The sequence below is a fragment of the Pseudomonas sp. NPDC090201 genome, from assembly GCF_044746825.1.
GTDB classification, from domain to species: domain Bacteria; phylum Pseudomonadota; class Gammaproteobacteria; order Pseudomonadales; family Pseudomonadaceae; genus Aquipseudomonas; species Aquipseudomonas putida_AD.
The window spans coordinates 166,878-280,599 of sequence record NZ_JBIVCX010000004.1 but is presented as its reverse complement, the minus strand read 5'-3'; the positions used below and the strand labels follow the sequence as shown (position 1 = coordinate 280,599).

General features: G+C 61.5%; 103 protein-coding genes (2 of these 103 only partly in view). 49 read left to right on the top strand and 54 right to left on the bottom strand.

Annotated elements, in window-relative coordinates; genetic code table 11:
• Positions 1-873, bottom strand: the 5' portion of a protein-coding gene (locus ACIPOO_RS15370) for an efflux RND transporter periplasmic adaptor subunit (RefSeq protein ID WP_400608335.1). Its footprint begins 369 nt before the window's first position; only the first 873 of its 1,242 coding nucleotides appear in the window; it begins with the start codon at positions 871-873; its stop codon lies beyond the left edge, outside the window.
• Positions 874-1,179: 306 nt separating this feature from the next.
• The gene (locus ACIPOO_RS15365) at positions 1,180-2,073 is read right to left on the bottom strand and encodes a LysR family transcriptional regulator (RefSeq protein WP_274131168.1); all 894 of its coding nucleotides are present in this window, start codon (positions 2,071-2,073) and stop codon (positions 1,180-1,182) included.
• Between the two features lie 366 nt (positions 2,074-2,439).
• On the opposite strand from ACIPOO_RS15365, the gene ACIPOO_RS15360 reads away from it, so the two are divergent.
• Together ACIPOO_RS15360 and ACIPOO_RS15355 are read left to right on the top strand one after the other, a co-directional pair.
• Positions 2,440-2,976, top strand: a complete 537-nt coding sequence (locus ACIPOO_RS15360; RefSeq protein ID WP_400608333.1) for a carbonic anhydrase — start codon at positions 2,440-2,442, stop codon at positions 2,974-2,976.
• A gap of 258 nt (positions 2,977-3,234) precedes the next feature.
• Positions 3,235-3,696 (top strand): cupin domain-containing protein, encoded by a 462-nt coding sequence (locus ACIPOO_RS15355; RefSeq protein ID WP_400608331.1) that lies wholly within the window; start codon positions 3,235-3,237, stop codon positions 3,694-3,696.
• A 73-nt stretch (positions 3,697-3,769) separates the two neighbouring features.
• On the opposite strand, the gene ACIPOO_RS15350 is transcribed toward ACIPOO_RS15355, so the two are convergent.
• The gene (locus ACIPOO_RS15350; protein ID WP_274131165.1) at positions 3,770-4,081 is read right to left on the bottom strand and encodes a cupin; all 312 of its coding nucleotides are present in this window, start codon (positions 4,079-4,081) and stop codon (positions 3,770-3,772) included.
• Positions 4,082-4,375: 294 nt separating this feature from the next.
• On the opposite strand from ACIPOO_RS15350, the gene ACIPOO_RS15345 reads away from it, so the two are divergent.
• Genes ACIPOO_RS15345 through ACIPOO_RS15335 form a run of 3 tightly spaced genes read left to right on the top strand, consistent with a single transcriptional unit; the run spans position 4,376 to position 6,968 of the window.
• Positions 4,376-5,359 carry a DUF1852 domain-containing protein gene (locus ACIPOO_RS15345; protein ID WP_400608329.1) on the top strand — a complete coding sequence of 328 codons (984 nt, stop codon included), beginning with the start codon at positions 4,376-4,378 and terminating at the stop codon, positions 5,357-5,359.
• Between the two features lie 25 nt (positions 5,360-5,384).
• Complete coding sequence (locus ACIPOO_RS15340) at positions 5,385-6,419, top strand: methionine synthase (protein ID WP_274131163.1); 1,035 nt, start codon at positions 5,385-5,387, stop codon at positions 6,417-6,419.
• 39 nt (positions 6,420-6,458) lie between these two features.
• Positions 6,459-6,968 carry a flavin reductase family protein gene (locus ACIPOO_RS15335; protein WP_400608327.1) on the top strand — a complete coding sequence of 170 codons (510 nt, stop codon included), beginning with the start codon at positions 6,459-6,461 and terminating at the stop codon, positions 6,966-6,968.
• 51 nt (positions 6,969-7,019) lie between these two features.
• Here the strand turns inward: ACIPOO_RS15335 and ACIPOO_RS15330 are convergent, their stop codons facing one another.
• Positions 7,020-7,400 carry a MerR family transcriptional regulator gene (locus ACIPOO_RS15330; RefSeq protein WP_400608325.1) on the bottom strand — a complete coding sequence of 127 codons (381 nt, stop codon included), beginning with the start codon at positions 7,398-7,400 and terminating at the stop codon, positions 7,020-7,022.
• A 69-nt stretch (positions 7,401-7,469) separates the two neighbouring features.
• On the opposite strand from ACIPOO_RS15330, the gene ACIPOO_RS15325 reads away from it, so the two are divergent.
• The 8 genes from ACIPOO_RS15325 to ACIPOO_RS15290 all read left to right on the top strand — a co-directional run bounded on the left by ACIPOO_RS15325 (position 7,470) and on the right by ACIPOO_RS15290 (position 16,744).
• Positions 7,470-7,919 (top strand): hypothetical protein, encoded by a 450-nt coding sequence (locus tag ACIPOO_RS15325; RefSeq protein ID WP_400608323.1) that lies wholly within the window; start codon positions 7,470-7,472, stop codon positions 7,917-7,919.
• Between the two features lie 121 nt (positions 7,920-8,040).
• The gene (locus ACIPOO_RS15320) at positions 8,041-9,240 is read left to right on the top strand and encodes an MFS transporter (RefSeq protein WP_400608321.1); all 1,200 of its coding nucleotides are present in this window, start codon (positions 8,041-8,043) and stop codon (positions 9,238-9,240) included.
• Positions 9,241-9,490: 250 nt separating this feature from the next.
• Positions 9,491-10,252: an enoyl-CoA hydratase/isomerase family protein gene (locus tag ACIPOO_RS15315; RefSeq protein ID WP_400608319.1), complete on the top strand. Its 762-nt coding sequence runs from the start codon at positions 9,491-9,493 to the stop codon at positions 10,250-10,252.
• A gap of 154 nt (positions 10,253-10,406) precedes the next feature.
• Entirely contained in the window at positions 10,407-11,471 is a 1,065-nt protein-coding gene (locus tag ACIPOO_RS15310) for an ABC transporter substrate-binding protein (protein WP_274130588.1), read from the top strand.
• Between the two features lie 10 nt (positions 11,472-11,481).
• Entirely contained in the window at positions 11,482-12,549 is a 1,068-nt protein-coding gene (locus ACIPOO_RS15305; RefSeq protein ID WP_400608316.1) for an ABC transporter ATP-binding protein, read from the top strand.
• On the top strand, positions 12,546-14,249 hold the full coding sequence (locus tag ACIPOO_RS15300; RefSeq protein ID WP_400608314.1) for an ABC transporter permease subunit: 1,704 nt from the start codon (positions 12,546-12,548) through the stop codon (positions 14,247-14,249). The genes ACIPOO_RS15305 and ACIPOO_RS15300 overlap by 4 nt, the downstream gene beginning before the upstream one ends.
• A gap of 2 nt (positions 14,250-14,251) precedes the next feature.
• Positions 14,252-15,793, top strand: a complete 1,542-nt coding sequence (locus ACIPOO_RS15295; protein WP_400608312.1) for an AMP-binding protein — start codon at positions 14,252-14,254, stop codon at positions 15,791-15,793.
• Between the two features lie 144 nt (positions 15,794-15,937).
• A complete protein-coding gene (locus ACIPOO_RS15290; protein WP_400608310.1) occupies positions 15,938-16,744 on the top strand; it encodes an IclR family transcriptional regulator in 807 nt (268 codons plus the stop codon).
• Between the two features lie 18 nt (positions 16,745-16,762).
• Here ACIPOO_RS15290 and ACIPOO_RS15285 read toward each other — a convergent pair whose 3' ends face one another.
• Both ACIPOO_RS15285 and ACIPOO_RS15280 read right to left on the bottom strand, forming a co-directional pair.
• Positions 16,763-17,386, bottom strand: coding sequence for a glutathione S-transferase family protein (locus ACIPOO_RS15285; protein WP_400608308.1), 624 nt, complete (start codon positions 17,384-17,386; stop codon positions 16,763-16,765).
• Between the two features lie 110 nt (positions 17,387-17,496).
• Positions 17,497-18,804 carry a PD-(D/E)XK nuclease family protein gene (locus tag ACIPOO_RS15280; protein WP_400608306.1) on the bottom strand — a complete coding sequence of 436 codons (1,308 nt, stop codon included), beginning with the start codon at positions 18,802-18,804 and terminating at the stop codon, positions 17,497-17,499.
• A gap of 211 nt (positions 18,805-19,015) precedes the next feature.
• On the opposite strand from ACIPOO_RS15280, the gene ACIPOO_RS15275 reads away from it, so the two are divergent.
• Entirely contained in the window at positions 19,016-19,321 is a 306-nt protein-coding gene (locus ACIPOO_RS15275) for an NIPSNAP family protein (RefSeq protein ID WP_400608304.1), read from the top strand.
• Positions 19,322-19,354: 33 nt separating this feature from the next.
• Here ACIPOO_RS15275 and ACIPOO_RS15270 read toward each other — a convergent pair whose 3' ends face one another.
• On the bottom strand, positions 19,355-20,272 hold the full coding sequence (locus ACIPOO_RS15270) for a LysR substrate-binding domain-containing protein (RefSeq protein WP_400608302.1): 918 nt from the start codon (positions 20,270-20,272) through the stop codon (positions 19,355-19,357).
• A gap of 107 nt (positions 20,273-20,379) precedes the next feature.
• Between ACIPOO_RS15270 and ACIPOO_RS15265 the strand changes: the two genes are divergently transcribed.
• Complete coding sequence (locus ACIPOO_RS15265) at positions 20,380-21,153, top strand: SDR family oxidoreductase (RefSeq protein WP_400608300.1); 774 nt, start codon at positions 20,380-20,382, stop codon at positions 21,151-21,153.
• A 21-nt stretch (positions 21,154-21,174) separates the two neighbouring features.
• Here the strand turns inward: ACIPOO_RS15265 and ACIPOO_RS15260 are convergent, their stop codons facing one another.
• A complete protein-coding gene (locus ACIPOO_RS15260; protein ID WP_400608580.1) occupies positions 21,175-22,080 on the bottom strand; it encodes a LysR substrate-binding domain-containing protein in 906 nt (301 codons plus the stop codon).
• 161 nt (positions 22,081-22,241) lie between these two features.
• Here ACIPOO_RS15260 and ACIPOO_RS15255 point away from each other — a divergent pair, with 161 nt between their 5' ends.
• Together ACIPOO_RS15255 and ACIPOO_RS15250 are read left to right on the top strand one after the other, a co-directional pair.
• Positions 22,242-22,991, top strand: a complete 750-nt coding sequence (locus ACIPOO_RS15255; protein ID WP_400608298.1) for an SDR family NAD(P)-dependent oxidoreductase — start codon at positions 22,242-22,244, stop codon at positions 22,989-22,991.
• Positions 22,992-23,103: 112 nt separating this feature from the next.
• On the top strand, positions 23,104-24,066 hold the full coding sequence (locus tag ACIPOO_RS15250) for a quinone oxidoreductase family protein (protein ID WP_400608296.1): 963 nt from the start codon (positions 23,104-23,106) through the stop codon (positions 24,064-24,066).
• 36 nt (positions 24,067-24,102) lie between these two features.
• Here the strand turns inward: ACIPOO_RS15250 and ACIPOO_RS15245 are convergent, their stop codons facing one another.
• The 8 genes from ACIPOO_RS15245 to ACIPOO_RS15210 form a co-directional block, all read right to left on the bottom strand.
• Positions 24,103-25,290 carry a PotD/PotF family extracellular solute-binding protein gene (locus tag ACIPOO_RS15245; RefSeq protein WP_400608294.1) on the bottom strand — a complete coding sequence of 396 codons (1,188 nt, stop codon included), beginning with the start codon at positions 25,288-25,290 and terminating at the stop codon, positions 24,103-24,105.
• Entirely contained in the window at positions 25,287-26,279 is a 993-nt protein-coding gene (locus ACIPOO_RS15240) for a CobW family GTP-binding protein (RefSeq protein ID WP_400608292.1), read from the bottom strand. Before ACIPOO_RS15240 ends, ACIPOO_RS15245 begins: the two co-directional genes overlap by 4 nt.
• Complete coding sequence (locus ACIPOO_RS15235) at positions 26,276-26,575, bottom strand: hypothetical protein (RefSeq protein ID WP_274130569.1); 300 nt, start codon at positions 26,573-26,575, stop codon at positions 26,276-26,278. Before ACIPOO_RS15235 ends, ACIPOO_RS15240 begins: the two co-directional genes overlap by 4 nt.
• 11 nt (positions 26,576-26,586) lie before the next feature.
• Positions 26,587-27,336, bottom strand: a complete 750-nt coding sequence (locus tag ACIPOO_RS15230) for an SDR family NAD(P)-dependent oxidoreductase (protein WP_400608290.1) — start codon at positions 27,334-27,336, stop codon at positions 26,587-26,589.
• 9 nt (positions 27,337-27,345) lie between these two features.
• Positions 27,346-28,110, bottom strand: coding sequence for an SDR family NAD(P)-dependent oxidoreductase (locus ACIPOO_RS15225; protein WP_400608288.1), 765 nt, complete (start codon positions 28,108-28,110; stop codon positions 27,346-27,348).
• A 14-nt stretch (positions 28,111-28,124) separates the two neighbouring features.
• Positions 28,125-29,447, bottom strand: a complete 1,323-nt coding sequence (locus ACIPOO_RS15220; RefSeq protein ID WP_400608286.1) for an MFS transporter — start codon at positions 29,445-29,447, stop codon at positions 28,125-28,127.
• Between the two features lie 60 nt (positions 29,448-29,507).
• Positions 29,508-30,389, bottom strand: coding sequence for a polysaccharide deacetylase (locus ACIPOO_RS15215; protein WP_274130565.1), 882 nt, complete (start codon positions 30,387-30,389; stop codon positions 29,508-29,510).
• A gap of 77 nt (positions 30,390-30,466) precedes the next feature.
• Complete coding sequence (locus tag ACIPOO_RS15210) at positions 30,467-31,816, bottom strand: amidase (RefSeq protein ID WP_400608579.1); 1,350 nt, start codon at positions 31,814-31,816, stop codon at positions 30,467-30,469.
• Positions 31,817-32,121: 305 nt separating this feature from the next.
• Here ACIPOO_RS15210 and ACIPOO_RS15205 point away from each other — a divergent pair, with 305 nt between their 5' ends.
• Positions 32,122-33,123, top strand: a complete 1,002-nt coding sequence (locus ACIPOO_RS15205) for a GntR family transcriptional regulator (protein ID WP_400608284.1) — start codon at positions 32,122-32,124, stop codon at positions 33,121-33,123.
• A 473-nt stretch (positions 33,124-33,596) separates the two neighbouring features.
• Here the strand turns inward: ACIPOO_RS15205 and ACIPOO_RS15200 are convergent, their stop codons facing one another.
• Positions 33,597-34,397: a class I SAM-dependent methyltransferase gene (locus tag ACIPOO_RS15200; RefSeq protein WP_400608282.1), complete on the bottom strand. Its 801-nt coding sequence runs from the start codon at positions 34,395-34,397 to the stop codon at positions 33,597-33,599.
• Positions 34,398-34,461: 64 nt separating this feature from the next.
• On the opposite strand from ACIPOO_RS15200, the gene ACIPOO_RS15195 reads away from it, so the two are divergent.
• From ACIPOO_RS15195 to ACIPOO_RS15175, 5 genes are all read left to right on the top strand, one after another.
• Positions 34,462-34,899, top strand: a complete 438-nt coding sequence (locus tag ACIPOO_RS15195) for an Rrf2 family transcriptional regulator (protein WP_400608280.1) — start codon at positions 34,462-34,464, stop codon at positions 34,897-34,899.
• A gap of 103 nt (positions 34,900-35,002) precedes the next feature.
• Positions 35,003-35,389 carry a cupin domain-containing protein gene (locus ACIPOO_RS15190; RefSeq protein WP_274130560.1) on the top strand — a complete coding sequence of 129 codons (387 nt, stop codon included), beginning with the start codon at positions 35,003-35,005 and terminating at the stop codon, positions 35,387-35,389.
• Positions 35,390-35,582: 193 nt separating this feature from the next.
• Positions 35,583-36,278, top strand: coding sequence for a hypothetical protein (locus tag ACIPOO_RS15185; protein WP_400608278.1), 696 nt, complete (start codon positions 35,583-35,585; stop codon positions 36,276-36,278).
• 502 nt (positions 36,279-36,780) lie between these two features.
• On the top strand, positions 36,781-37,809 hold the full coding sequence (locus ACIPOO_RS15180) for a restriction endonuclease (protein WP_400608276.1): 1,029 nt from the start codon (positions 36,781-36,783) through the stop codon (positions 37,807-37,809).
• Between the two features lie 344 nt (positions 37,810-38,153).
• Entirely contained in the window at positions 38,154-38,843 is a 690-nt protein-coding gene (locus ACIPOO_RS15175) for an alcohol dehydrogenase catalytic domain-containing protein (RefSeq protein ID WP_400608274.1), read from the top strand.
• On the opposite strand, the gene ACIPOO_RS15170 is transcribed toward ACIPOO_RS15175, so the two are convergent.
• Positions 38,755-39,768, bottom strand: coding sequence for a DMT family transporter (locus ACIPOO_RS15170; protein WP_400608272.1), 1,014 nt, complete (start codon positions 39,766-39,768; stop codon positions 38,755-38,757). The two genes, ACIPOO_RS15175 and ACIPOO_RS15170, sit on opposite strands and share 89 nt — an antisense overlap.
• 74 nt (positions 39,769-39,842) lie before the next feature.
• On the opposite strand from ACIPOO_RS15170, the gene ACIPOO_RS15165 reads away from it, so the two are divergent.
• Positions 39,843-40,697, top strand: coding sequence for a LysR family transcriptional regulator (locus ACIPOO_RS15165; RefSeq protein ID WP_400608270.1), 855 nt, complete (start codon positions 39,843-39,845; stop codon positions 40,695-40,697).
• A 91-nt stretch (positions 40,698-40,788) separates the two neighbouring features.
• Here the strand turns inward: ACIPOO_RS15165 and ACIPOO_RS15160 are convergent, their stop codons facing one another.
• The 5 genes from ACIPOO_RS15160 to ACIPOO_RS15140 all read right to left on the bottom strand — a co-directional run bounded on the left by ACIPOO_RS15160 (position 40,789) and on the right by ACIPOO_RS15140 (position 45,986).
• Positions 40,789-42,309, bottom strand: coding sequence for a GMC family oxidoreductase (locus ACIPOO_RS15160; protein WP_400608268.1), 1,521 nt, complete (start codon positions 42,307-42,309; stop codon positions 40,789-40,791).
• A gap of 48 nt (positions 42,310-42,357) precedes the next feature.
• Positions 42,358-43,293, bottom strand: a complete 936-nt coding sequence (locus ACIPOO_RS15155; RefSeq protein ID WP_400608266.1) for an alpha/beta hydrolase — start codon at positions 43,291-43,293, stop codon at positions 42,358-42,360.
• Positions 43,294-43,384: 91 nt separating this feature from the next.
• Complete coding sequence (locus ACIPOO_RS15150) at positions 43,385-44,263, bottom strand: pirin family protein (protein ID WP_400608264.1); 879 nt, start codon at positions 44,261-44,263, stop codon at positions 43,385-43,387.
• A 105-nt stretch (positions 44,264-44,368) separates the two neighbouring features.
• Positions 44,369-45,280 (bottom strand): LysR substrate-binding domain-containing protein, encoded by a 912-nt coding sequence (locus ACIPOO_RS15145; protein ID WP_400608262.1) that lies wholly within the window; start codon positions 45,278-45,280, stop codon positions 44,369-44,371.
• 88 nt (positions 45,281-45,368) lie between these two features.
• A complete protein-coding gene (locus ACIPOO_RS15140; RefSeq protein ID WP_400608260.1) occupies positions 45,369-45,986 on the bottom strand; it encodes an isochorismatase family protein in 618 nt (205 codons plus the stop codon).
• Positions 45,987-46,207: 221 nt separating this feature from the next.
• Here ACIPOO_RS15140 and ACIPOO_RS15135 point away from each other — a divergent pair, with 221 nt between their 5' ends.
• Positions 46,208-46,426: a hypothetical protein gene (locus ACIPOO_RS15135; protein WP_400608259.1), complete on the top strand. Its 219-nt coding sequence runs from the start codon at positions 46,208-46,210 to the stop codon at positions 46,424-46,426.
• A 15-nt stretch (positions 46,427-46,441) separates the two neighbouring features.
• Here the strand turns inward: ACIPOO_RS15135 and ACIPOO_RS15130 are convergent, their stop codons facing one another.
• The 8 genes from ACIPOO_RS15130 to ACIPOO_RS15095 all read right to left on the bottom strand — a co-directional run bounded on the left by ACIPOO_RS15130 (position 46,442) and on the right by ACIPOO_RS15095 (position 55,256).
• Complete coding sequence (locus tag ACIPOO_RS15130) at positions 46,442-47,239, bottom strand: SDR family NAD(P)-dependent oxidoreductase (RefSeq protein ID WP_400608257.1); 798 nt, start codon at positions 47,237-47,239, stop codon at positions 46,442-46,444.
• Positions 47,240-47,302: 63 nt separating this feature from the next.
• Entirely contained in the window at positions 47,303-48,067 is a 765-nt protein-coding gene (locus tag ACIPOO_RS15125; RefSeq protein WP_400608255.1) for an alpha/beta fold hydrolase, read from the bottom strand.
• 51 nt (positions 48,068-48,118) lie between these two features.
• Positions 48,119-48,949, bottom strand: coding sequence for an exodeoxyribonuclease III (gene xth / locus ACIPOO_RS15120; RefSeq protein ID WP_400608253.1), 831 nt, complete (start codon positions 48,947-48,949; stop codon positions 48,119-48,121).
• Between the two features lie 121 nt (positions 48,950-49,070).
• Positions 49,071-50,864, bottom strand: a complete 1,794-nt coding sequence (locus ACIPOO_RS15115) for a glycoside hydrolase family 15 protein (protein WP_400608251.1) — start codon at positions 50,862-50,864, stop codon at positions 49,071-49,073.
• Positions 50,861-51,760, bottom strand: a complete 900-nt coding sequence (locus tag ACIPOO_RS15110) for an SDR family oxidoreductase (RefSeq protein WP_400608249.1) — start codon at positions 51,758-51,760, stop codon at positions 50,861-50,863. The genes ACIPOO_RS15115 and ACIPOO_RS15110 overlap by 4 nt, the downstream gene beginning before the upstream one ends.
• 141 nt (positions 51,761-51,901) lie before the next feature.
• A complete protein-coding gene (locus ACIPOO_RS15105; protein WP_400608247.1) occupies positions 51,902-54,373 on the bottom strand; it encodes a PAS domain-containing protein in 2,472 nt (823 codons plus the stop codon).
• A gap of 304 nt (positions 54,374-54,677) precedes the next feature.
• A complete protein-coding gene (locus ACIPOO_RS15100; RefSeq protein ID WP_400608245.1) occupies positions 54,678-54,986 on the bottom strand; it encodes a hypothetical protein in 309 nt (102 codons plus the stop codon).
• A gap of 27 nt (positions 54,987-55,013) precedes the next feature.
• Complete coding sequence (locus ACIPOO_RS15095) at positions 55,014-55,256, bottom strand: hypothetical protein (RefSeq protein WP_400608243.1); 243 nt, start codon at positions 55,254-55,256, stop codon at positions 55,014-55,016.
• 149 nt (positions 55,257-55,405) lie between these two features.
• Between ACIPOO_RS15095 and ACIPOO_RS15090 the strand changes: the two genes are divergently transcribed.
• The 6 genes from ACIPOO_RS15090 (at position 55,406) to ACIPOO_RS15065 (ending at position 59,574) form a co-directional block, all read left to right on the top strand.
• Positions 55,406-56,590: a DUF2252 domain-containing protein gene (locus ACIPOO_RS15090; RefSeq protein WP_400608241.1), complete on the top strand. Its 1,185-nt coding sequence runs from the start codon at positions 55,406-55,408 to the stop codon at positions 56,588-56,590.
• A 122-nt stretch (positions 56,591-56,712) separates the two neighbouring features.
• Positions 56,713-57,042, top strand: a complete 330-nt coding sequence (locus tag ACIPOO_RS15085) for a hypothetical protein (RefSeq protein ID WP_400608239.1) — start codon at positions 56,713-56,715, stop codon at positions 57,040-57,042.
• A 266-nt stretch (positions 57,043-57,308) separates the two neighbouring features.
• Complete coding sequence (locus ACIPOO_RS15080; RefSeq protein WP_274130530.1) at positions 57,309-57,782, top strand: hemerythrin domain-containing protein; 474 nt, start codon at positions 57,309-57,311, stop codon at positions 57,780-57,782.
• Positions 57,783-57,873: 91 nt separating this feature from the next.
• Entirely contained in the window at positions 57,874-58,176 is a 303-nt protein-coding gene (locus tag ACIPOO_RS15075; protein WP_274130529.1) for a helix-turn-helix transcriptional regulator, read from the top strand.
• Between the two features lie 62 nt (positions 58,177-58,238).
• Entirely contained in the window at positions 58,239-59,213 is a 975-nt protein-coding gene (locus ACIPOO_RS15070; RefSeq protein WP_400608236.1) for a zinc-dependent alcohol dehydrogenase family protein, read from the top strand.
• 40 nt (positions 59,214-59,253) lie between these two features.
• On the top strand, positions 59,254-59,574 hold the full coding sequence (locus ACIPOO_RS15065; RefSeq protein WP_274130527.1) for an antibiotic biosynthesis monooxygenase: 321 nt from the start codon (positions 59,254-59,256) through the stop codon (positions 59,572-59,574).
• On the opposite strand, the gene ACIPOO_RS15060 is transcribed toward ACIPOO_RS15065, so the two are convergent.
• The 8 genes from ACIPOO_RS15060 to ACIPOO_RS15025 all read right to left on the bottom strand — a co-directional run bounded on the left by ACIPOO_RS15060 (position 59,571) and on the right by ACIPOO_RS15025 (position 66,761).
• A complete protein-coding gene (locus ACIPOO_RS15060) occupies positions 59,571-60,107 on the bottom strand; it encodes a hypothetical protein (RefSeq protein ID WP_274130526.1) in 537 nt (178 codons plus the stop codon). The two genes, ACIPOO_RS15065 and ACIPOO_RS15060, sit on opposite strands and share 4 nt — an antisense overlap.
• 226 nt (positions 60,108-60,333) lie before the next feature.
• Complete coding sequence (locus ACIPOO_RS15055; RefSeq protein ID WP_400608233.1) at positions 60,334-61,227, bottom strand: serine hydrolase domain-containing protein; 894 nt, start codon at positions 61,225-61,227, stop codon at positions 60,334-60,336.
• A 383-nt stretch (positions 61,228-61,610) separates the two neighbouring features.
• The gene (locus ACIPOO_RS15050) at positions 61,611-62,012 is read right to left on the bottom strand and encodes a DoxX-like family protein (RefSeq protein ID WP_400608231.1); all 402 of its coding nucleotides are present in this window, start codon (positions 62,010-62,012) and stop codon (positions 61,611-61,613) included.
• Positions 62,009-62,461, bottom strand: coding sequence for a thiol-disulfide oxidoreductase DCC family protein (locus tag ACIPOO_RS15045; protein ID WP_274130523.1), 453 nt, complete (start codon positions 62,459-62,461; stop codon positions 62,009-62,011). Before ACIPOO_RS15045 ends, ACIPOO_RS15050 begins: the two co-directional genes overlap by 4 nt.
• A 131-nt stretch (positions 62,462-62,592) precedes the next feature.
• Positions 62,593-63,927, bottom strand: a complete 1,335-nt coding sequence (locus ACIPOO_RS15040; protein ID WP_400608229.1) for an MFS transporter — start codon at positions 63,925-63,927, stop codon at positions 62,593-62,595.
• Positions 63,928-64,022: 95 nt separating this feature from the next.
• Positions 64,023-64,868: an NAD(P)-dependent oxidoreductase gene (locus ACIPOO_RS15035; protein ID WP_400608227.1), complete on the bottom strand. Its 846-nt coding sequence runs from the start codon at positions 64,866-64,868 to the stop codon at positions 64,023-64,025.
• An 11-nt stretch (positions 64,869-64,879) separates the two neighbouring features.
• The gene (locus ACIPOO_RS15030) at positions 64,880-65,881 is read right to left on the bottom strand and encodes a transketolase family protein (RefSeq protein ID WP_400608225.1); all 1,002 of its coding nucleotides are present in this window, start codon (positions 65,879-65,881) and stop codon (positions 64,880-64,882) included.
• A gap of 1 nt (position 65,882) precedes the next feature.
• A complete protein-coding gene (locus ACIPOO_RS15025; protein WP_400608578.1) occupies positions 65,883-66,761 on the bottom strand; it encodes a transketolase in 879 nt (292 codons plus the stop codon).
• Between the two features lie 155 nt (positions 66,762-66,916).
• Between ACIPOO_RS15025 and ACIPOO_RS15020 the strand changes: the two genes are divergently transcribed.
• Positions 66,917-67,843: a LysR substrate-binding domain-containing protein gene (locus ACIPOO_RS15020; RefSeq protein ID WP_400608223.1), complete on the top strand. Its 927-nt coding sequence runs from the start codon at positions 66,917-66,919 to the stop codon at positions 67,841-67,843.
• A 21-nt stretch (positions 67,844-67,864) separates the two neighbouring features.
• Here the strand turns inward: ACIPOO_RS15020 and ACIPOO_RS15015 are convergent, their stop codons facing one another.
• The 4 genes from ACIPOO_RS15015 to ACIPOO_RS15000 form a co-directional block, all read right to left on the bottom strand.
• Positions 67,865-69,091: an MFS transporter gene (locus ACIPOO_RS15015; protein ID WP_400608221.1), complete on the bottom strand. Its 1,227-nt coding sequence runs from the start codon at positions 69,089-69,091 to the stop codon at positions 67,865-67,867.
• 355 nt (positions 69,092-69,446) lie between these two features.
• On the bottom strand, positions 69,447-70,745 hold the full coding sequence (locus ACIPOO_RS15010) for an MFS transporter (RefSeq protein ID WP_400608219.1): 1,299 nt from the start codon (positions 70,743-70,745) through the stop codon (positions 69,447-69,449).
• 261 nt (positions 70,746-71,006) lie between these two features.
• Entirely contained in the window at positions 71,007-71,894 is an 888-nt protein-coding gene (locus ACIPOO_RS15005; protein ID WP_400608217.1) for a GntR family transcriptional regulator, read from the bottom strand.
• Between the two features lie 117 nt (positions 71,895-72,011).
• Positions 72,012-73,355, bottom strand: coding sequence for a CitMHS family transporter (locus ACIPOO_RS15000; RefSeq protein ID WP_400608577.1), 1,344 nt, complete (start codon positions 73,353-73,355; stop codon positions 72,012-72,014).
• Positions 73,356-73,668: 313 nt separating this feature from the next.
• Between ACIPOO_RS15000 and ACIPOO_RS14995 the strand changes: the two genes are divergently transcribed.
• The 4 genes from ACIPOO_RS14995 (at position 73,669) to ACIPOO_RS14980 (ending at position 79,389) form a co-directional block, all read left to right on the top strand.
• Complete coding sequence (locus ACIPOO_RS14995; RefSeq protein WP_400608215.1) at positions 73,669-76,275, top strand: aconitate hydratase; 2,607 nt, start codon at positions 73,669-73,671, stop codon at positions 76,273-76,275.
• 31 nt (positions 76,276-76,306) lie between these two features.
• Positions 76,307-77,455, top strand: a complete 1,149-nt coding sequence (gene prpF / locus ACIPOO_RS14990; RefSeq protein WP_400608213.1) for a 2-methylaconitate cis-trans isomerase PrpF — start codon at positions 76,307-76,309, stop codon at positions 77,453-77,455.
• Positions 77,456-77,540: 85 nt separating this feature from the next.
• The gene (locus tag ACIPOO_RS14985) at positions 77,541-78,626 is read left to right on the top strand and encodes a lactonase family protein (protein ID WP_400608211.1); all 1,086 of its coding nucleotides are present in this window, start codon (positions 77,541-77,543) and stop codon (positions 78,624-78,626) included.
• A 22-nt stretch (positions 78,627-78,648) separates the two neighbouring features.
• Entirely contained in the window at positions 78,649-79,389 is a 741-nt protein-coding gene (locus ACIPOO_RS14980) for a transporter substrate-binding domain-containing protein (protein ID WP_400608209.1), read from the top strand.
• A gap of 80 nt (positions 79,390-79,469) precedes the next feature.
• Here ACIPOO_RS14980 and ACIPOO_RS14975 read toward each other — a convergent pair whose 3' ends face one another.
• Both ACIPOO_RS14975 and ACIPOO_RS14970 read right to left on the bottom strand, forming a co-directional pair.
• Positions 79,470-81,575, bottom strand: coding sequence for a TonB-dependent siderophore receptor (locus tag ACIPOO_RS14975; protein WP_400608207.1), 2,106 nt, complete (start codon positions 81,573-81,575; stop codon positions 79,470-79,472).
• Between the two features lie 202 nt (positions 81,576-81,777).
• Positions 81,778-83,175, bottom strand: coding sequence for an NAD(P)/FAD-dependent oxidoreductase (locus ACIPOO_RS14970; RefSeq protein WP_400608205.1), 1,398 nt, complete (start codon positions 83,173-83,175; stop codon positions 81,778-81,780).
• Positions 83,176-83,293: 118 nt separating this feature from the next.
• Between ACIPOO_RS14970 and ACIPOO_RS14965 the strand changes: the two genes are divergently transcribed.
• Positions 83,294-84,151 carry a helix-turn-helix domain-containing protein gene (locus ACIPOO_RS14965; protein WP_400608203.1) on the top strand — a complete coding sequence of 286 codons (858 nt, stop codon included), beginning with the start codon at positions 83,294-83,296 and terminating at the stop codon, positions 84,149-84,151.
• A 6-nt stretch (positions 84,152-84,157) separates the two neighbouring features.
• On the opposite strand, the gene ACIPOO_RS14960 is transcribed toward ACIPOO_RS14965, so the two are convergent.
• Positions 84,158-85,474 carry a hypothetical protein gene (locus tag ACIPOO_RS14960; protein ID WP_400608201.1) on the bottom strand — a complete coding sequence of 439 codons (1,317 nt, stop codon included), beginning with the start codon at positions 85,472-85,474 and terminating at the stop codon, positions 84,158-84,160.
• A 177-nt stretch (positions 85,475-85,651) separates the two neighbouring features.
• Entirely contained in the window at positions 85,652-86,047 is a 396-nt protein-coding gene (locus ACIPOO_RS14955; protein ID WP_400608199.1) for a hypothetical protein, read from the bottom strand.
• A 98-nt stretch (positions 86,048-86,145) separates the two neighbouring features.
• Here ACIPOO_RS14955 and ACIPOO_RS14950 point away from each other — a divergent pair, with 98 nt between their 5' ends.
• The 7 genes from ACIPOO_RS14950 (at position 86,146) to ACIPOO_RS14920 (ending at position 95,268) form a co-directional block, all read left to right on the top strand.
• Positions 86,146-87,237 carry a helix-turn-helix transcriptional regulator gene (locus tag ACIPOO_RS14950; protein WP_400608197.1) on the top strand — a complete coding sequence of 364 codons (1,092 nt, stop codon included), beginning with the start codon at positions 86,146-86,148 and terminating at the stop codon, positions 87,235-87,237.
• Between the two features lie 177 nt (positions 87,238-87,414).
• Positions 87,415-88,659, top strand: a complete 1,245-nt coding sequence (locus tag ACIPOO_RS14945; RefSeq protein WP_400608195.1) for a serine hydrolase domain-containing protein — start codon at positions 87,415-87,417, stop codon at positions 88,657-88,659.
• A gap of 163 nt (positions 88,660-88,822) precedes the next feature.
• The gene (locus ACIPOO_RS14940; RefSeq protein ID WP_400608193.1) at positions 88,823-89,173 is read left to right on the top strand and encodes a hypothetical protein; all 351 of its coding nucleotides are present in this window, start codon (positions 88,823-88,825) and stop codon (positions 89,171-89,173) included.
• Positions 89,174-89,271: 98 nt separating this feature from the next.
• On the top strand, positions 89,272-90,528 hold the full coding sequence (locus ACIPOO_RS14935; RefSeq protein ID WP_400608191.1) for a TolC family protein: 1,257 nt from the start codon (positions 89,272-89,274) through the stop codon (positions 90,526-90,528).
• Positions 90,525-91,778 (top strand): efflux RND transporter periplasmic adaptor subunit, encoded by a 1,254-nt coding sequence (locus tag ACIPOO_RS14930; RefSeq protein ID WP_400608189.1) that lies wholly within the window; start codon positions 90,525-90,527, stop codon positions 91,776-91,778. Before ACIPOO_RS14935 ends, ACIPOO_RS14930 begins: the two co-directional genes overlap by 4 nt.
• Positions 91,775-94,933, top strand: coding sequence for an efflux RND transporter permease subunit (locus ACIPOO_RS14925; RefSeq protein WP_400608187.1), 3,159 nt, complete (start codon positions 91,775-91,777; stop codon positions 94,931-94,933). The genes ACIPOO_RS14930 and ACIPOO_RS14925 overlap by 4 nt, the downstream gene beginning before the upstream one ends.
• A complete protein-coding gene (locus ACIPOO_RS14920) occupies positions 94,930-95,268 on the top strand; it encodes a copper-binding protein (protein WP_400608185.1) in 339 nt (112 codons plus the stop codon). The genes ACIPOO_RS14925 and ACIPOO_RS14920 overlap by 4 nt, the downstream gene beginning before the upstream one ends.
• 45 nt (positions 95,269-95,313) lie before the next feature.
• Here ACIPOO_RS14920 and ACIPOO_RS14915 read toward each other — a convergent pair whose 3' ends face one another.
• The 4 genes from ACIPOO_RS14915 to ACIPOO_RS14900 all read right to left on the bottom strand — a co-directional run bounded on the left by ACIPOO_RS14915 (position 95,314) and on the right by ACIPOO_RS14900 (position 106,814).
• The gene (locus tag ACIPOO_RS14915; RefSeq protein ID WP_274130499.1) at positions 95,314-96,039 is read right to left on the bottom strand and encodes a Crp/Fnr family transcriptional regulator; all 726 of its coding nucleotides are present in this window, start codon (positions 96,037-96,039) and stop codon (positions 95,314-95,316) included.
• 71 nt (positions 96,040-96,110) lie between these two features.
• Positions 96,111-104,759, bottom strand: coding sequence for a GH36-type glycosyl hydrolase domain-containing protein (locus ACIPOO_RS14910; protein WP_400608182.1), 8,649 nt, complete (start codon positions 104,757-104,759; stop codon positions 96,111-96,113).
• A 190-nt stretch (positions 104,760-104,949) separates the two neighbouring features.
• Positions 104,950-105,468, bottom strand: a complete 519-nt coding sequence (locus tag ACIPOO_RS14905; RefSeq protein WP_400608180.1) for a cysteine hydrolase family protein — start codon at positions 105,466-105,468, stop codon at positions 104,950-104,952.
• A 458-nt stretch (positions 105,469-105,926) separates the two neighbouring features.
• The gene (locus ACIPOO_RS14900) at positions 105,927-106,814 is read right to left on the bottom strand and encodes a LysR substrate-binding domain-containing protein (RefSeq protein ID WP_400608178.1); all 888 of its coding nucleotides are present in this window, start codon (positions 106,812-106,814) and stop codon (positions 105,927-105,929) included.
• A gap of 156 nt (positions 106,815-106,970) precedes the next feature.
• Between ACIPOO_RS14900 and ACIPOO_RS14895 the strand changes: the two genes are divergently transcribed.
• The 3 genes from ACIPOO_RS14895 (at position 106,971) to ACIPOO_RS14885 (ending at position 109,630) form a co-directional block, all read left to right on the top strand.
• Entirely contained in the window at positions 106,971-107,360 is a 390-nt protein-coding gene (locus ACIPOO_RS14895) for a RidA family protein (protein WP_400608176.1), read from the top strand.
• Positions 107,361-107,427: 67 nt separating this feature from the next.
• Entirely contained in the window at positions 107,428-108,324 is an 897-nt protein-coding gene (locus ACIPOO_RS14890) for a LysR family transcriptional regulator (protein WP_400608576.1), read from the top strand.
• Between the two features lie 199 nt (positions 108,325-108,523).
• A complete protein-coding gene (locus tag ACIPOO_RS14885) occupies positions 108,524-109,630 on the top strand; it encodes an alkene reductase (RefSeq protein WP_400608174.1) in 1,107 nt (368 codons plus the stop codon).
• A gap of 163 nt (positions 109,631-109,793) precedes the next feature.
• Here ACIPOO_RS14885 and ACIPOO_RS14880 read toward each other — a convergent pair whose 3' ends face one another.
• From ACIPOO_RS14880 to ACIPOO_RS14870, 3 genes are all read right to left on the bottom strand, one after another.
• Positions 109,794-110,912, bottom strand: a complete 1,119-nt coding sequence (locus tag ACIPOO_RS14880; protein ID WP_400608172.1) for an alkene reductase — start codon at positions 110,910-110,912, stop codon at positions 109,794-109,796.
• Positions 110,913-110,954: 42 nt separating this feature from the next.
• Complete coding sequence (locus ACIPOO_RS14875; RefSeq protein ID WP_400608170.1) at positions 110,955-112,067, bottom strand: Gfo/Idh/MocA family protein; 1,113 nt, start codon at positions 112,065-112,067, stop codon at positions 110,955-110,957.
• A 126-nt stretch (positions 112,068-112,193) separates the two neighbouring features.
• Positions 112,194-112,331: a hypothetical protein gene (locus ACIPOO_RS14870; RefSeq protein ID WP_400608168.1), complete on the bottom strand. Its 138-nt coding sequence runs from the start codon at positions 112,329-112,331 to the stop codon at positions 112,194-112,196.
• Positions 112,332-112,477: 146 nt separating this feature from the next.
• On the opposite strand from ACIPOO_RS14870, the gene ACIPOO_RS14865 reads away from it, so the two are divergent.
• Together ACIPOO_RS14865 and ACIPOO_RS14860 are read left to right on the top strand one after the other, a co-directional pair.
• Positions 112,478-112,714: a transmembrane sensor/regulator PpyR gene (locus ACIPOO_RS14865; RefSeq protein ID WP_400608166.1), complete on the top strand. Its 237-nt coding sequence runs from the start codon at positions 112,478-112,480 to the stop codon at positions 112,712-112,714.
• 195 nt (positions 112,715-112,909) lie between these two features.
• Positions 112,910-113,722, top strand: the 5' portion of a protein-coding gene (locus ACIPOO_RS14860) for a pyridoxal-phosphate dependent enzyme (RefSeq protein ID WP_400608164.1). 102 nt of this gene lie beyond the right edge of the window; the window shows 813 of its 915 coding nt (coding positions 1-813); it begins with the start codon at positions 112,910-112,912; its stop codon lies off the right edge, out of view.

Sequence of the window (113,722 nt, the reverse complement as noted above, 5' to 3'; positions counted from 1 at the left end):
GGCCAGGGTCTTGTCGGCGTTGCTGAATATGGCGCGCATGCGCACGCCGCCGGTTTGCGGGTCGAGCTGGTTGTCGACGAATTCGAGCTTGCCTTCGTGGGGGAAGCCTTGCTCGTTGGCCAGGCCAACCCTGACGTCTACATCCTTGCCGCCGTGGTGAGCGGCACCGACACGCAGGTAGGTGTCTTCGTCACCGTCGAAGGAGGCGTAGATCTTGTCGTCGGACACCACCTTGGTCAGCACGGCGCTGGTGTCGACCAGATTGCCCAGCGTGATATCGGCCTTGCCGACGCGGCCATCGATGGGGGAGGTCACACGGGTATAGCTCAGGTTGAGCCTGGCATTGTCAGACTCGGCTGCGGCAGCACGGGCGCTGGCTTCCAGCTGCTTGAAGTTGGACAGGTTTTCGTCCAGCTCACGCTGCGCGATGGCTTTCTCGCCGATCAGCTTCTGAGAGCGGGCCAGCTCGATACGCGCCAGGTCCACCTTGGCCCGTGCGGCAGCCGCGGCGGCTTCGGTACGGTCGGCTTCGGCTTGATAAGGGCGCGGATCGATGACGAAGAGCACGTCGCCCTTCTTGACGATGGCACCGGGGGTAATGTTGACGCTGGTGATGAAACCCGGGACCCGGGCACGAATATCGACGCGCTCGATGGCCTCCATGCGACCGGAAAACTCCTGGGTTTCGACCACGGCTTTCTGCACGACCGTCGCGGCGGACACCACGGCGCCAGCAGCAACCGCTGAATCAGCGGGTTTTCCGCTGGCGTCGTCGCAGCCGGACAGGTTCAGGACCATCAGGCCAGCCATTGCCATCGCCACGGCACCGGCGAGAGGGCGGATGCGGGTATTTGGGTGATGAACAGTTTTCATAGGTTCTCTTCAGAAGTCGGATGGATTGGCTAGCGAAAGGCTGGCTCTGCCCGCTCACGAAACCGGCACCGGCAGGCCCTGAGTGGCGGCAAGCAATGAAATGAACGCTCCCTGTGGAGTGCGTCCGGGTGTAACATTATTACTATCATATCAACCGGGCAATTGCGGGTTCTTGATTTGCATAATCAATTCAAATGATAACTGTAATCCTATTGCCCGAACACAGCCCGCTCGCAGCTGTGCGAGATGCCAGGAGGGCTCGGTGAGTGCAGAGCTGTCCGCTCTGATGCGGCAAGATTGCCGAAGCTATGGCTCGCTGGCCAGCATCCGGGCCAGGAAATCGACAAACACTCGGGCAGACATGCGGGTGGTTCGCCCCATCGGGAAATAGGCATGAACGGGCAGTTCGGCCATCTTCCATTCAGGCAGAACCTGGACCAGCGTTCCGGCTTTCAAGTCTGCGGCACAGGCCCAGGACGTGGTGGACACAATGCCCAGCCCACCGACGGCAGCGGTCAGTGCCCCGGCCGTATTGTTGATGGAAAGCTGCGCGTTGGGGCTTACTGAGGATTGTTCGCCGTTGCGCTCCAGTTGCCAGGAGGTGACTTGGGACCCTGCCGGGCCACCGACGACTCGATGACTCTGGATGTCAGCTGGACACTCAGGCGTGCCGTGCTCGGCCAGATAGCCCGGGGACGCCACCAGCACGCGCCGCATCAGGCCTATCTGCCGGGCCGTCCCGGAAAGGTCCGGCAAGTGCCCGACGCGGATGCCGACGTCAACGGCGTCCTTGACCATGTCCTGCCACTGGTCTTCAAGCAGCAGTTCCAGATGCAGGGATGGGTGCTGCTCGGTGAAGGTCGAGAGTCTCGGGATGACGATCCGCAGCCCCATCGTTGCAGGCATGCCGATGCGCAGCAACCCGCGAAGCTCCCCGGTTTCCCGCACGCTGTTTTCGGCATCGTCGACCGCCGCCAGGATGGGTTCGACGCGCATGAGGAATTCCAGACCTGCTTCGGTTGGCGTCACGGCGCGGGTGGTTCGGGACAGCAGGCGGGCGCCGAGACTGGCTTCCAGCTCCGCAATCATTCGCGAGACCTGGGATTGCGCGAGCCCGCTTTCCCGGGCCGCTGCCGAAAAGCTCCCCAGCCGCGCGACCCGCGTGTAGATGCGCAACGCGACGATGTCTTTCAGCGCCATCTTCCCAGTGCTCCGTCCATTTCGTCAGCCCACACAGCCCGGTGCATCCGCGTCGACCCGTGATCGATCAGGCCCGATCAGCGTGCGGGCGAGGTGCACCCCACAGCGGGCGATGATGCCATGAACGGAGGTTCATTAATGCTGGTTCAAGATAGATGTTAGACCAAATCGACGGCTACCGGCGGCCCCGCCAAGCGACGATATTGGCTCCATCGCAAGCGAGACGCTGCGGTGCTCGCCGTTGGCGAATTCGCCCGCCTGCAGCCTCAGCGGCAAATGAAACGGGCTCGACCGGTTCGTGCATCTCGAGCCGGTTTCCCTGACTGACTTGACTTCCCCAGCCTCAACCTGATGACGGAGACAATCATGGACTTCATCAATACCCTGACCGAACGCAATGCCGAGTACGCAGAGAACGGTTTCTCGGCAGATCTCAAAATCATCCCTTCGCAGAAAACCATGATCATCGGTTGCGTTGATCCTCGGGTGGACCCGATGGATATCTTCAAACTTGGCGCCGGTGAGGCCGCCATCATTCGCAACGTGGGCGGCCGCGTGACCCCCGAGCTGTTTCAGACCATGGCGATTCTCGGCACGGTGTCGAAAGTCGGCGGCAACCCCGTCGGCGAAGGCTGGAATCTGGTGGTGTTGCACCACACCCAATGCGGGATCACCGGTTGCCTGCATCATGCGCCTCATCTCCTTGCTCGATACATGGGCGTGGAGGAGGGCAAGCTGGCAACGCTGGCCATCGACGATCCGTACAAATCGGTCGAGATCGATGTCGCGGCCCTCAAGGCCAATCCGAACCTGCCTGCAGATGTGATGGTCACCGGGCTGGTGTATGACGTGACCACCGGCAAGGTTGAAACCGTGGTGCCCACATCACGCCTGAAAGGGTAGGGGTTCGCCCTGCGGCATCGGCTCTGCACCGTTCGCCCTGCTGGTTTCGATCTTCGACCTGAAGTCGGCCAGCCGAGCGGGCATGGGGCGCATCGCCATCAAGGCCGTTCTGTATCACAACGTATCGCCCAGGGTCAGGGCAACGTTTGCATACAAGTAGGCTTCGGCCAGAAATGAGCCAGATACAATGAGTCATTCAAATGGAGTACCGCACAAGCGGAAACAGCCACCCTGACGGCTCACTCCTGGAATAGACCCATGTCACAGTACTTAACTCGCAAGACCCGGCTCGTCATCGCCCTCGCGACTGCCCTTTGCGGATTCGCCGGGATATCACAGGCTCAAGATGCCAGTGCGCAGGCAAGCCCACCTAATCCATCGGCCGCAAAGAGCTGGCAAACCGGCCTTCATCGCACTGATCTGGTGAAGAGGGACCTGGACTTCGCGGATCGTGAGGCCATTCAAGTCCGGGTCGACTTCGAGCCGGGCGTCGCGGCCCCCAGGCATTCGCATCCGGGGGTAGAGATCGCGTATGTGATCAGCGGCACCTTCGTATATGAGCTGCAAGGTCAACCCGCCGTGACGCTTCATACCGGTGACTCGTTATACATTCCGGCCGGGGTTCCCCATGTTGCAACTAACGTCGGCACCACCACCGGCTCGGAGTTGGCAACCTACATCGTGAAGAAAGACGTCCCGCTGTTGAAACTGGAACCCTAGCGCACCTTGGTGCCCGGACCCTGCCGCGAGATCAACGACGTGAGGGCACTTGTGTTTTGTGCTTCCGAGGCACTCAAACACTGCCCTCACGTTCAATGACCAGAATTCGCGCTTCGCCTCGGGGATGGGCAACATGTTCACATCCAATCCCTGCGAAAAACACATCACCTGTCATCAAGGTCACGACGCGCTCGATGCCTGACTCGCGATAGTGCATCTCTACCGTGCCGTCCAGAACGGCGAACACTTCCTCACCGTCGTTCACATGCCATTTGTAGGGCTGATCGGTCCAGTGCAGGCGCACGGTGGTGCCGTCCATGTTAGCGATGTCGTCAGCACCCCAGGCACGGGTGGCGGTGAATTCCTTGCTCCGAATCACTCTCATTGTGGTTGTTCTCAAACGGTTCGCTAAAGCCCGGCAATCTACCAGAACTAACTTCCGTTCGCGGCGGGACGTTGATGGATGGCTGCCGAGCCCAGTACATCATCATGAATCTGGCTAATGCTCCATTGAAATCAATTCGTTTTTGTTCATACAGCCAGCGCCCTAACATGCGGACTGCTCTTCACCACAGATGGCGTGCAGCCTGCCGGGTGAAAAAACAGAACGTCGGCCACGCCTGAAAAGACAAGCAGCACATTCAGGTCTGGCGCAAAGAACACAGGGTGTCAGATCAAGATGAACACAGACTTCGCATTCGCTATCAAGAGCATCTGTTTCGACGAGAATTATTTTCCCTCGGACACTACGCGCATCACCACCAACTTCGCCAACCTGGCCCGTGGGGAGAGCCGGCAGGAGAATCTGCGCAACACCCTGAAGATGATCGATAACCGCTTCAATGCCCTGGCGCACTGGGACAACCCTACGGGCGATCGCTATCGGGTGGAACTTGAAATTATCTCCGCTGAAATGACGCTCGATGCCCAAGGCCGTGAACAGGCCATCCCGCTGATCGAGGTGTTGAAAACAACCATTGTCGATCAACACACCCATGAGCGCATCAACGGCATTGTCGGAAACAACTTCTCTTCTTACGTGCGCGATTACGACTTCAGTGTGCGCCTGCTGGAACACAACAAGAACCGCGTCGGGTTCAGCACGCCGGAAGACTTTGGCGACTTGCACGGCAAGCTGTTCAAGTGCTTCGTCAATTCGAGAGCCTACAAGGCGCACTTCGACAAACCGCCGGTGATCTGCCTGAGTGTGTCCAGTTCAAGGACCTATCACCGGACCGAGAACCAGCATCCGGTGCTCGGGTTCGAGTACAAGCAGGATGAGTATTCGTTGACTGACGAGTATCTCAGGAAGATGGGATTGACCGTGCGCTACTTCATGCCGCCTAACAGCGCGGCGCCTTTGGCGTTCTACTTTTCAGGCGATCTGCTGAGTGATTACACCCGTCTGGAGCTGATTGGCACCATCAGCACCATGGACACCTTCCAGAAGATATACCGGCCTGAAATCTACAACGCCAACTCGGCTGCGGGGAAATCCTACCAGCCGAACTTGAAACACCAGGATTACTCCCTGACTCGCATTGTCTATGACCGGGAAGAACGCAGCCGGCTGGCGATCGAGCAAGGCAAGTTTGCCGAAGAGCAGTTCATCAAACCCTATCAGGCCGTGCTTGAGAAGTGGTCCGTCAGCTGCGCCCTTTGAATCATTTAAAACAAGGTTATCGTTCATGAAAAAACTGTTGCCCACCTCGACCGCCGGCAGCTTGCCTAAACCCTCCTGGCTGGCCCAGCCCGAGACACTCTGGTCACCCTGGAAACTGGAAGGCGACGCATTGGTCGAGGGCAAACAGGACGCGCTGCGTCTTTCTTTGCAGGAACAGCAACTGGCGGGTATCGATATCGTCAGTGATGGCGAGCAGACACGTCAGCACTTCGTCACGACGTTTATCGAACACCTGGACGGCGTGGATTTCGAAAAGCGCGAAACCGTGAGAATTCGCGACCGCTACGATGCAAGCGTGCCAACAGTGGTGGGGGCAGTTGCGCGTCGCAAGCCGGTGTTTGTCGAAGATGCAAAATTCCTGCGTCAACAGACCGGCCAGCCAATCAAGTGGGCGCTGCCAGGCCCGATGACGATGATTGATACCCTGTTCGATGCCCACTACAAGAGCCGTGAAAAGCTGGCCTGGGAATTCGCCAGGATCCTCAACCAGGAAGCCAGGGAGCTGGAAGCCGCCGGGGTCGATATCATCCAGTTCGATGAGCCTGCATTCAATGTGTTCTTCGACGAAGTGAACGACTGGGGCGTTGCGACGCTGGAAAGGGCCATTGAAGGACTCAAATGCGAAACGGCCGTGCACATTTGCTACGGATACGGCATCAAGGCCAACACAGACTGGAAGAAAACCCTGGGCTCGGAATGGCGCCAATACGAAGAAGCTTTCCCCAAACTGCAAAAGTCCAGCATCGACATCGTCTCGCTGGAGTGCCACAACTCTCACGTGCCCATGGATCTGATTGAACTCATTCGCGGCAAGAAAGTGATGGTCGGGGCTATCGATGTGGCGAACCACGCCATTGAAACCCCTGAGGAAGTTGCCAACACCCTTAGGAAGGCGCTGCAGTTCGTTGACGCCGACAAGCTCTACCCTTGCACCAACTGCGGCATGGCACCTCTGCCTCGTCGGGTTGCCAGCGGCAAGCTGCAAGCATTGAGCGCGGGCGCAGAGATCGTGCGCAGAGAACTTTCAAACCAAGGCTGAACCACTATTGAAGTGGCGGACTTTTATCCAGGATCTGTTATGTCGCTTACCGGTACTGCCATCGAGCCCTTGCACTTTCGCGAAGCGCTCGGGCATTACGCATCGGGCATCACCGTGGTTACCTCGCACATCGCCGGCGAGCCGATTGGCTTTACCTGTCAGTCGTTCTACAGCGTGTCGATGAGTCCGCCACTGGTGTCATTCAGCGTCATGTCCCAATCGGCCAGTTATCCCAGGATTCGCCAGGCCGGCCGGTTTGCGGTCAATATCCTCTCCGGTGAGCAGGTCGATATTTCCAATCAGTTCGCACGCCGAGGCACGGACAAGTGGCAAGGCGTCGACTGGCATCAGTCGCCCTTGGGCAACCCGATCATTGGCGGCAGCCTGCACTGGCTGGATTGCGAAATCCACGCTGAGTATCCCGCTGGCGATCACCTGATTGTTATTGGTGAGGTCAAGGCTTTGAGCCTTAAAGAGGCAGCGGCTGAGCAGCCGCTGCTGTATTTCAAGGGGCAGTATCGCAATCTTGCGGAGCAGGGTGGGGTTTGAGGGATTGTGTGTCAGCCCAAGGCCTTGTCATCACAAGGGCAGGGCCGTCACTCACACCACCGCCCCCAACTCACCCACCAACAGCGGACACGCCTGCTGCGCCCGCTCGGCCAGCACATTTCGCAGCGCCTGCATCTGTGCAATGCGCTCGTCCAGCATTGCAATCTTCTGTGCGAACAACTCGGGCAGAAGCGCGCTCGATGCTTCTTCAGCATTCCACAGCAGTGGCAGGTTTTCACCGATCTGCGCCAGTGAGAACCCCAACTGCTGCGCCAACTTGATGTACCCCACCAGTTGCAGTGTTTCCTCGGGGTAGAGCCGGTAGCCATTGGCGGTTCGCTGAGGCTTGATCAGGCCTTTGTCTTCATAAAACCGCAAGGAGTCCACGGACACGCCGGTACGCCTGGCGACGTCGCCGATTCTCATTTTCATGGTTTCTCGCATTGACTCTGGACCTTACTCCAGGCTTTAGCCTGAGGGTCCAAACTGTGAGGGATGAGCATGCTGAACGTAAACCACAATCTGAAAATCGTGCGGGCCAGTGCCTGGTATGACCTGGCGGCCACGGCGGCCTTCATGACGCCGTGGTCGGCGTCGCTTTGCCTGCAAGGCTTCGCCGCACTGTCCGCGGCCCTGGGGCTGGACCGTCCGGTCCCTGTGCTGGGCGTCTCCGAGATGCTCTTCGTCAATTTGCTGGGCAGCGTGGTGATTGTCTGGTCGCTGTGGCGGCTGCGGCATCCGAGCCGCCTCGTGGGACTCTATGACGTGCTGGCAAGGGGATTGTTTGCGCTGTGGCAGATCTATGCAGTGGCCAAGGGCGCCAGTTTTCTGATCCTTGGTTTCACCTTCATGGAGGTCGCGTTTGCCATTGCCCAGAGCCTGCCGGTGTCCGGTGCCGAGCGAGGGAGGGATCGCTCAGGGGGCAGTCGTGGGGAACATGTGACGAATTGATACAGATCTGGCGGGATTGACCTGCCCCGTACGGTTACATCCTGACTTGATAAACGTGTAGGGTGCTCTGTCTCGTGCTCTGACCCATCGGTCAGTGCTGTACACAGGACCCGGATTTTTTGTGAATTGCGTTAAAGCTTCTGAATCAAACACCCCTCAATGCGCTTCATGGTGGGCGGTCGCAAGCGTAGCCCTTGGCTCCTTCGCGACCGTGACCACCGAATTTCTTCCCGTGGGCCTGCTGCCTTCGATCGCCAGTGAACTGAAGGTGAGCGTCAATCACGCAGGCCTGATGATGGCTGTGCCTGGTGTGCTGGCCGCTGTCTCGGCGCCTTCATGCATTGCGCTTTTCAGTCATGTCGACAGGCGCCGGATCCTGCTGGTGCTGCTGAGCATACTGCTGGCCTCCAACCTCATCGTGGCGCTGTCGGGTGAATTCTGGCTGACCCTTGCCGGCCGGGTGTTGCTGGGCTTTGCGTTGGGCGGGTTCTGGACCATTGCCGGCTCGCTCGGCCCTCGCCTGCGCCCAGGCAGGGAAGGGGTGAGCGCGACGTCATATATTCTGGCAGGGGTGTCGTTGGGAACCGTGGCGGGTATTCCAGCGGGCACGCTCATCGGCGAAGCCTTCGGCTGGCGTTCGGCGTTCCTGCTGGCGGGGGCCGTCACCGTCGGGGTGGGTTTGCTGATCGCCTGGTTCCTGCCGTCGCTGCCCGGTGAGCGCAGTGCCGGCATGACGCAGATGCGCGCGCTGGCAGGCGAGGCCGCCATCCGCCGACGGTTCGCCGCTGCGCTGCTCATCTACGTGGGGCACTTTGCGGCCTACACCTTTTTGGCGCCATACGTACAGGAGCAGGCCGGGGTGACGGGCTCGACACTCAGTGTCCTGTTGTTCGCCTTTGGCCTGGCGGCGGTGGTGGGAAATCTGGCCGGCGGGGTGCTGGCAGCCCGGGGCGCACCGTCGTCGGTGTTGGTCATGACCCTGCTCATGCTGGTGTCGCTGACCTCGCTGATGGTCTTCGTGGCCGATCCGCTGCTGCTGTGGCCGGTGATCGTGTTCTGGGGTTTTGCCTTCGGGATGATCCCCATTACCACCCAGATCTGGTGTTTCGATGCCTCCAACGGCCGCGTCGAAGGCGTTCAGGCGCTGCTGGTGTGTGTGGTCAACCTGTCGATTGGCGGCGGTGCCTTCATCGGCGGTCTGGTGTCCGGTTCCGCAGGCTTCACGGCGGCCATCATGACCGGATCGGGCTGCGCCTTGCTGGCGACCCTGGTCGTGCTGGTTTCCCTGAGGGGGCCAGAACCTGTCTCGTGCCAGTCCTGAGTCACTGAACCGGCGCAATGCCGGCAGGCTCGAGACTGTTGAGTAACCCTGTGTGACACCTGTCCCTCAATCGAGGTGACAGGTGCCCGCTGAAGCGTCCGCTTCCAGCCCTCCCTCACGCCTTTTCCGGCGTCTTTCATGCTTCTCAGCGACCCTCCTGACCCGAATACGACAAAAGATTTCGGACCGTTGCGCATTTTTCGATAGTTAATTATTGTATTGAGACATTAACTATCGCATAGAGATAAACATGTCAGACATTCTGCTTGAGATACAAGGTGCTGTCGCGGTTATCACACTGAACAGGCCGGCCGTGCTCAACGCATGGACCACGCCGATGCGTAACGAAATCATCACCGCCTTGAAGCAGTACGAAGCCGACGCTGCGATCAAGGCCATCATCATGACCGGGGCAGGGGACCGTGCGTTTTCCGCAGGCCAGGACCTGTCCGAGGCCCACGATTTCAGCGGTGACCGCGCGGTGGAGTGGGTCGGCGAGTGGGAGCATTACTACGCGACGCTGCGCGGCCTCTCCAAACCGCTGGTGATTGCGCTCAACGGTACCGCCGCAGGTTCGGCGTTCCAGGTCGCGCTGCTCGGTGACATCCGTGTCGGCCACCCGGAGGTGCGCATGGGCCAGCCGGAAATCAACTCCGGGATCCCGAGCACGACCGGTCCCTGGATCATGAACAGCATGCTCGGCATGTCGCGCACCATCGAGCTGGTACTGACCGGCCGTTTGATGGACGCCGAGGAGTGCCACCGCATTGGCCTGATTCATCATCTGGTGCCGGCTGCACAGGTGTTCGAGAAAGCCATGCAGATCGCTCAGGAGCTGGCGGCCAAGCCACCGGTTGCCATGCGCCTGGACAAGCAGCGCTTCCGCGAAATGAGCGAGGAAGGTTTCAAGAGCTGCATCGAAGCGGGCCGTCGTCTGCAGAAAGAAGCCTACGACTCGGGCGAGCCTGCACGCATGATGGAAGAGTTTTTCAGCAAGCGCGCCAGGAAGTGACCACTGCTTGACCGGCAGCCGGCCACTGGGTCGGCGCCGGGCTTCACCGCACCATGGATGACAGGGGCAAAGTACCTCTCTAACCAACTGATTGACCTTTGCCCTGCCCACGTCCATCTACAAAAACGAACAATTCGTGCCGTAGGAGTCAGTCATGAGCAGTCCAGTTACCCCAAATCGTCGTCAGGTTCTAAAAGCCGGTGCCACGCTTGCGTTGGCGCTGGGCCTCCCGAGTGTGGTCCGCGCCCAGGACAAGCGCATCGTGGTCTCCGATCCCGGCGGCCCGTACACCATCGCCTACCGCAAGGCGTTCTACGACCCCTTCGAAAAAGCCACGGGGATCAAGGTCGTCAGCGTGGCGCGTGAGTCGCAGCCGGTCGCGCAGTTCGCGGCCATGGTCAAGACCCGCAACTACGTGTGGGACGCCACCATCCTCACCATCTCGGCCGACATTCCTTATCTTGAGGCCGAAGGTTTCCTTGAACCTATTGGGCTGGACGCCAAGGACTACCCGGACCTCATGCCCGAGGCCATCACCCCGAATTTCCTGGGGCTGGACGTGTATTCCACCGTTTTGGCCTTCCGCACCGACACCCTGGACGAAGGCAAGCGCCCGCAGTCCTGGGCCGATTTCTGGAACGTCGAGAAATTCCCCGGACGCCGCTGCTTGCGCCGCAGCCCGTTGGACACCCTGGAGCAGGCGCTTTTGGCCGACGGCGTGGGGCTGGACGAGTTGTATCCGCTGGACGTGGATCGCGCATTCAAGAGCCTGGACAAGATCAAGCCGCACATTGACCTGTGGTGGACCTCCGGTGCACAGGCGATGCAGGCGATCCAGAGCGGGGAAGTGGACATGATCTCGACCTGGAACGGTCGCGCCCAGGCGGCAATTGAAAACGGCGCGCCGGTTCAGGTGGTGTGGAATCAGGGGCTGTATTCCATCGAAGGCTGGGCCATCCCCAAGGGCACGCCGCGGGCGGAGATGGCCAAGGAGTTCGTGCGCTTCTGTGCCGATGCCAAGCGCCAGGCCGACTTTACCGACACCCTGGCCTACGGTCCGACCAACCGCAAGGCCTTCGAATCGATCCCACCCGAGCGTGCCGCGTTCCTGCCGACTGCCGAGCAAAACCTGAAGAACATGCGCCTGCCCAGTCCGAGCTGGTGGGCAGAGAATCGCACCCAGGTGACCGAACGTTTCAACGCCTGGATCTTGTCGTAGGAGTGGCCGCATGACCGTCAAACTAGAGGCCCGCAGTCTGGGCAAAACATACGGCCAGTTCGTGGCGTTGCAACCCACCAATATCCAGGTCAAGGAAGGTGAGTTCCTGACCTTGCTGGGGCCTTCCGGCTCCGGCAAGACCACCTTGCTGCAGATGATTTCCGGGCTGGTGCTGCCCACCAGCGGTCAACTCTTGATCGACGGCAAGGACGCCACCCACACCGCACCGGGCGATCGCGGGATGGGGCTGGTGTTCCAGAGCTATGCGCTGTTTCCGCACATGAGCGTCTGGGACAACGTCGCCTATGGATTGCGCATGCGGCGTATGGGCAAGGCCGAAACCAGGACCGCAGTGGATGACGCGCTGGCCATGGTGCGCATGCAGGATTTCGCCCATCGCTACCCCAACGAGTTGTCCGGCGGGCAACAGCAGCGCATCGCCCTGGCCCGCTGTTTTGCCTATCGGCCGTCGGTGATTCTGCTGGACGAGCCGCTGGGGGCACTGGACAAGAACCTGCGCGAACACATGCAGCTCGAAATCCGCCACATGCATAAAGAGCTGGGCGCGACCTTCATTTATGTCACCCACGATCAGGAAGAAGCGCTGACCCTGTCCGACCGTATCTGCCTGATGAACCGCGCGCGTATCGAACAACTGGCCACGCCCCAGGAGCTTTACGATCGCCCGGCGACCCGCTTCGCCGCCGAGTTCATCGGCCACTCCAACGTACTCAAGGTGCGTCGTGATAACAGTCAGCAGTTCGCGGTTGAAGGCCGGTTGGTCGATTTCAGCGGTTGCGTCGGCCAGGAGGTCGCGCAAACGGTGGACGATGACGCCTTTGTGCTGGTCCGGCCTGAAGCTGCGCGCCTGACCGACCCTGCTCAGGGTTTGTTGGTGGGTTATGTGGATGAGTGCGTATTCCTTGGCAGTGACACCCGGGCCCTGATTCGCCTGCCGTCCGGTGCTCGTTTCAGCGTGCGTTGCGCCCGTCAGGTCAAGCCGCTGGTGGGCAATCAGGTGGGAATCACCTGGGACGCGGACCGCGCCACGCTGCTGGCCGCCGAGGCACGGTCATGAACCTGCGGCGCGGCCTGTGGCCGGCCATTCCAGCGCTGTTGTTCCTGTGTCTTTTCTTCCTGCTGCCGGTGGGTGAGATGCTCATGGGCAGCTTTCAGGACGCCAATGGTGACCTGAGCCTGGGCAATTTCCAGCGCATCGCGTCCACCCCGATCTATGGCCGCGTGTTGGGTATCACATTCTGGATTTCTGCGATGACGGCGCTGGTGGCGGTGCTGCTGGCCTATCCCATCGCCTACCTGCTGACGCGCCTCTCGCCCTATGGGCGTGAGCGGTGGATGCTGTGGATCATGCTGCCGTTCTGGACCAGCTACCTGGTCAAGACCTACGCCTGGATGCTGCTGTTGTCGCGCAAGGGCCTGGTCACTACGCTCGCCGCTTCGGTCATCGACAACCCCTCGGGGCTGGTCCCTGCGCTGTCCGGGGTGTTGATCGGCATGGTGCATTCGATGCTGCCACTGGCGGTCATTACCTTGTTGCCGATCATGCGCAGCATCGATCAGCGCTTGGCACCCGCCGCGCAGACACTGGGCGCCAGCCGCGCCATGAGCTTCTTCAGTATCTTCCTGCCACTGTCGGCGCCCGGCATTGCCGCCGCTGCGTTGCTGGTGTTCATCACCAGCCTCGGCTTCTTCATCGTGCCGGCGTTACTGGGTTCACCAAGGGAAATGATGGTCGCGCAACTGGTCATCTCCTCGGTGCTGGACCTCTTCGACATGCGTTTTGCAGGCGCGCTTTCCGTGGTGCTGCTGGCGTCCTCGCTGGTGGTGTTCCTGATCTACGACCGCGTCGCCGGGCTGTCTTCACTCGGCGGCGAGGCGCCAGAAGGCAAGCGTTCCGGACGCGGCCTGCAGGTGCTGATCTGGCTCGGCCATTTCTGTTCACGGTTCGGCAAGGAGCGGGCGCGGGGAGGGGACAGCAAACTGCTCACCGGCTACAGCATCGTACTGGTCATGCTGCTGATTCTTCCGGTGCTGGTCGTGGTGCCGCTGGCCTTCACCAGCAGCCCGTTCATTGCGTTCCCACCGAAGATGTATAGCTTCAAATGGTTTGAGGAGTTCTTCACGTCACCCGTGTGGCAGGCGGCGCTGATGCGCTCGTTCGGTGTCGGCGTTGCGACGGCGCTGCTCGCCCTGGTGCTGGGTTTCGGGGCGACGATGGCGCTCACCCGCTTGTCTGCGGGGTGGCGCAAGGGGCTGTTCGTGCTGTTCATCGCGCCCTTGATCGTACCGCGCATCGTCATCGCCCTCGGCTTGTTGTACCTGTTCTCGCGCATTGGCCTGGCCGGCAAGGATCTGGGGCTGGTGCTGGGGCATACGGTGCTGGCGCTGCCCTATGTGGTGGTGACCCTGTCGGCGGCATTCAAACAGTATGACTGGCGCCTGGACGATGCCGCACGGATGCTGGGCGCAAGCACCTTCACCCGGTTGCGCACCGTGACCTTGCCCTTGATGTCGGCCAGCCTGGTGTCGGCATTCCTGCTGGCGTTCATCACCTCGTTCGATGACCTGACCGTGGCCATCTTCGTCAGCGGCGGTATCAACACCACGCTGCCCAAGCAGATGTGGGACAGCATCCAGCTCGCGCTGACGCCGACGCTGGCGGCGGCCTCGACCACCTTGCTGGTGTTCATCGTATTTTTCGCCGTGGTTGCCCAGTGGGTATCGCGACGCTCCATCTCGAAACGCAAAGGGCTTTGAAGATGCATCCATATGCCGAGTTCTTCCCCCATCGTATTGCCGGTGATCAGCTCGATACCGCCCCTTTGATTCACGCAGGCCTGCTGGCGGACGACGCAGGTGTGCGCCTGACGTTCGAGGGTCGTGCCCTGACCACCGCCTCGTTGCGGCAGCGGGTGGCCTCGTTGCAGGCGGTGCTGGCCGACATGGGCCTTGAGCCCGGCCAGCGGGTCGCGGTGATGCTGACCAACAGCGACGAGCAGATCGTGCTGATCTACGCGCTGATTCTGTCAGGGCTGGTGTGGATTCCGATCAACACCAAGCTGCGCGGCCCGGGCCTGGATTACCCCTTCGAACATGCCCGGCCTGACCTGGTGGTCGGCGACGCCGAATTCGAACCGCTGTTGCAAAAGGGCGCCGCTGGCTCGCTGCGGTATCGCTCCATCGATGCCTTGCACGAGGCGGCGCAAACCTGGCCGTCGGCAACCCTGACGCTGACCCCCAGCGCCACCGATGCGCCGCTGTGCCTGATCTACACCTCGGGCACCACCGGCGCGCCGAAAGGCGTTCTGTTCACCCACCGGATGATGCGCATCGCCAGCGAAGCGGTGCTGAAAGTGGCCGACGTGCGCGACGGTGATCGCCTGTTGCTGTGGGAGCCGTTGTGCCACATCGGCGGGGCGCAAATGTTGCTGCTGCCGTTTCTGGCCGACGTGCGATTGAGCGTGGTGCAGCGCTTTTCCGCCAGCCGTTTCTGGGACCAGTGCAGCGAGGCGCAGGCCACGCAATTGCACTACCTGGGTGGCATCCTCGACATCCTCATGCAACAGGACGGCAGCCGCTGGCCCGCCACCCACAGCCTGCGAACCCTGTGGGGCGCGGGCATCAGCCAGGGCAACTGGGCAGCCATCGCCGAGCGCTTCAACTGCCCGTTGCGCGAGTGCTACGGCATGACCGAGTGTTCGAGTTTCGCCACGCTCAACGCCACCAACAAACCAGGGTCGATTGGCAAGGCACTGCCGTGGTTGCGCGTTGAACTGCTGGATGCGGAGGGGGAGCCGGTCCCTGTCGGGTCGTTGGGCGAGATGGTGTTGTCGAGCCCGGTTGAAGGCGTCTTTCTGCCTGGCTATCTGGACAACCCGCGCGCCACCAGCAGCGCACTGCGCAACGGCCGTCTGTACACCGGCGACATGGCCCGCTTCGATGCCGACGGCGACCTGTTTTTCGTCGGGCGTCAAACCGACAGCATGCGGGTGCGCGGCGAAAACGTCTCCGCCTGGGAAGTGGAGCGTGTGTTCAGCGCGCACCCGTCTGTCCGCGCCTGCGCCGCCGTTGGCGTGAACTCGGACGTCGGCGAGCAGGAGATCCTGCTCTACCTGCAATTGGAGGAGGGCGCGTTGCCGGACATGGCCGGCCTGGCAGGCTGGGTGGACGAACGACTGGCTACCTACCAGCAACCCCGCTACTACAAAGCCATCGACCGTTTCGAGCTGACCCCCAGCGAGCGGATCAAGAAACACCTGCTGGACCGCAGCCTGGCGGGCGCCTGGGACCGACGCGGCTAGATCGCCCGCAGGCCGGAGGAAGTGATCCCGCCGCGATCACATCCTTCGGCCAAGGCAGGTATTCGTGAAATATTTAGTGAATAGCAATAGAACATGTGGCCCAGTATGCGGATAATCGGCTTTTCAAATTGATGCTGCGTATCTATGGCGAACCCAAAAGCTCCACGAAAATCCGCCGCGAGTGATCCCAAGGAATCCTCGCTCTATGTTCAGTCGGTGGAGAAAGCCATGAAGGTGCTGATGGCCTTCAACGGCAGCCAGCGCCAGTTATCCCTGTCCGACATCGCCAGCCTCACCGGCATGGACCTGAGCGCCACCCAGCGCTTCACCCATACCCTCTCGACCCTGGGCTACCTCAACAAGGACCCGGGCAAGAAATACGAACTGTCCCCCAAGTTGCTGGACTTCACCTTCCAGTACCTGGTTTCCAGCGATTTGGTCAACCGCGCCGCGCCGTACCTGCAACAGCTCAGCAGTGAAACCGAAGAGGCCACCAACCTTACGGTCATGAACGACACCGACATTGTCTTCGTGTTGCGTATCGTCAGCCGTCATGTGTTCAACGCCAACGTCATCGTCGGCACCCGCCTGCCGGCGTGGTGCACCGCGCCGGGCCTGGCGCTGCTGGCGACCTACCCGGATGACGAAGTGGACGATATTCTGCAGCGCAGCCAGTTCCAGCAGTACACACCGGCCACCGTGACCGATGTCGGGCAAATCTGCGAGCACATCAAACGTGTCCGAGAAGAGCGCTTTGCCCACGTCGAAGACCAGTACTTCTACGGCGACATCTCCACCGCCGCTGCGGTCGTAGACAGCAATGGCCGCGGCATCGGCGCCGTCAACATCGCGGTTTCCCGTTCACGCTGGGACGAAAAGCGCGACATGCGCCGCTATGCGGATTTGGTGATTTCCACGGCTTCTTCGATATCGGGGAAGCGGCATAATTGAGGGTGGGCTGGAAAACCGTCACGGCGTGCCGTTTCTCCCGTACAGCCTGTATCCCGGCCGGCTGCCGAGCCGCTCGTAGTAATCAACGACTGCTGGAAAATCCGGCTTCTCGAACGGAGTTTCGAACCACCGGTTGACCGAGAGGCCAATCGGGATGTCTGCCAATGAGAAGTCGGCGCCTGCGACAAAGCCACCAGTCGATTCAAGCTGCTGGTTCAGAATCGCCATGTGCCTGCACCAGTCCGCGCATCCTTCAGCCAGCGCCTGCGCGTTCTGGTGGGCCGGCGAGTGCCTGACCAGAGACAGGAATGCGTAGCTCCAGGATCGGTTCAGGTCGGACGCCTGCCAGTCAATCCACCGATCGATATTCGCCCGCTTCCTTGGGTCGGCAGGGTAGAGGCCGGGCTTGCCATAGGCAGACGCGAGGTAGCGAATGATGGCGTTCGACTCCCATAGCGTGAAGTCGCCATCCTGAATGACCGGCACCATCGCGTTGGGGTTGAGCGCCAGAAACTCCGGGGTATGGGTCGACTTGAAGCCAGCTCCCCAATCCTCTCGTTCGAAATCAAGGCCGATTTCAGCGCAGGCCCAGAGCACTTTGCGCACGTTGATTGACGTCGCCTTGCCCAGCACACGCAGCATCCTTGGTGCACCTCTTTCACTTGCGTCTCCGGGCGTTCAAACACGCCAGCTTAAGCGCCCCAGACTCATTCAATCGATCGACCGCTTCTGGCGCAAATCGGCGGCTTCTACTAGCTGTTTTCGCAGGCCGGCTGTGGCGTGTGTATATCGTTAGCTGGTGCTCCCGCCGAAAGGGGCATGCATGGGATTGCCGACTTGATTACTGCAATAGTGTGCAGCACCCGTGAGGCCAGTGCTGCCGGATCAGACAGGCAGTTCATGTTGCTCGAAACGTTATCCCAGCAGAGGTGGGAATACCACTTGAACGCTTTCCAATCACGTCGCACAAGCTCCCCGTTTGATCTGGCCATCAATTCACTCAGTACATCGTTGTCGACCACCTTGCCTTGGGCAAAGCCTACGAGTCCGTAGTGCAGGGCCTCGCTCGCAACTTCGATGCGTAGCAGAACACCTGTGACGCCAATGTCAAAAAATCTACCTACGTTCTGTAGTTTCAATGGCTTAGGCATGAACCAGCGGCTGCAAATTGCCTCGCTGTAGTCATGCCCGGCAAAATCAGCCGGAGCTGGCTTCGGCTCACAATGCGTCGACAGTGCAGCTTCCAGCGCCATGAAGAATTCGTACAGTACCTTTCCTTTTGCGTGTGGAAGCGCCTGGGCGATGGCTTCGGCAGCCATCAGGTTATCCTGCTGAGTAATCAGATCAACCAATGCGTTGCGTGTGATGTGAGTCATCGTCCGTCCTGTGATTTTCTGGACCAGATTCTTGTACTGAATCAATGCGTGCACCAGTGCCGGTGTCTGGCTTGAAGCGTTGATGCACTGCTCAAGCCAGTCGAGGATGTGCTCCTGATAAGACATTCGACGGTACGGCACGCCGCAGTGGCTGGTTTCCAGGGCGCTCGTGCCCTTCTTGGTCAGGTACCACAAGTGCCAACTCTTCCCCGACGCTTTGCCAACTTCACCGTAGCGCCAGAGCTGCTCCTTGCCGTCCAGGGCATCAATCTTGTTCTCAATCAGAATGAGGTGATCCCGCAGGCGAATCACGATGTCAACACGACCATATCCTGCAAACGCCTGCTCTTTGTAGACCTTGGCTTCAGCTATGGGACATTGGTGTTCAAAACCCATAGTCGACAGGAAAAGCTTTAGAAAGCATTCGCCCTGGCCGTGACGACCACGAGGATTCAACAGCTCTGCGATCATCGCAGAATGGGTGTTGACCTCGTCCCGTTCGATCCGGGTAATACTGAAAAGATTGAAAAGCTCACCACTGGCTGTGAGCCTGGCATTCGCGTCGCTAACCAGATCTGCAGATTGACCCAGCAGCGCTACCACTGTCTCTGCGCTTACTGGAACAGATTTCTCATCGGAGCCAGATGCTGAGCAAGTGTCGCTGTCCCGATTGAAGACCACCATGCGCTAATCCCTGCACTTAAAAAATGCGTCAGCATACCCACAGTGCTGGCAAAAGAAAGCTCTTGAGGAAAAGACTTGGCAATTTGCCACATCGCTTGATGAAGGGGCATCGGCTGCTAGTCAGCGGTACTTGCCTTCCGTAGTTCAAAATTTGAGTAGCCCCCCGCGCACCCGTAGAATGTCGCCGCTCAAAAATCAAAGGACTGATCTCATGATTACCTGTCACGTCAAATACGTCATCGACCCCTATCAGGTCGCTGCCTTCGAACGCTACTCGCGCCAGTGGATCGGGGTAGTGACTCGCTTGGGCGGCTACCATCACGGTTACTTCCTGCCGGCGGAAGGCGCCAACAACATTGCCTACTGCATGTTCAGCTTCGCCAGCTTGGCCGACTACGAACGCTACCGACAGCAGTCCGCGCAGGATGCTGAATGCGTGGGGCTGGTGGAGGAGGCGACGGAATTGAAGTTCATCGTCAGCTACGAGAGGAGCTTCATGCGGCCTGTGCTTGAGTGACGGCTGACTGATCGGCGGCGCGCTGGCCCGGAATTACGCCGGCGCGCCCGGATCGGCCCGGCTGGCCCGGGCCAGCTCGATGAATGCCCTGACCGCTGCGGAAGGATTGCGGCGGTTCGGGTAGTACAGGCATAGCCGGTCCCTGGGTGGTGTCCAGTCATCGAGAATGCGCACGAACTCTCCGGCTGCCACTTCATCTTGAACGTCCTGTTCCATGAAAAAGCCAAGGCCGATGCCTTGGCGCACCACCGCCTTGACGACGCTGGACTCGTCCAGGGTCAAGGGCCCGCTCACATCGAGGCGGGTCACTTCTGAATCGCGTTCGAAATACCACGGAAAGATCGCCCCGTTCGGCAGCCGCACCCGGATACATCGATGCTGGAGCAAGTCCGACGGCGTTCGCGGTGTGCCGTGTTTTTCGAAGTAGCCTGGGGAGCCGACCACGGCGTAGCGTTGCGGCGGTCCGAGGGGGATGACGATCACGTCGCTGGGCACCAGGCTTTCCGAGCGCACGCCGAAGTCGAAGCCGTCGGCGACGATGTCCACCAGCCGGCCTTCGGTGACCAGGTCAATGTGCACCTGTGGATGCTGCGCCAGGAACTCCACCACCAAGGGCAACAGCGCCGAGCGGGCAGCGCTGGCGAAGGCATTGATGCGCAACGTGCCCGAGGGCCCGGCATTGTGGGACCGTACGGCATCCAGTGCTGCGCGCAAGTCCTGCAGGGCAGGGCCTACCTGCTCCAGAAATACCCTGCCTGCTTCGGTGATGGCCACGCTGCGGGTCGTGCGGTTGAACAGCCGCGATTCCAGGCGCGCTTCCAGTTGGGCAATGGTGCTGCTCAGTGCGGTGGTCGAGACGTTGAGATCGATGGCAGCCCGCCGGAACGAGCCTCGGCGTGCGACTGCCAGTACCGCGTCCAGCTCACTTAAGCCCAGGCGTGCGAGCGACATGGATTGTCCTGAAATTCGGGATGGGTCATTAGGTTTTGTCCCAGTTGAACAAACTATCACCCTGGCAGCAAGATCACTTCGACTTAATCCATGCAGGAAACAGCGAAATGAACCTTGATTTGAACGGCAAGCGATTCCTCGTCACCGGTGGCACCAAAGGCATCGGCAAGGCGGTGGTCGAACTGTTGGTGGCGGAAGGCGCAACGGTAATGACTGCAGCCCGGCAGGTGGACGTTCAACTGCCCGGCGCGCTGCTGGTAGCGGCGGATCTTTCCACCCTGGAAGGCTGCCACGCACTGGTGAGGGAGGTTGAACAGCGACTGGGTGGGGTAGACGTTGTGATCCATGTTCTGGGCGGGTCGTCGGCACCCGGCGGTGGTTTCGCGGCGCTGGACGAGGAGCAGTGGCAAGCCGAGCTCAACCTGAACCTCTTGCCGGCGGTGCGCCTGGATCGCGCCTTGCTCCCGGGCATGTTGGCGCGCGGGGAAGGGGTCGTGATCCATGTGACCTCCATCCAGAGCCAGCTTCCGTTGCCGGAATCGACCACCGCCTACGCCGCAGCCAAGGGCGCGCTCTCGACCTACAGCAAGAGCCTGTCCAAAGAAGTCTCGCCCAAAGGTGTGCGCGTGGTCCGGGTTTCACCCGGCTGGGTCGAAACCGAAGCATCGGTCGCACTCGCCGAGCGGCTCGCGCAGCAAGCCGGAACGGACTATGAAGGCGGCAAGCAGATCGTCATGCAGGCACTGGGCGGCATCCCGCTGGGCCGTCCGGCGAAGCCGTTGGAGGTGGCCGAACTGATCGCGTTCCTGGCATCACCTCGGGCGGCATCTGTCACGGGCACTGAGTTCGTGATTGATGGCGGGACGGTGCCAACGGCCTAGCCGTCTCTTTTGCCGGAACCTTCAGCGCAACCCCTTCGCCTCGAACAACTCCACCAGCCACTCCACGAAAACCCTGACCCGGGCGCTGAGGTGGCGGTTGGGGGAGTAGACGATGTAGATCGGGTTGGGCTCCAGTGACCAGTCTTCCAGCAACCGGACCAGGGCGCCGGACTTGAAATGGGGTTCGGCCATGAACATCAGCGTCTGCAACACGCCCATGCCGGCCAGAGCAGCGGCGAGCAGGGCATTGGAGTCGTTCACCGAGACGAAGTAATTGGCGTCCACCGAGATGCGCTCGTCCCCTCTGACGAACTCCACGGGCAAGCGCCGACTGGTTCCGGCGAAAAAGTAGCGAACCATCTGATGATTGGTTTCCAGATCCTTTGGATGCGATGGCGTGCCATGGGTAGCAAGGTATCCGGGCGTCGCGCAGGTGACGGACGTGAGGCTGCCCAGGCGCCTGGCGATCAGCGAAGGATCACTCAAGGTGCCGCCACGGATGACGCAATCGACCCGGTCGCCGAGCAGGTCCACCGGCCTGTCGCTGACGCCAATGTCCAGTCGCAGCTCGGGGTAGCGTTGCTGGAAATTCGGCAGCGCGGGCAACACCAGCATCGTCGCCATGGTCGAACCCATGTCAACCCGCAAGCGACCATGGGGACGGGCCTGGGCGCTGACCAGATCCGACTCGGCCTCCAGCCACTGATCCACCACCCGCACCATGCGCTCGTAATAGGCGGTTCCATCGTTGGTAAGCGAGATGCGTCGCGTGGTGCGGTTGAGCAATTTCACCCGCAGATGACTTTCCAGCGACTGGATGTGCTTGGTGACGGTGTTGCGTGGAAGGTTCAGCGTTTGCGCCGCCTTGACGAAGCTGCCGGCTTCCACCACCTGGATAAAGGCTTTGACTGCCGTGAAGTAGTCCACGAGATGACCCATCCATCTAGATCAGGGCCGAAAGTATTAGCCCGTGTTTGGGAACAGTGGTGTCATTTTTAGCTAATTTATCCCGCATTGGCTATCTCTTACATTGATCTCACCGAAACGAAGCCACCCATTCCGGTTGGCCCCAGGTGGAGATCAGACAGATGACTCAGCAACTCAAAGGCAAGGTGGCACTGGTAACCGGCGGCTCGCGTGGCATTGGTGCCGCCATTGCAAAACGTCTCGCGGCAGACGGCGCGCACGTCGCGTTCAGTTATGCAAAATCCCTAGAGCAGGCGCAAAACGTGGTCGCCGAGATTGAGCGTCATGGTGTGCAGGCGCTGGCGCTTCAGGCCGACCAAGGCGACACGGCGCAAGTGACCGCGCTGGTCAAACAGGTCCATCAGCACTTCGGTCGCCTGGACATCCTGGTCAACAGCGCTGGCGTGTTCGTCACCGGCCCCGTGGGAGATCCCGACGCCGACATCGCGGCATTCGATCGTCAGCAAGCGGTCAACGTCGGAGGTGTCGTGACTGCGGTGCGCACTGCAGTCGGCCTGATGAACGACGGTGGACGCATCATTTCCATAGGCACGACCGGCGCCGACCGCGTGCCGTTCCCCGGCGCTGCCGATTACGTCGCGACCAAGGCCGCCGTCGCCGCTTACACCCGTGGCTGGGCCCGCGACCTGGGCCCGCGCAACATCACCGTGAACGTCATTCAGCCGGGTGCGATCAACACCGAGATGAACCCCGCAACCGCCGACCATGCACCCTTCCTTGCAGGTTTGGCAGCACTGGGGCGTTACGGTCAGCCGGATGACATCGCCGCTGCCGTGTCCTTCCTGGCAGGCCCCGAGGCGTCATACATCACCGGCGCCACGCTCAACGTCGATGGCGGCCAGAGCGCCTGATCGATATTACATCCAGCGACCCGATCGGCACTGCCGCGCTCCATCCGTGCGGCAGTACTTACCTCCGGGATTCGGGTTCTCGCCAATCACGTTTTCAATCGCCGAGGCAGTCATGACGCAACGCATCAGGATTTACCAGCAAGGCACACCCGCAGTGCTTCACCACGAAACCTTTGAGCTGGAGTCTCCCTCCCGTGAGCAGGTGGTGATACGCCACGAAGCCATCGGCGTGAACTTCGTCGATACGATGTTCAGGGACGGCACCTTCAAGGTCCCACTGCCGTTCAGCATGGGCGTGGAGGCAGCGGGCACCGTCGAGGCTGTCGGCTCGCGTGTGCAGCATTTGAAAGTGGGGGATCGCGTCGGTTATTTCTTCTCGTTCGGCGCCTACGCGGACCGGCGGGTGATCGATGCCAGTGCGCTGATCAAACTCCCCGACGACATCTCCAGCGAACAGGCCGCAGGGCTTCTGTCGAAAGGCCTGACGGCGTGGGCTTTGGTCAGGCAGGTGCATGGGGTTCAAGCCGGCGAAACCCTTGTCGTGCACGGCGCATCCGGTGGGGTGGGAAGCCTGCTTGCACGCTGGGCCAAATCCCTGGGCGCCACCGTCATCGCCACGGTCGGCTCAGCCGGCAAAGCCCGAATCGTCGAGGGCTGGGGGCTGGATCATGTGTTGCGTTCCGACGAGCCGGACCTGGCTGCACGGATCAAGGCCGTGAACGGCGGGAGGGGCGTCGATGTGGTGTACGACCTGGTCGGTCGGCAGACGCTGGACGCGTCAATCAGCGCACTGCGCGACGGCGGTGATCTCGTCCACGTCGGCAACGCCTCGGGCAGCGTCGCTGCAGACACCGCGCTGCTGGCCGCGCGGGGCATTCGCTACGCCCAGCCGTCAACGCCGCAATACGTCAACCCGCAGAATCAGGACAGGGCAGCCTCGGAGTTGTTCGAGCGCTTCCGCGAAGGGGCCCTGGGTCATCTGGAACTCACTCGGTATCGGCTGGAAGAGGCAGCGTTGGCTCATGAGGCCATGGCGGCACGCAAACACGTCGGGTCGATTGTGCTGATGCCTTGAAGTCTTTGCGCGCTGGCTGGCGGTTGTGATGGTGATTCAGACCGTACGCCCCGTGCGCAGAAAGTCAGCCCATTTGCGCACCAGGTAGTTGTGTTCGTCCATCACCGAGTTCCACACCGCAATGTGGCCCATGCGTTGCGCGTAGGTGCCGCCTTCGCGTAATTGGCCTGGCTCGATGAGCGGCGCGTCATCGCTGCCCAGCAGGTGCTCGCAGGCGGGTTTTCCGTCGTACCAGTAATCCCACTCGCTGGCTGCCAGGTGCTCCCTGACTCGCGCGGGGTTGGAGAGGTAGAAGCCCTGGCGCGCCATGACTGCACCGGGCCAGCCTGAGAGCCACCAGTTCAGATAGGCATAGGCGGCATCCTTGACGCTGCCCTCGGCGCATCTGGACAGGGACAGCCCGCCGAACCATGCGCGATAGCCTTCCTTGGGTACGGCCAGACGGTATTCGATGCCTGCGCGGTGCAGTTGCATCAGTGTCGGCGACCAGAGACTCTGGATGTGGACGTCCGGGCCAAGCATGAGCTCTCCGGCTTCCCGGTCATCCGACCAGAACGCGGCAAAGTGGCCGCCGCGCCGGCGTGCAATCAGCACTCGGGCCAGCGTGTCGATCTCATCCAGCTTCAGATTCCCGACGTTATCGAATGTGGCGAGGCCAGCAGCCTGCACGGCAAGCGCGGCGTCCAGTGCGCCAATGGCGGCGTCGCTCTGCAGGGCGATGTGCCCGGCCCACGCGGGGTCCAGCAGCCACGACCAGCTCTCGGCCTTGCCGCTCAAGCCTGAGGGCAGGTATTCCGGGCGATAGGCGAAACTGTCGGCATTGTGGGTCAAGGGCAACATGCTGATGCGTTCGGTGGGTGTGCTGCCCAGGCTGTTGTCGTGCTGAACGTACAGCCTGTCACACGGCAGGCTGCCGGTGGCGAGCCTGTCCCCGGGATTCAGGCGACCGAGCTTGGGCAGGTCATTGATCTCATCCCACAGGGCGATGCGGGTGGTGTCTATGGGCTGGATGGCCCGTGCCGGCCAGACGAAATCGACGTTGTGGAACCACTGATCGTAGAGGTCGTAGCTCTGGGGGTGCATGACGGCGATGCGCTGCGCGGTCTGCATGTCATGGATCTGGTATTCCAGGCTGATGCCCAGATCCTCTTCGGCACGCTGGCGAATGCATTCGAGCAAGGTCACCGAGGTGCCCAGTACCCTGAGCTTGATCTGAGAGGTCATGCAGCGATTCCAGTATTGCCAATGAATGCGTTGAAAGAACGGCGAAGCAGATTCGTGTCCAGGTCCCGGACAATGAACACCAGCCGGGAACAGCGTTCGTGGCTGGCGGGCCAGGCGCTCAGGTGAAGTGGCGCATGAAGCGTGTGTTGCACTCCATGGATGACGATGGGATGGGGTGAGTCGATCACATCGAGAATGCCTTTGACCCTGAGTATCCGATCGCCGTGGCATCTTAGCAGCATCGATAACCACACCCCAAAATCGACCCAGTCCAGCGGCGCGTCAAAGGTCAGGCAGCACACCTCTGCATTGCCGTGGCGCTGCTGGTTGACCGGGGCAAAAAGCTGCCAGCCTTGCACTTCATCTGCCGCGGAGGCGCCGCGTGCACCTTCGCCCAGTAGCATCTGATCGCCCTCGTGGATCTCATGGGTGAACGCCTGGGAGGCGGTGGGATTGAGTGCGCGTAGCCTTGACTGCAACTCTTCGATGGCGGGAGCGTCTACCCGATCAACCTTGCTCAGGAGCAGGCGATCGGCTGCGGTGACCTGGACCAGCCATTCGGGATGAAGACGCTGTTGCATCGACGCATGCTCGGCGTCCACCACCGTGATCAGCAGGGCGATGTGAAAGCGGCCGCGCAACTGAGGGTCGCGCAGCAGGGTTGAGAGAATAGGGGCCGGATTGGCCAGCCCGGTGGTTTCCAGCACCACCCGCTTGAACGCAGGCACTTCACCTCGTTCGCGGCGGGCGTGAAGGTCGAGCAATGCCTGTTTGAGATCGCCTTGCACCGAACAGCACACGCATCCGCCCGGCAGCAGCACCGTGCCGGGTGCGACTTCCTCGACCAACAGATGGTCGATGCCGATATCGCCAAACTCATTGATCAGAAGCGCGGTATCACCGAACGACTGGCCCGCCAGCAGACGGTTGAGCAGCGTGGTCTTGCCGCTGCCCAGGAATCCTGTGATGACACTGACCGGCAGGCTCATGCGGGGCGCTCCAAGGCTGTGAGGATCGTTTCGGCGAACGGATCGAGAGGACGCCCGATCAACAGCTCGGCCTGTTGCCACAGTTCTTCCAGACCGTTCGCCAGCGCCTGACGCCCCGTCGCTCCCTGCAGAAGATACGAGGCGCCCTGGACGTCGGATACCGTCAGCCTGAAGGGCTTGAGTATCCGGTTGATTGCCTGAATCCTGCGCAGACGTTCTCGCCTGCGGGGCAGGGTTGCCATCAGAGGATCACTCCAGTGACTCTCTTCGCCGATCAAACCGCACAAGCCGCACATCGTGGTTCTCCTCAGGGCATGACGTCGCCGGAGTTGGGGCCCAGCGTCTGACCGACGAACAGGTTGCCGCCCGGTTCGCTTGCCAGCAGCACCGCGATGGGGGCGACCTCATGGGCTTTGCCGAAGCGGCCCAGGGGCAGTTCCTTGGCCTTGGCCTCTTTCCAGGCCTGGCTGATGCCATCGACCAGCGGGGTTTCGATAGGGCCGGGCGCGATTGCGTTGACCAGCACATTCTGTTTGCCCACTTCCAGCGCCAGCGACTTGGTGAACCCGATGACGCCGGCCTTGGCCGCTGCGTAATGGCACAACTCGGCGCCGCCCTTGATGCCCAGTTGCGAAGCCACGTTGATGATGCGCCCCCACTGCTGCGAGAGCATGTGGGGCAGGGCGCGCTGGCTGGCGATGAACACGCTGGTCAGGTCGATGCGCAGCATGTCGTCCCACATGGCCTGGGTCAGGTCGACACAAGGGGCCTGGGTCAGCATGCCGGCGTTGTTGACCAGAATGTCGATGCCGTCGTAACGGGCAACGCAGGCATCGACACCGGCACGGGCACCGTCGACCGTACCGACATCCGCCACGCATTCCTCAACGTCGACATCAAGGGCTCGGCATTGCTGCGCGGTGTTGGCGAGCCGCTGGGCATCGCGGTCGCACAAGACCAGGCGTGCGCCTGCTTCGGCATAGGCCAGGGCAATGGCGGCGCCGATGCCGCTGGCCGCGCCGGTGATCACGGCGCGACGATTGTGTAGAGCTTTCATGAGCGGTTCCTATTCAGGCCAGCGGACGGTCAGGCCGCCGTCGATGATGATGCTTTGGCCGGTGATGTAGGTGGATTCGTCACTGGTCAGAAAGCGCACCAGGTCGGCCACTTCCCGCGCCTTGCCAACCCGGCCAAGGGGAATGGCGCGGGCGGCTTGCGCCAGGCCCTCAGGCCCCAGGGAGTTCTTGGCATCCAGCGATTGCGGCGTTTCGATCAGCCCCGGGATCACGGCGTTGCAGCGAATGCCGCGTCCGGCCAGCTCCACGGCCAGTGAGCGGCACAGGCCCGGCACGCCGGCTTTGGCGGCGGCGTAATGCGCGTGATCCTGCCAGCCATAGACACCGCCGGCGATGGAGGAAATGGCAACCAGCGAGCCGCCTTGCATGTGCCGCACGGCGGATCTGAAGGTGCGCATCACGCCGGTCAGATCCACGTCGAGCATTTCGTTCCAGCGCTCATCGGTCATTTCCAGCAGCGGCGCCCGGCGCAGCAAGCCTGCGTTGGCCACCGCGCAGTCGAGGCGCCCGAAGTGTTCGATGGCTGCGGCCGCCAGCGCATCCAGTGAGGCGCTGTCGGTCACATCGGCTGCCAGCATCAGGCATTGTCCGCCGGCCGCTTCGACCAGGTGGCGGGTGTGCTCCGGGTCATGGGCGTCGCCTGCGAAGTAACCGCCGACCACGCGTATCCCGCGCTCGGCGTAGGCCACAGCCAGCGCCTGGCCGATGCCGCTCGCCGCACCGGTAATCAATGCGACAGGTGAATGAGTTGTCATCAAGGTCTCTCCGATCATTTGACGCTGGAGGGTTCGACGTGGCGCGCAGCCAACATCACCACACCAGACAGGAAGCAAGGCAGTGCACCGAACCACAGGGCAGCGCTGTGCCATTGGCCACCGGTGGACAGCACGCTGGTGATGCCCAGGCCTGCGAGGATGGCACCGACCGGCCCCATGGCATGCACGATGGCGCCACCCGTTGCGCGGATGCTGGTAGGGAAGCTTTCGCCCATGAAGAACAGCATGGCCGAGTAAGGGCCTGTCAGGAAAAACAGCCCCAGGCTGTAGAGCGTGACCACGATCACCAGATCACTGGGCGCCTGAATCATCGCGAAGAACGCCAGGCCGCCCAGCATCCAGCCCATCGCGACCGTGTTGCGTCGGCCAATCCGGTCGCCTAGCCAGCCGTGGAACAGGTAGCCGATAAAGCCGACGAGGTTGGACAGCACCAGAATCCACAACGAATTCTCGAACGACAGGCCGTGGACACTCACGATCACCGAAGTACCCAGCACGCTGAATACCTGGATCGCCGACCAGTTGAGCAGGATCGCCAGGCTCAGGATCACCGTTGGCCGAAGGGCCGCGCCGCGGAAGGCTGCCGCGACACCGGCTTTGGCGTGGTCGTCGTAGTCAACGCCATACTCGCGGGCCAGGCCGCGGGCCTGCGCATCCTGACCGGCTTTGCGCAACTGCACGATGCGCTGGTGCACCTGGAATTGCGGGCTCTCCTTCAGTTTGCGAGCCAGTATCGCGATGATGAACGCAGGCACGGCGGCAAAGATGAAGCAGCCCTGCCAACCGATGCTCGGCAGCAACAACGCCGTCAGGCCCGCAGCGATGAGCGCGCCCACCGGCCAGCCGCTTTGCACCAGGCTGTAGACGAAACCGCGACGCTTGATCAGTTTCGGATCGGTCGAAGCGGCGTAGATCTCCGTCAGGTACGTGGCGTTCACACCTTCCTCGGCATACCCAAGGCCTGCCACCGATCGCACGCCGATCAGCGCGCCTTTGCCCATGCCGGCGCACAGTGCGGTGAGCGCCGAGCACAACGCTGCGCCGCCGATGGTGAACATGATGCCGCCACGGCGACCGATACGGTCCACGACAGGCCCGATGGCAAAGGCGATCACCGCGCCTCCCGCCGCCACCCAGGTGGCGATTTCAGCCTGTTCGGCTTCGTTCCAGCTGAAGTGCCCGCCCATGACCGGCAGCAGCGTGCCGAACAGGATGAAATCGTAAACGGCAAAGACCCAGGCAAAAAATGCGATCCAGGTCGCGTAGGTCACGTCTTTGGTCGCCAGTTGCACGGGCTTCCAGTCAGCAGAATCCATCGATTGTGTCGGCGTTGTGATGTGCGTGGTCATAGGGGCAATCTCGCAGGAGGCGTCAGGTCAGCGCTGACGGGGATTACGTTTGAGGAAGTCGTCGGCAATTTCGTCCATGGTCACGAAGCGCACACCGTCGTGGGCTTTCATGTGGTCGATGAGCCGCTCCAGCATCATCAGCACTTGCGGGCGGCCGGAGACGTCGGGGTGAATGGTGATCGGGAACACCGCGTAGTCCATTTCGCGATAGACCCAGTCGAACTGGTCGCGCCACATTTGCTCGATGTCGCGCGGGTTCACGAACCCGTGGCTGTTCGGTGCCTTCTTGATGAACATCATTGGCGGCAGGTCGTCGAGGTACCAGTTGGCCGGAATCTCCACCAGATCGGTTTCCTGCCCGCGCACCAGGGGTTTCATCCAGGTGTCCGGGTGGGCGCTGTAGTCGATCTTGGTCCAGCTGTCCTTCACGCGTACGTAGTAAGGGGTGAAGTCGTTGTGCATCAGGCTGTGGTCGTACTTGATGCCTTTTTTCAGCAGCAGCTCGTTGGTCACATTGCTGAATTCCCACCAGGGCGCGACGTAGCCGGTCGGACGTTTGCCGGCCAGTTGGGTGATCAGTTCGATGGACTTGTCCAGGACGATCTCTTCCTGTTCAGGTGTCATCGCGATGGGGTTTTCGTGGCTGTAGCCGTGGATGCCGATCTCGTGTCCGGCATCGGCCACGGCTTTCATCTGCTCTGGGAAGGTTTCCACCGAGTGCCCCGGAATGAACCAGGTGGTGCGCAGGCCGTAGCGTTCGAACAGCTTGAGCAAACGCGGCGCGCCGACTTCGCCGGCGAACAGGCCACGGGAGATATCGTCCGGCGAATCTTCGCCGCCGTACGAGCCCAGCCAGCCAGCAACGGCGTCCACATCGACACCAATGGAAACCAGAATTTCTTTAGCCATGGATCAGTCCTCCAATACCCCGGGCGATACAGGTTCAAGGGCGAAAGCCGGGCCTTTCGTCCTCAGGCAGAAAAGGGTCAGGCCGCGCGTACCAGCGGCTCGATGGCCAACGCGGCGCGCAACAGGTAATCGTCCTGTCCGCTGGGCGCCGAAAGCAGAAGGCTGGTAGGCAAGCCTGTGGCGTCTGTGCCGTTGGGCAGGGCGACCCCTGGCATGTCGAGCAGGCTGCCTGGCATGGTCAGGCGCAGCGTGGCGAGATTGGTCTTGGCAAACAGGTCGTCATCGAGCAGCAGCGCAGCCATGAGGGGCGCTACGTGGGCCACCGTCGGCGTGATCAACAGCGCGCCATCAAGCTCGGCGGCGAGTTCGGCACGCAGCCGCTCCGATGCCTGGTAGAGGCGAATCTGCTTGAAGGCAGGGAAGTCCCGGGCGGCCTCCAGCCGACGTCGGACACGCGGGTCGAGCTGCTCGGCGTCGGGGCTGTCCAGCAATGCCTGGTGCAAGCAGAACGCTTCGGCGCTACCCGGCCAGCCCACCGTTTCAATGAGCTCCATGGCTTTGGCGAAGGCGACTACCGGGCGATCTTCGATGACGGCGCCGGCCCGCTCCAGCCGTAGCAAGGAGTCTGCGAGATTGGTTCGCACAGCAGGTTCCAGCTGCAGGTTTGCAAGCAGTTGCGAGTCGACTCTGAGCCGTATCCCTCGCAGCGGCAGGGGCGAACGCAATGAGCCAGCAGAACTGCCAACCAGCAGGTTGTCGATGCAGATCACGTCTCGCACACTTTTGGCCAGTGGCCCCAGTGAGTCGAGCGATCGTGCCAGTGGATACACGCCATCGGATGGATAGCGAAGCCGGCTGCTTCGATAGCCGACCAAGCCATTGAAGGCTGCAGGCACGCGAATCGAGCCTGCGGTATCAGTCCCCATGGCGATGGGGACGATGTCTGCTGCGACAGCGATTGCAGAACCCGACGAAGATCCGCCCGGCGCCCGTTCGTTCCCGGGTTCTGCCCCCTGTAGCGGGGTGCCGAAATGCGGGTTCAGACCGAGCCCCGAGTAGGCGAATTCGCTGAGGTTGGTCTTGCCCACATTGACCATGCCGGCCCGAGTCAGGATGGCGACCAGCACAGCATCTTCACTGGCGGCAGCCGCATGTTTGCGCACCTTGGCGCCAGCGGTGGTGATGCAGCCGGACATGTCGAACAGGTCCTTCCAGGCGACTGGCACCCCATCCAGCGGTGACAGAGGTTCACCGGCCTGCCAGCGAGCCCTTGAAGCCAGAGCTTCCCGCCGGGCGCGGTCGCGGCTCATGGAAATGAAGGTCGCGGGAGATTTGTCAGCCCGTTCAAACGTCGATTCGACGATTTCCACGGGATCTGCCTTCCCCGTCGCATACAGCTGTGCCAACGCCAGAGCATCTGAGTACATGGTTGTTGCCTGCAATAATGTACATTTACGAAATAGGTACATTTGCTGATAGGCACAGTTCATGCCATGTCGCTCCTTGATATGGGTGTTTTGCCTGGAAATGCTCAGCCATGCGGCTGAAGGCAGGCGAAGGTTGAGAAGCGGCGCGACTGGGTATAAATGTATGTGTAACGAAAAGATCCATTCGTGGGCAGTTTGGTAACCTCGTGCACCATTTGGGGTCTTCGCGGGGTGACATCTGATGTGTGATACGGAGCTGCGCCGTTGTGAGAGAATTTGCGCCTTGTCTGTCCAGGATTTCACCCATGCTCGAAACCAGCTCTGAAGATCGTGGCGCTTCGCGATACGAGATGATTCGTAACGCCCTGCGCGAGGCGATACTTGGAGGGCTTGCGACGCCAGGCCTGGTCATCGTGGAAGCACCGCTGGCGCAACTGTTCGGCACCAGCCGGGTACCTGTTCGGCAGGCATTGACGCTGCTCTTCGAAGAAGGACTGATCCGCCGCTTCGAGGGCAGGGGATACCTCATCGATCCTGGTAACCAGGGCGTCGCGCCTCAGCGTCTGACCGTGACCAGGGCGCTGCTCGGGCTGGAGCCATCGCTCGAACTGATCGACAACCGAGCGTTGAGCGAGCGCATCCACGATGAGTTGGCCAGCTGCGTCACCCGCTTCATGGTCTTTGGGCACTATCGCCTGGACGAGCAGCGAGCCGCTGACCAGTTGGGAGTGGGGCGCGCTGTGATTCGTGAAGCGCTGATGCGCTTGAAGGATCGTGGCCTGGTTGAAAAAGAGCCCTACGCCCAATGGCTCGCAGGCCCGCTCACGGCCCAGGCGGTCACCGAGGATTACGAGCTGCGCGCCTTGCTGGAGCCGGATGCGCTCAAGCAAGGGGCAGGGCAGCTTGATCGCGCTGAGCTGCAGGTGATGCTGGAGAGAATCGTCGCTGCCCAGCAGGCTGGCCCGTCGGTCAGCCGCTCCCAGATCGAAGCGATCGAGCAAGACTTGCATGTCACCTGCCTTGCGAATCTGAGAAATGGCCGCATGGCTTCCGTCATTCGACAAAGCCAGATTCCGATGAGTATCGGCAGGATCCTCCACGAAGCGCTCAACACCAGCACTGACGAGGCCATGTTGATCGAGCACAGGCTGGTCTTCGAGTCGTTGCTCTACGGCACGGGCGAGTCGGCGGCGATCAATCTCAGGGAACACCTGCTGCGCGCCTGCGAGAGAACGCTGCAACGCTTGAAGGTGCTTTCCGTTTTGCCTGAGCCTCCATTGCCCAGCTATCTCGAGCGGCTGGCATGAAGGAGTCGAGTGCGGGAAGCTGGCCTGATTTGCTGCCGTCTTCCCGCGATGGCGGGTTAGTATTCGTACGCTATTGACGGGGCGATGACGCTGCTTGCTCCGTCCCCTGCTTCAGCAATGTCGACAGCAGGGCTAAGCAATTGGTAGTAACGGGTGTGGAACTCGAACTCGCTGATCCTGCCTCCTATCTGCGCTTGCAATGCCATGCTCAGATGCCAGTCCCGCACATTTCGCAAGCTTTCCAATTGCCGCTTTGACCTCATATTCATGTTGTTTCGGCCTTCCTGTCCGAATGATCTGATTGCACGATCAATTCTTCGGGAGGGTGCCGATGGCAGCAATATACAAACGAAGGAATCCACAGCAGGTGGGTTGTCGATTGAAGGGAAATGCCGGTTAAAGCTGCAAAAGCCGATGAACAGCAGGCGGACTCGATGTCCGCCAGCGTGCATCGCTTGGCCAGGTAGTGATACTTACCGCCGCGCCACCGCGATCAATGCGGTAGATGGAATCGGCAGCACAGGATCGTCGCCCGCCATGGCCCTGACCTCGGCAACCACTGCCGCCTTCTCTGTGTCGGTCAGACTGGTCCAGTCGGGCGACATGCCAAACAGCGTGTCAGGGTTGTCGAGCGACGTGACCTCCAGCTGATAGGCATGCGTCACACTCTCGATGACCGGCTCGCGAAACCCGGCGGCGATCAGTTCGCGGGCGAAATCCAGTGGGTCGCTCAAGGCTTTCACCGCTTCGGGCATCGCCATGCCCTGGCGATCCGGGAAAAGCTTTCGCCGCACATTGCCCAACAGCAGAAACGTCGCCGCACCCCTCTCTTGCCACGTCGCGACAACGCCATGGCCCCCGATGGCCGTGACGCGATTCATCTCGGCCAGCCCCTTGCGCCAGTCAGGAAACATGATCACACCGAAGATCGAGAACGTCGCGTCGAAGCTTGCGTCTGGCAGATCGAGCGCCTGGCCGTCCATGACTTGGGCCTGCACATTGGCAAGCCCTGCGCTTTTCACACAGGCCACCATGCCGGCGGAAAAGTCCGTCGCCAGCACCTGTGCGCCGGTTCGTGCCGCAGCCAACGCAAGGGCACCGGTGCCGGTGGCCACATCGAGCACGCGGCTGTGCGGCGTCAGGGGGACTCGTGCGAGCGCTGCTTCTGCAAAATGCGCGGTGAAGGGATGCGCGGTTTTCTGATAATGCTTTGCTGCGACGTCCCAGTGATCGGGATTCTCAAATTCGTGCATGGCCCTGGCCTCGATATTCATGTAACTTTAGAAGTATCATGAGTGCATGCTTTCTGCCAAGCAGCAAAATGTCAAGGAGCAAATGGTGCGCAACGACAGTCGTCTTTCGCGAATGCTACATATCCTGGTGCACATGGCGCGGCACGGTGGGCCAGTCACCTCCGAACGCATAGCCGCGATGCTGGGAACCAACCCGGTGGTCGTTCGCAGAACCATGTCGGGCCTTAGGGATTCAGGCTACGTTCGCTCGGAGAAGGGGCACGGTGGCGGCTGGGTCATCACCTGCGATCTTGAGCAGGTCACGCTACTGGACATCTACAACGCCGTGGGGCAGCCCACACTGTTCGCCATCGGCAACGAGCGCGCCAACCCCGATTGCATGATCGAGCAGGTCGTCAACCTGGCGGTGGAAGACGCCTTGCGGGAAGCGGAGTCGGTGCTGGTGGAGCGGTTTCGCGCCGTCAGCCTGGCCGAACTCAATCGTCTGTTCGATGCGCGTCGTACTGCTGGCCACCGGGAGTGAGGCGAACCCTGAGTGATTGCCGCGCAAGCTGAGGTGCAGGATCGTACAAGAGCGACGAGCCCGGGTTCGGTAGGCTGAGGACTCCAACCAGAGAGGATCTGCCATGTCTGTATCACACCCGCAACGCACTGCCGCGCCCGTGAACCTCGCGCAAAAAGCCTCGATGATCGACCAGCAGTGGAGCCCGAGGGTCGTCGCGGAAATGAACGACTATCAGTTCAAGGTCGTGCGAATCGAAGGTGAGTTCATCTGGCATTCGCACCCGGAGACTGACGAAGCGTTCCTGGTGCTCGAAGGCGTCCTGCGCATCGATTTACCAGAGGGCTGCGCGTATGTGCGGCCCGGTGAGCTGTATGTCGTGCCACGTGGCGTGGAGCACAGGACAGCGGCTGAGGGGGAGGCGAAGGTGATGATGATTGAGCCGCGGGGCGTGCTCAATACTGGTCAGGAAGGGGGTGAGCGGACTGCGTTGAATGATGTCTGGATTTGAGTTGGAGCGGAGATGGTGGGGAGGGGTTGCGGAAGGCCGGGTCTGCTTTCGACCCGAAGCTGACGGTGGCAACAGGCAGATATCGGCCAGAAGCAGCCTCTCGCGATACGTGGTTTACCCAAAAGCGGTGATAGCATTGTCGGTACCACAGGACACTGATTTTACCTTTAGCAAGGCAATGGACTGCTACGCAATGAGCGAATTCCAAGCAACAGTCTCCATAGGCGACCACAAAGGAAAGCCGCTATACCCTCATCTGCACAAGGATGGAAAATACGTCGCAAGTCCTACTCGTTTTGAGATCGACTACATCCGAGTCGATGAGATTGATGAACTTGAAGTCTTGGTTCGGTCTGGTTACGCCGCCCGCATGTCAAATCCTGAAATCCCCAATCCTCCATCTCTCATCGTTAGTAAAAATATCTATTTCACTGAGGATGGTGCGGTGCTCACTCCCGCCGAGCTGTTACCCGCTATAATCGATCAAGTGGATTTGGATCGCGACTGCATTTCTAAGGCGAGGAAGGAGCAAGCCTTCCTAAGAGCCCATCTGCTAAGAGGATCTTTCACGGGGAAATGCGTAATTTGTCACCACACTTTTCCCGTAGACATGCTTGTAGCTGCCCACCTTAAGATGCGATCAGCCTGCAACAAGTCTGAACGTAAGGATATCGATAATGTTGCTGCCTTAATGTGTAAAACAGGCTGTGACGATCTTTATGAGCGCGGGTATATATCAGTCGAGGCTGGAAGAGTAGTATCCATCAATGGAAAAACTGCAACACCGCGCCTTGGTGAAATGATCGCGAGCATTGAAGGGCTTGTCGTTGAAAACTGGGCGTCCAGCTCTCATTACTATGAGTGGCACCGAGGAAAAACAGCTAGGTAATGGTCTCGGTATTTGACGCGCTTTCTGTCAGTTCGTGGGGCGATATAGTCGGTGTCTTCAGCAAATTATAACTTTCCGTTCCATGAGCGCGGTGGGGTGGATACGGGTAAGTTAAGCATAGTAGTTGTTGTCCGTTGTGGGTCGGCACCTGCTGTTCACGGATGACTGCTATCGACCCAAGACTGAAACTTGAATCGATCTGGGAAGTAAGGACCATTTTATCGGTATCTGGCTCGGCTGGTGGGAGCGATGAAGTAGCTGTAAGTGCTGGATGAGTCAAAAAAATTAATCACTGGATCTTTTAATTTTGGGTAAATGTGGTTTAAAGTCCGGGAGCAATGCGGGGCTGTGAGTCAGGAGCTAGCCCTGATTTTAATGCACGATTTGTAGCTATTATTTTTGCGGTTTATGACGTAGTATCATCAAGCATTACGGCCTGTCCGCCAAAGAGTCGAACCTCACATTGTTGGTCGTCAATATTAATGAGTGATTGGAGTTTAGAGTGCACCATAGAAACTCTCTAGGAGAGCGATTTGAACAGCTTGTGGCTGATTTGCTACGAGCGCTTGGGTATTCCAATGTGCGGTCCAATTTTCGTATTCCAATAGCAATGGGTGGGCCGGAAGAGGCGGATCTTGTGTATGAAAAAGAGGGTTTGCTTGGTGTTGTGGAGATCAAGCATTACCGTTATTTATCTCCGCCTAGCCCTGAGCTTATTGCGAAAGCCATGATACAAGCGTCACGCAATAAATATTTGCTTGATGCTAAATCCGCACTGTTGGTGATATCATGCCCACTGAGCGCGGCATTGAATACAGCGGTAAAAGCATACCCCAGTATCGAGATCTGGGATGCAGATGAGTTATTCCTGAGAGCTTCTGAGTTTCCTGAATTATCCAGGGAGTTTGAGATTTTTTTTGAGGTGTCCGCACCAACCCCTAGTCAGCCTACAATGGCGATTGAGTTGGCCCAAGAGTCAAGCTTTAACCAGATTCAGGGGACGGGTCGGTTGCTCGCGGATGCACTGTTATCTGTACCTACAGGGAAACAACATGCATCGGATTTTGAAACCGCATGTATTAAGTCTTTAAAATATTTGTTCGAGCTTGATCTTCATGGCTGGCATGAACAGCTTAATACGGATGACGAGCTTCATAGGCGTGATCTGATTTGCCGAATTTTGCCAAAGTCTGAAGTTTGGAACCTATTGCTTACCGACGTCAAAAGTAGATACGTTATTTTTGAGTTTAAAAATTATACTAATGAAATCACACAGAAAGAAGTCGTGACCACCGAGCGATATTTATATCCGTCCGCGCTTAGAAATGTCGCAATTTTGATATCGCCAAAAGGATGCGCGCCATCTGCCACGAAGGTCGTTCAGGGCGCGATGCGTGAAAGCGGTAAAATGATTCTCTCCTTGTCAGTGCTGGAGGTTGAAGAATTGTTGGTCGCTAAAGACGCTGGCGAAGACCCTAATACCTATCTATTTGAGAAAGTTGATCAATTTCTCATGCGCCTCGGTAGGTAGGGGATAGGTGTGGCCGCTCAACTATGCTTGGTATTGCTGCCAATACTGTAAGTGACGCAGATTTGAAAAGAAATAAATGACGAAAGAGCCTCGAATCGCCCGCAATAAGCGCGGAAAAAGCAATTGAAGACTTCCGCTTCTGGCAGGTTTCCGACAATTTTGAATTGCTGCTAGTGGCCGATGACTGCCAGTCGCTCATGCCCCAGTCGCCCCAGACTTAATTCCCACGCGACGAATAGCCGCAGATTTCCCCCTCCCGATCCCCCCGCCACGATTACATCCCAATCCATAAACCCTGTGGGTTCCCTATTGCGTGCGATAACCGCTTTAGAAGGAATCTGGTAATGAAAGCGTTTCAAATCGGTACCCAGCAGGGCCTGGATTCACTCACCGCCATCATGCGTCCCGAGCCTGTTGCCGGGGCGGGTGAAGTCATCGTCGCGCCTCGCCTGGTGAGTCTGATCAGTCGTGATGTGCAGATCCTGCGCGGGCTGTACGGTGCTCTGCAGGCACCTGAGCGGATTCCGGTTTCGGAAGGTGTGGGTGAGGTCGTTGCGGTCGGTGAGGGGGTCAGCCAGGTGCAGCCGGGGGATCGGGTGATCTGTGGTCACTTCCCGAGCTGGCTTGAGGGCAAGTTCAGCCCCCGCGTGTTTGCTCACGATGTGGGCGTGTCTCACGACGGCTGGCTCGCTGAAAAGGTCGTTCTGCCTGCCGCCGCGTTGATCCGCGTGCCGGCTGCGCTTGCAGATGCAGATGCCGCCGTGAACGGGCGTATCGCGGTGATTGGAGTCACGCTGGGGCAGCGTTCGCCGATCCCCGACTATGTCTCGCTGATCCTCAAGAATGTCACCATCCGGGGCATTGCCAACGGCAGCCGCGAGATGTTTCTGGACCTGATCCGCGCTATCGAGTCGAACGGCATCCAAACCGTTGTCGCCAAGACCTTCACGTTCGATGAGGCGCCTGAAGCCTTTGCTTTTTTTGCTCCTGCGCAACATCTGGGCAAGGTACTGATCGGGTTTGACCGGCGCTGACAGCACCTCGGGCTTCGGCGCGCATCACCAGCCAGATCCCCACGGCGGAGACGGCCATCCCTGCCGCCATCTGCCACGACAGCGGCTCGCCGAACATCGCCCAGGCCCAGACCAGGGTGATCGGCGGGCTTAGGTAGAGCACGCTGGCGACGCGGGTCGCGCTGGACCGGCGCAGGCACACCCAGTACAGCCCGTACCCTCCGAGGGTCGACAGGGCCACGGTCCACAGCACGCTCAGCGCGAAGCCCGCGGTGGGGATGGGGGCCAGGCTGCCTTGGCTGCCTTCGATGGCTGCGAATGCAAAGCTTGAGACAAAACACTGGACCCAGAGATTGGGCAGCAGACCCATCGGCTCTGAACGGACGCGCTTTTGCCAGAGTGTCGCCACCGCCAGCGAGAACATGCCCGCCACCGGCAAGCCGTAGGCCCACAGCGGAGCATCGCCCAGCACAAGCGCATTATGCGTGACCCATAGCACCCCGAGCAGGCCGATGATCAGGCCCAGCCAGACTTGCCGGCCCAGGCGCTCACCCAACGCCAGCGCGGCCAGCACCGCCATGCCCAGCGGCAGCAAGTCTGCACACAATGCTGCAAGCCCGGCAGGCACTCCGAGTTCGATGCCCTTCGTCACCCCGGTCAGATACCCCGCCATCGCCAACAGCCCGATGCCTGCATTGGTCAGCAAGACGGAAAAGGGCGTCTGGCGCAGTGACCGGAAAACGAGTGGCAACAACAGGACGCACACCAGGACGCAGCGCCAGAACACCACGAGCAGCGCGGGGGCGTAGTCGATGGAAAACCGCGCGCCGATGAACCCGGAACTCCAGGTCAGCAGCAACCCTGCCTCAAGAAGGGGCAGCGGCAGTGTCCGACGCCTGCTGTGGCGTGTGGGAGTATTGTCTTGAATCGGAATGTGCTGGCTCATTCCCAGACACTACGGAACAGGCGTAGTCTAATAAATCAAAATATCATGCAGTACTTCTTCACAGGTATTGAACCATGACGGCGATCCTCGACATCGATCTCCTGCGTACCTTTCATGCGGTGGTGCGCATCGGCAAATTCAGCGCCGCGGCCGAACACCTGCATAAAAGCCCGGCGGCGGTCAGTGTGCACATTCAGCGCCTGGAGGCGGTGGCGGGCGGCCGGCTGCTGAACCGCGACAACCAGTCGATTTCGCTGACGCTGCTGGGCAAGCGCCTGCTGACTTCGACCGCCGAACTGTTGCGCAGCCACGATCAGGCGCTGGCCGACCTGCACGGGACCGACCTGGCAGGGCGCATCACGGTCGGCGTGCCTGACGAATACGCGGCCCACGTGATCCGGGATATCCTGCCGACGTTCAGCGCGGCCTGGCCAAACGTGGTACTCGAACTCAGGACCGGGCCGAGCCATGCGCTGCGCGAGCTGATCCTGCGTGGAAAATTGCAGACGGCGGTCATCGCTCAGTCCCAGGGCAATATCGGGCCCGACACTCAACTGCTGATGGCGACCACGCCGGTCTGGGTGGGGCCGTCGAGCGCCGCGTTGACGCAGCATGACCCCTTGCCGCTGGCGGTTCACGCGCTGCAATGCCCTTACCGTGAGGCCATGGTCCAATCGCTGAAGGCATCCGGTCGCCGCTCGCGGATCGTCCTCGAAAGCCACTCCAATCAGGCGGTCAAGGCCTGTGTGGAAGCGGGGTTGGCCATCAGCGTGATCGACCGCGCCAAGGTCACCGAGCGCATGCAGATTCTCGAAGGGTTGCCGGTCATTCCTGACCACGACATCGTGTTCATGCGCAACCCGGCCTCCCGGGACGATGAGGCAGTGGAGTTGCTGGCGCGTGAGATACAGCGGTCGTTCCGGATGTAGGGGCACGGCGTCCCGACCTTTAGACAAGGGCCTTGCGGCCACCGCGAATCCGAGTCTTTCGCGATGGCCCGCCCCCCAGGAAAAGTTGGCGTCAAAGCCGTCTGCTGATGGCCTCGGCAATCATGATAGTGGTCACGTTGGTCGCGACCGAAGGGATCTCCGGCATGATCGACGCATCCACCACATGCAGGCCGTTGACTCCCCGCACGGCGCCGTTCTCGTCGACCACGGCGGCGGGGTCATCGCTGGCGCCCATGGGCACCGTGGAAGTCGGGTGAGCATAACCGTCCACCGATGCGATGATTGCCTGCTTCAACGCTTCATCGTCCTGAATCTCGGCCCCAGGGGTCATTTCGAATGCGACGGTGTCGCTGAAGGGCGCTGTCCTGCCAATGCGTCGGGACAGCTTGACGGCCTCCATCATGCGCCGCAGGTCGCTGGGGTCCTGGAAGAAGTTATAGCGGATCACTGGGGCCACGCGCGGATCGCGACTGGCCAGGCGCACCGAGCCGACGGACCTGGGCAAGGTGACGGCGCACGCCAGCACGATGGCGCCCCCGGTGGGGCTTTGCGCAGGGTCGAAGATGTGTGTCCCGGAGATGTGCAGATCCAGTGCGTCGCCTTGCGCCTCGCTTGAGCGCGTCCAGATGATCGCGCCGGCAGCCGGTGTCATCGAGTTGGTTTCCGGCTTCAGGGCGTACACGTTGTAATAGAAGGGATGCTCCTTGAGGGTTTCACCCACCGGCGCATCGATGACAAGCGGGATCTCCAGCTCGGCAAGGTGGGCCGCTGGGCCGATACCCGAACGCAGAAGAATGGCCGGGCTGCCGAATGCGCCTGCCGAGAGGATCACTCGCCGCGCCGACAGTGTCGGGCCATCGATGAGGCGTACGCCGGTGGCCTGCTGACCTTCGAACGTGACCAGGTCCACTTCTGCATTGCCCAGGATGGTCAGGTTCGGGCGACGGCGAATGTCGTCAGTCAGGTAGGCCATGCCGGTATTGATGCGTTGGCCGTCCACCACGTTCAGCGGGTAGGGCGAGACGCCGTTTTGCTCGGCGCCGTTGAAGTCGCTGATGCGCTTGAGGCCCGCCGCTTCAGAGGCGAGGGTGAACGCCTGCATCGACGGGGTATTTTCTTCCATGCTGCGTTGGCGGATCGGGAAAGGGCCCGAGCGCCCGTGCCAGGCGTCGTCTCCGCTGGGCGTGTTTTCAAGCGCCTTGTAGACCGGCAAGACGTCATCGAAGGACCAGCCCTTGATGCCTTTGCGCGTCCAGTTGTCGAAATCTGCGGCACGTGCACGCATGGCCACGGCGGCGTTCACCGCCGAACTGCCCCCTAGCACCTTGCCGCGCAACGCGTTGACGTCGTGCCCCAGCCCCGCATGATCCGAGGTGTGGTAACCCCAGTCGTGTGCCGGATCACCGCCGACGCGATTGGCGTTGGCGAGCACGTCCGGGTACTCGGATGGGGCGTAGGCGTGCCCGGCCTCGAGCAGCAGGATCCTGCGTGACGAGTCCGCGCTCAAACGGTTGGCGAGCACTGCCCCGGCAGAGCCTCCGCCGACGATGATAACGTCGAATGTCTGTTTCAGCGTCTGTTCAGTTGCCATGGTCTTTCTCCTTGTTTTCAGGGCGTTTGTTCTGATGGATGAATGAGGTCAGGCCGCGTTGAAGGCGCCGCGCAGAAAGCCGGCGGTGCGATCAAGGGCGCTGGCGCTGCTGTGCAGATGGGCAAGGTCAAGCTGAAACACGTGATGCATGCCTTCCCAGATTTCCAGGTCGACCTGCACGCCAGCGCTTCTCGCACGCGCCGCGAACTGGCGTGAGTCATCCAGCAGGCGCTCGTCGGATCCGGCCTGGATCAGCAGCGGCGGCAGGCCTTTGAGAGAGGCAAACAGGGGCGAGGCTCGCGGATCCGCTGGATCGGCTCCGGCCAGGTAGTGGCGGGCGCATTGCTTCAGATACTCATGGCCAATCAGCGGGTCTTCCACGTTCGGATCGGTCATGGAACTGCCACTGAAGGTCAGATCGACCCAGGGTGAAAACACCACGCCCGCCAGTGGCGCAATGGCTTCGGCAGATTGGGAGAGGGTGGCCAGTGTCGACAGCGCCAGGCCGCCTCCTGCTGAATCTCCCACCAGTGCGATGCGCGAGTAGCCCTGATCGATCAGCCAGCGCCAGGCTGCCAGTGCGGCGTCGGTGGCCTGAAGGAACGTGTTTTCAGGGGCGAGCGGGTAATCGATGACCAGCGCTGCGGTGCGGGTCCGTCGGGCGATCTGGCTGACAAAACCGCGATAGGCCGCTGCGCTTCCTTGAACGTATCCGCCTCCATGCAGGTACAGCAGGACCTGGCCGGGCAGTGCGTCGGCGGGAGCCAGCCACCAGCCACTCGCGCCTGGGGCATCGATGGCGTGCAGAGTCGTGCCGGTCGCCAGCGGCGTGGCGCCGATGAAGGCGTCATAAACGGCTCTGGGCTCACCTGGAGTGGTCGCCCAGAACTGCGCGAACTGTTCCCGCAGGGCGTATTCACGCTGACACTCTTCAGGCGAAATGTGCAGCGTGGTGAAGTGTTCCGGGGCAAGGATGTGGGTCATGTTCGGTCACCTGCATGAAGTTGAGGGCAAAGGGTCCCCTGCACGCGGTCAGGAGGCCGCGCGGCGGGAGTGCATTGCGATCAGGCGTGAATCAGGCGGGAATCTGTCCGAAACCGCCATTGGCGTACTTGGCGAGGGCTCGACGGATGTCTTCCTCGGTGCTCATCACCAGCGGGCCGCGTTTGATGAAGGGCTCGCCGATGGGTTTGCCTGCGATCAGTACGAAGTGGCACGCCTCGCCCGCACTCATCGCCAGTTCGATGCGGGAACCGGCGCTCACAGTGGTGGCGTGACCGGCAGCAATACTGCGTTCTTCGGTCTGGCAGTGAAGGACCAGGTTACCGCTGACTGCATAGATCCAGGCCTGCATCCCCTCGGGCAGCACATGAGTGAAGGCGCTGTTCGCTTGCAGAAAACCATCAAGCAGGGTCAGTGGCTCGGGTGTGCCTTCGGCGCCTGTTGCCTCGCCACTGCGGCCCAGCACCACTCGCACACGATGCCCCGGCCCGTGAATCACAGGGACCTGCTCATCTGTGACGTGAAGGGTGCGCGCCGGTGCCTGCTTGAGATGAGCCGGCAGATTGACGAACAGTTGCAATGCGTGGACGCGGGCATTGGCCGCTGGGGTTTCTTCATGGGCCGCGCCGCTGGCGGCTGCCAGCCAGTAAAGATCACCGGCCTTGAGGGCCAGGTTATGACCCAGGGTGTCGCGGTTCAGAAAATCGCCCTGTGAATCTTCGAACAGCGCGGTCACCGCAGAGATACCGGCGTGCAGATGAGGCGCGAAGGTGGGGGCGGTCATCACGAAGTGGTCCACCATCAGCAGCGGATCCATGCGCGTGGCGAACATTTCTTCTGAAAAGTGCAGCGCTGTGAAGCCTTCACCGATTGTGTGAGTGACGCCCGAAACGACTGCGCCCAGTCGTTGATCAATGAGCATGTCGGGTTCAAGCGTGGCGATGTGATTCATGGTGCAGCCCTCTGATTGGCGTCGTGTCGAAGGCCAATCTAGAGGCGAACCCGGATCCCGAGAAGCCGTCGTTTTCGGGATTCAACGTCCAGCCTCATGGACGATCTACATCAGCACCTTTTTCGGAAACTCCCGGGCCAGATGGTCGAGGAAGGCGCGCACCGACGGCAGCAGCCCCTGCCGGCACGGAATGAGCGCCGTGATGGTGGAGTCCCCCGCAAGCCATTCAGGCAGCACCCGTCGCAAGGCCCCTGATCGCACCGCCGCCCGGCAGACATAACCCGGCAACGCCACAATGCCCAGGCCACTGATCGCGGCATGCTGCAAACCGGTCATGTCGTCGCTCTGAAGCCGTGGTTCCAGGGGGATGACCACTTCCTCGTTGGCGTGATGGGCATGACGCAGGCGCCATACCGGGGCCACGCCCGACCGGGCCATGAACAATGCGGGATGTTTGTGCAGATCCTGAGGGGTCCGGGGCTCCCCGTTGGCGTCCAGATAGGCCGCCCCGCCGAACAGAAACCAGGGTGCCGGCGCCAGCGTGCGCTGCACCAGATCCGAGTCAGGCAATGGGCCGGAATGGGCACGCACCGCAACGTCGTAGTTCTCACCGACGATATCCACGGTGCGGTCTGCCGCATGGGACACGACGTTGACCTTGGGGTATTGAGCGAGGAAGTCAGCGATGATTTCCGACATCGCATACTGCATCGTCGCGTTGCCCGCCGTGCAACGAATGGTGCCGGTGGGTTCGGTCAGGCGGTGCCTGATGGTACTTTCGGCAAGCTCCGCCTCGCGCAGCATGGCCACGGCGTGCTGGTAGAACTCCGCCCCGGCGTCCGTCATCCCGAATTTGCGAGAGGTGCGGTTGAGCAGGCGCACGCCCAGGTTGGTTTCCAGTTGCTGGATGCGGTGGCTGAGGGTGGATTTGGGAATCTGCAGGGTTCGACCGGCGGCGGTGAAGCCGCCCCGGTCGGCCACATGGACAAAGAAAAAGAAGTCGTTGAGATCCAGCACTCGTCACCTCATCGTTCGTCTGGTTGGACGCTGAGGTGAGAGTGTGCCGGTAAATTGCGGGTTGTTCCAGAGACGTTATCGGGAGTTTTCAGCCACGGTAGGCCGAGGCGATCTGCCCGACCAGGGTTGCCCACGGCATGTCCAGCGCGCCATAGACGGGCCCTGCTTCGGGTCTGCCGTTGTCCTTGAGGATCTCGACCATCAGGGTCGCATAGTCCGACAGAATCACCCCTGCCTGCATCATGCGCAACAGGCCGACCTGGCGCTTGGTGTCGCTGAATGTCCCGGACGCATCGACTGCGACGTAGGCATCGTAACCCCGCGACACGGCGGTCATGGCCGGAAATGCGGCGCACACCTCAAGCGAGATGCCAGCGAAGATCAGCTTCCTGCGCCCGGTGGCTTCAATGGCGCTGGCCACGCGTTCATCGTCGTAAGCGTTGACCGAGGAGCGGTCGATGATTTCGATGCCGGGCAGTGCCTCGACCAGTTCGGGGAAGGTCGGCCCCCACATGCTGTCCCGCGCCGTGGTGGTCACGACAATTGGCAGCTTCAGCGCCAGTGCCGCTTTGGCGAGCGCCACCACATTGTGCTTCAGCTCGCCAGTGGAGTAGTCACGAACGCCGGTCATCAGTCCCACCTGATGGTCGACCAGAACCAGGGCGGCGTTGTCGGCGGTGAGCGGTTCATAGGTGCGTAGGCTCATTTCATCATCCTCTTGAGTAGAAATGGTTTCATCCGGCGACCGCGTTTGTGGTCGTGGTGGAACAGAAGCTACGGCTTAAGGAACGCTCTCAGAAGCCCATGAAACCCGAACTCAGCTTCTAACCTGTTGGACGATCTCATCTGGCGGCAAATTTTCCGAACCTTTGCCAAGAGGCCCTGCCTTACCTGTAAGTCCCCATGGTGACTGGCAAGGAGAGCCTGATGACCAGCAATACCCGATCAAAACGGCAAGTCGAGAGTTTGCGTCGCATACGTGAGTGGCATCTGGAAAGTGCGCTGCGGGCCCAGATGGACGGGCGCGGCGACGAAAGCAGGTTTCATATGCACCACTACCGATTGCTGGGCCCGGCAGTAGAGCACAGCGAACCCGGGGTCGCAGGACGTTCGACCCTGTCGGTCACGGGTTCGCGTGTTGATTGAACTGGGAGGCGTTGATCAGTTCTGCAACGCCTGCACCGAACCGCCATCGACCCGCAGGTTGCTGCCGTTGATGAACGAGGCGCGGTCCGACACCAACAATGCAATGGCCGCCGCGACTTCTTCCGGCTTGCCACGGCGCTTCTGCACAATGCCCGGACGTTCCTCATTGAGGAAGCTTTTGATCGCCTCGTCGAACGACACGCCCATTTCCTGGGCCCGCTTTTTCATCATGCCGTCAGTCATGGGTGTTTCGATAAAGGCCGGGGCCACGGTGTTGCACAGCACGCCATGGGCAGCTTCCTTGTACGACAGATTCTTGATGAAGGCCGCCAGCGATGCCTTGGCGGTGTTGTAGACCGCTTCTTCCCAATAGGGCTGGGTGGCATTTTCCGAGGTGATGCACACGAAGCGGCCCCAGTTGCGGGTGCGCATGTCAGGGATCGCGGCGCGTGCAACTCGCACGGCTGAGAAGAAGTCAGTGTTCCAGGCTTCCAGATAGTCCTGGTCAGACAACTCCAGCGGGTCGCCCTTGGCGCCCGTGACGCCGGCCGTGTGGACCACGATGTCGATCTTGCCGAACTTCGCCCGGCCCTGGCTGACGACGCGTTCGACCTGATCTTGCCGGGTCATGTCGGCGGCGACGAAGAGGGCGTCGATGTTCAAGCCCGCATAGGCCTCTTCCAGCTTGTCCTGCTTGATGTCACTCAACACCAGCAGCACGCCTTCTTCGCTCAGTTGCCTGGCGGTGGCCAGCCCGATCCCTCCGCTCGCACCCGTGATCAGCGCGACGCGGCCTTTGATTCCCAGATCCATAATCACCTCGTTGTTACTGATGGTGCCGACAGCTCGGCATGCAAGTGCCCAAGGGGCGCGTGTTCATTGATCGCCAGGTGCGATGCGCCTGGCGAAGGCAAGCATCAGCTTTGCCAGGGCCTGGGGTGTTTGCAGCGGCATCAGATGCCCGGCCTCGGGAATGACTTCCAGCTGACTGTGCGGGAAGGCTTCAAGAGTGGTTGCGCGTTGCTCGTCAGGGCCGGGCACTTGCTGGTCGGCCCCGCCGCAGATCAGCAGCACGGGATAATTCATCGTCCCCAGGCGTCTGCTCCAGTCTTCACGGCTGCCATGGTCAACCCAGGCGCACCACGCGGCCAGGTTGACGTGCTCGGCATCGGCGATGGCGATTTCCCTGAGGTGATCGGGAAGCCGAACGGCGCTGGAGTCATCCACGAAGGCCTCGGCGGCAGGCCGGCTTTTATCGTAGGCACGCTGTTCGTCACGCTCACTGTCAGTCATCGGCTGCGGGCCGGGAGGAGAGGGGGCGACCAGCACCAGGCCCCGCAGGTAGGCGGGATGTCGGGACGCCAGAACCACCGCGACTTTGCCTGTCATGGAGTGGCCCACCAATACGCAATCGGTCAGGCCCAACTCGCGGATTGAGCGATCCACATGGTCAGCCATCGCTTCCACGCTGTAGCCTTCAACGTGTGCCGCATCACCGAAACCTGGCGTGTCCAGTGCCACGCACAGATGCGTGCGGTCAAGGTAGGGAAGGGTTGGCGACCAGGTGCGATGCGACCCACCCAGAAAATGCATGAGGACGAACGCCGGTGACCCATGACCTTGAATGCTATGCGGGAGCATGACGGTTACTCGTGGATGTTTGCTAGTTGAGCGATGCGAGACTGCCAAAGTTCAAACGGATCCACTCTTCTTGCGGGTCTTCTTCGCAGGCTTGTTTTCAGCAGCCCCGAGACGAATCCAGGTCGGCGCGTGATCGCTTGGATGCTCTTCGCCGCGCACCCAGGCGTCGACACCGGCATCCTGCAGACGAGGCGCCAGGGCTGGATTGAGCAGGAGGTGGTCGATGCGCAGGCCGGAGTTTTTCTGCCAGTGCTGACGGAAGTAATCCCAGAAGGTGTAGACGCGTTCGTCCGGATACAGGTGCCGCACCGAGTCGATCCAGCCTTGAGCCAGCAGGCGGCTGTAGCATTCCCGGCTCTCGGGTTGGAGCAGGGCGTCCTTGAGCCAGGAGCGCGGGTTGTAGATGTCTTCGTCCGTCGGCACCACATTGAAATCCCCGGCCAGTACGACAGGGTGTTCACTGGCGTGCAACGATTTTGCGTGCTCGATCAGGTGTTCGAACCAGCGCAGCTTGTAGTCGAATTTTGGCCCGGGCTGGGGGTTGCCGTTGGGCAGGTACAGGCAGGCGACAATCACGCCGTGGGCCGCTGCCTCGATGTAGCGCGCCTGGGTATCCGCCTCCTCGCCTGGCAAGCCCTTCTGGATCAGCAGGGGTTCGGAGTCACGGGCCATGATGGCCACGCCGTTCCACGAGGTCTGGCCCAGGTGCACAGCGCCGTAGCCTGCGGCTTCGAGGTCGCTGGCCGGGAACGCCTTGTCCGGTGCCTTGAGCTCCTGCAAACAGACGATGTCAGGCTGCTCGCGGTCCAGCCACTCCAGCAGATTGGGCAGGCGGGCGCCGATGCCGTTGACGTTGAACGTGGCGATCTTCAGGTTTTCCACTCTGCACACCTTCGACTAGTCCGAGCCTATTTATCTGAGGGTTTGCGAGTGACGGAGTTCGCGATTTATCGCCGGCGTGAGTCTTGCCAGACAACGGCGGGAATCGACGAGGCTGTCTAGGTCATTCGCCGTTGCACGCCAGGGCTGCGTGTATCAGTGTCAAATGGCTGAGCCCCTGGGGGAAATTCCCAAGGGGCAGGTTGGAATCGGGGTCGAGCATTTCCGCCATCACGCCATGGCTGGGCGTGATCCGTTTCAACAATGCCTCGAGTATGTGCTGGCCTTGTTCTCGCTGGCCCAGCAACGCGTAGGCTTCCACCAGCCAGAACGAGCAGGCGAGAAAACACCCTTCCTTTCCTTCGGCGCCGGTGTAGCGAAAGATCAACGGGCCCCGCGACAATTCCCGGGCGACTGCTTCGCGGGTGAGGACGACCCGGTCCACGCGTTCGAATCCAAACCGCGCAGCCAGCAGCACGGACGCATCGAGGCGGTCGGTATTGGCATACATGGTGTAGGACTGCTTGCGCTCGGACCAGCAGTGCTCGTCGATCCAGTCGCGAATCCTGTCGCGCTCCCTGGCCCAGCGCTGGGCTTTGCCGTCGGGAATCTGCCCAGCGTCGGCCAGTTTGCTTGCGCGGTCCAGGGCCACCCAGCAGCCGATCTTCGAGATGGTGTAATGGCGTTGTTCCGGCAACTCCCAGATGCCTGCGTCGGGCGTCTGCCATTCATCTGCGCACTGGTCGGCAAGGCTGTGCAGCAATTGCGCCGTGCCCTCGTCGAGCAGATGACCTTTGGCGACGAACAGCGAAGCGGTTTCGAGAATGTCTCCATACAGGCTCAGTTGCAGTTGATCGTACGCCGAGTTGCCGATCACGACAGGGCGGCTGTCCATGTAGCCTGACAGAGGAATTTCCTGAACGTCGTCCACTCGATCACCGTCGAGGGTGTAACACACATGCATGCGTGGCCCGTGCTTGCGAATCACCCCGATGAGCCAGGCGAATGCAGCCTTGGCCTCCTGCAGCGCGCCGACCCGCAGCAGGGCCTTGATCGTGTACGCCGCATCGCGCACCCAGGCATAGCGGTAATCGTAATTACGGTCGGAGCCGATTTTTTCCGGTAGCGAGCTGGTTGCGGCAGCGGCGATAGCCCCGCTTGGCGAGTAAAGCAGCAGCTTCAGCGCAAGGGCTGAGCGTCGCACCTCGGTGGCGTAGGCGCCGGTGAAGTCCAGCGTTTTGGTCCAGTCGCGCCAGGCGCCGTCGCTCAAATCGATCCGTGCGTCGATCTGCTCCAGAGTGGGGACCGCGAACGGCTCATCCTCAGAGGCGAGCAGAGCCAGCGTCACCCGCCGCCCGGCACCGACCGTGAAGCGTGCCCTCACCAGGCGATCGGTGTACTCGGTGATCTCAATCTCGGGGCTGGTGCGCAGCATCACCATCAAGGTGGCGATATGAAACACCTTGCCGTGCTGAGTGTCCTGAATCCATGGGCTTGCAGTGTCGGCACGGGTGCCTGGCTTGAACACCAGATCAAACTCGACTTCGCCTTCGACGCCCTCCAGGCGCCGCGCCAATTCACTCCAGGGCAAGCGCCCGGCATTGCCGCTGTTGAGCGACTCCGTCAGACGCACACTTCCTGAAGCCGTGGTGAAGGTCGTGCAGGCAACGTTGCTGTCGGGCAGATAATCACGCTCGATGGTGAAGGCCTCGCGCGGCGTCAGGCTGAAAAAGCCGCCCTTGTCGGCACTCAACACCCGGTCAAACAGCGGTGGCGAGTCCATGTTGGGCGCGCACCACCAGTCAATGGAGCCATCGGTTGCCGACAGGGCGACGGATCGACCGTCACCCAGGGCAATGTACTGGTCCAGAGGTACGTAGCCGTTCTCACGGGGCGAGATGGTGCGTTGGACACTCATGGAAGTGGGTTACCGCCGGTTACGCCGAACACTTCGCCAGTGATGTAGCTCGACTCCTGGTTGGCCAGCAGCACGTAGATCGGGGCGCATTCGGCGGGCTGACCCGGACGGCCCATAGGCGTCTCGGAGCCAAATGTGGGAATCTTCTCTTGAGGCTGGCCGCCACTGGGTTGCAACGGCGTCCAGAACGGGCCGGGCGCTACCGCATTGACGCGAATGCCCTGGCTGATGACCTGTTTTGCCAGCGCCTTGGTGAAGGCGACGATGGCTGATTTGGTCGGGGCGTAGTCCAGCAGCGTTTCCGAGGGCTGATAGGCCTGAATCGATGCCGTATTGATGATGGTCGCGCCAGGCTTGAGCAAGGGCAGGGCAGCCTTGCAGACCCAGAACAGGGCGTAGACGTTGGTCTTGAATGTTTCATCGAACTGTTCAGTGGTGAGATCGGCGATGGATTTCTGCGCGATCTGCTTGCCGGCCACGTTGACCAGGATGTCCAGACCGCCCAGGCCTTCCGATGCTGTGCTGACCAACTCTTTGCAGAACGCTTCACTTTTCAGGTCACCCGGGATGCACACCGCCTTGCGTCCTTCGGCTTCGATCAGAGCGACCACTTCCCGGGCGTCAGCTTCTTCTTCCGGCAAGTAGTTGAGGGCGATGTCGGCGCCTTCCCGGGCGTAGGCAATAGCGGCCGCGCGGCCTATGCCGGAGTCTGCCCCGGTGATCAGCGCTTTGCGACCTGCCAGCCTGCCAAACCCTTTGTAACTGGTTTCGCCATGGTCCGCGGCGGGCAGCATTTCATGCACCGTGCCTGGCGGGGTCTGGGGTTGCCTGGGGAATTCAGGTTGTGGGTATTGGGTCAGCGGGTTTTGCATCGCGAATTGGTTTTCGGTCGCCATTACGCATTCTCCTGCGAATCATTGAAGGATCTGATGGCGTTTGCGCCAACTTGAGTCCTAATGTCCGATGGGCCGCAATGGCAAAACGTTCAGTCTTTCTGCTTCCCGATCAGGAACCCGATCAGAACTGACCCCGGCACTCTACCTTTTGGCGGCTGCCTTCAATAACACGCGAGACAGCTGATCGATCGAATACGGCTTGTGCAGAAGCTCGAAGCCGGCTGACCCGTGCTGAGCAAGCACGTGGCTGTAGCCGGATGTCAGCACCACCGGCAGGCCGGGGTAGTGTTCGCGAAGCTCATGGGCCAGTTCGATGCCGCTCATGCCCGGCATGACGACGTCCGAGAACACCACATCAAACCGGTCTGCTCCGGCTTTCAGCTCATCCAGCGCCGCAAGCGCGGTGGCAGCGAGGACTGGCCGATACCCAAGCTCAGAGAGGGCCTGAACGGCAAAGGTGCCGACATCAGGGTTGTCCTCCACCACCAGCACAGAGGTGCCATGGCCCTCTTCAAGGGCTACGGGAGATTCCGGGGGTTGCGGGGCGGGGTGCTGCGCAGCGACTCGAGGAAGGTACAGGGTGAATGTGGTGCCATGGCCCACATCGCTGGCCACGGCGATTTCGCCGCCAGACTGTTTGGCAAAGCCGAACACCTGGCTCAGGCCCAGGCCTGTGCCTTCACCCACACCTTTGGTGGTGTAGAAAGGCTCGAAGATCTGTTCGAGGTGCGTGACCGGAATGCCCGAACCCGTGTCGCTGATGGACACAGCCACAAACGGCCCTTCCAGCGCAGGGTGAAGCCTGACCGAGGGCATCGATTCCACAGCCCGGACGGCTATCGAAAGTTTGCCTTCTCCCAGCATCGCATCACGTGCATTGGCGACCATATTCACCAGCGCGGTATCGAACTGGTTGGGGTCGGCATCGACAAAGCAGGGCGAATCAGAAAGCTCGATCAGGGTATCGATGCGTGAGCCAGTCAACGTCCCCATCATGCTGCTGATCGCCCGCACGTTGTCGCAGACACTGAACACTTCGGGTTGCAGGGCTTGTCTGCGGGCGAAGGCCAGCAACTGTCCGGTGAGCCTTGCGGCGCGATCCACCGTTTCCGAGATGGCCGTGACGTACCTGAGCCGTCGTTCATCCGTGAGGGCAGGCCGCATGAGAAGGTCGGTCGAAGACCGGATAACGGTCAGCAGGTTGTTGAAGTCGTGGGCGACGCCTCCCGTCAATTGACCTACCGCCTCCATCTTCTGCGATTGGCGCAACGCCTCTGCCTGCTCGCGCTCTGTCGTCACGTGGCGACCGGCTGCGTAGACAAGGCCGTCTTCAAAGGTGCCTGTCCAGCTGAACCATTTGTAAGATCCGTCCTTGTGCCGCAGCCGGTATTCATAGGGCACGGTGAGCGGGGCGTGGAAAATACCCTGGAAGACTGCAATGGTTGCCACCAGGTCCTCGGGATGGGTGTAGTCGGCGAAATTGGCGCCGAGCAGTTCCTGCTCCGACCATCCCAGTTGTTCGCTCCAGCGCGCGTTGACCGCCACCAGCTTGCCTTCGGGGGAGGCGATCACCAGAAGCTCCTGCGAGAGGCCCCAGGCGCGGTCCCGCTCTCTGGTGCGCGTGGCCAGGGCGGCTGCCTGTTCGCGCTCTGCGGTGATGTCCCGCGCAGTGCAATAGATCTTGCCGTCTTCCAGCACCGCGACCCACGCCAGCCAGCGATAACCTCCGTCGCGGTGCCGGTAGCGGTTTTGAAACCGTGAGACGGGACGTCCATTGGCCGCTGCAGACAGAATGCCTCGCGTCGCGGGCAGGTCGTCCGGGTGTACGAGGGAGAAGAGGTCCGTCTGGAGCTCTTCCGGCGACCACCCCAACACGATTGTCCAGGCGGGGTTGGCCGCTTCAATCCTTGCGTCAGCGCCGATCACTGACAGAAGATCAGGGCTCAGCAACCAGGTCCGGCTACGCTCCGTGGCGCGTTCATTGACCTTGCTCTCAAGGGTGGTGTTGAGTTCCCACAGGGCTTCCTGGCTGCGGCGCAGCCTCTGGTCTGAGCGGTGTCTTTCGATAGCGAGCGCGGCGGTTTGAGCAATCACCGAGATGGCTTCGATATCACCTAGCGTGGGCGCGCGGGGTTCAACGTAGTAGACGGCAAAGGTGCCAAGCACGCTCCCATCTGCCGCCTTGATCGGCATCGACCAGCAGGAGCGCAGGCCGTGGCACAGAGCGAGATCCGCGTAACCTTCCCAGAGCGGATCGCAGGCGATGTCATTCACATACACCGGAGTGCCGCGTGCCGCTGCGGTACCGCAAGACCCGATCCCTTCTCCGATCGCAATGCCATGGATGGCTTCGTTGTACACCGCCGGCAGACTCGGCGCGGCCCCGTGCAGCATGTACTGCCCGTCTTCGCTGAGAAAGAGAACCGAGGCCATCATGTTGGTGCTCTGCGCTTCCACGGCAAGTAGCAGCTCACTCAAGACGTCAGCGAGCGGAATGCCTGCAGCAATCTGGCCGAGAACTTTTCTCTCCCGCTCTACCAGAGCGGCAGGGGAGTAGATGCCCCCGATCAGACCTGAGTCGATGGAAGGTTTCGCGCCAGAATCTTCGAACACGGTAGAACTCTCGGGAGAATATGCACCGATTGTGGGAATCAGTGCCTGTGGCTGGAAAATCGGTAACACTGGACCTGGAGCGCGCAGGCCTCACCCGGCAATAAGCCAATACTTCGATATTTCAGGTGAGGGTGTCCAAATCACAACGCGCAGACAGATTGGAGCATCCGAAGCGCCCAATCGTTCCACGGAGTTTTCGACCCGCTGTTTCGCGGTATTGGAAGGCAACGCTTCGATGCAGCGCATTCTCCAGCATCACTGCCGGTCCGGCAATCTGGCGTTTTCAGGCAGCTATCTCGTAACGCTACAACCCTTGATACCACTGCGCGTACGGCGTGTTCTTCACCATGTGCCTGTTCAGGTCTGGCGCTGCGTCATCCCACCAGACCGGCCCTCGCTCTCCCAGTGCCACTTTGGCAGTCTGGACCGATGCGCGGGCGGTCTTCATTTCGTCCGGGTCACCTGAAGCCTTGGCGGCCTTCACCGCTCGCCTGGCGTCCATCAACTCGTTCACCAGGCGTTGCCGCGTCTGCGCATCAAGCCCAGGGTTCGAGCAGCGCCACAGCCGGTCGTTGACGACGAAGTAACGGCCATCGGGCGTGACAGGATTCATGGTCCGTACCTCGCAACAGAACGGGAACTAGGCACCGCCTGCCTGGGCCACGACCTTGATGTCTGTCAGGCCGACCCGCTCTGCCTGTTGCAAGATCTCCGCTGGCGTAGCGTCTGCATTGGGCATCATCAGGCTGTTTTCGCCATCGCCGAAATGCAGTTCCAACAAGTGCATTGCGGCATCGTGGACAGAGAGTTCCGGCTCATGCAGTTCGATGGAATGGGTGCGGGGTTCATCGTTGAATCGGTACTGCAGGCTGTAGGTATGCATGGCAACGTCCGTGGTAAGAAAGGGGATGTTGAATAACCTGACTTGCTGGTCAGCTTTAAGTTCAAGAAATCCCTTTCGGACTGGAGAAACATTTCGCAACATTCCCGTGTGCCGGGAGTCGTAGCTGTAATCCCGACTTAAGGCCGCACATGAAAACACCTCGCCCCGCCGCACGCCTGAAACCCCTCAACGAACTTCGAAATCTCAAGATGGCCCGATCTGCCCATGCCTATGTCAGGGGCAGTACGGTGCAGTTCTACGACTGGTTGCACACGCAGTCCGGCCGACGTCTGCCCAGCGGCCCGCCAGTGTGGATCTGCGGCGATTGCCATGCCGGAAATCTTGGCCCTACGGGCGATCTGAAGGGCGGCATCGACATTCACATCCGTGATCTGGACCAGACGGTCATTGGAAACCCGGCCCACGACCTGGTGAGGCTCGGCCTGTCTTTGGCGACGGCTGCCAGGGGCTCGGACCTTCCTGGCGTCACCACCGCGCGCATGCTTGAAGAAATGATGCGCGGCTACGAGATGGCGTTCGAGGAAAGTGTCGAGGAAGAGCCTCCACGGCCCGCTCAAGTGAAGGCCGGGATGCGCACGGCTGTTCGGCGAACCTGGAAGCATCTGGCCCAGGAACGCATCGAAAACACCAAGCCCACGTTCCCCCTTGGCAAGCATTTCTGGCCCCTGTCCAGAGCCGAGCGATCAGCGCTGCGTGAGCTGTGCGCCACCCATGACATTCACGCGCTGGTGACCTCGTTGAAAGGCCGCTCCCACCACGACAACGTGGAGATGCTGGACTGTGCCTATTGGGTCAAAGGCTGCAGCTCGCTGGGCTTGCTGCGGTATGCAGTGCTCATCGGGATCGGCGAGGGCGAAGATCTTGAATACTGCTTGCTGGACGTGAAGCAGGCCGTCGCCGCCGCTGCGCCCCGTTCGCCACGCATCTCCATGCCTCGGGATAACGCCAGGCGGGTGGTGGAAGGTGCGCGACATTTGTCTCCGGGTCTGGGGAATCGCATGGTTGCCGCTCGCATGATGGAGAACGGCTTCTTCGTTCGCGAGCTGCTTCCCCAGGACATGAAGCTCGAGCTGGATCAGATCAGCCAGACGGAAGCGATCCAGGCGGCAGGCTACCTGTCCCGCGTCGTCGGCCATGCCCACGCCAGGCAGATGGATTTGAGCACCCGTGCGGCCTGGATCAGGGATCTGCAACTCAACCGCTCACAGACGCTGGATGCGCCGTCATGGCTGTGGTCGAACGTTGTGCAGTTGGTGGGGAGTCACGAACAGGGCTATCTGGAGCACTGTCGACGCTATGCCTTGGATGCCTGAGCGGACGCCCAAGGCCCGCCCACGGGCTAGGGAGACGTGGGTCGCGCTGATACAATCGGGGACGCATCCTGCGCGTATGCGTCATCTCAACCCCGAAAAAAGATTTTTGTAAGGACTGATTTATGCAGTCGGCACTGGAAACAGTCGCTCTTTTTTGCCACAAGCTGGCGTATGAAACTGAAGATCAAAGCCCCATCTTGCGTGACGATCTGGTCATGGGCGACTACCAGAGCGATGTCTTCGAGCTGCTGCTGAAAAGGGGAGATGTCGAAGCCATCCAGCAGAAGGTCAACGAGTGCCTGCTCATGGCGCTTGAAGCAATGGGCGGCGCTGAAAAGCCACTCGGGCGTGAGCTGCAACGGCTGTCGGCAGGGTTTCACGCCGCCCGGACGCTGGACTCCATGACTGCTCCGCTGGCTATGATCAAGGGGTATCTGCGAGAGGTGCTGTAGGAGGAGACAGTCCGGCAGCTTTTGCCTTGGGCCATGATAATGCCACTTTGAGACGTCGGCTAACGTATGGCGGCGCTTTTGCACTATCCGTTCGCGCAGATTCGTGCAGTACGCCCGATATCGCTATTCAAGTCTTTCTGTAACCGGCTGAATCACAGCAGGAAATTCACATCCTCTCGCTGGCACGTCCGCTGCAATCTATCTGGAGTTACCGGCAGGACAGGCATCCAGACCCGTTCGCCAACCGTGATACCAGAGGAAATGAAATGAACGCCATCGACCTTCTCAAAGCCGACCACGAACGCGTCAAGTCCATCCTGACTCAGTTGAGCGAGTCCACGGAGCGGGGTGTGAAAAAACGCACTGATCTGCTCGCCAAGTTAGAGATGGAAATCACCATTCACACCAAGCTGGAGGAAGAGATTCTCTACCCCGCGTTCAAAGAGGCGGGTTCCAAAGAGCAGGACGTCATGTATTACGAGGCCAAGGAAGAGCACCGTACAGTTGACTCGCTCGTGCTTCCGGATCTCAAGAATACAGACCCGGCAACGCCAGAGTTTTCTGGTCGGGTGAAGGTGGTCAAAGAGTTGCTGGAGCACCATATCGAAGAAGAGGAAACCGAGATGTTTCCCCAGGCCAAGAAGCTGCTCGGCAATGCCAAACTGGATGAGCTGGGTGCGCAGATGGAAACCATGAAAGCCGATTACAAGAAAGCGTCGTTATCTGGGCTGGCTGCATAAACCGGTGTCAACGCGCCCGGCTCATTGCCGGGCGTTTTTGCGTGTGTTTAGCACGCATTGACATATCGGTAAATCTCGATATCCTGAGCTCATGGAACTGGTCGAAATATTCAAAGCCCTCTCGAACCCGACGCGCCTGCAGATTCTCAAAGGCCTGAAGGATCCCGTAAAGAACTTCCCGCCTCAGGATGAAGGCGACGTTCTCACGGTGGGCGTGTGCGTGAGCAGTATTCAGGAAGGTATCGGGTTGTCGCAGTCCACGGTGTCGGGCTATCTGGCGACGCTGCAGCGGGCAGGGCTGGTCGAGGTTCGGCGCATCGGTCAGTGGACCTACTACAAGCGCAACGAAGCCACCATTGGCGCGCTTGCCGAAGTCATAGGGAAAGACCTGTAGTTTTTTTAGCGCAATATATCGAGATATCTCGATATCCCTTATTCTAGATGCGAGGATTCACCATGAAAGCGACGGTACTGAAGTCATTTGGCGGGCCTGATTCGTTCGAGCTGTGCGACGTGCCCAAGCCTGTCCCTCAAGCCGGGCAGGTGCTGGTCCGGGTGCATGCCACCTCCATCAACCCGCTGGATTACCAGGTGCGACGCGGCGACTACCCTGACCTGGTACCGCTGCCGGCGATCACCGGGCACGACGTTTCGGGCGTGGTCGAAGCGGTCGGGCCGGGTGTGACGGCTTTCGTTCCAGGCGATGAAGTCTGGTACACCCCGCAGATATTCGAAGGGGCAGGCAGTTACGCCGAGTATCACGTGGCTGACCAGAGCATCGTCGCGAGAAAACCTGCGTCGCTCAGTCATCTTGAAGCAGCCAGCCTGAGCCTGGTGGGCGGCACGGTGTGGGAAGCGTTGATCGTGCGGGCGGCGTTGCGGGTAGGGGAGAGCGTTCTGATCCACGGCGGCGCGGGCGGGGTCGGGCATGTGGCGATCCAGTTGGCGAAAGCCATGGGCGCCAGGGTATTTACCACCGTGCGCGAGGCAAATGCTGAGTTCGTGCGTGGCCTGGGCGCCGATGGGGTCATCGACTATGAGAACGAGGATTACGTCGACGTGATCATGGCCAAAACCGATGGCCGTGGGGTTGATGTGGTGTTCGACACCATCGGCGGCAACACCCTGTCGCGCAGCCCCGACGCGCTTGCCCAACTGGGGCGCGTGGTGTCGATCGTGGACATCGCCCAGCCGCAGAATCTGGTTCAGGCCTGGGGCAAGAACGCGAGCTATCACTTCGTGTTTACCCGACAGAACCGCGGCAAGCTCGATGAACTCAGCGCACTGGTTGAGCGGGGGCAGTTGCGGCCACATGTGGGCGCCGTCTACTCGCTGGCCGACATCGCGCTGGCCCACGCCCGACTGGAAAGTTCCAACAACGGCCTGCGAGGCAAGATTGCGATTGCGGTCGAGCCATCGCTGATCCCTTGAGCCTTCACTCCCCCCGTTCACGTCATTGACGAGGCACACCATGATTTACGAAATCGCGCTGCTCCCTGTTCACAAGGATCGTATCGACGCATTCAGGAATGCCTTTGCCGAGGTCGCGCACCTGCTGACCCGGGCAGAAGGTTACGGCGGCCACATGCTGGCGCAGGGGATCGAGACTCCCGAGCAATTCAACCTGATCGTGCGCTGGCGCTCCCTCGAGGATCACACGCCGGGTTTTGAAGAGAGCGAAGACCATCGGTTGTTCATGCAGGGTCTTGAGAGCTTCTTTTCCCAGGAGCCGGTGGTCTATCACATCAATGGCAACGAGGACCTGTCAGGCTGGTCGATTCCTGGCGCCTAGCTCTTGAAGCTGAAGAGATGGATGAACGCGGAAAACCCGCCCAGCACTACCCACAATGTGGAGAAAATCCAGGGCGCGCGCATCGAGAACTTCAGCGCTTCGCGGTAGCCGCCCTCGTTGGATTCACGTTTGGCGAACAGCGGGGAATCGTCGTAGACATCGCTCATGCGTGGCTGGCTGGCCAACAGGTGACTCTGCTTGAGGTACCAGTGATCGATGATTTCGTACGCCGCCTTGATCCCTGACCAGGCATGCAGCGAAGTGATCAGTCCCAGCACCGAGAGCAGTACCGAAACCACCAGTGAGAAGAGGTTGCCCCAGTCGGGATTGACGTTGGCCATCGACGATGAATAGGCAATGACCAGGAACGACTGGGCACCCAGATAGGCGTTGGTGCGGCCGGAGAGCATGGTGGTTTCGTACTGGATTTCCTTGCGGTAGAAGTCCAGGCGATCCTTCAACGAGCCGAACATGATCGCGTCGTCGTCGGTCGGTGCGTCGAGGTTGGAGCCTTGGGTGATGATGTGACTCATGGAGCGTACGCCTTCATTCGAAAGTCCAACGTGACGGCAGGGGCGTCATGGGGCCTGCACAGGTTGCTCGATATGTAGGTGAGAGAGGGATGTCGCGGATTAATTCAACGAAGTTCGCCTTCAAAGACGGGTGGCATAGGTTGTAGGAGCGCGCTTGCCCGCGACCGCGGTGTGTCTGCAAACGGGTTCGCCGGCTGACGAAACGCCGTCGCGGGCAAGCGCGCTCCTACGGGTAGCGAGCCTGCTGGAGGGTTTCACTCAACAGTTGCGCAACCCGGTATTCCACTGTTCCCTCGCTGCCACCTACCTCGAACACGGCGCAACAGGCCGACGCACCGCCTTCGCTGGCACGGTTGACGGCGATGACGCTCCCAGGCCCGCCGCCTGTGTGGCCGGACAATATCATTCCGCTGGCAATCGGCCCGTGCATCAGGCCCAGGCCATAACCCGGTGCGACCCACGGCCGCCCAGGAATCGGGCCGCCCAAGGTTCGGGGCGTCTGCATCTGCTGGAGCAGGGCGCCGGGGAGAAGGTCATGGGTGAAGAGTCGATCCAGCAATAGGGCAGCTTGCGAAACAGGCCCGATCAGCAGGCCATGAAACACCCAGCCCGGGTCGTAGTTGGTGGAGAATCCCATATGCGCCGGTTGCAAATCCGCGGGCGTTTTTGCGAAGCGGACATTCGATATCCCCAGCGGCATCAGCGCCCGTTGAGCGACGGCATCATCAAGTGTCAGCCCCGTCAGCCGCTCAATCAGCCGTCCGACGAGCATGTAGCCGACATTGGAATAGCGCCAACCGGTGCCGGGGCTATAGCGAAGCCGGCTGCCGTCCAGGCGCTCCATCATCTCACTGGCCGACCAGGCCGGCTCACCGTTGGCGACAGCGGCGTGATAGTCGCCCAGTTCGCCGTAGTCCGCCAGGCCCGCTTCATGCCTCAGTAACTGACGCAGTGTGAAAGGCTGGTCGGGCAGCAGATCGTCCAGTCCAATCAGCCCGTCCCGCACCAGCGTCAGCGCGGTGGCGGCCAGGACTGTCTTGGTGAAACTCCACCAGGGGACCGCCAGTTCGGGGTGACTGGATGTGGTGATCTGGCCATTCAATATGAGCGATGTGAACATGGTTTCCCTTGGGTTATCTGGCTAACTCTTCGCGTTCAGCGATGGTGCTTGTCATCTGCGCTGCATTCTCCAGGTTAGGTTGGCGATCCTGAGGCAGCCACGCCGGCAAGCCGGACTGCTACGGGATCGGGGTCGACTGCAAATTCCTGAAGCACCGAGTAACGATGTAGCAGCCGGGCTTGCCCGCGAGAGCGGTCTTGAAACCGCCCCCGCCAGCAAGCCGTGCTGCTACGGGACCGGGGCCAGACGCAAATTTCCGCGCATCAGATAGCCCGGCAACGCACTGTTGATGCGATGGTTGACCCGCCAATGCGCGGATTCGTGGATGATCAAACGAGGCGATATATCCATATGACGGCCTTGGGAAATGACGGTGAAGGGTATCACTGGCGCGCGGATGTCACGTCACCGCCCACCGATTCCCGCGTAATCCAGGCGATGGCACACAACGCCATGCCTGCCACATTCAGCGTGACCGGGTTGAACGCGTCGATCAGCATCGATGGCTGCATCGCCGCCACGTCCACCAGCAGGCCGAGCAGGATGAGTGCGGTCAACGGTAAGGGCCAGTAGAGCCTGGGCAAGAACAGCAGCACTGCAGCCCAAACCAATTCGGCCGCGCCAGCTGCTTGCGATAACCACGCGGCACCTTCCAGGCCATGAGCCCGCAACAGTAACTGCTCGCCGGGGCTCAGGGCGATGAGCTTGGGCACCAGCCCGTGGTAGGCAAACATGAAGGCGAGACTGCCGCGAGCCAGCCAGTGAACCTGGCGCAGGGCATTCACGATCCAGCCTTGAGAAAGCGCCGCTGATGGTCCGCTGTCGGCAACAGGCAGACGTCGTGTTTGCCGAACAGCCGATAGCGGTTCAGGGCAATGCGATCGTACGCCCAGTCTCGAAGTGCTCGCGGGACTACACGCAGCAGCCCAAGTATCCGCCATGCAGCAGGCAATTGCGCCACCACCTCGAAGAACGCCTCCGAGCGCACCCAGTAATGCCGGCCGCGAATCACCGCCATGGTGTCGAACGCATCCACTGGCAACCCTGCCCACGTCAGCAACGCTTGTCCTTCGGCCGACTGCACGCTGGCCAGGCGGACGCGATGATGCCGGTCATGCCGGATCAGAAATTTCGCCCAGCCATTGCACAGCTTGCAGACACCGTCGAACAGCACCACGGTTTCACCGGGGGCCAAAAGCGGTGCAGGGGTCGGGCGGATCAGAGAGGCGGGCATTGCGGGTTCTCTGCAAGGCGAGGATGCGGAGCATTGTAGGGTGGGGTGGCGTTTTGTTTCCAGTCACGGCCAGGCAAAAAAAAGAGGCCTGAACCACCGGATTCAGGCCTCGCTCGCATTTCTTCGCTTGCCTACTGCAACGCCTGCTTCCCTACGGGAGCCGCACGCTCTACCACCGGCATGTCCTTGGCCACCGCCGGCGCGGTTTCGCGCATTTTCACGGCGCACAGCGTCGAGACCACGCCCAAGAGGCTGAACAGGATCGCCGGGCCCATCCAGCCGACCTGCGAGTACAACGCGGTGGCAATGAAGGGCAGGGTGCCTGCGACCAGCGATGCGCAGTTGTAGCCCAGGGAAATCCCGGAAGAGCGCACGTTGGCCGGGAACTGTTCGGTGAACCAGCTGGCTTCCACGGCGAAGATCGGGTCGTGGCTGAGGATCAGCGCCATGGCCACCGCCACGATGATCAGCGGCACGATGCCGGTGTTGATCATCATGAACATCGGGATGCCGAACACGATGGTGAACAGCGAGCCGATCAGGAACACCGGCTTGCGCCCGATGCGGTCACTCAGGGCGCCGTAAAACAGGTGGCTGCCCAGGCCGATGGCCGAGCCGATCATGGTGCCCCACAGCACGTTCTGCTTGGTGGCGATGCCCGAGAGCACCACGTAGGACAGCATGAAGCTGGTCGCCAGGTAGTAGCCGCCGGTTTCGGCCAGACGCAGGCCGGCGATCTGCAGCACCTTGCGCCAGTCTTCACGAATCACCTGCAACGCCGGCTGCTTGACCAGGGTGTTTTCAGCCTTGGCTTTTTCGAACTCCGGCGATTCACTGACGCTCATCCGAATCCACATACCCACGGCCACCATTACCACCGAGGCCAGGAACGGCGCGCGCCAGACCCAGTCACCTTCGAACAGCGCTGCCGACAGCAGGAACGCGCCGTTGGCCATCAGCAGACCCAGGGGAATGCCGATCTGCGGCACCGCGCCGAAGAAACCGCGACGATGGGCCGGTGCGTGTTCGCAGGCCATCAGCACCGCGCCGCCCCATTCGGCACCAAAGCCGATGCCCTGAATCATGCGCAGCAGAATCAGCAATATCGGTGCGATGACCCCGGCTTGCGCGTAGGTAGGCAGCGCCCCGATCAGGACGGTCGCGCCGCCCATGGCCAGCAGCGACCAGAGCAACACGGTCTTGCGCCCCAGACGGTCGCCGAAATGCCCGGCCAGGTAGCCACCCAAGGGGCGCATGAAGAAGCCCACGGCCATGGTCGCGAACGCCGCGAGGATGCCGACGATGGGCTCTGTGGTATGGAAGAACACCTGGCCAAACCAGCCTGCGGCAGCGGTGCCATAGATGAAGAAGTCGTAGCTTTCCACGGCCGAGCCGACCATGGAGGCGAAGGAAACTTTCCCCGCCTTGCTTTCTGTTTGTGCTGACGCCGTCGAGGATGTGCTCATGGCAAACTCCGAACTTTTATTGTTGTTGTAGCGGGCAGTCCAGCGTGTGGATTCTGCCCTGAGTGTTGGAACGGACCTTTACAACTGTATCGGGCTTACTCCCAGGTTTCGATGACCCGGCTGTCGTCGCGCCTGCCCAGCCCTGCGTCAGACGCCTGACTGAAGCGGGCGTGAGCGATGTCGAGCAACGGCACCGCCGCATTGCAGCCTTGCGCGGCAGACGCCACCAGGCCGCTGTCCTTGACGAAGATATCGACCATGCTAGTGACCTGGGTGTCAGTGCCTTCGAGCATGCGCGGCCCGCGATCGGAGAGCATCCACGAACCTCCGGCGCCTTTTTGCACCAGATCCAGCACCCGCGCCGGGTCCAGGCCCAGCGAACGCGCCAGGCTCAACGCCTCGGCCGCCGCCACCAGGTGCACCGAGCAGAGGTGCTGGTTCACCACTTTGATCGCCTGGCCGTCGCCGACGTCGGCGCCTGCATCACGCACTTCGCCCATGCTGCGCAGCACCGGTTCGACCCGTTCGACGGCGGCTTTGGGGCCCGAGGCGAAAATCAGCAGGCTGCCAGTGCTTGCCCGCGCCACACCACCGGTGACCGGGGCGTCGACCACTTGCACGCCTTTTTCCAGCAGGCGCACCGCCTGTTCACGCACCGAGGACGGGCCGACGGTGCTCATCACCACCCAATGCTGACCGGGGTTGAGCTCGGTGCACTGGCTGACCAGTGCGTCCAGTTGCGCCGGTGTGGCGACCATCACCACCACCACGTCGGCATCGATGGCCGCGCGCCAGTCAGCGCTGGACTCGATGCCCTGGGCCTGCGCCAGGGCGCGGTTGGCTTCACTCAGTTCGATGCCGACCACGCCGTGGCCCGCCTGCAGAATCTGCCGCGCCATGGGCAGGCCGATGGCGCCAAGACCGATAAATGCAACGTTCATCTTCGCGCTCCTCATGCCAGCCACTGACGGATGTTCGCCGCCATGACCTGAGTGGAAATGCCATAGCGATCATGCAAGGTCGGCAGGGCGCCGGCGTCGAGGTAGGCATCGGGCAGGGCGATTTGCTGGAATGCCGGGCTGACCCGCGCCTTGAGCAGCGTCAGGGCCACGGCCTCGCTCAGGCCACCGACCGTGCTGTGGTTTTCCGCAACCACCACCAGCCGGCCACTGCGGCGGCACTGCTCGATGATGGTGGCTTCGTCCAGCGGCTTGATGGTCGGCACGTGAAGCACCGCGACGTCTGCGCTGCCATCGCCCAACAGCTCGGCGACTTCCAGGGCGCGCATGGTCATGATGCCGCTAGAGATAATCAGCACATCCTTGCCGTCGCGCAGCAGCTTGGCCTTGCCCAGTTCGAATGTATAGTCGTACTGGTCCAGCACCATCGGCACCTTGCCGCGCAGCAGGCGCATGTATACCGGGCCGTTGTATTCGGCGATGGCGGTCACGGCCTGGGCGGTGTCCAGTGCGTCGCACGGGTCGATGACGGTCAGGCCCGGCACGGCACGCATCAGCGCCAGATCGTCGGTGGCCTGGTGGCTGGGACCGTAACCAGTGGTCAGGCCTGGCAGCGCGGCGCAGATCTTCACGTTGAGGTTTTCTTCGGCGATCACCTGGTGGATGAAGTCATAGGCGCGGCGGGTGGCGAACACGGCGTAGGTGGTGGCGAAGGGGATCAGGCCCTCTTTGGCCATGCCGCCCGCAGCGGCCATCAGCAGTTGCTCGGCCATGCCCATCTGCAGGTGGCGCTCGGGGAATTCGCGGCCAAAGATGTGCAGGTCGGTGTACTTGGACAGGTCGGCGGTCATGCCGACAATGCGCGAATCCTTCTGTGCGGCAGCGACCAGCGCATGGCCGAACGGGGCGGTTTCGGTGCGCTGCCCTTCGCTGGCGATGGAGGCGATCATCGCGGAGGTAGTCAGGCGTGGTTTGTTCATGGTTGGCGTATCCATCTCAGCGTTTCTCCGATTCCAGATGGGACTGGTAGCTGGCATCCAGAACCTTGATCGCGGCCTGCCATTCATCTGGCTCGACGCGAATGAAGTGGTTCTTCTCGCGCACTTCCAGGAAGTCCACGCCTTTGCCCATCAGGGTGTCGAACAGGATGACGCGAGGCTTGGCTTCCTTGAGCGCCATGGCCTCATCGAAAGCAGCGATGACCGCCGCCAGGTCGTTGCCATCGACACGCTGCACATGCCAGCCGAACGCCTGCCATTTGTCGGCCAGCGGTTCGAAATCAAGAACCTCATGGGAGTTGCCGTCGGCCTGCTGTTTATTGAGATCGACCAGGGCGATCAGGTTGCCCAGCTTGTGGTGCGCTGCGGACATGGCTGCTTCCCAGGTCGAGCCTTCGTCCAGCTCGCCATCGGACATGGAGTTGAACACCCACGCCGGGTTGCCTTTCATGCGCAGGCCCAGCGCCATGCCCACGCCAATCGGCAGGCCCTGACCCAGCGAGCCACCGGAGATTTCCATCCCCGGCGTGTAGCTCGCCATGCCGGACATCGGCAGGCGACTGTCGTCGGAGCCGTAGGTCTCCAGTTCGCTTTCGGGAATGATTTGCGCCTCGATCAGCGCGGCGTAGAGGGCGATTGCGTAGTGCCCGTGGGACAGCAGGAAGCGGTCGCGGCCTTCCCAAAGAGGATCGTTGGGGCGCACCTTCATGGCATGGCAGTAAGCGGTGGCCAGCACATCGGCCCAACCCAGCGCCTGGCCGACGTAACCCTGACCCTGAACCTCGCCCATGCGCAGGGCGAAACGGCGAATGCGCCAGGCATGATGGGCCACACGTGCGAGCGGCTCCATGGCCACTTCGGCACCTTGAGAAATCATCGTCATCTGTAAGTCCTGCTTATTTTTATTAAGAGGCAACCGGTGGTCAGAGATACACGGCAACTGATGTTCTGAATTCATCAAACACCCTGCATCCAACCTGTAATCAAGCTACCATCGGAAAATAAGCCCTTACAAAAGACATTTTTACAGCAATGACTGAGCAGAATTCACTAATCCAGCAGCTTCGCCGGGTGCCGCTTTCATCACTGCGGGTGTTCGAATCGGCGGGCCGCTCTGGCTCGTTCATTCAGGCCGCGCAGGAGCTGGGGATTTCCTCAAGCGCGGTCAGCCACTCGATCCGCAAGCTGGAAGAATCCATCGACATTCAGTTGTTCGAACGCACCACCCGCGAGATCAACCTCACGCCCAAAGGTCGCCTGTTGATGGAGCACGTGCAGCGCGGGCTGGAAGAAATGCAGCGCGGTTTCGTCCTCGCCAAGACCGACGAACCACCGCCGTTGCGCCTGCACACCGCACCCAGTTTCGGCATGCAATGGCTGATGCCGCGCCTGCACCGATTCGTTCAGGCCTACCCGGCCATCGACCTGCGCTTCTCAGCCAGCACCGACTACGCGCAATTCGAAAACGATGACTTCGACCTGGACATCGTCTACGGCGAACCGCGCTCAGCCCTCAACGAAAAAGTGCCCCTGGCCGTGGAACACCTGACCCCGCTGTGCAGCCCGGAGTTGGCGAAAAGCATTCGCACGCCACAGGATTTATACGAGCACCGGCTGATCCAGTGCGACGTGCAGATGCTGCAATGGAAGGGCTGGTTCGAGGCCAACCACCTCATGTCGCCCCATCACTACGCCCTGCGCTTCGACCGCAGCATCATGGCCATTTCGGCCGCCACCAACGGCATGGGCGTGGTGCTGGAATCGACCCTGCTGGCCCAGAGCGAACTGGAAAACGGCACCCTGGTCGCGCCGCTGCGGGCCGTGACCCACGACATTCAATACATCGGGCATTACCTCGTCTACCCGAAACGGCGGACGAGGCATGAAGCGGCGGAGGTGTTCAAGAAGTGGCTGCTCGATGAGCTGGGTGTGCGGCCTGCGGTGGCGGTTCAGGGGTGAACCGCACGGCAGGCAAACGTCTCAACCCGGCTGCGCCGCCAGGCTATTACTCACATTGCGCCCCAACACCAGCACCGTCACGAACCCACAGCCCACCAGCGCCGTGGCCAGGCTCATCAGCACCGAGGTGCCGGATTGGTCGACGATCTGTCCGCCGAAGAAGGAGCCCAGGGCGATGATGACCTGGAACAGGGCGACGAACAGCGGCATGCCGCGTTCGACATCCTTGGGCGCTACGACGAACATCCAGATGCTGGCGCAGGCCGGGAAGGCGCCGAAGGCGAAGCCCCAGAGTGCGATGAGCATGGCAGCGCCGGTCATGCCGGTGGCGAAGTAGGGGAACAGGGCGGTGCTGACGCCGATCATCAGCGCCACCAGCAGCAGGGTATGGCGCACGCTGCGGTTGGCGGCGAAACCGGCGAAGATGTTGCCCGCGACCCCGGCCACGCCGTACAGCAGAAGCAGCGAGCCAATCGTCGGCCCATCGAAGCCTGAGCTGTGCTTGAAGAACGGAGCGACGTAGGTGTACGCGGCAAAGTGCGCCAGGCCGATGAGCAATACCGCGATCAGCCCGACCCGGGCCTGCGGGTTGATGAATAGCGCAGGCAGGTCGCTGAAGCGAATGGCCTTGTCCGGATCCAGCCGCGGCAGCAGGAAAATCTGCGCCAGCAGCACCGGCACGCCCACAAGCGCGGTGACCAGGAACGTCATGCGCCAGCCCATCAGGCCGCTGAGCCAGGTGCCCACGGGCACGCCCAGCACGGTGGCCAGGGTGACGCCGATCATGATGATCGAGGTGGCCTGGGCGACACCCACACCCTTGGGCGCCAACCTGCCGCTGAGGGCGATGGCCGTGGCCCAGAAGCCGCCGATGCTGATGCCCAGCAGAATGCGGCCGAACAGCAACAGGTTGAAGTCGCTGGCATAGGCCACGACCGCGTTGGCGATGATCATGATCAGCGTCAGGCCGATCAGCAGATAGCGACGGTCCATGGCGCCGATGCCCACCGAGAGCAACGGTGCGGCCAGCGCGGCCATGATGCCGGGCAGGGTCACCATCAGGCCGGCGTGGCCTGCGCTGATGCCCAGATCGCTGGCGACATCATTGAGTACGCCGACCGGCAGAAACTCGCTGGTGACCAGGGCAAAGGCACCCACGGCGACAGAGAGAATCGCCAGCCATTGCTGTTTGACGCTCTGTTGGTTGTGTTCGGGAGGCGTGTGCGGGGCGTGACGGGCGCTTGGCATAAGACTGGGTTCCAAGGAGAGATGTCGCCTGAAGGCAGGCGAGGGGAGCGGGGATTGGCAGGCGATTATAGGAGCGGGTTTCGGCGAGTCCGCAGGCGAGCGGTTCGATAGTAAATATCAGTAGAAATGATAAGAGGTGCTGAATAGAGCGGTCGCCTGGGCGCCGGGAGTGAGCAGGGCCCACCTCCGTCCCGTAGCAGCACGACTTGCCGGCGGGGCGATTTCATGTACGCCGTCGTAGGCAGGCGTGCTCCTGAAGGGTTGAGGTCAGACCTACACCCCGCAGATATCCGTAGCAGTCCGGCTTGCCGGCGTCGGGGCTCTTGAAGACGCCCGCAGCGAGAGCTCGAAGGACTCAGGCCGTGCGGGCGACCATGCTGCTTTCAGCCGCCGGCGCGATGGGGATCATCGGTTTCCTGGTCATGCTCAGGATCACGACAGCTCCGGTCACCAACAATGCGCCTGCGATGGCGAATGCCCAGTTGTAGCTTCCAGTGGCCGTGATGACGTACCCCGTCACGATCGGCGCGAGCATGCCGAAGACATTCCCGCCCACCACGACGAACGCCATGGCGCGACCCACGTCCCCCGAGCTTGGCAGCAGGTCGTTGAGCAACGAGAAGTTGAGTGAGGTGGTCGAGGCGATGCCTGCCAGGGTCAGAGAAAAAATCAGCACCAGCATGGCAATGTCGTCTGCGAACGGGATCAGCAGGATGCAGCTTGCAACCAGCATGGTCAGCGCGATGACGTTGCGACGTTTGCCCGACGCAGCGCCGCTGCCGTTTTTCAGGTACTGGTCACTGAGCTTGCCGATCACGATGCACAACACCACGGCGGCAGCATAGGGAATGGCCGTGAACAGGCCGCTCTTGGCGATGGTCAGGTGCCGCACTTCCTGCAGGTAGCTAGGCAGCCAGGTCAGGAAAAGATACTGGGTGTAGACGTTGCAGCCCTGAGCGATGGCCAGGCCCCAGAGGGTTGGCGTCTTCAGCAGCTTTTTGAGGCCATAAGCGGCATTAGTGGCGTTACCGGCGGTGCTGGTAGCGCGTGTGGCGACGATATGTTCGCGCTCGCCCTGGGCGAGCCATTTAACCTGCTCAGGCTTGTAGTAGAAAAAATACCAGGCCACCAGCCAGACGAAGCCGATAGCGCCGGCGATCACGAAGGACATGCGCCAGCCAAACGCGGCAACCAGTGCAGCCAGAACCACCGAGCAGATGGCAGGGCCTGCGTAGGAGCCGCTGTTGAAGATGGCCGTGATGGTGCCGCGCTCTGTGCCGGGAATCCATTCACGTATGACCTTGGCGCCCACCGGGTTGCTGACCGATTCCCCCGCACCCATGACCAGGCGCGCGGTCAGCAGGCTGGCGAAGCTTGAGGCAGCACCGGTGAGGGCGGTCGCCAGGGACCAGATAAAGATGCCCAGGCCGCCGACGCGTTTGACCCCGTACTTGTCGATCAGCAGGCCGACCGGAATCAGAAAGAGCGCATAGCTCCAGATAAAGGAAGAGAACAGGTAGCCCATCCCCACGGATGTGAGGTGAAACTCTTCAGCGATGGGTTTGGCCGCAATGGAAAGCGCGATGCGATCCATGTAGTTGATCATGGCCAGGGAGAACAGGAAGACGGCTATCCAGCCTCTACGGTATGACATGTATTCACCATTATTGTGATTGTGGTGTGTGCGTAACCGGGCTTCAGGCATGGGGTGTTCAGGCGGACACGCATGCGGTGGCTCGTTTCTTGTGGTGAATGCAAAAATGAACTTTGTAACGATATAAGTCAATCTGTGTTTTGTGAAACGCAGATAAACCCGACGACTAACTTGAGGCATCAGTTGTAGATCGGCGGCCAGGAGGAAGCGCACGCGACCTGGACAGATCGCGTGACAGCTATAGAAGAAGTGGGGCAGGGATTATTCGAAGAGAGCGGGGTCGACTTTGTGGCGTCTTGCCTGTTCCAGATGGCGTCGCATCTGGTCTGCAGCGGCCAGTCGGTCGCCTCGTTCCAGGCAATCAAGAATCGCGAGGTGCTCTTCGGCTTGTCCTTTACGAGGGGTACGTGAGCTGGCTTGGCGGTACTCGACAAGGCGTCGCAGTTGGTCAAGACGGCGGACGGTCTGCTGCAGGAAACGGTTTCCGGAACAAGCGGCCAATGTCTCATGGAATTGAGAGTTGGCCTCGAAAAGCTCCTGAGGCGTCATGGTCAGATAACCGCCGTTGGCGATGAACTCTTGCTGCCGACGGCAAGCTGCCAGGGTTTCGCGGTCGATCTGGAAGCTGGGTGACAGAATCCCCGACGGCTCGATAGTGGCGCGAAAGGAATAGCTTTCTTCGTAGGCCTCGACCGAATCGATCATGGGCAACAGTCGCCAGCCTTGACCTGCACGCTGCTCAACCCAGCCTTCCTGCTGGATCCGCGAGAGCACGGCGCGCAGGGCTGCCCTGGAAACACCGAACTGGCGCATGAACTCGATCTCGGTAAACAGCTCTGGGAGCTGCCTGCTCAGGCGCAGTTCGGCGAACTTGAGGTACAGCGGGTCGTCGGATTTCTCCATCACTTCCGATACCAGGTCGCCCAGGTCATCGCTGGCGCGAGCCAGGAAGAAGCCACGGTTGCGGTCATAGGTCAGCATGCCTTTCTCGACCAGATGCCCCATGGCGAACTTGACCGGCGTGCGCGACACATTGAGCGCCGCGGCCAGTTGTGACTCTACCAGGTGATGGCCGACGGCGAAGCGTTCACGACGCACGTGAGAGACGATGTCACGCGCAATGCGTGCTTGCAGAGGGCTTAGAGGCATTGGATCGGGAACCGGAAAGAGCTGAACCAGAGGGCTGCCATTCTAGCGCGTCATGCCATGCAGCGGCAGAGACCATTTCCGGTCTTTGCCGCTTTCTTCTCGCGCACCGCCGGCGCCTCAGCGCACCTGATACAACGGGAATGCGCCAAACAGCAGACCGCCGAGCAGCAAGCCAAAGCTCGCCAGAATGGCCCATTTGAGGGCGAAGCGCTGGTGGTCTCCCAGATCGACCTTGGCCAGCGCAACCAGCAGGTACAGCGAGGGCACCAGAGGGCTCAACAGATGAACAGGCTGGCCCACCACTGACGCACGTGCAATCTCCAGCGGCGTAATGCCGTACTGCGCAGCGGTTTGTGCAATGACCGGCAGGATCCCGAAGTAGAAGGCATCGTTGGACATGAAGAAAGTGAAAGGCAGGCTGACGATCGCGGTAAATACCGCCAGGAACGGCCCGAAGCCTGGCGGGATCACGTACAGCAGGCTCTTGGCCATGGAGTCCACCATACCGGTGCCCGACAGGATCCCGGTGAAGATGCCGGCCGCGAAAATCACGGCAGTGACCGCCAAGACGTTGGCCGCGTGGGCTGCAATCCGCGCCTTCTGGTCTTCGATCTTCGGGTAGTTGAGCATGATGGCCAGGGCGAAACCGACCATGAACAGTATCTGGATCGGCATGGCGCCCAGGATCAGGCAGGTGATCAGGGTCAGGGTCAGAATCAGGTTTGGCCAGAACATCTGTGGCCGGCGATTCCCGTCGCAAACCTCGGCAGAGCCGTTGCCCAGCGCCATGGGGCCGTTGTGAACATCATCGAGATGGATGATGCCCAGACGAGCGCGCTCCTTGCGTCCCAGGATCACGGCGGTGAACACCAGGCAGGCGGCGCCGATCAGCATCCCCGGAATCATCGGCACGAAGATGTCCATCGCATCGACATGCAGCGCCGCAGCTGCACGGGCGGTGGGACCACCCCATGGCGAGATGTTCATGATCCCGCTGGCGATGTTGACCAGGCATGTCATGCCCAGAACGCTCATGCCCAGACGCTGGTAAAGCGGCAGGAACGCCGCGCACGCGATCATGTAGGTGGTGGAGCTGTCGCCGTCCAGGGACACCAGCATGGTCAGCACGGCGGTACCGACCAACACCTTTAGAGGGTCGCCCTTCACCAGCTTCAAGATGAAGCGCACCAGGCCGTCGAACAGCCCTGCGTCAATCATGATCCCGAAGTACAGGATCGAGAAGGTCAGCATGACCCCAGTTGGGGCCAGCGTTTTCACGCCGTCGAGCATCATCGCGCCCAGGCCGGCGTAGTGCCCGCCAATCAGGGCGAACAGGATGGGGATCAGGATCAGAGCAATCAGCGCCGAGAGGCGCTTGGTCATGATCAGGTACATGAAACAGATGACCATCGAAAAGCCGAGGATTGTCAGCACGGTCGAACTCCCTTTTTTCGTGAATATGTAGGGCGCCTTTTAGCCAGACGGTCTGCAAGGCAGCCGGCGTGATTCAGGACGAGACAGGCTCGGTGCGAATGGGAGGACGAACGGAGTTGGAGCGCGGGAGCTGGGTCATGGAAGGCCTCAATTTTCTTATGTTTATTGTTGTTCCAGTACCTGTCGGATGCATTGGCGCTGCATGTCGCGACCCATCGTTCAGGTACATCCGATCTCAGTGGCTGAGTGAGCCGGATGAATCAACATTGACCTATATCATTACAAAGTGCAATATCCGCCTCACAAAAAAATTGCTTGTACAGCCTGTGAGGATTAGCCAATGCCTGAGTCAAAGGGTCAAACCGTTTCCGCTAACGGAATCGAGTACCGTGTCAGCGACATCCGCGGGGTCGTGACTGACCTGGGCGGTGATTACGCAAAGCTGCCCTACAGCTTGCGCATCCTCGCCGAGAACGTCTTGCGTGGAGAGGCGGACCCTGAAGCCGCGCTGAAAGTCATCTGCGCCCGATCCAGCGCGTTCGACATTCCTTTCCGCCCGGCCCGTGTGGTCCTGCAGGACCTGCTCGGTACGCCAGCGCTGGTCGATCTCGCGGGGCTGCGTGACGCAGTTGCCGAGAAAGGTGGCAACCCACGGCTGGTCAACCCGGTCACCCCGACTCATCTGGTAGTGGATCACTCGCTCAACGTGGAGCGTTGGGGCGATGCCAGTGCCCTGGCCGATAACGAAGCCATCGAGCGCGAACGCAACGCTGAACGTTTCCAGTTTCTCGACTGGTGCAACAAGGCGTTCAGCAACCTGTCGATCATTCCTTCGGGCAAAGGCATCCTTCACCAGATCAACCTGGAACGCCTGACCACTGTGGTAGGTACTCAACGGCGTGATGGCAAGTTGTGGGCGTTCCCCGATACGCTGGTCGGCACCGACAGCCACACCACCATGATCAACGCCATTGGGGTGCTGGGTTGGGGGGTGGGAGGTATCGAGGCGGAGGCTGCGATGCTGGGTAAATCCCTGATGCTGCGCCTGCCCGAGATCGTGGGTGTGCGCCTGGAAGGCACGTTGCCTCAGGGCTATCTGGCAACCGACATCGCACTGGCGCTGACCGAGCTGCTGCGCAAGGCAGGTGTGATCGGCGCGTTTCTGGAGTTCTTCGGGCCCGGTGTTGCGCAGTTGTCGCTGGCTGACCGTGGCACCCTGTCCAACATGGCGCCTGAGTTCGGCGCGACTGCCGCGATGTTCGCGATTGACGATCGCACCCTGCATTACCTGCGCATGACCGGGCGTGGCGGCCAGATATCCGGCCTGACTGAAGCCTATGCCCGCGCCCAGGGCTTGTGGCATGACAGCCTGGGTGAGGCTGAATACAACCGCGTCGTGACGCTGGAACTGGGCACTGTTGCACGTTCAATCGCCGGGCCGAAACAGCCTCACCAACGTATCGTGTTGGGCCAGAGGGCCCCGGCAACCGAGCTGCCAACTGGCCTGGACAATGGTTCGGTCGTGCTGGCTGCTATCACCAGTTGCACCAACACCTCCAACCCACGGGGTGTGATCGCTGCGGGCCTGGTAGCGCGTAATGCCCGCAGGCGTGGCCTCACGCGCGCGCCATGGGTCAAGACTTCGTTCGCACCGGGGTCCAGAGTCGTGGCCGACTATCTGGAACGCTCTGGTCTGAACAATGATCTGGATGCGCTGGGTTTCAATCTGGTGGGATACGGCTGCACCACCTGCAATGGCATGTCCGGCCCGCTGCTCAGCCCTGAGATCGAAGAAGAGATCCGCACCCGCAAGCTGGAAACCGTGGCGGCGACGTCCGGTAATCGTAACTTCGAAGGCCGTGTTCACCCGTTGGCTCGCGAAGTATTCATCATGTCGCCGCCGCTGATCGTGGCTTACGCCATCGCCGGTACCTACCGGATCGATCCGGAAAAAGATGCGCTGGGTCTGGACGACAACGGCGTTCCTGTCTACCTGCACGAGCTGTGGCCAAGCGATGAAGAACTGACTCGAATCGAGGCGGACAACCTGACCGCCGACCTGTTCGACAAGGCCTATGAAGACGTCCCTCGCGAAGCCGGCCTGATTGCCAGCGACCTGCGCGCTGGCGTCAGCGACCAGTACCCATGGCAAGCGAACAGCACCTATATCCGCAAACCTCCTTACTGGAGCGATGCGGTAACGGCCACCGATACGCGCAAAGACCTGAGCAACATGCGCGTTCTCGCCATGCTGTCGGACAACATCACCACCGACCACATTTCTCCATCGGGTGCGATTCTCCCCGAAAGTGATGCGGGGCAGTATTTGCAATCCCACGGCATCGCCGCGCCTGACTTCAATTCCTACGGCACACGTCGTGGCAACCACGAGGCAGCGCAGCGCGCCACGTTTGCCAGCCCGCGCCTGAAGAACGAGCTCCTCGAAGACGGTCGCGAAGGCCCTTGGACGCTGCTGATGCCGGAGAAAGAAGTCACCACGATCTTCCAGGCTGCCGAAATCTACGCGGATCGCAAACAGTCCCTGATCGTTGTCGCCGGCAAAGAGTACGGCAGCGGTTCCTCCCGCGACTGGGCAGCCAAAGGTCCACGCCTGCTGGGTGTGCGCGTGGTAGTGGCTGAGAGCTTCGAGCGTATCCACCGTACCAACCTGGCGGGTCTCGGCATTCTCCCGCTGCAGTTCGAGCAGGGTGTTTCGCGTCAAAGCCTGGGTCTGAATGGGCGCGAAACCTTCAGCGTGGAGGGCATCACCGATGACTTCCAGCCAGGCGCCAGGGTCACTCTGGTCATCGAGCGCGAAAACGGCGAAACCGAGCGCGTCACTGTCGTGAGTCGTCTGGATACCTTCGAGGATGTTCGCTACTTCCGCAGCGGTGGTCTGTTGCCGCAGTTGCTGATCGAAAGCATGAAGAACGCATCCGCCCAGTGACGCGGCGCTGATTTGTCACAGGAGATAACAAATGACTCAAAGACGTATTCCAGCCGTGTACATGCGTGGCGGCTCCAGCAAGGGCGTGTTCTTTCTCGACAAGGATCTGCCGCCTGCAGGCCAAGAGCGTGATGCCATCCTGCTCCGGGTGATCGGCAGTCCGGATGTCTACGGCAAGCAGATCGACGGAATGGGCGGTGCGACCTCCAGTACCAGCAAGGTCGTGGTTATCGGCAAATCGAGCCGTGAGGATTGCGACGTTGATTACCTGTTCGGGGCTCCGGCCATCGAGACCCCAGTGATCGACTGGTCGGGCAACTGTGGCAATCTGAGCTCGGCAGTCGGCCCATACGCCATCTCTGAATGTCTGGTAGATGCGCCTCGCGATGGCATCGCCGTCGTGCGGATCTGGCAGGCCAATATCCAGAAGCGCATCATTGCCCACGTACCGATGCGCAACGGCGAGGTGCAGGAGGAAGGTGACTTCGTGCTCGACGGCGTGGCGTTCCCCGCTGCGGAAGTCGTGCTGGAGTTTCTCAAACCTGGCGGCTCGGACGGCAGCATCCTGCCGACCGGCAACGCCATTGACGAACTGGACATTCCGGGCGTTGGCAATATGCCCGTCACCTTGTTGAACGCTGGCAACCCTACCATCTTCATTGACGCAGAAAGGGTAGGGCTCAAGGGCACTGAAACCCAGGAGCAAGTCAACGGCGACTCTGAACTGCTCGCCCGCTGCGAAACGATCCGCGCACACTGCACCGTTGCCATGGGTCTGGCCGCCAGTGCCGACGAGGCAACGCGCCTGCGCCCTCACACGCCCAAGCTGTGCTTTGTGGCCAGGCCTCAGGCCTATCAGGCTGCGGGCGGCAAGTTCGTTGAGCCGGGCGACATCGACGTCATCGCCCGCATATTGTCGATGGGCAAGCTGCACCACGCAATTACCGGAACCGGAGCAGTCGCGGTTGCCGTTGCGGCCGCGCTGGATGGGACGCTGGTGAACCGTATCGTTGGCGATATCGGGGAGCGTCAGGTTCGGATGGGGCATACCGCAGGCAGCGTCGCCGTAGGCGCAAAAACTGTGCTGGAAGATGGCGCCTGGGCGGTGGACAAGGCCGTGATGAGCCGCAGCGCCCGGCGGTTGATGGAAGGCTGGGTGCTAATTCCTGAAGTCCTCTGATTCAGCCTGTGCTCATGCTGGGGGCGCCCGGCATGAGCCCATCGACCCCGCGGCACATGCTGCTTGAACCGGTGATGAATGCAAAATGAACCATGACATATCTTCGCAGACTCCTCGCTTCGCTTACGTTGGATCACGCACGACCCGGGAGCGAAACGCCCGTGGCGCAGGGATCACTGTGTACCGTTATGCACCGCAAACGGGTGCGTGCACATTGGTTCAGACGCTCAGTGATCTGGTGAACCCGTCGTTCTTGACCTTCGATCACTCGCAGTCCCATCTGTACTGCGTCCACGGTGATCTCAGCGAGGTAAGCTCATTCGCCATTGATGGGAAGACCGGTGAGTTGACCCGTCTCAATACGGTAGGCACCCGGGGCAGGAATCCCGTTCATCTCAGCGTCGATCCTGCGGGCAGGTTCCTGGCCGTCGCCAACTACGCAACTGGCAGCTTCGCCGTCTTGCCGATTCAGGAGGGTGGCAGCCTCGGCGAGCTTGCCCACCTTGAGTCGCTGCCCGGAGAGCCAGGTCCGCATAAAGTGGAGCAAGGCAGCTCCCATCCACACATGATTCCGTTCGACCCGTCCGGACGATTCCTGGTCATCCCCGACAAAGGTCTGGATAGCGTCTTCGTCTATCGCGTGCAGCAGACCAACGGGCAGTACGGTGTCAGCCAGGTCAGTATGGTCAAGGCTCGGGAAGGTTCAGGCCCGCGTCATGTGGTGTTCACACCAACGGGCAAACACGCCTATGTGGTGAACGAACTCGACAGCAGCGTCACAGCCTACGCTTATGACTCAGAGCACGGTTCGCTCACGGCCAGGGAGATCGTTTCGACGCTGCCATCGGAATTCACCGGCGACAGTCGCGCCGCGGCGATAGTGATGGCGCCGTCCGGGAAATACCTCTACGTGTCGAACCGCGGCCATGACAGCGTGACGAGCCTCGCGATCAAGGCTGATGGAGCACTGACCGTCACGGGTCATGCGTCGTCGCAAGGCCGCAAGCCGCGTTTCATGAGCCTGACCCCAGACGGCACGCGTCTGTTTGTCGCCAACGAAGAGGACGACACCATACTGAGCTTCAACGTTAACCCGCACTCGGGTGCGCTCACTTCCAGTGGTCAGGTCATCGAGACCGGCAGCCCGGTGTGCATGATTTTCAAGACCTGAAATTGCAAAGGAGCGATTCGCTGTGGAATTTGATCTTGCTGCCGTACGAAAGGACATCGCTCCGTATGGAGAGCTGCGGGTTGCAATCAATCTCGGTAATCCGGTGCTGGCACAGCGTGACGAAAGCACTGGAGCGCTTTCGGGCGTGTCGGTGGCGTTGGCAACAGCGCTCGCGCATGAGCTCGACATTGACCTGTGCATGACGGCGTATGATGCCGCCGGCAAAGTCTTCGCTACGCTCGAAGAGCAGGCCTGGGATCTCGCATTCCTCGCCATTGAACCAGTCAGGGCTGAAAAAATCGCCTTTTCAAGTCCCTACCTCTGCATTGACGGCACCTACCTGGTAAAAAACGAGAGCCCATTCCACCGCGCCGCAGCTCTGGATGCGTTGGGTTGCCGAATCGCTGTGGGGAAGGGCGCTGCATACGATCTGTTCCTGTCCCGCACGCTGAACAATGCCGAGCTGGTTCGAGCGCCGACTTCGGCCAGCGCCGTTCACACCTTTCTGGACCTTGGCCTGGATGCCGCAGCCGGTGTTCGCCAGCCGCTGGAACGCTTCGCCAGAACAATATCAGGCGTCAGGGTGCTGAACGACAACTTCACCGAAATCCGCCAGGCCATGGCTGTTCCAAAAGGCAGGAAGACGGCCGCCGGTTACGTTCAAGGTTTCATCAACCGATGCCTGCGCAGCGGCCTGGTCGCCAGCGCCCTGGACGCCAGTGGCGAACGTGATGCCCGGGTTGCACAACCCGGCTCGGAATGATTCAGCAAACGTTCAAAGCGGGTGACCACCGAAAAAGACTACAAGCCCCCAGAACGGAGGCTCGTGGATAAAGGCCCGAATCAGTACTTCCAGGTCACCGACGCCGTGACGTTACGCGGCGCGCCGTAGTTGCTCGCCGTGCCGCTGTACAGCGACGTCAGGTATTTGCGGTCGGTGACGTTATTGAGGTTCAGCGCTGTGCTCCAGTTGCGGTCGATGTCGTAGCTCGCCATCAGGTCAACCAGCGCATAGGCGTTCTGGCGGATCACGCTGATGTTGTCGTTCTGGATACCGCTCTGCCAACTGACGCGGGTTCCGACGCGGGCCTGCGGCATGCCGGGCAGGCGGTAGGTCGCCATGCCGTGGAAGCTGTGGGTCGGGACGTAGCGGCGGGTCTTGTCACCGTCGTCGTTCTCGATGTGCACGTAGGTGTAGCCCGCCAGCAGGTCCAGGCCTGGCAGCGCTTCGCCCGAGGCTTCGAGCTCGATGCCGTGGCTCTTGTAGTCGCCGGTGAAGTAGCGGAATTGCGAGCCGACCTGAATGAAGTCGGACGACGCCACGTTGCTCTGCTCGGTCTTGAACACTGCTGCGGTGAGGTTCAGGCGCTGGTCAAACATGGTGCCCTTGACGCCCGCTTCCAGACTCTTGCCTTCGAGTGGGTCGAGCACCTTGCCGTCCACGCCGACTGTGCCGAACTGCGGATTGTAGATCTGCGTCCAACTGGTGTAGAGCGTCCAGTCCTGGTTCAGGTCATACACCAGGCCGGTGTACGGCGTGACCTTGCCGTGCTCGCGCTGGGCGTGGTCGACGCCGTAGCTTTCGCCGCTGCCGTCGGTGCTGAGCATGCGTGCGCCGGCGATCCAGTGCAGGTCGTCGGCGAGGCTGAAGCGGGCGCCGGCGAACAGGCTCTTCTGCCGGTCAACGATGTTCTGGGTATTGATGTCGCTGGTAAAGAGGAATTGCGGCGGCGTTTCTGTGCCCGCCAGGATGCTGGCGAACGAGGTGTGGTAATAGCCCGTCTCGGCGGCATCGTACTCGCGCGCTTTCTGGTGCGTGCGGCCGTAGGTGGCGCCGAAGGTCAGCTCGTGATCACGCCCGAAGAGGCTGAACGGGCCGGAGACTTTCGCCTCGCCGATCAACTGGTGGGAGCGGCCGGAGGTCTGCGCCGCGAACGCCAGCGCATCGTCATCGGTGACGCTGGCGACGTAGAGCATGCTGGAGTTCTGGTATTCGGTGATGCCGGTGCCGGTCAGCGTGGCATTCCAGCCGTTGCCGAAATCATGCTTGAGTTCGGCAAACACACGCTGGGTATGGATATTCCAGTAGCTCCATGGCTGGCCGACGTTGGAGCTGCGGCTTGAGTAATGGATTGGGTTGTTACTGGTGTCCACCAGCGGCAGGTTGCCCCAGGTGCTGCCGTTGGAATCGCTGTTGTGCTGCGAGAAACCTACGGTCAGGGTATCGGCATCGGACAGGTCGAATGCCAGCAGGCCGGCCGCGACGTTTTTCTCGTGGCTGTAGCGGTCCATCCACGAGTTGCCCTTGTCATGGGCGTAGATGAAGCGGCCGCGCACGTTGCCGGTTTCGGTCAGGGGACCTGAGACATCGACATCGATGCGACGGCTGTCCCACGAGCCGACGCTGGTGTCGATCTGCGCCTGGAACTCCCTGGTCGGACGCTTGCGCACGAAGTTGACCGTGGCCGACGGGTTGCCCGTTCCGCTCATCAATCCGTTGGCGCCGTGCAGGATGTCGATCTGCTCGTATTCGGCCATGTCCAGGTCACCGTTGAGGATGGTCTGGGTGAACGGCATGTTCATGCCATCGAACTCGAAGCTGTTGATTTCAAAGCCGCGGGAAGTGAATTCAGTGCGGTCGCTTTCGCTCTGCTCAACGGTCACCGAGGGCGCCGAGCGCAGGGCGTCCTTGACGCTGTTGGTCTTGTAATCGTTCATCTGCGCGCGGGTGATGGTGGTGATCGCCTGCGGCGTTTCCTTGTTGCTCAACCCCATCTTGGTGGTGCTGGTGGCTGGTTTCCCTACGTATCCCACACTCTGCGCGTCGTCCTGAGCGGCAACGTCCTGGATCTCCGTTGCGGGAAGCGTCAGGTCATCGGCGGCTTGTGCCAACGGCAAAACGCTGACGGCACCGGCGAAGAGGAAACTGGCGGGAAAACGAGGATTCACGATCAAAACACCTGAAGAAGGAAAGATTTGCGCGATTCTGAATGAAAATGAGAATGATAACTAGATGTGTCGTTAACAATCTTTTGACATTTATTTCACATGTCATGTGAGTACAGTTTTGTATCCGAACCCATACAATCAGGCCGCTTCAGGTCGGTCGATGCGGTGTGGGTGCAGCACAGGTGCCGTAGTGGGTTATTGGTCAAGAATCGAAACCGATGCCCAAGGCGTCGAAGCTCTTGAGCAGCAGGTTGCGATGGCCGTCGCGGTCTTCGCGAGCCAGTGAGCGCTGCGCCATCTTCACGCCGACGTAGCGCAGCGGCTCCGGGGGAAAGCGAAAGGGTGGCGTGGAGGTCATCGCCAGCTCGGTGCGTTCGGTGCGCTCACCGGACAGCAAATCGAGCATGTTCTGCGCCGCAAAACGACTCGCCGATACGCCCTGGCCGGTAAAGCCCAAGGCATAGGCGACGCGGTCCTGGTGCTCGCAGCCGGTGAACAGCGTGGTACGGGCCGAGGTGTCGATGATGCCGCCCCAGGCATGGCTGAACGAGACGCCCTGCAAGGCCGGGAAGGCCTGGCGAAATTGCAGCGCCAGGCGATTGAAACTCTCGGGGCGCTGCGTCAGGTGTTCATCCCGGCGGCCGCCGAAGTGGTAAACCGCATCAAAGCCACCCCAGAGAATCCGGTTGTCTGCCGTCTTGCGCAGGTAGTGAAACTGGTTGCCGGCGTCGGCGATACCATAACGCCCCCGCCAGCCAATCGCGTGCAGTTGCGCATCGCTCAAGGGCTCGGTGACCAGCGCGTAGTCGTAAACCGGGATCACGCTCGAAGACAGTTGACCCAGCAATGGCGGGGCGATGTTGGTCGCCAGTGCCACTTTACCCGCGCGAGCCTGGGCCTCTGCGGTGCGGATCAACAGGCCGTCGTGTTCGGGGCGCAATTCAAGCACAGGGCTGTTTTCGAACAACAGCACCCCTTGCTCAAGGCAGACGCGGCGAAGCTCTGTCACCATCCTGACCGGGTTGAGCTGCGCGTAGTTGGGTTCGAACAGACCCGCCCGGTAAACGGGGGAGTCGAGGCGTTGGCTGAGGGCGTCTGCTTCAAGCCACTCACATTCGATGCCCAGGCCTGCGTAGTTGCGTTGCATTGAGCGCAACCCTTCGATTTGCCAGGGTTGGCTGGCCAGGTTGAGTTTGCCCTCCCGTTCGAACTCGACCTGCATGCCCAGGCGACGGATGTCATCGGCCATCTCGTCGAGGTTCTGCCGGCCAAGACGAATAAGCCGCTCGGCCTCCGCTGGCCAGCGCTTGAAGGCGTTGCCGACGCCGTGGGAAATGCTTGGCGCACAGAATCCACCATTGCGCCCGCTGGCTTCGGAGCCGCAACGTCGCGCTTCGATCACCGCGATACTGCGCGCCGGCCAGCGCTGACGAGCCAGCAGGGCAGTCCACAGGCCAGTGAACCCACCGCCAACCACCACCAGATCGAAGTGCGCAGCGCCGGTTATGGCGGGGCAGGGCGGGGGTTGTGAAACGCTGTCAATCCAGTAAGGTCTGGGTTGGGCATTGGCCAGCGAAGCGTGCAACTTGGGCGCGTTCATGGAAAGCTCCGGCGGTAAGTCGGACGGTGATGGCCCAAGGTTAACGCGAGCACAGCGGCGTAAAACTCCAGACGGTTATGTGCGGGCACGCGCGGAAAACAGGAGAGATGGCGGGACGATGAGCAAGCCTGATGAATGTCAGAAACCCCGGACTTCCCTGGACCCGCAGCCGTTTCGGCAGGACCCGGCCAGCGCCGATACCCACGCGCTGATCCTGCGTTATCACCAGGCCTGGCAGCGTCGGGACATCGACACGCTGCTGACGCTGCTCGATCCGCAGGTCGAGTACAACGATTTCTTCCAGGGCCGCCGCATCGCGCCCCACGAGTTGCGTGAATACCTGCTGTCCAGCATGCCGGGGCAGGGCGATGAAACCCAGCACTACGTCGATCGCCTGCGCGTGGACGGCGACACGGCCTTCCTGCAGTACCAGGTAACGTTGCGCGGCACCCGGGGGCTGGTGTCGTTCCAGGCGTGCGAGGCCTTGACCGTGCGGGATGGGCGAGTGGTGCGGGTCAACGAGCATTCGCTGCTGGTGGGGCAGCACAACGGCGCGGCGCCACAATCTGCCTCGCGTGTGGCCTCCAGCCGCCTGGGGTTGTCTGCGCGCCAGTTGAGCGTCCTGGCCGGCGACCTGCTGCAATATTTCCAGACCCGACAGCCTTACCTGAACCCCGACCTGGACATGGCACAGGTGGCCGCCGCCACCGGCTACACGCGCAATCAGATCTCCTTCTTTCTCAATCAGGTACTGGGCTGCAGCTTCTACCAGCACATCAACCAGCTGCGCTTGCGCCACTTGCTGGGTCAACTGGAAAACGGCGCAAGCGCAACGAAAGTCGACGATCTGGCCCACGCCGCAGGGTTTCGCTCGCTGTCGACGTTCTACAAGTGTTTTCGCGAGGAAACCGGGCTGGCTCCGAAGGCGTATCTGGAAGGCCGCTCGGTGCGTCTGGTTGAAGCCGGCAGGCCGTAAGCCATATCAACTCTCCGCCAGATCCGCCTCCAGTTCCTCGAACACAGCCGTGACATCTGCCGGGCTGGATGGGCTGTCGAGTTGCAGCATTTCCAGGTTCAGAACCCAGTGCAGTCCCGAGCCACGGGACGGTGGCACGGGAAGGATGACGTTGAGGTCCTCAAGGGCTGCTGCCAGTTTGCTGGTGAACGCGGCGCTTTTTCCGGTGACGCGGTAATACGCCGTGCCCATGCCCATGGGGACCGTGCCGCTTGGCACACCTGTGACGCTATTGGCCAGGGGGAACGGGCCGGCGTTGAAGTGTTTCCACAGGACGTCGAGGGTTTCATTCATCTCTTTGATGGTGAAGCGTGGACCCTTTTCCACCTCCAGGCCGGTTGGAGTGAAGCGATAACGAAACGGGTTGCGGCGAGCCAGCGTCTGGCATTCGATCCAGGCGTCGATTGCTGCCGCAGCTTGCGTCGAGGCACTCGCCGTGTGCTGGTTCAGGTCATAGCCGATCATGAACAATGCGGCTTCCAGCGCTCGCAGTCGCAAGGCGGGCGTCGCAAGAGACGGGTCGCTGGTGAACTGGCTGGCCTGGCCTGCGGGTGTGAGCAGTGCAGTTTGCAGTATCCAGCTGGCCTTGAGATTCCACTGGGCGTGAAGCGGCCCGGAGCTGAGCTTCGGAAAGGTCAGCGCACCAGAAGACGGATTGCGGTCTTTCGGCGCAGGGTGGTTGGGCGTGGATTTGGCCGGTGCCCAAGGGAAACCCAGTTCGGCTGGTACAGCGGCCAACTGCCGGGCTTCGCAGAATTTTCTGACGGCCCAGCCCAGCGTGGCAGCGACGCGGCTGTCGTAGATGACGAACCCCTCGCAGAGCAGCGAATAGACTTTGGTCATTCCCGCGTTGAAGCGAAGCTGGCGATCGGTCAGGACGGCGTCGGCCGTGTCTTGCGCATTGATCGCCGCCTGCACGGCCAGCAGGTCCGAGGCGAGCTTCGGGTTGGCGTTGAGCCAGCGCACGTTCCCGGCGACCACGCCGCCCCAGATCATGACGTCGGTGGCCGCGCTACGGGCAGCCTGATCGTCGGCGGGCGAGGTGAGTGCGGCATGCAGCGCTTTGCCGAGGGATGTCAGGGTCGCTGCGCTGTGGGCGAAGGTATGGCCGCCGCGATGACGCCAGTGGTACTGGACGTAGGCGTCATACAGGCTCTTGCATTGCCAGGCACCACTGCGACGATTGATGTAGCTGTGGGCGAAGGTCTCGCTGTCGAGGTTGTCGCTCAGCCAGGTCACGAATTGTTGCACCACTGGGAGAGCCAGATAAGACGACTTCTTCACTTCGTACATCCTTGAATGAATTGATTTTTTCCGCAGGTGACGACTGTACCTGCCGAATGTAGGTAATGCCATTTCGCTATTAATCAGAACAGCAGCGTTTCAAACCTTCGCGCAACAGGGCTTCAGGTCCACTGATGTCGGCACACGTCCTGGGCAATGCAAAGCACGGCTGGGCGTTCAGTGGGAAGAGTCAGGGCCGGCGCTTCGAGCCTCGGCGATCATGGCGTCCAGCAGGGCGAGAAATTCATCGACGTCGATTTCGACGAACTCCCCGCAGGAAGCGGCAATCATCTGCTCGGCAAATTCGGGACTGTATTCCAGGGGTTGATAGTCAGGGGCGGTGTCGTCGAGGGTCTTGAAACACCATTCGCCTTCCTGGACTTCACCGACCAGTTGGCCGAGTTCCTGCAGGCCCAGCAGCGCCGCGTGGTACTGCGCCTGGTCCAGAAAAGGAAAGTCCTGGTCCAGGGCCTGTTTGAGGCAGATGGCGGGTATGCCGCCGACGGCCAGTTCGACGATCTTTTCCTGCAGCGATTGCGTGGGGGGCGTTGCAGCACAGGCTTGACGATTCATGGATATTCCCGTGTGCTGGCGCCATTGAGCGGGTTTGCTTGCCAGCCAGAGCATCAAAACACCAGATAGGGACAGATCGTGTCCGCAACAGGATGACCGTGGAAAATAAATCAGAGTTGTATGATCGCCGTGATTGCCTGCGCAAGATTCTGGCCGATTACAAGGAAGCCCAGCCGACGCCCGTCATTCACAAGCGTCTTTGTGCCGCGTTGGGGCTGGAGAACCACATCCTCAAGACCACTCAACGAGACCTTGAGGCCCTTGAGCGTATTGGCGAAGTCAGGCAGGTCCGGCAGGACTCGGACCAGCGAGCCAATTTCTGGGTGTGGCTGGGACCAGCCCTCGATCTGACCCTGTTGCCCACCGAGGCCGTGACCCTGTCAGCGATGCTGGATCATGCGGCGAGGCTCGGCATGCAGGCACCGGCGCAGGTTCTGCAGAAATTGCGTGCACATGTCGACAAGGTGATGAGCCGGGTGCCGTTTCGAAAGTTCGACTGGGCAAAACGCATCACCACCGGTACCCGTTTCACGGTGCTGAAGGCCGGGCAATTCGACCCCGCGCATGTCGATAGCATTCATGATGCGCTGTTTTTCAATCAGCCTTTGAAAGTCACCTATCTGCCCAGGGACGCAGGTGGCGTCGAATGTGTCTACCACCTCAAACCCCTGGCGCTGTCCTATCAGGATTCCAACATCTACCTGTCGGCCTACGTGCTGGAGGAAGAGTGGCCCGAAGGCTGCGAACCGCAACCGGGCGCCAGGCGAGGCAAGTACAGCAGCAATGGGCCTGGGACGTTCTGTGCACTGATGTTGCACCGAGTCGTGGCGATTGAAGACAGCAGCCTGTACATCCCGGACCCTGAAGACTTCGACGTCAATTCCCTTGAAGCGCAGCGGCATCTCATGACCATTCACGCCGATGAGCCCGTGGAACTCAGACTCAGGCTGGGCGCCAACCTGCACAACAGGCTCAGCGAAAACCCGCTGGCAGACCAGCAGGTCCTCACCCCACTGGCCGATGGCAAGTGGGAGCTGCGCTGCTCGATTCTCGACACCCAGGGCTTACGCCTGTTTTTGCTGGCCAACGCGGACGAGATCGAGGTACTTGCGCCCCCCGTCATTCGCGCCCATGTGCGTGATGCCGTGCGCCAGGCCGCAAGTTTTTACGCCGAAGATCCGACCCCCTGACGGGGCAGATGACCATTTGCGCCAACAGCGCCTGGCTTGATGGCTCCCCTGATCTGCCGTCAAGTGCAGGCAGCAGGATGCTTCAGCGCTCGCCGCGCACTTGCAATCGGTAGGCTATGGTTCAAGCGGGCGCACGCGTCCTGATGGTTGTGAATGGAAAATAAAAAAGGACAGGTCATGCATTCATCCGCTATTTCTCGTCCGGCCGCGCTTGGCCGTTCGCTGCTTCTTTCAATGGGCCTGCTTGCGGCGGGCATCTCCTCGGCCGCCCTGGCCGACGACTACCCACACGCGCAGGAACCCATCGGGACCGTGGAGCAGATCTATGACGGCGCTATGTTCCCGGATCTGGCGGTCAGTACCTACCGCAACATCGACCGACTGTTTCCCACGCACCTGATCAAGGCCGGCAATCATCCCTATGCGCTGGCCCGATCAGACAAACAATTGCCCAACGTTCGCTTCACCTTCGAAGACAAGAAGTACGATCTGTATGACTACGTCGCACTCAACAGCGTGACTGCGATGCTGGTGCTCAAGGACGGCAAGATCGTGTTCGAGAACTACCAGCGCGGCAACACCGAGAAGACCCGCTGGATGTCGATGTCGATGGCCAAGTCCATCACCTCGACGCTTGCGGGTGCCGCGATCAAGGACGGGCTTATCAAGGGCCTCGATGCGCAAGTGGTGGATTACGTCCCGCAGCTCAAGGGCAGCGCCTACGAAGGCGTGACCCTGCGCAATGTGCTGATGATGTCTTCGGGGGTGAAGTGGAACGAGACCTACACCGATCCGGCGTCCGATCGCCGCGCGCTGTTGAACGCGCAGATATCCCAGAAGCCTCATTCGGCCATGGCGTTGATGGCCAGTTTGCCGCGCGCGGCTGAGCCCGGCACGACTAACAACTACAGTACGGGTGAAACCCAGGTGCTCGGTGAAATCGTTCGTGGCGCCGTGAAGATGCCGCTGGCCGATTACCTGTCGCAGAAGATCTGGCAGCCGTTCGGGATGGAGAGCGATGCCCGCTGGTGGCTCGATTCGCCCGATGGCGTGGAAATCGGTGGCAGCGGCATCAGCGCCACACTGCGTGACTACGGACGCTTCGGGCTGTTCTTCATGAACGGCGGCAAGATCAACGACGCCTCGATCCTGCCCGAAGGCTGGGTCAAGGAAGCGACCCTGCCGACCACCCTGAAAAACGGCAAGTCCCTGGACTACGGCTACATGTGGTGGACGGCCTGGACCGAGCCGTCGGTGAAAGACGGCGCCTATGCAGCGATCGGTATCCAGGGCCAGAACATCTACCTCAACCCGGGCAATAACGTGGTGATTGTCACCTTCGGTGCCCAGCCCAAGCCCACGGATAAAGAGCCAGTGGACCCCATGGTGTTCTTCGATGCCGTGGTTGCTGCCTTGAAGTGACAGCGCGCCTGGCAGGGCGGTGGAAGGTCATACAGCTTCGCATCGCCCTGCCATGTGCTCACATCCTGAGCACATAATGCTGCCTTAACCCTGATCCGCTGTTATTGCCTCCACGCGATCCCCGATTTGTCAGGGCCGTTGTCAGTCATTACAGTGCTGCGATATGAAACGTTACCTGCGGTTCTGCCTCATTCTCATGCTCAGCCTCGCGCTTCCCCTCACCGGGATGGCGGGTGTTCAGGCGCCAACGGAACCCTGCCCGATGAAATCCATGGGCATGGCGATGATGGATGGCATGGGGATGGACTGCTGTAACGACAGCCACGACCTGAAAAACCCTGCCGATCACGGCAAGCCATGCAAGCCGGGCCAGGAGTGCAAGACTGGCGGCATGCTGGAAGTCTCGGTGTTCAAACCGCCTGTGACGCCGCTGGTTCCGGTCGTGTTTTCGCTGGTCAGCGATGCTTCTGTTACCCAGCCTCCTTCCGGGGTGTGGCGACCGCCCCGCGCCTGATTCCTGTTCGACATTGAGCCCCGCTTCGCCAAGGCGAAGCGGACTGCCTGCGCGTGTCTGTTTTTCCCGCGCAGTGAATGAACTCAGGAATCAACAACATGAACGCCAAGTGCTATTGCACCGGCTGGCCTCTGGTGGCCGGTCTGGTGGCAAGCGTGATGGCATGGCCGGGTTTCGCTGCCACCCTGACGCTCGATGAAGCGTTACGGCTGGCAGATACCCAGGCGCCTTCGCTTGTCGCACAAGATGCCAACATCCAGGCCGCCAGCAGCGCGGCCATCCCCGCTGGAGAACTGCCCGACCCCAAGCTGCTGGCAGGCTTGCAGAACTACCCCGTGGGCGGTCCGGATCGCTGGAGCGTCAACGATGACTTCATGACCATGCAAATGGTCGGGGTCAGACAGGAAGTACCCAATCGCGACAAGCGCAACGCCCGGATCGAGGTCGCCAATGCGGCCGTTGAGCGGGCTGCGGCAGAGCGCCAGGTCGAGCGCCTCAACGTGCGTCAGTCGACGGCGATGGCGTGGATCAGCCGCTATTCGGTCGAGCGCAAGGACGCGCTGTTTCAGGACTTCTACAAGGAAAACCGGCTGCTGGCCGACACCGTAAAGGCGCAGATCGCCGCCGGTCGCGCGCAGCCTGCCGATGCCGTGACGCCCAGGCAGGAAGCGGCGCTGCTCGCCGAGCAGCAGGATGACCTCAACCTCAAGCGAACCCAGGCTCGTGCGGCGCTCAAGCGCTGGATCGGCGCAGCAGGTGACGAGGAGCCGGCGGGCAGTTTGCCGGACTGGCCCGTCGATGGAGCCGGCTATTCGCACTCCCTGCAGCACCATCCGGAGCTGGCGGCGTTTGCCCCGATGACGCGCCAGGCGCAGGCGAGGGTGAAGGAAGCCATCGCCGAGAAACGTCCTGACTGGAGTTGGGAGCTGGATTATCAGCACCGCAATCGTCAGTTCGGCGACATGGTCAGCGTGCAGTTCTCGTGGGATCTGCCGCTGTTTCCGGACTCCCGGCAAATCCCGAGGATCGCCGCCAGGCAAGCCGAACTCAGCCAGATCGAGGCGCAACGCGACGCCTTGTCCCGTGAGCACAGTGCCGAACTGGAAAGCGAACTGGCCGACTACCAGCGATTGAGCCGGGCGGTGCAGCGCAACCGTGAAAGCCTGGTGCCGCTGGCCGAGCAGAAGGTCGAACTGGGCCTTGCGAGCTATCGGGCCGGCAAAGGCGATCTGAATGCGGTCATCGCGGCCCGTCGTGAACTCATCGAGGCGCGTCTCAAGCAGATCGACGTCGAGGAACAGCGAGCCCTGACCAGTGCCCGCCTGTATTTTGCCTATGGGGAGCCGCGTTCATGAACAAGCCGTGGAATGCAGTGGTGCTGGCGGGGTTGTCCCTGGCCGTGGGTCTGGGGCTGGGAGCAGCGGGGGGATACGGGTTCGCAGGCCAGCCGGACAGTGGTCTGCCATCACCCGAGGTTGCAAGTGCGCCGCAGGAATCGAAGGAACGCCAGGCGCTGTACTGGTACGACCCCATGTACCCCCAGCAAAAGTTCGACAAGCCGGGCAAGTCGCCTTTCATGGACATGCAACTGGTGCCCCGATATGCCGAGGGCTCAGGGGATGCGGCTGCCGTGAGCATTGATCCCGGCCTGACCCAGAACCTTGGGTTGCGGCTGGGCGTGGTGTCCCGTGGCGTCGTTGATTCAACCCTCGACGTCACCGGGGTGCTGGGCTTCAACGAGCGCGATATCGCCGTGGTTCAGGCCCGCACCAACGGGTTTGTCGAGCGGGTCTACGCCCATGCCCCCGGTGATGTGGTGGCGGTGAATGCGCCGCTGGCCGATATCCTGGTGCCGGACTGGGCCGCTGCCCAGACCGAGTTCGTGGCGCTCAAGGCCCAGGGCGACGCAGCGCTGCTGAGCGCGGCGCGGCAAAGGCTTCGTCTGACCGGCATGCCGCCGGCCTTGATCGCGCAGGTCGAGCGCAGCGGCAAGGTTCAGCCCCTGCTGACCCTCACCAGCCCCATGGGTGGTGTGCTGCAGGAGTTGGATCTGCGCGTCGGCATGACCCTGGCGACGGGGCAGACGCTGGCGCGCCTCAACGGGCTGGACAGCGTCTGGCTGGCGGTGGCTGTCCCGGAATCCGAAGCCGGTGCCGTCGTGACCGGGCAAAGCGTTGAAGCCCGCCTGCCGGCGTTTCCGGGAAAGACCCTGGCCGGCAAGGTCAGTGCGATTCTGCCGCAGACCAATCCGGACAGCCGCACCCTTCGCGTGCGGGTGGAACTGCCCAATCCGGACGGGCAACTCAGGCCCGGCCTGACGGCCCAGGTGCGCCTGCACCATCCCGGCGAGCAGAGCGTGCTGTGGGTGCCCAGCGAAGCGGTGATTCGTACCGGGCGCCGGGCGCTGGTCATGCTGGCGGAAGACGCAGGCAGGTATCGTCCGGTGGAAGTGCAGTTGGGGCAGGAGAGTGACGGCAGGACTGTCATCACCCAAGGCCTGGAGGAGGGGCAGAAGGTCGTTGCCTCCGGCCAGTTCCTGCTGGATTCGGAGGCCAGTCTCAAGGGCATCACCGCGCCGTCCCGTGACATGGGGGCCCGACCATGATTGCTGCTGTTATCAGATGGTCAGTCGCCAATCGCTTCCTGGTGCTGCTGGCGACGATGTTCGTGACCGCCTGGGGGCTCTGGTCGCTGAACAATACGCCCATCGACGCACTTCCGGACCTTTCGGATGTGCAGGTGATCATCCGCACGCCCTATGCGGGGCAGGCGCCGCAGATCGTCGAGAATCAGGTGACCTATCCGCTGTCCACGACCATGCTTTCGGTGCCGGGGGCCAGGACGGTGCGGGGCTATTCGTTCTTCGGCGACAGTTTCGTCTACGTGTTGTTCGAGGACGGCACCGATCCGTACTGGGCCCGCTCGCGCGTGCTGGAATACCTGAGCCAGGTGCAGAGCCGGCTGCCAGCGAACGCCAAACCTGCGCTGGGCCCGGATGCCACCGGTGTCGGCTGGATTTTCCAGTATGCCCTGGTGGATCGCACTGGCGGCCATGATCTGGCGCAATTGCGTGCCCTGCAGGACTGGTTCCTCAAGTTCGAACTCAAGACCCTGCCCAACGTCGCCGAGGTCGCGACGGTCGGCGGCATGGTCAGGCAGTACCAGGTGCTGCTCGATCCCGTGCGGCTGGCCAGCCTCGGCATCACCCAGGCGGACGTCAGTGCGGCCATCGGCAAGGCCAACCAGGAAACGGGAGGCGCGGTGCTGGAGATGGCGGAAACCGAGTTCATCGTCAGGGCCTCCGGTTATCTGAAAACCCTCGATGATTTTCGCGCCATCCCGCTGAAACTCGGGGCGGGCGGGGTGCCTGTCACCCTGGGTGATGTCGCCACGGTCCAGCTCGGGCCGGAAATGCGCCGTGGCATCAGCGAACTCGACGGCCAGGGTGAAACCGTGGGCGGCGTCGTGGTGCTGCGCAGCGGCAAGAACGCCCGGGAGACCATCGCGGCGGTCAAGGTCAAGCTTGAACAGCTCAAACGCAGCTTGCCGGCAGGGGTGGAGATTGTCACCACCTACGACCGCAGCAAGTTGATCGACCGCGCGGTGGAGAATCTCAGCCACAAGCTGATCGAGGAGTTCATCGTGGTCGCCCTGGTGTGCGGGGTTTTCCTGTGGCACCTGCGATCCTCGCTGGTGGCGATCATCTCCTTGCCGGTGGGCGTGTTGATTGCGTTTATCGTCATGCGCCATCAAGGGATAAACGCCAACATCATGTCGCTGGGCGGCATCGCCATCGCCATTGGTGCGATGGTCGATGCCGCCGTGGTGATGATCGAGAACGCACACAAGAAGGTTGAAGCCTGGCACCTCGCCCATCCCGGGCAGGTGTTGAAGGGGCCGGAGCATTGGCGGGTGATGACCGAAGCGGCAACCGAAGTCGGCCCCGCGCTGTTTTTCTGCCTGCTCATCATCACCTTGTCGTTCATTCCGGTGTTCACCCTTGAAGCCCAGGAAGGGCGGCTGTTCGGGCCGCTGGCGTTTACCAAGACCTACGCCATGGCGGCAGCGGCGGGCTTGTCCGTGACCCTGGTGCCGGTGCTGATGGGCTACTGGATTCGCGGGCGGCTTCCCGATGAGCAGCGCAACCCGCTGAACCGGTTGCTGGTCGGGATCTACCGGCCGGCGCTGGATGCCGTCCTCAATCGTCCCAGGACGACTCTGCTGATCGCAGCCCTGGTGTTCCTCAGCGTGCTGTGGCCACTCTCTCGATTGGGCGGCGAGTTTCTTCCGCCGCTGGACGAAGGGGATCTGCTGTATATGCCGTCGGCGCTTCCAGGCCTGTCGGCGCAGAAGGCTGCGCAGTTGTTGCAACAGACGGATCGGTTGATCAAGACCATTCCCGAGGTCGAGCACGTTTCCGGCAAGGCCGGTCGCGCTGAAAGCGCCACGGACCCTGCACCGCTGGAGATGTTCGAAACCACCATTGCATTCAAGCCTAGGGAGCAATGGCGGCCGGGCATGACCCCTCAGAAACTGGTAGAAGAACTGGACCGCGTGGTGCGGGTTCCAGGGCTGACCAACATCTGGATTCCGCCGATCCGTAACCGCATCGACATGCTCGCCACCGGGATCAAGAGCCCCATTGGCGTCAAGGTCGCGGGGACGGACCTGACCCAGATCGATGCCGCGACCCAGGCCGTGGAACGGGTGGCCAAGACCGTGCCCGGCGTCAGTTCGGCGCTGGCAGAACGGCTCACGGGCGGGCGCTACATCGACGTCGATATCGACCGCAAGGCAGCCGCGCGTTACGGGCTGAACATCGCCGACGTGCAGTCCGTCGTGTCCGGAGCCATTGGCGGGGAAAACGTCGGCGAAACCATTGAAGGGCTGGCGCGTTTCCCCATCAACCTGCGTTACCCGCGGGAATGGCGTGATTCGGTCGGCGCGCTTGAACAGTTGCCGATCTACACGCCTCAGCGCAGCCAGATCACCCTGGGCACGGTGGCGAAGATCAAGGTCACGGACGGCCCTCCTATGCTCAAGAGCGAGAACGCACGGCCTTCTGGCTGGGTGTACATCGATGTGCGCGGCAGGGACCTGGCTTCGGTGGTCGGCGATCTGCGCCAGGCCATCGGGCAGCAGGTCACCTTGCAGCCGGGGATGAGCCTGAGCTATTCGGGGCAGTTCGAGTTCCTTGAACGGGCCAATGCGCGGCTGAAGCTGGTCGTGCCGGCGACTCTGCTGATCATCTTCGTCCTGCTGTACCTGACCTTTTCCCGAGTCGATGAGGCGCTGCTGATCATGGCCACGCTCCCGTTCGCGCTCACCGGCGGGGCCTGGTTCCTCTATCTGCTCGGCTTCAACCTGTCGGTCGCCACAGGGGTTGGCTTCATTGCACTGGCCGGGGTTTCCGCCGAATTCGGCGTGATCATGCTGCTGTACCTGAAGAATGCCTGGGCAGAGCGGCAAAGCCTGGGCGAGGGCTCGGAGTCAGGGCTGATCGAAGCGATTCGCCAGGGCGCCGTACAGCGTGTGCGGCCCAAGGCAATGACGGTGGCGGTCATTCTCGCCGGCCTGCTGCCGATCCTGTCCGGCAGCGGATCGGGCGGCGAAGTCATGAGCCGCATCGCCGCGCCGATGGTCGGCGGCATGGTCACTGCTCCGCTGCTTTCACTCTTCGTATTACCAGCCGCCTATCGCCTGATGCGGCGCAGGCAGCTGTCTGTCAAAACCACCCAACCTCAAGAGAAAACTGTATGAAACTGACTCACTGCGTATTCGCCATGACCGTTACCTTGCTCGCGTTGCCTGCCTGGGCTGAAGACATGCCGGGCATGAAAATGGACGGCATGAGTGGCGCCTCGGCAAGCCCGACTCAGGTCGCCAGTGCCGAAGGGACGATCAAGACGATTGACCATGACAAGCATACCGTGACCATTTCCCACGGCGCTGTTCAGGCGTTGCAGTGGCCGCCGATGACGATGGGGTTTGCTGTCTCCGATGAGCAGATCGCTGGGCTTGAGGCAGGGGACAAGGTTTCATTCTCGTTCTCCCTGAGCGGCGGGCGAGCGACCATCGTTTCGATCAGAAAATGACGTAACACGCGGCCCGGCTGCTGCCATTACCGAGCGCCTGCGCAGCTACTCGTCCTGACGACGGGTGTAGTGCAGCAGGCGGTCGGTTTCGGTCTTGACCACCAGGTAGCACTCGCAACTCAGGCGCTCCAGTCGCGGACGGTCGAGCACCGTAATCTGTCCGCGGCTGTATTCGATGACGCCCTGGCGTTGCAGTTTACCCGCTGCTTCCGTCACGCCTTCGCGACGTACGCCGAGCATGTTGGCGATCAGTTCCTGCGTCATGTTCAGGCGATTGCCCTGCAGGCGATCCAGTGACAGCAGCAGCCAGCGGCACAGTTGCTGGTCGATGGAGTGGTGACGGTTGCACAGCGCGGTCTGCGACATCTGGGTGATCAGCGCCTGGGTATAGCGCAGCATCAGCAGGAGCAGATCGCCGTGGCGGTTGAACTCCTTCTTCAGTTTCTGCCCGGGAAGCCTGAACGCCACCCCCGCACTCTGCACCACGGCGCGGCTGGAGGTGCTCTCGCCACCCATGAACAGCGCGATTCCGATCAGCCCCTCATTGCCCACCACCGCGATCTCGGCGGACGAGCCGTTTTCCGTGACATGCAGCAGCGACACGATCGAGTCGGTGGGGAAATACACGTGGCGCAGGGTATCGCCCGGTTCATACAGCACATCGCCCAAGGCCAGTGGCACCTGCTCCAGATGAGGCGCCAGGCGCTTGAGGTCGTCCGCCGGGAGCGCGGCGAGCAGGTGGTTGTCGCTGGGCTGGGGTGGGGCAGGCATGGCAAGGCACCGTGATCAAGGATAGGGCGTACCGGGTCAGGGTACTCCCCTTGGACCCCGGCACTGTGGGCTTATCGTGATTCATCGACGGCCTGCACGTATTCCAGCGCCTGAGGTCGGGGCGATGGGGCGCGGCAATCGACCTGAATCCAGTGCTCACCGCGTTCGCCGTCGAGTGTCAGCACGTTGCTGTCCAGGGGCTGGCCGTCGCGGATCATCGAGGTCGAGAGCGCGCTGCCCTGGCGGATGTCGAAGTGATACAGGGCCTCGCCCAGCCGGTAGTGCAGGATGAACCCCGGCCAGCCGGCCGGCAGCAGCGGTTCGAGGCTGAGCGTCGTGCCGACCCGCTGCACGCCCAGCAGCGACTCGACGATCAGGCGGTACATCCACCCGGCAGACCCGGTGTACCAGGTCCAGCCGCCGCGACCGGCATGGGGCGCGGTGCCGTAGACATCGGCGGCCATGACGTAGGGCTCGACCTTGTAGGTGTCGATCCGTCCATGGTTGGCAGGGTCGGCGGGGTTGATCAGGTTCAGCACCTCCCAGGCTTTGCCGGCATCACCCAGTTGAGCGAAGGCCATGCCTGCCCAGACCGCCGCATGGGTGTATTGACCGCCGTTTTCCCGCACGCCGGGCACGTAGCCCTTGATGTAGCCGGGCTCAAGATTGCCCTTGTCGAACGGAGGGTCAAGCAGCAACACGGCGCGGATGTCGCGTTTGATCAGGTGCTCGTCCAGTGACGCCATCGCCTGGCGCTGACGTGCGGGTGACGCCGCCCCCGACAGTACTGACCAGCTTTGCGCAATCGAGTCGATGCGGCATTCCTCGTTGCTCGCCGAGCCGAGCAACTGGCCGTCGTCGAACCAGGCGCGCCGGTACCAGGCGCCGTCCCAGGCGTTCTGGTCCAGGTGACGACGCAACAGGTGCGCCTGTTCGTTGCACCGTTTGGCGAACGCCTGATCGCCCTGCAGCCGTGCCGTTGCAGCGAACTGCTCCAGCACTTGATGACCGAAGAAACCCAGCCAGACACTTTCGCCTTCGCCCAGATGACCCACGCGATTCATGCCGTCGTTCCAGTCGCCGCTGCCCATCAGCGGCAAACCGTGGCGACCGCGGCGCAGGCTGTGTTCGATGGCGCGTACGCAGTGCTGGTACAGCGTTTCGTGCAAGGCCGAAGTGCCCGGCAAGTCGTAGTAGGACTCCTCACCCGGGCCCAGCGGGCGTCCTTCCAGATAGCCTGCCGTCTCGTTGAGCACCGCGACATCGCCGGTCATCTCCACATAACGACTGGTGGCTGCGGCCAACCACAGGAAATCGTCAGAACAGGCCGTGCGCACCCCGCGGTTCATCGGCGGGTGCCACCAGTGCTGCACGTCGCCATCGGCGTATTGATGCCCGGCGCACAGCAACAGGTGCGCGCGCACGGCGGCAGGGTCGGCATGAATCATCGCCATGCTGTCTTGCAACTGATCGCGAAAGCCAATGGCGCCGCCGGACTGGTAGTAGCCGCTGCGTGCCTGGAAGCGGCAGGCAATGACCTGGTACATCAGCCAGCCATTGACCATGACGTCCACCGATGGGGCGCAGGTTTCGATGCGAATCACGCCCAGCACCGAGCGCCAGTGCTCGCGGACCTTCTGCAGTTCCGCTGCGGCGGCCTGGCTGCCCCTGAAACGTTGCACCAGATGGGTCGCGGCCTGGGTCGAGGTCTCTGCACCCAGGCGCAGGATGACTTCCCTGTTTTGCCCGTCCGCCAGCTCGACCGACACTTGCAGCGCCGCGCAAGGGTCCAGCCCTGCACCGACCCGGCCCGATAAACCGGCATGGCCCATGGCGGCGGGTGCTGCCAGGGTTCCGCTGCGGCCCAGGAATTCGGTGCGGTCAGCGCTGACGCCATGCTCGACGGTGTCGGTGTCGAAGAACGCCACCCTTTCTGAAAACTCCAGCGAATAGGCATTGCGGGCGAAGAGGGCGCCCGTCACCGGGTCCGACTGGGTCACTATGTGCATCGCCGACTTGTTGCGCAGATCGCCCAGCACCCATTCCACGTAGCCTGTGACCGACAGCGTGCGGGCGCGACCGGAGCGGTTGGTCAGCAGCAATCGGGAGAACTTGATGGGGGCGTCCAGCGCCACATAGATCCACAACTCACTGTGGATGCCGTCCTCCTCGTGCTCGAACACGCTGTAGCCGAAGCCATGGCGGGTCCGGTATGGGCCGGCGCCGGGGCAGGGCTGTGGCGCTGGCGACCAGAAATGCCCGGTTTCTTCATCGCGCAGGTAGATCGCTTCGCCGCTGCGATCGGTGACCGGGTCGTTGTGCCAGGGGCTCAGGCGAAACTCATGGGCGTTTTCCGCCCAGGTGTAGGCGCTCCCGGCCTGCGACACCACGGTGCCCAATTGCCCGTTGGCCAGCACGTTGACCCAGGGTGCGGGCGTCGGCTGGGACGCCAGGCTGGTAATGATGTATTCGCTGCCATCGGCACTGAAACCGCCGTAGGCATTGCTCAGCAGCAACGGCGAGTGGCTGGGCCCGACTGAGCTTGACGTTGCCTGGTGCTGCCGGGTTGCCACGAACGGTCCATGCACCGGTGAAACCCTGCGCCGATGCACCTGCTCGGCCAGGGTACCGAAGCCTTCGCTCAGCACCAGCCGCGCCACGGACAGGACCAGCACACGGTCTTCGGCGGAGATCTGCTGGGCGGGCCGCACGAAGATGCCGCCCGGACGATCCAGCAGGGTCGCCTCGCTGCCGGAGGTGATCAATCCCATGATCGCGTCCTGCAACTGCTGACGATAGCCCGCCTGATCCTCGTTCCAGATCAGCAAGTCCACCACCAGCCCCTTTTGCCGCCAATAGGCGTGGGCCTGCACCAGTTGCCGGACCAGTTCGATGTTGTCCAGGCTGTAGATCTGCAACAGCACGATGGGCAGGTCGCCGGAGATCGCCTGTCCCCAGAGCCCTGACTGGTTGCGGTGGTTGGCGACCAGCACGGCAGCGTCGGCGCGCATCGAGGTGTTGGCGTAGAGCAGGGAGGAGGCCATCTGCTCGAACAAACGGGCATCGGGCAAAGACGCATTGAGCTGACGCAGCAGCACCTGGCTATGGGTCCAGGACAGGTCGAACACGCGATCGGCCAGATGACGGTCGCGGTACTTGTTGATCAGTGACAGACAGTCGTCGCGGCTGTCGGCGGCCCCGGTCACCAGGTCGATGGTTCCTTGCTGGCCGGGTTGCAGGGTGATCCGGCAGCGGATCGCGACCACCGGGTCGAGGACCGGGCCTGCGGTGTTCGACAGCTGCCCGCAGCCGGCGTCCAGTGCCGCTGGCGAGACCAGGCTGCGCCCCCGGCCAATGAACCGCATGCGATCGGTTTCATAGGAAATCTCGTCGATGTCGACGCCATGGGCCGCCAGTAGATGGCACATCCAGGGCGTCGGTTCATCGCTGGCGCGGGGCCTGCGGCTGCACAGGATGGCTTGCAGCGAGGGCAGCAGTTCGGTCTGTACGAACAGCTTGCTGAAGGCTGGGTGCATGGCGTCATTGCTTGGGCTGGCCAGCACCACTTCGGCGTAGGTGGTGATCTCCAGCGTCTTGGCGAAGGCGGCGCGGTTGGTGACGTGCAGGCGCCGCAGTTCGATGTCGTCCTCCGGCGAGACGACGATTTCCAGGTGGGTATCGAAATCCAGGTTGCGCGCCCTGAACTCGGCCCGGGAATCACTGAAAATGGTTTCGTGGCTTTCGGGCTGATGCAGCGTGGGCTGATAGGCCGCCGACCAGACCGTGGCGGTGTCGACGTCGCGCAGATAGCAGAACATGCCCCAGTTGTCCTGGGTGGTGTCTTCCTGCCAGCGGGTGACGGCCATGTCGTTGCGACGGCTGTAGCCACCGCCGCCACTGGTCAGCATCACGTGGTAGCGGCCGTTGGACAGCAACTGCACGGCGGGGCGTTTGCGGCCGGGGTCGGCGAACACCCTCAGGCCCGGGTCCTGGCCACCGTCGCCGAGCACCGGCGATTGCTCGGTTTTAAGGTACGGCGCGGCGGCTTTGGGCACCCGTTCCTGCAACAGCAACAGCGCCGATTGCAGCGCAGGATCTGCTGCGAAGCGCCGTTGCATGGGGTGGTCGAGCAGCAGGCTGGTCAAGGCCAGCAGGCTCATGCCCTGGTGGTGCGCCATGAACGACTGGACCACGGCGAACGGCTGGCTGCGTGGCAAGCGCGCCTCGGTGTAGTCCACCGCCTCGTACATCCCGAAACGCCCCGAGGCGCCCTGCAAGGTCAGGCGTTGCAGGTTTTTGCAGGCCGCGTTGGCATCGATCATCAGCGCCAGCGCGCTGGCGTAGGGGGCGATCACGATGTCGTCGCTCAGCCCGCGCTTGAGGCCCAGGCCCTGAACGCCAAAGGCGCGGTATTGATAGTTCAGGTGCGCATCGAGGGTGTAATACCCCGATTCCGACACGCCCCAGGGAATGCCCAGCGCCTTGCCGTGTTCGATCTGTACGGCCACGGCGGCACGGCAGGTCTGGTCCAGCAGGCTGCCGTCGTAATTGGGCATCACCAGCATCGGCATCAGGTATTCGAACATCGACCCGGACCACGAAAGCAGTGTCGGCACCCCTGCGTTTTCCCCCAGCAACCTGCCGAGGGTGAACCACGCGCGCTGGGGCGTCTGCCCCTGGGCGATGGTCACGTAGTTGGTCAGCCGCACCTCGGACGCCAACAGGTCGTAATAGCCGGTGTCGAGCCGGCGCTCGTCAGCGTTGTAGCCGATGACAAAGAGATCGCGCTGACTGTCGTAGAGCAACGAGAAGTCCATCTGCGCCATCTCGCCGGTTAGCGCTCTCAACCGGTCCAGTACCTTGAGCCGGTCCCTGGCACTGTTGCGCACCTGTTCGATATCGCTGAGCTGCTCGATATTCCACTCTGCGGTGTCAAGGCTTGCCAGCTGGCGCAGGCTGAAGGGCGTAAGCCTGGGTCCGGCCAGGGGTGTCGGGAGCCGGTATCGCTGCAATTCGTCGGTCCAGTCGGTGCATTGGCTGACGAAGGCTTGTTGCCAATAGATGCTTTCCTCATCGCCCGCCAGTTCAGCGTCTGAAACCGTCATGCGGGCTGTGTGCAGCAGGTCGGCCAGGATGTCCGCATCCGGTGTCTGCCCGGCGCGTTCAAGGGCTGTTCGCAGTTGACTGAGCGGGTCGGATTCATTGGCGTGCCGGGCCTGGATCAAGGTGTCCAGGGTGTCGCGCAGGCCGCTGAGCACGGCCAGTGGGCTCATCGGGGTGTCAGCGATCTGCCCGAGGCCAGTACCCAGTGTCAGCAATACCCCGGCCAGGTTGCCGCTGTCGACGGTCGAGACATAGCGTGGCCGCAGCGGTTCGCGGGTTTGCGTGTCGTACCAGTTGTAGAAATGCTCCCGGTGCCGTTCGAGGCTGTGCATGCTGTTCAGGGAGGCGGTCAGCCGTGTCAGCAGGCGTTCGGTGCTGAGGTAGCCGAAGTCATGGGCGGCCAGATGCGCCAGCAACGACATGCCCATATTGGTCGGCGAGGTGCGGTGGGCGATGGCCGCCTTCGGTGCTTCCTGCACGTTGTCGGGCGGGAGCCAGTTGTCCTGGGGACCGACGTACTGGTCGAAGAAGGCCCAGGTCCGACGAGCCAGCACGTGCAGAAAACGCAGGTCCTGCGCCGAGGGTTTGAACACTGATCCCTCGGCGGGCGAGCTGAGCCGCCAGGCGATCCATGGACCTGCCAGCCATGCCAGCAGCAGTGGGGTTGCGATCAGCAGGGTCAGCGGAGTGTCGAGCAGCGCCGCGACTGTCAGCAGTGCCAGCGTCGGCGCGATCCACATCAGTCGATAGAAACCAGGCAGCCGGCTTTGCCTCATGCGCTCGACCTCCCGCGACGGTTGCCACTGCAACAGCAGGCGCCGGCTGAAACCGAGCCGCCACAGCGAGCGCAGGATGGCGTCGGTGCTGTACAGCATCTCGAACGGCAACCAGGCGAGTGTCAGGCAGACGCGGGCAAGCTCCTGTCCCAGGTCGCCCGTCAGTGCCAGAAGGTGCTGGCGATAGGGCACGCCGGCCGGTGACTGCATCAGTTCGGTGACGCTGCGAAGCAGCGGTTGAACCACCAGCAAGCCGACAACCGTCAGCGTCCAGCCCAGCGGTTCGCTGCTGGCCAGCCACGCCCAGCCCAGCATGGTCAGGGTGGAGAGCGGCTCCAGACTGCGCCGCAGGTTGTCGAGAATCTTCCAGCGCGCCATGACACTGAGCCGGTTGTGCACCCACTCGCCGGTCGCGTTGCGGGTCCAGGGCGCGACCCACGGCAACAACTGCCAGTCCCCGCGAATCCAGCGGTGCCGACGTTTGACATCGGCGCCGTAGCCCGAAGGATATTGCTCATACAGCTGTACGTCACTGAGCAGGCCGGAGCGCGCATAGCAGCCTTCGATCAGGTCGTGGCTGAGGATCTGGTTATTGGGCAGGCAGCCATCCAGCGCGCAGGTGAACGCATCCACGTCATAGATGCCCTTGCCGATGAACGAGCCCTGCTGGAACAGGTCCTGATACACATCGGACACCGCGCGGGTATAGGGGTCGACCCCGGCGTCGCTGCCAAACACTCGCGCGTAGGTCGAACGGGTGACGCTGGTCAGGCTGATACCCACCCGCGGCTGCAACACCGCGTAGCCGGCGATGATCTGTTTGCCCATGGCATCGAACAGCGGACGGTTCAGCGGGTGCATCATGGCGGCCACGCATTGCTGCGCGGCGTCACGGGGCAGCAGGGTGTCGGTGTCCAGTGTGATCACGTAGCGGGCGCTTTGCAGTGGGGTGATGTCCCCGACGATGGCGTTGAAACACTCCCGCCCACTGCCGCGCAGCAGCGCGTTGAGTTCGATCAGCTTGCCGCGCTTGCGCTCGTGGCCCATCCACACCCGTTCGCCCGGATTCCAGCGACGGGGCCGGTGCAGCAGGAAAAACCGGTCGGTGATGCCGTCGGCGTACTTGCGGTTGAGCAGGGTGATCGCCTCCGAGGCCCGGGCAATCAGCTCGGCGTCCTGAGGCAGGACTTCTTCAGCGGCGTCGAGCAAATCGCTGAGCAGGGCGAAATACAGGTTGCTGTCGCGGTTGGCGAGAAAGCGCACCTCGAGGCCTTCCACCAGTTCATCCACATCGGCCAGGTTGGCAATCAGCGTGGGAATCACCACCAGGGTGCGGGCGTCGTCGGGGATGCCGTGGGCGTAATCCATCTTGGGCAGCACGGAAGGCAGCAGGCTGAACGTCACCAGCCAGTTGATCAGGCTGATCGCCAGACGGCTGACCATGATCAGGCACGGAACTGCCAGTACCAGCAGCGCGAGGTCCGGCATGCGGTCGCGGTGCGCGGACGCCAGCAACGGTCCGGCAAACACCAGTGTCAGCAGCGACACCGGGGCCAGGTAAAACATCAGCGGCGAGCGCTGCAACAGGCGTTTCCAGCGCTCATGGACCGGCACGCGGGCCTTGAGTGCGCGCTCCAGTACAGGCAGCCCGTCGCTGATCAGGTAATACCCGACATGCCGCGCCAGCACCTCACAGGAGACCGACGCCGCCTGGGCCGTCGCAAGGTCTATGGCCACCCGCGCCACTTGAGTTTCGGAATGCTGCGCACTGCGCCGGGCCAGGCGTTCGATGACATGCCGGTAGCTGTCCCGGGTGCGGAAGTCCATGGTCCGGTAGACCGCTGCCGGGTCTTCGCACAGCGTCTGTTCGACGTGGCTCATCGACTCGACGAACTCGCGCCAGTCCGTCGCGGACAACAGGCGCAGGCTGCCGATGCTGTTGCTGATGGACACCTGGTCGGCGGCCTGCTGCTGGGCGTCGAGCTGAACCTGACGCTCGATGCTTGAGCCTTTTTCGCCCAGCATCTGCTCGATCCAGTTCAGCGGTAACGCCAGGGCTGCGCTCTGGCCCTGCAACCGGCGGGTGAATTCGGCGACGAAAGCCGCCGTCATCGGCGGGGTGGAGCGGGCCATGTCGGCCACGGTCAGCACCACGCTCTTGATGTCGCGCTCCGAGGTTTCGATCAGGCGCTCGGCCCAGTCGTCGGCCAGGTTGCGATCATCTGCGTTGGCCATCACCCGCGAAGCGACCCGACGCAGGTTCTCGATCAGCGCCAGGCGCAACATGATCGGCACCGCCCACAGCTCTCCAAGCGCCAGCGGCATGACGGTCTGATACGAGAAAATGAAGCGGCCCAGGCTCTGTTCGTCGACCCGTCCATCGCCGTGGGAAATTGTCTCCAGGGCGATGTCGTAGACCCGCGGCAGCCCGGCGGAGGGGCCGTTGATCAGGCGTGGCAACTCACGGCTGTAGCCTTTGGGTAAGTGGGTTCTGGCGGTGCGAATGTGTTCTTCGATCAGGAAGTAATTGTCCAGTAGCCACTCGGCTGCCGGGGTGACACGACGGCTCGACACCTGAGCCTCGGACAGCGCCGTGCAACTGCGCTTGAGCAAGGCCTCGTTGTCATCGAGCCTGCTGAGCATCGAGTCGCGGGCCGACAGCGCCGTCAGTTGATGCTGCCCGGCCAGGGCGATGCCATGGCTGGCCATCTGATCGGCGCTGAACAGCTCGGAGCGCAGAATCGGTTCGTATTCAAACCCGGAGGCGGAAAACGAACCGTTCTGGTGGATCCCGGACAAGCGAGCAACCACTCCCCGTACGCGTGTCCATGTGCTAGTCATAAGGTCGTGAGCCTGAAGCGCGTGGCTCTCATCGCGCGAATGTTCAGAGGTGCGCCGATGTAGCCCTTCAGCGCCCAGCAGCGCCTTTAAGACGTGGCTTTCCAGCGCCGAGTATGGCCATCCGGGAACAGCTTCGTCTGTGCGCTGGCGAACATAGGGCAGAGCAGGCTCAAGGCGCGGGGATGTCGTTTCAGAAACGCCAGTCTTTCGCCTGCACCACCCGGCAGAAGGGTCCTGCCAGTGTTGCGTTGTGGTGGGCGATGATGGCCTCTGCGCTCAGCGTCGGGGTGTCGGAGCAGGTGTGCCCGTCGGCGATCAGCACGGCATCGAACCCGCAATCGCGGGCGGCGCGGCAAGTGCTGTCGACGCAGTATTGGGTTTTCATGCCGGTCACGACGATGCCCTCGCAGCCGAGCTGTCTGAGCTGGCTGGCCAGGTCTGTCTGAACGAAGGCGCAGGGGCGGGTTTTCTGGAAGATGCGTTCGTCGCCTGTCAGCTCCAGCTCTTGCACAAGCTCGGTGAGCGGGCTGCCCGGTTCGATCGGAGAACCTGCCGGGCCGACGTGGCGCGCGAGAAAGATCGGAGCGCCGCGCTCCCGTGCATCTCTCATGAGCGCGTTCAGGGTGTCAATCACCGCCTCGCCGCGCCAAGGCTTGTCAGGGCCGTGAACGAGTCCGACCTGCATGTCGAGAATCAGCAGAGCGTACATATGCGTTTCCTTGCATGGGTGCCAGCGAAAATCGGGGCAAAAAAAAGACCCGATCCATTGCTGGCGGGTCTTTGGGGTCCTGCGTTATCACTTCACGCAACCACCCGCGACCCGCCGATGGCGGTCGTGAAGGTGGTGGTCGAGGCGAAACGTTGGGTGTTCATGGTTTGACCTTAACCTCGACCGGAGAGTGTTGCAAGTGCGGGGAGTTGCGGCGGGCGCAGGATGGGTGTCCGGCCGCAAACCCGTAGGAGCGCGCTTGCCCGCGACTGGCCTTTTCGCCTGACAGAGATGTCGTGAATGTACCAACGCCATCGCGGGCAAGCGCGCTCCTACAGTGGCGCTGCGAGACACGTTCGGTGCTGCACCTCAATCCCGTTGCAGCACGGCTTGCCGGCGGGGGCGGCTTTGAGGTCGCCGATGCAGGCAAGTCTGGCTCATCACTACTGCCCACCCCCTCAACCACTCGCTTCAAACTCTCCTCTAAGCCAGTCAGCCACGTCCTGCACCCAGACGCTGGGCTCTTTTCCCACCTGGGTCAGCAGGTGGTAGGTATAGCCGGTGATCGAAGGCCCAAAGGGTTGTATCAGGTGCCCGGCGGCAAGTTCATCGGCGACTAATGCAAGGCTGAGCAGGGCGATACCCTGGCCGGCCACGGCGGCCTGGATGGCGTGCCCCTCATCCGAATAGCGCAACTGTCCATGAAGCGCTGTCCCCGACAGCCCGGCCTGGTCCAGCCACTTCTGCCAGGTCGGGTTGTCGGCACTTTCCCTCGCCCATTCAAAGTGGATCAAGGGCACCGAGCCAAGCGCCGACAGGTCCCTGACCTGCAGTAACGGGTTGCTCACCGGGGCATATTCGTCAGTCAACATGGCCTGTGCGTTGAATCCGGGATAGGGGCCGCGCCCGTAGCGCAAAGCGATGTCGAACGTCTGGCCGGTCAGCTCGATGGCCCGGTCGCTGGCCTGAATCTGCAAATCAATATCAGGGTGCAATGCATGAAAACGGGAAATTCGAGGCATCAGCCACTTTGCGGTGAACGCATGGGTGGCAGTGATGGTGACACGCTTGCGCTGACTCGCCTGGGTGAGCTGCTGCAACACTGTCTCGAATGCATCAAAGCCCTGTTTCAGGACGGGATACAGCACTGAGCCTGCCTCGGTCAGCGTGACCTGGCGCACGGTCCGCACAAAGAGCTGAAGCTGGGTGTATTCCTCAAGTGCCCGTACGCGGTGGCTGATCGCAGTCGGCGTTACCGCCAACTCGTGAGCGGCCTGCTTGAAACTGCCGTGCCTGGCTGCCGCTTCGAAAGCGCGCAGTGATGAGAGAGGCGGTAAACGACGCATGGGCGAACCAGAAAAGACAGATGATTTAAGATCATCTTATACCTGATTTCTTATCGTTTGCCCGCCTGGCTGTGCGAGATCAGTATCGCCGCTACCGGTCATCTGGTGATCTGAATTCATCCATGCCGTGTCATCTTTCCCACTCTGGAGTTGATCATGTTCGAACGTATCATCACCCAACCCGATCCCTACGAACCCTACCTGCTGTCGCAGGGCATCAAGTTTGGAAACCTCTTGTTCATCTCCGGGCAGGCCGGAAGTGGCACCGATGGGCAGATCGTCGAAGGTGGATTTCTCGCCCAGGGTGAGCAGGCCTTCGCCAACCTCAACCGGGCACTGATTGCAGGTGGCTCGACCCTCGCCAACGTCATCAAGGTGACCATCTTCGTGACGGACATGGGGCACTTCGATGAAGTCGTCGAGCTGCGTCGCCGGTTTTTCTCCGCCCCGTATCCCGCTGATACCATCGCCGAGATCAAGGCGCTCTACGACCCTCGCGCCATGATCGAAATCGAGGCCATTGCGGTTGTGCAACCCGCAGAGTGATGTGCCGCCACCGTCAGGGGCATAGAATGGCGCGACGTGATCATCCATTCCGTCGGGAGCTCTCATGCTGGACAGTCTCAGTGGCATCATGGCCTTTGTGCAGGTCGCTGAAACACGCAGCTTTACCGAGGCCGGCCGCCTGATGGAAATTTCGTCTTCGGCGGTCGGCAAGAGCGTATCGCGCATGGAAGAGCGCCTGGGGGTGCGGCTGTTTCACCGCAGCACCCGCAGCGTCACCCTTACCGCCGAAGGCGAGCTGTTTCTGGCGCGTTGCAAACGCATCATTCAAGAGGCCGAGCAGGCGGAAATCGAGCTGTCGCAACTGGCCGACGAGCCGCGCGGCAAGTTGCGCATCAGCGTGCCGTTGCAGAACACGCTGATCTTCCCGCTGCTCACCGGTTTCATGCAGGCCTACCCGCAGATCGAGCTGGACGTGGACCTGTCGGACCGCATGGTGGACGTGATCGAAGAAGGCTTCGATGCCGTGGTGCGCACCGGCCAGCCGTCGGATTCGCGGCTGATGGCGCGCAAGCTGGGGGAATACAAGCTGGAACTGGTGGCATCGCCCGACTACCTGGCCCGCCGTGGCCGACCCACCCACCCGGATCAACTGCGCGACCATGCCTGCCTGCTGCACAAATTCCCGGCCAGCGGCTCCCTTGAACGCTGGCCGGTGCGCGATCCGGACGCCGACACTGACCCGGAACTGGGCCGGGTCATCGCCTGCACCACCACCGATGCGCTGACCCACATGGCGCTTGAAGGTCTGGGCATCGCCTGTCTGGCGGACTTTTCAACGATTCAGGCGTTGCGCGACGGCCATCTTGAGCGTGTGCTGCCGGAGTTCACCGACCACCGAGGGTCGTTGTGGATGCTGTGGCCGTCGAGCCGCAATGCGACACCGAAGCTTCGGGTGTTGATCGACTACTTCAAGCAGCACATCGCAACGGTGGAGCAGCCTTGACGCGATGATGAGTCGCCGATTGCCAACCGCGCCACGCACATTCAGAGGGATTACAGCCCAATAGTCCGAATTGTTGTGACGGTTGGGCTGTTTATCTGGTTCGGGAAAAGCCTTGTACTGGCCGCCAGTGCCCAGGCCATGAAAGCGATGCTGACTTTCGGGCGGGCAAGCGTCTATTCCTTTTCCGAACGAGGCAATCATGTCCAAGCTCCATTCCCCGGTCACCATCGGCCCTTTCACCTTTTCCCACCGCGTCGTGCTGGCGCCGCTGACCCGCATGCGGGCCGAAGAGGGCGCACGTCCCGGTCCGCTGATGGCCGAATACTACGCACAGCGCGCTTCAGAAGGCGGCTTGCTGATTGGCGAGGCGACCATCGCCGCCCCCAACGGCAACGGCTATCTGGGCGCCCCCGGCCTGTTCGATGACAGCCAGATCGCCGGCTGGAAACAGGTCACCGACGCCGTGCACGCCAAGGGCGCGAAGATCTTCCTGCAGCTCTACCATGCTGGTCGTCAGTCCAACAGCGAAGTGCAGCCCCACGGCAGCATTCCAGTCGGGCCATCGGAAGTGCTCCATGGCGGCGTCGCTTACACCCAGGAAGGCTGGGTGCCGAACACACCCAACCGGGCGCTGACCGTCGAGGAAATCGCCGAGTTGGTCGAGAGTTTCCGTACGGCGGCAGAGCGTGGCGTCAAGGCCGGTTTCGACGGCGTCGAGCTGCACGGCGCCAACGGTTATCTGGTGGACCAGTTCCTTCAGGACAACAGCAACAAGCGCACCGACCAATATGGCGGCTCGTTCGAAAACCGCGCGCGGTTTCTGCTGGAAGTGACGAACGCACTGATTTCGGTCTGGGGTTCCAACCGCGTCGCCGTTCGCCTTGGCCCAAGCGGTACCTGGGGCGACATGGGCGATGCCGATCCTGAAGGCCTGTTCACCTACGTCGCTCGACAACTGGCGCCGCTGAACCTGGCATACCTGCACCTGATCGAGCCGCGCATCCTCGGCAATGTCGAAGATGAAAACGCAGACCCGGCCCCAGTGGCCGCGCAGATGATGCGCAAGCATTTCCCTGGCGTGATCATCGCGGCGGGCGGGTTCGACGGCGAAGCGGCGGAGGCGATCATCCGCGCCGGCGATGCGGATCTGGTGGCCTTCGGTCGTCACTTCATCGCCAACCCTGACCTGCCGGACAGACTGCGTAAGCACTTGCCGCTGAACGCCTACGACCGTCCGACTTTCTTCGGCGGCACCGACGTCGGCTACATCGATTATCCGTTCTACGAAGAAGCCGCGGTGGTCTGACACCCCAGCGGTTGCACCGGGCCGACAGCGATCATTCGCTGTCGGCTTTTTTGTGGATGAAAGAAAAGCGCCGGGCAGCGGCCAGACAGCGCCCAATAAAAAGCCCGATGCTGAACATCGGGCGTTGAGGGGAGGGATGGGGGGAGTCAGTTCACAAGGTCACTCAGCGCGCTTCTGCCTCAGCGCCGTACTCGGGAAAATCGTTGTAGTCCTGCGCTGTACCACCCCAGAACGCGTCCCGCACATAAGGGGTCAGGGGCCAGTCGTGGCGCAGGCGCTCGGGCAGGTCGGGGTTGGCGCTGAAGTGACGACCGAAGGCCACAAGGTCCGCAGCGCCGGATTGCACGATCGCTTCGGCGCCCCCGCGATCGAAGCCGCCGGCCGCGATGATCGGGCCGTCGAAGAACGGTCGCAGAAAGGCCGCTGCAACCGGCGGGCGATCAGGCTCGATTTCGTCGGTGCCCTTGATGCGCGGCTCGATGACGTGCAGGTACGCCAGTCCGTACTCGTTCAGCCGGCGCGTGAAGTATTCGAAAGTGGCTTGCGGGTTGCTGTCGGAAATCGAACCCCACTGGCCACTCGGCGACACGCGCACGCCGACCCGCTCCGCACCCCAGACCGACACCAGCGCGTCGAGCACCTGCAAGGGGAGTCGCACGCGGTTTTCGATGGGGCCGCCGTATTCATCCGTGCGTTTATTGGTGCCGTCCTGCAGGAAGGTGTCCAGCAGGTAACCATTGGCGTTATGCAGCTCGACGCCGTCGAAGCCCGCATCGAGCGCCCGCTGCGCGCTTTGCCGATAACTCTCGACCAACGCCGGCAGCTCGTCCTTGTCGACAGCACGGTGAGGGGAGGCCGGCACCCAGCCGTCCTGGGTGAAGGCATTGGTTTCGAACGGCACCACCGACGGCGCAATCGGCGGCTTACCGTTGCTGAGGTCGCTGTGGGACTGGCGGCCATCGTGACCGAGTTGCAGAAATATCACCCCGCCCTTGGCGTGCACGGCCTCGACGATGGGTTTCCAGGCGTCCCGATGGGCGTCGGTGTAGATGCCCGGCGCACCGAGGTAACCCCGGCTGTCCAGCGAAGGGTGAGTGGATTCGACGATCAGCAGGCCGCCCCGGGAGGCGCGTTGCTCGTAGTAGCGTTGCATCATCTGGCTCGGGCTGTCGTCGCGGTCTGCGCGCAGCCGGGTCATGGGCGCGTGCACCACGCGATGGCTCAGTGGGTACGGTCCGACGACCGCATTGGATAACAGTTTCAATGGCAATGAAGGGGCCAAGGGAAGATCTCCAGAAAGGAACAGGTATTCAGCGAAAAGGGTTCAGAGGGCGAGCAGCGTCCGGCGGCCGGTTTGCGATGACGCCAGTACGCCGTCCAGAAGCGCGTGCATGCGCACGGCATCGTCAAAGGTTGCGGCGGCGTGGGTGCCTTCGGCGAGGTCTTGGGCGTACACGTGATACAGCTCAGCGAGTTCGAGCACCGAGGAGGGCAGGTCCGCGGCGGCTGGCAGGCGTGAGTAGCTGGCCGGAATCGGCAGCACTTGCAGGGGCAGGTCATCGCCGTGTGCGCCCTCGATGACATAGTCATCGCCCACGTCGCCAAACGCCGAGACGTTGCTGATGCGCAGATCGCCTTCGTGGCCGGTGATGTCGATCTGCACCCCCGAGCCGTTGCGTTTGCCGCCTTCGACGTGAACCGAGAGCAGGGCGCCATCTTCCAGTTGCCCGGCGATGACCAGTTGATCCGGCGCGGTGCCGCTCAGTCGCTCACCGGTTTCCTTGATGGTGACGGTGTCGAACTGGTTGACCACCAGCGCGCTGACGTTGACCGGCCAGCCCATGGCGGTGAACAGCATGTCGAGGAAATGCCCGGCATAAATTGAAATCACGCTGGAGAAATTCTCGACCGGTACTGTCCAGCGCAGGGCGTTGGGGCGCAGGGCCTGGAAGTAATTCATGCTGACGTGGATGCGCACCGAACGCACCTTGCCGACATAGCCTTGTTGCAGCAGATCCTGCAGGTAGCGGTTGTGCGGCGCGTGGCGGCGTTGCAAGCCGACGAGGGTGCGCACCCCGGCCTGCTTCGCCAGGCAGGCCAGTTCCTGCGAGACGGCGGTGCTGGTGGTCAGCGGCCACTCGCAGTAGACGTTCTTCCCGGCGGCGATGGCCGCGCGCACCGCTTCTTCATGTTGCGGCGCGGTCGTCAGGACCACCACCAGATCGACTTCGGGGTGGTTGACCAGCTCGTCCAGGGACTCGGCCACATGGGCAATGCCGAGCTTATCAGCGGCGACCTTGGCACTGTCCAGACGCTGGCTGTACACCGCAGTGATTTGATATTGCGGCAACAGCGAGAGCACACGAACGTGACCGTGCATGGCCCAGTTGCCAATGCCGACCAGGCCGACTCGGATGGGAGAGGTAATAGCAAGCATGACAGACTCCATGGATTCAAGGGACAAGCCTTGAAGTCTAGGGAGCGGGGGAATGGGGAAAAACGGGCTGCCGATCCGATCATTGCGGACAAAAGCGCTTCAATGGGCGATGGCCAGCCGATCCGTCTAGTAAGCCACGTCCACCAGCAGCACTTCACTGCGTTGATGGGCGAACAGGTTGAGCAGCAATTCTTTATGAACAGCGGCGCCGTCCCCAACCCTCCGCGAGGTGAAGTCATGGTCCAAATGACCAAGCGCGGTCATTTTGACCTTTCTGCGATGGAGTCATTACGACTCAAGCATACTAACCTGTTGAGTGCCATGGTAATTTATTCTGGCATGACTTCTGCTCTTCGAAGAGTACAGGCAACGTCATCACGACGAGCCTAAACAGGATGGGAGTAACCGCCATGTTTGATTTCTTCGTTGACCCCAGGAATGTGCTGCGTCTTTCGACCCGTATTTTGTGGACCGGATTAATCATGCTCCTGATCGGCATTGTCGGGGCGTACCTGATCGAACTGCATGCAAACCTGATTGTCCTGGTCAGCATGCACGCCATGACCATTATTGGGCCAACCCTGCTCAAGATCGGGTACGTGATGCGCCTGCTTTCGCAACATAACCTTCGGTTGCAGCATGCCTGAGTGGCGTGGCTGTGACCGGTGTGGTTTGTTGGACCCTGAGGCATTCATGAGCTAGCCCATACGAAGCATGGGAGCGCAACACGGAAGTACGTTACGTAATACAGGACGGTACGTTCAAGAGCTGGCGCTTCGATTGCGCCGCCCCTTTCACCTGAAGGCTACGCTTGCCATCATTCAACACGGAACCCTGCCGCCATGCCCCTGCATATTTCGACCCCGCTGATTGAATCCCGCCCAATGAGTGCCTTGGCCAAGCGCAACATTCTGTTGAAGCTCGACGCCTTGCAGCCCTGCGGCTCATTCAAGCTGCGCGGGGTAGGGCATGCGTGCGAGGCCCATTATCGCCGGGGTGCAAGACGATTCATCTCATCGTCAGGTGGCAATGCCGGGTTGGCAGTTGCGTATGCCGGGCGTCTGCTGGGTGCGTCGGTTGTCGTGGTGGTGCCAAACACCACATCGCAAAAGGCCAGAGAGCTGCTGGCGCTCGAAGGCGCAGAAGTCATCGTGCACGGGGATTCCTGGCAGGAGGCCAATGAACTGGCGCACACCCTGCTGTCAGCGGGTGATGCCTTTATCCACCCCTTCGACGACCCGCTGCTGTGGACCGGCCATGCCAGCATGATCGATGAAGTGGCCCTCACGTCCTGCAAGCCGGATGCTGTCGTGTTGTCCGTGGGCGGCGGCGGATTGCTGTGCGGCGTTGCCGAGGGCCTGGAACGCAACGGCTGGGGCCAGGTGCCCATCATCGCGGTGGAAACCCAAGGCGCAGCGTCGTTCCGCGCCGCTACCCTTGCCGGTCGGCCGGTGGAAATCGACGCCATCACGTCAGTCGCCACCTCCCTCGGGGCCAAGCGCGTCTGCGGGCAAGCCTATGAATATTTCAAATCCCGCCCTGTCGAAAGCGTCGTGATCAGCGACGCACAGGCTCTCGAGGCCTGTGATCGCTTTCTGACGGACCACCGCATTCTGGTTGAGCCAGCCTGTGGCGCGGCGCTGGCGCTGGGTTAC

Bases quoted from the DNA above. Each gene is read 5' to 3' on its own strand.
- ACIPOO_RS15365 (WP_274131168.1), bottom strand. From the start codon at position 2,073: ATGGCGCTGAAAGACATCGTCGCGTTGCGCATCTACACGCGGGTCGCG.
- ACIPOO_RS15360 (WP_400608333.1), top strand. From the start codon at position 2,440: ATGGACTTCATCAATACCCTGACCGAACGCAATGCCGAGTACGCAGAG.
- ACIPOO_RS15355 (WP_400608331.1), top strand. From the start codon at position 3,235: ATGTCACAGTACTTAACTCGCAAGACCCGGCTCGTCATCGCCCTCGCG.
- ACIPOO_RS15350 (WP_274131165.1), bottom strand. From the start codon at position 4,081: ATGAGAGTGATTCGGAGCAAGGAATTCACCGCCACCCGTGCCTGGGGT.
- ACIPOO_RS15345 (WP_400608329.1), top strand. From the start codon at position 4,376: ATGAACACAGACTTCGCATTCGCTATCAAGAGCATCTGTTTCGACGAG.
- ACIPOO_RS15340 (WP_274131163.1), top strand. From the start codon at position 5,385: ATGAAAAAACTGTTGCCCACCTCGACCGCCGGCAGCTTGCCTAAACCC.
- ACIPOO_RS15335 (WP_400608327.1), top strand. From the start codon at position 6,459: ATGTCGCTTACCGGTACTGCCATCGAGCCCTTGCACTTTCGCGAAGCG.
- ACIPOO_RS15330 (WP_400608325.1), bottom strand. From the start codon at position 7,400: ATGAAAATGAGAATCGGCGACGTCGCCAGGCGTACCGGCGTGTCCGTG.
- ACIPOO_RS15325 (WP_400608323.1), top strand. From the start codon at position 7,470: ATGCTGAACGTAAACCACAATCTGAAAATCGTGCGGGCCAGTGCCTGG.
- ACIPOO_RS15315 (WP_400608319.1), top strand. From the start codon at position 9,491: ATGTCAGACATTCTGCTTGAGATACAAGGTGCTGTCGCGGTTATCACA.
- ACIPOO_RS15310 (WP_274130588.1), top strand. From the start codon at position 10,407: ATGAGCAGTCCAGTTACCCCAAATCGTCGTCAGGTTCTAAAAGCCGGT.
- ACIPOO_RS15305 (WP_400608316.1), top strand. From the start codon at position 11,482: ATGACCGTCAAACTAGAGGCCCGCAGTCTGGGCAAAACATACGGCCAG.
- ACIPOO_RS15300 (WP_400608314.1), top strand. From the start codon at position 12,546: ATGAACCTGCGGCGCGGCCTGTGGCCGGCCATTCCAGCGCTGTTGTTC.
- ACIPOO_RS15295 (WP_400608312.1), top strand. From the start codon at position 14,252: ATGCATCCATATGCCGAGTTCTTCCCCCATCGTATTGCCGGTGATCAG.
- ACIPOO_RS15290 (WP_400608310.1), top strand. From the start codon at position 15,938: ATGGCGAACCCAAAAGCTCCACGAAAATCCGCCGCGAGTGATCCCAAG.
- ACIPOO_RS15285 (WP_400608308.1), bottom strand. From the start codon at position 17,386: ATGCTGCGTGTGCTGGGCAAGGCGACGTCAATCAACGTGCGCAAAGTG.
- ACIPOO_RS15280 (WP_400608306.1), bottom strand. From the start codon at position 18,804: ATGGTGGTCTTCAATCGGGACAGCGACACTTGCTCAGCATCTGGCTCC.
- ACIPOO_RS15275 (WP_400608304.1), top strand. From the start codon at position 19,016: ATGATTACCTGTCACGTCAAATACGTCATCGACCCCTATCAGGTCGCT.
- ACIPOO_RS15270 (WP_400608302.1), bottom strand. From the start codon at position 20,272: ATGTCGCTCGCACGCCTGGGCTTAAGTGAGCTGGACGCGGTACTGGCA.
- ACIPOO_RS15265 (WP_400608300.1), top strand. From the start codon at position 20,380: ATGAACCTTGATTTGAACGGCAAGCGATTCCTCGTCACCGGTGGCACC.
- ACIPOO_RS15255 (WP_400608298.1), top strand. From the start codon at position 22,242: ATGACTCAGCAACTCAAAGGCAAGGTGGCACTGGTAACCGGCGGCTCG.
- ACIPOO_RS15250 (WP_400608296.1), top strand. From the start codon at position 23,104: ATGACGCAACGCATCAGGATTTACCAGCAAGGCACACCCGCAGTGCTT.
- ACIPOO_RS15245 (WP_400608294.1), bottom strand. From the start codon at position 25,290: ATGACCTCTCAGATCAAGCTCAGGGTACTGGGCACCTCGGTGACCTTG.
- ACIPOO_RS15240 (WP_400608292.1), bottom strand. From the start codon at position 26,279: ATGAGCCTGCCGGTCAGTGTCATCACAGGATTCCTGGGCAGCGGCAAG.
- ACIPOO_RS15235 (WP_274130569.1), bottom strand. From the start codon at position 26,575: ATGTGCGGCTTGTGCGGTTTGATCGGCGAAGAGAGTCACTGGAGTGAT.
- ACIPOO_RS15230 (WP_400608290.1), bottom strand. From the start codon at position 27,336: ATGAAAGCTCTACACAATCGTCGCGCCGTGATCACCGGCGCGGCCAGC.
- ACIPOO_RS15225 (WP_400608288.1), bottom strand. From the start codon at position 28,110: ATGACAACTCATTCACCTGTCGCATTGATTACCGGTGCGGCGAGCGGC.
- ACIPOO_RS15220 (WP_400608286.1), bottom strand. From the start codon at position 29,447: ATGGATTCTGCTGACTGGAAGCCCGTGCAACTGGCGACCAAAGACGTG.
- ACIPOO_RS15215 (WP_274130565.1), bottom strand. From the start codon at position 30,389: ATGGCTAAAGAAATTCTGGTTTCCATTGGTGTCGATGTGGACGCCGTT.
- ACIPOO_RS15210 (WP_400608579.1), bottom strand. From the start codon at position 31,816: ATGTACTCAGATGCTCTGGCGTTGGCACAGCTGTATGCGACGGGGAAG.
- ACIPOO_RS15205 (WP_400608284.1), top strand. From the start codon at position 32,122: ATGCTCGAAACCAGCTCTGAAGATCGTGGCGCTTCGCGATACGAGATG.
- ACIPOO_RS15200 (WP_400608282.1), bottom strand. From the start codon at position 34,397: ATGAATATCGAGGCCAGGGCCATGCACGAATTTGAGAATCCCGATCAC.
- ACIPOO_RS15190 (WP_274130560.1), top strand. From the start codon at position 35,003: ATGTCTGTATCACACCCGCAACGCACTGCCGCGCCCGTGAACCTCGCG.
- ACIPOO_RS15185 (WP_400608278.1), top strand. From the start codon at position 35,583: ATGAGCGAATTCCAAGCAACAGTCTCCATAGGCGACCACAAAGGAAAG.
- ACIPOO_RS15175 (WP_400608274.1), top strand. From the start codon at position 38,154: ATGAAAGCGTTTCAAATCGGTACCCAGCAGGGCCTGGATTCACTCACC.
- ACIPOO_RS15170 (WP_400608272.1), bottom strand. From the start codon at position 39,768: ATGAGCCAGCACATTCCGATTCAAGACAATACTCCCACACGCCACAGC.
- ACIPOO_RS15165 (WP_400608270.1), top strand. From the start codon at position 39,843: ATGACGGCGATCCTCGACATCGATCTCCTGCGTACCTTTCATGCGGTG.
- ACIPOO_RS15160 (WP_400608268.1), bottom strand. From the start codon at position 42,309: ATGGCAACTGAACAGACGCTGAAACAGACATTCGACGTTATCATCGTC.
- ACIPOO_RS15155 (WP_400608266.1), bottom strand. From the start codon at position 43,293: ATGACCCACATCCTTGCCCCGGAACACTTCACCACGCTGCACATTTCG.
- ACIPOO_RS15150 (WP_400608264.1), bottom strand. From the start codon at position 44,263: ATGAATCACATCGCCACGCTTGAACCCGACATGCTCATTGATCAACGA.
- ACIPOO_RS15140 (WP_400608260.1), bottom strand. From the start codon at position 45,986: ATGAGCCTACGCACCTATGAACCGCTCACCGCCGACAACGCCGCCCTG.
- ACIPOO_RS15135 (WP_400608259.1), top strand. From the start codon at position 46,208: ATGACCAGCAATACCCGATCAAAACGGCAAGTCGAGAGTTTGCGTCGC.
- ACIPOO_RS15130 (WP_400608257.1), bottom strand. From the start codon at position 47,239: ATGGATCTGGGAATCAAAGGCCGCGTCGCGCTGATCACGGGTGCGAGC.
- ACIPOO_RS15125 (WP_400608255.1), bottom strand. From the start codon at position 48,067: ATGCTCCCGCATAGCATTCAAGGTCATGGGTCACCGGCGTTCGTCCTC.
- ACIPOO_RS15115 (WP_400608251.1), bottom strand. From the start codon at position 50,864: ATGAGTGTCCAACGCACCATCTCGCCCCGTGAGAACGGCTACGTACCT.
- ACIPOO_RS15110 (WP_400608249.1), bottom strand. From the start codon at position 51,760: ATGGCGACCGAAAACCAATTCGCGATGCAAAACCCGCTGACCCAATAC.
- ACIPOO_RS15100 (WP_400608245.1), bottom strand. From the start codon at position 54,986: ATGAATCCTGTCACGCCCGATGGCCGTTACTTCGTCGTCAACGACCGG.
- ACIPOO_RS15095 (WP_400608243.1), bottom strand. From the start codon at position 55,256: ATGCATACCTACAGCCTGCAGTACCGATTCAACGATGAACCCCGCACC.
- ACIPOO_RS15090 (WP_400608241.1), top strand. From the start codon at position 55,406: ATGAAAACACCTCGCCCCGCCGCACGCCTGAAACCCCTCAACGAACTT.
- ACIPOO_RS15085 (WP_400608239.1), top strand. From the start codon at position 56,713: ATGCAGTCGGCACTGGAAACAGTCGCTCTTTTTTGCCACAAGCTGGCG.
- ACIPOO_RS15080 (WP_274130530.1), top strand. From the start codon at position 57,309: ATGAACGCCATCGACCTTCTCAAAGCCGACCACGAACGCGTCAAGTCC.
- ACIPOO_RS15075 (WP_274130529.1), top strand. From the start codon at position 57,874: ATGGAACTGGTCGAAATATTCAAAGCCCTCTCGAACCCGACGCGCCTG.
- ACIPOO_RS15070 (WP_400608236.1), top strand. From the start codon at position 58,239: ATGAAAGCGACGGTACTGAAGTCATTTGGCGGGCCTGATTCGTTCGAG.
- ACIPOO_RS15065 (WP_274130527.1), top strand. From the start codon at position 59,254: ATGATTTACGAAATCGCGCTGCTCCCTGTTCACAAGGATCGTATCGAC.
- ACIPOO_RS15060 (WP_274130526.1), bottom strand. From the start codon at position 60,107: ATGAGTCACATCATCACCCAAGGCTCCAACCTCGACGCACCGACCGAC.
- ACIPOO_RS15055 (WP_400608233.1), bottom strand. From the start codon at position 61,227: ATGTTCACATCGCTCATATTGAATGGCCAGATCACCACATCCAGTCAC.
- ACIPOO_RS15045 (WP_274130523.1), bottom strand. From the start codon at position 62,461: ATGCCCGCCTCTCTGATCCGCCCGACCCCTGCACCGCTTTTGGCCCCC.
- ACIPOO_RS15040 (WP_400608229.1), bottom strand. From the start codon at position 63,927: ATGAGCACATCCTCGACGGCGTCAGCACAAACAGAAAGCAAGGCGGGG.
- ACIPOO_RS15035 (WP_400608227.1), bottom strand. From the start codon at position 64,868: ATGAACGTTGCATTTATCGGTCTTGGCGCCATCGGCCTGCCCATGGCG.
- ACIPOO_RS15030 (WP_400608225.1), bottom strand. From the start codon at position 65,881: ATGGATACGCCAACCATGAACAAACCACGCCTGACTACCTCCGCGATG.
- ACIPOO_RS15025 (WP_400608578.1), bottom strand. From the start codon at position 66,761: ATGATTTCTCAAGGTGCCGAAGTGGCCATGGAGCCGCTCGCACGTGTG.
- ACIPOO_RS15020 (WP_400608223.1), top strand. From the start codon at position 66,917: ATGACTGAGCAGAATTCACTAATCCAGCAGCTTCGCCGGGTGCCGCTT.
- ACIPOO_RS15015 (WP_400608221.1), bottom strand. From the start codon at position 69,091: ATGCCAAGCGCCCGTCACGCCCCGCACACGCCTCCCGAACACAACCAA.
- ACIPOO_RS15010 (WP_400608219.1), bottom strand. From the start codon at position 70,745: ATGTCATACCGTAGAGGCTGGATAGCCGTCTTCCTGTTCTCCCTGGCC.
- ACIPOO_RS15005 (WP_400608217.1), bottom strand. From the start codon at position 71,894: ATGCCTCTAAGCCCTCTGCAAGCACGCATTGCGCGTGACATCGTCTCT.
- ACIPOO_RS14995 (WP_400608215.1), top strand. From the start codon at position 73,669: ATGCCTGAGTCAAAGGGTCAAACCGTTTCCGCTAACGGAATCGAGTAC.
- prpF (WP_400608213.1), top strand. From the start codon at position 76,307: ATGACTCAAAGACGTATTCCAGCCGTGTACATGCGTGGCGGCTCCAGC.
- ACIPOO_RS14985 (WP_400608211.1), top strand. From the start codon at position 77,541: ATGAACCATGACATATCTTCGCAGACTCCTCGCTTCGCTTACGTTGGA.
- ACIPOO_RS14970 (WP_400608205.1), bottom strand. From the start codon at position 83,175: ATGAACGCGCCCAAGTTGCACGCTTCGCTGGCCAATGCCCAACCCAGA.
- ACIPOO_RS14965 (WP_400608203.1), top strand. From the start codon at position 83,294: ATGAGCAAGCCTGATGAATGTCAGAAACCCCGGACTTCCCTGGACCCG.
- ACIPOO_RS14955 (WP_400608199.1), bottom strand. From the start codon at position 86,047: ATGAATCGTCAAGCCTGTGCTGCAACGCCCCCCACGCAATCGCTGCAG.
- ACIPOO_RS14945 (WP_400608195.1), top strand. From the start codon at position 87,415: ATGCATTCATCCGCTATTTCTCGTCCGGCCGCGCTTGGCCGTTCGCTG.
- ACIPOO_RS14940 (WP_400608193.1), top strand. From the start codon at position 88,823: ATGAAACGTTACCTGCGGTTCTGCCTCATTCTCATGCTCAGCCTCGCG.
- ACIPOO_RS14935 (WP_400608191.1), top strand. From the start codon at position 89,272: ATGAACGCCAAGTGCTATTGCACCGGCTGGCCTCTGGTGGCCGGTCTG.
- ACIPOO_RS14930 (WP_400608189.1), top strand. From the start codon at position 90,525: ATGAACAAGCCGTGGAATGCAGTGGTGCTGGCGGGGTTGTCCCTGGCC.
- ACIPOO_RS14925 (WP_400608187.1), top strand. From the start codon at position 91,775: ATGATTGCTGCTGTTATCAGATGGTCAGTCGCCAATCGCTTCCTGGTG.
- ACIPOO_RS14920 (WP_400608185.1), top strand. From the start codon at position 94,930: ATGAAACTGACTCACTGCGTATTCGCCATGACCGTTACCTTGCTCGCG.
- ACIPOO_RS14915 (WP_274130499.1), bottom strand. From the start codon at position 96,039: ATGCCTGCCCCACCCCAGCCCAGCGACAACCACCTGCTCGCCGCGCTC.
- ACIPOO_RS14910 (WP_400608182.1), bottom strand. From the start codon at position 104,759: ATGACTAGCACATGGACACGCGTACGGGGAGTGGTTGCTCGCTTGTCC.
- ACIPOO_RS14905 (WP_400608180.1), bottom strand. From the start codon at position 105,468: ATGTACGCTCTGCTGATTCTCGACATGCAGGTCGGACTCGTTCACGGC.
- ACIPOO_RS14900 (WP_400608178.1), bottom strand. From the start codon at position 106,814: ATGCGTCGTTTACCGCCTCTCTCATCACTGCGCGCTTTCGAAGCGGCA.
- ACIPOO_RS14895 (WP_400608176.1), top strand. From the start codon at position 106,971: ATGTTCGAACGTATCATCACCCAACCCGATCCCTACGAACCCTACCTG.
- ACIPOO_RS14885 (WP_400608174.1), top strand. From the start codon at position 108,524: ATGTCCAAGCTCCATTCCCCGGTCACCATCGGCCCTTTCACCTTTTCC.
- ACIPOO_RS14875 (WP_400608170.1), bottom strand. From the start codon at position 112,067: ATGCTTGCTATTACCTCTCCCATCCGAGTCGGCCTGGTCGGCATTGGC.
- ACIPOO_RS14870 (WP_400608168.1), bottom strand. From the start codon at position 112,331: ATGACCGCGCTTGGTCATTTGGACCATGACTTCACCTCGCGGAGGGTT.
- ACIPOO_RS14865 (WP_400608166.1), top strand. From the start codon at position 112,478: ATGTTTGATTTCTTCGTTGACCCCAGGAATGTGCTGCGTCTTTCGACC.